The sequence below is a fragment of the Acinetobacter gerneri DSM 14967 = CIP 107464 = MTCC 9824 genome (genome assembly GCF_000368565.1).
GTDB lineage: Bacteria > Pseudomonadota > Gammaproteobacteria > Pseudomonadales > Moraxellaceae > Acinetobacter > Acinetobacter gerneri.
Window position 1 is genome coordinate 165,498 of the sequence record NZ_KB849533.1, and the last position, 115,343, is coordinate 280,840.

Genomic DNA, 115,343 nt, shown 5'->3' on the forward strand with positions numbered 1-115,343 from the left:
GTGTTTTCTTCGCAGTATCTTGACCAATCACATACTGATCTAGCGCTGCACGAATTTCATGTGGCTTTGGCAATGGACGAGAAGCCCAATCACCACTATCCACTTGTTGGCTGGTTTGAACTAAGTCTAAGCATACGTCCACACATTCGTTACAAATGTATGCGTCCTCGCCTGCAATCAGTTTTCCGACTTCAGACTGCGTTTTACCGCAAAATGAACAATGCTTTTGTCCTTGAGGATTATCGGACATCTTTACTCCAAATTTTTATATCTTACAAAAGCTTAGTCTTGTGGGCGCTTTGAAAGCACTTGGTCGACTAAACCATATTCTTTGGCTTGTTGTGCTGTCATAAAGTTATCACGATCCGTATCTTTAGCGACACGTTCATAGTCTTGACCACTATGCTCAGCCATTAAACGATTTAAACGTTCTTTGATAAATAAAATCTCACGAGCGTGGATTTCAATATCAGATGCTTGTCCACGGAATCCGCCCAAAGGTTGGTGAATCATAACACGTGCATTTTCCAAGCAGTAACGTTTACCTTTTGCACCAGCATTCAATAAAAATGCGCCCATAGATGCAGCTTGTCCCATGCAATATGTCACCACATCGGGTTTGATGAATTGCATAGTATCGTAAATTGCCATACCTGCTGTCACTGAGCCACCAGGTGAATTAATATATAAATGAATATCTTTTTCTGGATTTTCGGCTTCTAAAAACAACATTTGCGCAACGATTAAGTTGGCCATATTGTCTTCTACTTCACCTGTTAAAAAAATGACACGTTCACGTAAAAGACGTGAAAAAATATCAAAAGAACGCTCACCACGTGAAGACTGTTCTACAACAACCGGGACTAATGCGTTTTCAATAGATGGAACATACATACGTTATTTATTCCTGAATTTTTGTTACTCAGCTCATACTGACAATATGAGGGATAATGATCAAAATTGCAAAATATTCCCAATTAAATATCAAATTTTTTTTGAATAAGCATTGTGAAAATAGGACATTTACATACAAGAGATGAGGATTATTTGGATATTCTCATAAAAACCCTAAAAACATATATAAAAAAAGGCGCTTTCGCGCCTTTTTCAGTCTAAACAACTTAGCCTTGTTGACGTGCTTGTTGTTCAGCCAATAGGTCTTGGTAAGACACTTCAGTGTTTTTCACTTTAGCAGAAGCTAAGATGTGATCAACCACTTGGTCTTCTAAAACAACTGCTTCAATTTGAGCACGTTGTTGTTTGTCATTTTTGAAGTATTCGATCACTTCAGTTGGATCTTCGTAAGAAGAAGCCATATCTTCGATATAAGCATCTACACGAGCAGGATCAACTTCAAGTTTAGCATCAGCCAATACTTTGCTTACGAGTACGCCAAGTTTAACTGATTTTTCAGCTTGCTCTTTGAACAAATCATCTGGAAGCATGCTTGAATCAAATGCTTGCGCACCTTGAGCACCAAACTGTTGAGTGAACTGTTGGATCATTTGTTGACGTTGACGGTCAATTTCTTGAGCAACCATAGCAGTTGGAACTTCAACATCATTAGCAGCAACTAATGCATCAAAAGTCGCGCCTTTAACTTGGTTACGTAAACCATTTTTCACTTCACGTTCCATGTTTTTGCGAACGTCAGCTTTTAATTTGTCTACGCCATCTTCTTCAGTCAAACCAAATACTTTTAAGAATTCAGCATCGATTTCTGGAAGTTTAGATTTTTCTACAAGCTTAACAGTAATTTTGAATTGAGCTTGTTTACCAGCAAGATTTTCAGCTTGGTAATCTTCAGGGAAAGTTACATCGATAACTTTCTCTTCGCCTTTTTTCATGCCCACGATGCCATCTTCGAAGCCAGGGATCATGCGGTTAGAACCTAAAACAAGTTTAAAGTCTTCAGCAGAACCGCCTTCAAATTTTTCGCCATCAATAGAACCTTCAAAGTCGAAAGTTACTTGCATGTCTTTTTTCGCCATACCTTTGGTTTCAACCCAAGTTTGACGTTGTTTTTGCAAGTTTTCGAGCATTGTATCAACGTCTTTGTCGTTGATATCAGTTGATTTACGTTCGATTTCTAAATCGTCAAACGCTTTAACTTCAACTTCAGGATAAACTTCTACAGTTGCTTCATAAACTAAAGCATCTTCTTTGTTTTCTACTTTTTCAATGTTTGGCATACCAACAGCATTGATTTTTTCTTGTTGAATTGCTTCAAACACAGTGTCACGAATGATGTCGTTGACAACTTCTTGGTAGATACCTGCACCGTATTCGCGACGTACAACGTCTACAGGCACTTTACCTGGACGGAAGCCGTTAATCTTCGCAGTTTTAGCAGTGCGTTTGATACGAGCTTCGAACTGCTCGTTAATACGGCTCGTCGGTACAGTTACATTTAAACGACGGGCAACGCCCGAAACCGCTTCAGAAGTTACTTGCATGGCTTCCTCGATATGAATTTAGTAATAACAGTTTTTAAAAAAGTGCCACATTATATGACAACATTTCAAGATATACAAAAAACATGCTTATTTCATGCGAATTTAATCAAATTTTAGATTTTTTTGATCACAAAACAATCAAAAGCATTTCATTTTATTTTTGAATAATTTTGACTGCAAAGCAAAATGGATTACAAATCACTAAAACCATCTCCACAAATGATTCAAAATTTATTTCGTATGATTTTTAATCTATTTTATTTATATTTATTTTATATTCAATAGTTTAATTAACTTTTTAACTTGATTAAAATTTACCAAAGCGATTGTAAATCATTATACCATTGAGATTTACAATCGTTAACTAATGAAATTAGAAACAAGAATTATTATTATTCGCATACAAATTACCAGTTACTTTTTTTGAGTTTCAATATGTCTTTCATTAAAACACGTAAAAAGATTGTATCTTCAGCGATCGTATCTTCTTTATCAGTGATGGCGAGCACAGCAGCTCTTGCGGCTCAAGATGAACAAGCGACACAACTTCCTAAAATTCAAGCTGAGGCAAGTGCAGAAGAACAACAAGGTTTAAAAGTAGATCGCTCTGCAAATACTAAATTCGTTGCACCTTTACTTGATACTCCAAAATCAGTGTCTGTCATTTCTAAACAACTGATTGAAGATACCAACGTTACAACTTTAAGTGATGCACTTCGTACAGTGCCGGGGATCACTTTGGGTGCTGGTGAAGGTGGTAACCCGAACGGTGACCGTCCATTCATCCGTGGTTATAACTCTGAAAGCTCTATGTATGTAGATGGTGTACGTAACGCAACTTCACAAAACCGTGAAATGTTTGCTGTAGAACAAGTTGAAGTAACCAAAGGTTCTGCTTCAGCAATGGGCGGTGCAGGAACATCTGGCGGTAGTATCAACATGATCTCTAAAGTTGCCAAAAAAGGTGATTCTTTAGAGGGTTCTGTACAAGGCGGTACTGACCAGTACGCACGTATTACATTAGATGGCAACAAAGACTTTGGTAATGGCATCGCGGCACGTGTTGCTGTTATGGGCCATACCAATGAAAAAGCTGGTCAAGCAAATGGTGCTGAATATAACCGTTTTGGTATCGCGCCAAGTATCACATTTGGTTTAGACACCCCTACTCGTGCGACTTTAAGCTACTACTACTTAAAATCTGACGATACTCCAGATTCTGGCGTACCTTATCATTATGATACAGCTAAAAAAGCAACAGTAGGCAAACCAATAGAGGTTAAACAAGGGATCTATTACGGCTTACAAGACCGTGATTTCCAAAAACAAGAAAATCAAATCGGTACGATTAAAATCGAACATGATATTACTGATGATTTAACAATCAGCAATGTAGCTGTATATAATAAATCAAAAAATGATTACCTATGGACTCAACCAGATGACTCTAAAGGTAACGTTGTAAATGGTGAAGTGTGGCGTCGTATTAACTCACGTATTACAGATACTGATTCGTTTACAGATCAACTCTCACTTCGTGGTAAATTTAAGACAGGTACTTTAGAGCATCGCTTTAATGTCGGAGCTGAGTACAATAAGCAAGAATCAGATCGTGGTAATTATTTGACCAGCTATCCAGGCTACACAGGAACAACGACAGGTGGTTTCAATAGTGATTGTAAAATCAATGATGCATGGTGTACCTCTTTAACCAATCCGAATCCATTTGATCGATGGTTAGGTTCACGTACTGCAGATAAAGCAACTACTACAGTTGAAACTGAATCTCAATCTGTTTACCTACTTGATAATATTGAAATCAATAAGCAATGGTTAATTGACTTAGGCTTACGTTGGGATAAATTTGATACTGATTTGACTTACAATAAGGCTTCAGGTGATATCAAAGCTGGTACAAAATATAGCTCAAGCAATGATTTCTTTAACTATCAAGCAGGCGTAACTTATAAACCTGTTGAAAATGGTTCTATTTATTTAAGCTTTGCGACTTCAACAAACCCTGTTGGTGTTGATGCTGGTGATGGTTCTGAAGGTATTAGCGTTCCTGGACGTAATAACAATGACGAACAAGCTCGTGCGATGAATAACCTTAAACCTGAAGAAGTGAAAACTTATGAATTAGGTACTAAATGGGATTTATTTAACAATCGTTTAAACTTAACTGCTGCAATCTTCCGTACTGAAAAAACAAATACTCGTGCTACAGATACTGATGGTTACACTCGTAATATTGGTGAAACACGTGTTGACGGTATTGAGATCGGAGCAACAGGTAACATTACTGATAAATGGGCAGTTTCTGCAGGCTATACTTATTTAGATAGTGAAATCGTAGATGGTGGTTTCAGTAAAGATAGCAATGGAAACTATGTACCAAGCTCAACAAATGGTAATCAAGTACAAAATGTAGCTAAAAACAGCGCAACACTTTGGACAACTTATAAAGTATTACCAAAATTGACTCTTGGTGGTGGCGCAACTTATATGGACAAAGTATTTGGTGATGCTGCAAATTCCAAATGGGTTCCATCATACGTTCGTTACGATGCAATGGCTCGTTATGACGTAACTTCAGACGTTAACGTACAATTAAATGTTAACAACCTCTCTGACAAACGCTACTTCTCTAAAGCATACGCTTCACACTATGCAACAGAAGCTGAAGGCCGTAGTGCAGTATTAGCGCTTAACTTCAAATTCTAATTGATAAATCCCTATAAATTTTAAGGGTTTTAAGATAAAATAGCTCCTCTCGTGGGGCTATTTTTATTTGATTATTTATTTAATTATTTTTTTAATAAAGGTGTTTGCTGTGATCCACCATATTCCAAATGTTTTGAGTAAAGAACAAGTTCAATATTTCCGTACAGAAATGGACAAAGTTGATTGGGTAGATGGAAAAGTTTCGACAGGAAATCTTTCAGCAAATGTCAAAAACAACCAACAACTCGATGAAAATCATCCGTTGACTGAACACCTCGGCAATATCATTTTAGATGCCTTAGCCAATCATCCTTTATTTTTATCTGCGGCAATTCCGCTTGAAATCTTGCAACCTTATTTTAATCGTTATGAAAATAATGAAGCTTTTGGTTTTCATGTGGACAATTCTATTCGCAGAATCAGAGCATCAAAACAAAAAATTCGTACTGACCTCTCTTGCACCATTTTTTTAACTGAACCAGAAGAGTATGAAGGTGGTGATCTCGTTGTTGAAGATACTTATGGTTATCATGAAGTTAAACTCCCTGCGGGCGATATGATTCTATACCCTTCAACCAGTTTGCATGAAGTTACCCCTGTGACCAAAGGCTGCCGTGTTGCCTCATTTTTTTGGTTACAAAGCATGATCCGTGATGAAGCTGATCGTTATATGTTATTCAATTTGGATCAAAGCATCCAAAATCTACGTGTACAACTCGGTGATCAACATCCCGAAGTCAACAAATTGACCAGTATGTATCACAACCTCATCCGTAAATGGGCTGAAGTTTAAGACATTTATAAAGTATAAAGAGAATATCCGATGCCAAATACCTTACGCCCTGCCCTCACCGCGATTCCTGCACATTTGCAAACCTTATTGGACTACGAAAGAGAGGCAAAGGATTTTTTGCCTGAAGCCACTTGGCACTATTTGCAAGGTGGGGCGATGAGCGAGTCAAGTATTCGCAATAATTTGGCATCATTTGAAAAAATCAAACTTGTTCCTCGACTTCTAAATGACCTCACTCATGGCTCAACCAAGTGTCAGTTGCTCGGACAAAGTTTTCCTCATCCTATATTCTTGGCACCGATCGGTCATCAGCAACTTTTCCATCCTCAAGGGGAAGCAGCAACTGCCCTTGCAGCAGAAGTTTTACAAAGTAATTTAATCTTAAGCACATTTACCAATACTGATTTACATGAATTAAAACAAGAAAATCCTTTCAAATGGTTTCAACTGTATTGGCAAGGTGAACGTGAAAAATCACTTGCTTTACTTAAGCAAGCTGAAGCACATGATTATAAAGCGATTGTGATTACGGTAGATTCACCTCATAAAGGAATTCGTGATCGTGAAAATCAGCTGTTTTTTCAACTTCCTGAAGGCATGCAGCACCCACATACTCCAGCACATATCCCCTTGCCCGAGCTTAAAAATGGTGAACATCCTGTTTTTAATGGCTTGATGCGCATTGCACCGACTTGGAAAGATATCGAGTGGATCATCCAACAAACAGACCTACCTATTATTTTAAAAGGGATATTGCATCCTAAAGATGCAGAAATTGCGCTAAAAATTGGTATAAAAGGGCTGATTATTTCCAATCATGGTGGTAGAGTCTTAGATACCAGTATTGCGCCACTCGATGCTTTAAGCAACATTCGAGCAGTCGTCCCAGATGATTTCCCACTGTTACTCGATGGCGGCATCCGACGAGGTACTGATGTTTTCAAAGCGATCGCGCTTGGTGCAAATGCGGTACTTATTGGACGACCTTATATCCATGGATTGGCGGTTGCAGGCGCGCTTGGTGTGGCGCATGTGCTTCGAATTTTAAAAGAAGAATTTGAAATAACCATGGCTTTAATGGGAACAGCTACCGTAAATGAAATCAATTCAGAATATATTTTCCGTGAATAGCACTTTTAAAGGAAATTATTTTCTTTCTTTATAAAAAAACTGCAAATTTAGGGAAATATTTTCTAAAGGTTTGATTTATGATAATTCAATAGGGTTACAACCAAGAGATACAAGATAAACAAATCAAGTTATAAGTGTTGTAATCTTTCACAAATTTCAAGTCATTGTTTTACCGCCAAGCGCTTGAAATTTTAAAGGATAGACACAATCTATATCAGTAGCACGTTGCCTTTACCCAAGATTCGAGCAGCCTCTACTACGCAGGAGTTTTCACATGATGTTGGCAGATCCAAGTAAAAAATATCGTCGCATGTACCAACGTGTCGACTTACCAAATCGCGAATGGCCGAATAAAGAAATTAACAAGGCGCCTATTTGGATGAGTACCGACCTGCGTGACGGTAACCAAGCGATCTTTGAGCCAATGAACATTGAACAAAAGTTTAAAATGTTCCAAATGCTTGTGAAAATTGGTTTCAAACATATCGAAATTGGTTTCCCTTCTGCGTCACAAGTTGACTTTGATTTCACTCGTAAATTGATTGAAGAAGGTCATATTCCTGAAGACGTTTATATCGAAGTTTTGGTTCAAGCGCGTGATCATTTGATTCAACGTACCTTTGAATCTTTACAAGGTGCAAAACGTGCAATTGTGCATATTTACAATTCAAATTCTCCAACATTCCGTGAAAAAGTATTGAATGTTGATATTGCAGGCGCTAAACAACTTGCAATCAATGCTGCAACTAAAGTGAAAGAATATGCAGCAAAACAACCTGAAACCGAATTTATTTTCCAATACAGCCCAGAATGCTTCACTGCAACTGAGTTAGAAGTTGCCAAAGATGTATGTGATGCTGTCACTGAAATTTGGGAAGCTTCACCAACAAATAAAGTCATTTTAAACTTGCCTGCAACTGTGGAAGTTTCAACACCAAATGTTTATGCAGACCAAATTGAATGGATGCATAAAAACATTGCACGTCGTGATGGTGTTTTGATTTCTGTACATTGTCATAATGACCGTGGCTGTGGTATCGCAGCATCTGAGCTTGCAATCATGGCTGGTGCTGACCGTGTTGAAGGCTGTGTTTTTGGTAACGGCGAACGTACAGGTAACGTTGACGTTGCTGCGATTGCATTGAATATGTATAGCCAAGGTGTTGCACCTGAACTTGATTTTTCAAATATCAATGAAATTATCGCAACAGTTGAAGAATGTACTGGCTTACCCGTTCATCCTCGCCATCCTTATGCGGGTGACTTAGTCTTTACTGCATTCTCTGGTTCTCACCAAGATGCAATCAAAAAAGGCTTTGAGTTCCAAAAAGATCAAGAAATGTGGGATATGCCTTATTTACCAATCGATCCTAAAGATTTGGGTCGTGACTATGACGCAGTCATTCGTGTCAACAGCCAATCTGGTAAAGGCGGTATCGCATATTTATTGGAATCAAACTACAACGTGGTCTTGCCTCGTCGTTTACAAATTGAGTTTTCACAAGTCGTGCAACAAGTGGCTGATGAAGAAGGTGTAGAAGTTTCTGCTCAACAAATTTGGACTTTATTCAAAGATACTTATGTTGAAACTAAAAATGCACATTATTCAGCGAAAAACTATCGCTTGCATGATGAAAATGGCAACCAAGTCATTGAACTTGATGTAACTGTCAATGGTGAAACTCAGCACTTACGTGGTGAAGGTAACGGTCCGATTTCTGCGATTTTAGATGCGCTTCAATTGCCAATTGATGTCGTAAATTATGAAGAACGTAGTATCAGTTCTGGTGCACATGCAAAAGCCTTGGCATTGATCGAACTTCAAGTAAAAGGCACTGGTAAATCAGCATTTGGTGCTGGCGTGCATGACAACATCGTCACTTCTTCTATTGAAGCGATTATTGCCTCTACTAACCGTTTGATTGAACAAGGTGTCTTAAGCACTGATCAAGTGATTGCAGCAGCAGTTTAAACAACTCAGCTATATCGTTTTTTGATATAGCGCGGTCATTGTAAAAAACATCATGAAAGGATACCCTTGTTGGTATCCTTTTTGGTCTTTATATTTTAGTCTTTGAAATATAAAAACCTTACTCATTTCTAAAGCTAAGGCGAATTATTCCTGTGTCTTTTCCAGCTGACTCGGTGGGTTTAGTCACCCCGCAAAAATTCCAATTTGAAGCGCCATTAGAGCTTGAATGTGGTCGAGTATTGCCACGTTTTGACCTTATGGTTGAGACCTATGGAACATTAAATGCAGACAAATCCAATGCAATTTTAATTTGTCATGCACTTTCAGGACATCATCATGCAGCAGGTTATCATCATGAAGATGATAAAAAAGCAGGCTGGTGGGATGCTTGTATTGGTCCAGGCAAAGCGATAGATACTTCAAAATTCTTTGTTGTTGCGCTCAACAATATCGGTGGTTGTAGTGGTTCTACTGGCCCTACTTCACCAAATCCTGAAAATGACAATCGTCCATATGGACCTGATTTCCCGCTTGTGACGGTTCGTGACTGGGTAAAAACTCAAGCCATGCTTTCAGATCGTATGGGCATTGAGGTTTGGTATTCAGTGATCGGTGGTTCATTGGGTGGCATGCAAGCACTTCAATGGTCAGTCGATTATCCAGATCGTTTACAAAAATGTGTGATCATCGCAAGTGCACCAAAACTTTCTGCACAAAATATTGCTTTCAACGAAGTGGCACGTCAGTCCATCTTATCTGATCCTGACTTCCATCATGGTCGTTATCTGGAAAATGATAGCTATCCAAAACGTGGCTTAATTTTGGCACGTATGGTGGGTCATATTACCTATCTTTCAGAAGAAGCCATGAAACAAAAATTTGGTCGTGATTTAAAATCAGGCAAATTTATGTATGGTTTCGATGTCGAGTTTCAAGTAGAAAGCTATCTACGCTATCAAGGCGAACAATTTAGCCGAAACTTCGATGCCAATACTTATCTCATCATGACTAAGGCGTTGGATTATTTTGATCCTTCACGTGAGTATCAGCAGTCTTTGGTTAAGGCAATGTCCAATACCAAATGTCGTTTCTTGGTGGTTTCATTTACCACAGATTGGCGCTTTACCCCTGCTCGATCACAAGAAATCGTGGATGCCTTGATTAGTAATCAAAAACCAGTGAGCTATCTAGATATTGATGCAGAACAAGGACATGACTCGTTCTTGTTCCCTATTCCTTTATACGTCCAATCATTACGCGCATTTTTAGGCGGTATAGAACACCTTAAAGCGACACCTAAGGAGGCAGTGTAATGCGTATCGATCATCAACTTGCAGAAAAATGGATTAAACCGAACTCTACCGTACTTGATTTAGGCTGTGGCGATGGCGAATTGCTGGCTCATATGAGCAAAAAGCACAATATTCAGGCATATGGATTAGAAATTGATCAAGAAAAGATTGCAATTGCAGTCAGTAGAGGGTTAAATATTATTCAACAAGACTTAAATCTCGGTTTAGAGCGTTTTGCAGATCAATCTTTCGATTATGTTGTGATGGCACAAGCACTCCAAGCCGTAGATGCGCCAGACGAGTTACTTCGCGATATGGTGCGTGTGGGAAAACAGGCGATTATTACATTCCCGAACTTTGCGCATTGGAAGACCCGCTCTTTCCTTGCCTTGAAAGGGATGATGCCTGTTTCTGAAGCTTTACCGTATATGTGGTACAATACGCCGAACATCCACCTATGCACCTTCCGTGATTTTGAAGCTCTCTGTGCTGAAAATCATATAAAGATTATTAATCGACTCGCCGTTAATGGGAATCAACAAGGGAGCTTACTGAGTAAGTCTATCCCGAATTTGTTCGGTGAAGTCGCGATTTACCGAGTGAGCGCTCTATGAAAAAAACGATATTTTCGACTCTCCTTTTTGGAGCATTAAGTTTTAATGCTTATGCTGATTATATTCCTCAGCAACAACAATCAACTTCAGCTTTGGCAGCTCAATATGCAAATATGGATGTAAACAATTTGCAACGTTATGCCAAATCTGGACAAGCCGCAGCTCAATTCTATTTAGGTATGCATTATCAATATGGTAAAGGCGTAGCTAAAGATGAAAAGCAAGCTTTTACTTGGTACAAAGCGGCAGCAGATCAAGGTATTACGGCAGCACAGCTCAATGTGGGGCGTATGTATGCTGATGGTATTGGTATCTCTAAAAATGAAAATCAAGCACGCCAATATTTTGAAAAAGCAGCGAGCCACGGCGATAACCGTGCAAGTTTTAATTTAGCCATGATGGATGAGCAAAAGAAAAACTATATGGGTGCTTATCAGTGGTATGAGCTTTCATCACGTGACGGCATGTTAGACAATAAAGTCATCAATATGTCTGAAGCGAAGAAAACTGCATTGGCTGCAAACTTAACCTCAGATCAAATCCGTACTGCACGTGATCGCGCAGACAAATGGATTCAAGCGCAATAATCTTTTATTGACGCATATTAAGCACCTACGGGTGCTTTTTTTATGCATTATTCATTAGCAATACGGCAAATGTTCAAGCTTGTAAATATCATTTTTTCTATTTCGCTTTTTAACTTTAGAATCCGTTAAAATAGCTTATCTTAAAATATTCGAGTTTAGATATGTCATCTAAAGATTGGTTATCCCAAGGAACACTGGTACTTGCAAGCAACAATAAAGGTAAAATCGTAGAATTTGAAAAAATGTTCAATGATTTGAAATTACCTGTTGAAGTCATTCCACAAGGAAAACTCGATATCGAAGATGCCATCGAAGACGGTCTAAGCTTTGTTGAAAATGCCATTATCAAAGCTCGCCATGCTTCTAAAATTTCTGGAAAACCTGCGATTGCAGATGACTCAGGTATTTGTGTCCCTGTTTTAGGTGGTGCGCCTGGGATTTATTCTGCTCGTTATGCAGGTGAACATGGTAATGATGCATTAAATAACACAAAACTTTTAAGTGAACTACAACCCTACCGTAAACCAGGTCAAGCTATTGATGCAATGTTCGTTTGTGTTTTGGCATTGGTACAACATGCAGATGACCCATTACCACAAATCTTCCAAGGCATTTGGAAAGGTCAAGTTTTAGAGGCAGCACGTGGTGAAAATGGCTTTGGTTATGACCCACTGTTTTGGCTTCCTGAGCTCGGTATTTCAAGTGCAGAAATGAGTAAAGAGGAAAAAAATAAAATCAGCCATCGTGGTCAAGCAATGCAGTTATTTAAAGCAAGTTTAAGCTGATCTAAAAACGGTGGATCAATCCTAATAAATCTCCCCTAACCCCTCTTTAAAAAAGAGGGGGATTTGCTTTAATGAATTGATGTTAGGCAGTCCGAATTTAGTATTTGGTGATCATTTTGATACTTTTACCCTGTCAAAAGTATGGCAACGTGCCTACACAATTCACTTAGAATTCTAATGGAAAGCTGTGGATCAATCCTATAAATCTCCCCTAACCCCTCTTTAAAAAGAGGGGGATTTACTTTAATGAATTGATGTTAGGCCGTTCGAATTTAGTACTTGGCGATGATTTTTGATACTTTTACCCTGTCAAAAGTATGGCAATTTACCTACACTATTCACTTAGAACCCTAATGAAAAGCTGTGGCTATATAGCCCTTGTATTTATTAAAAAAAATATTATTTATCATATGTTTTATATAATTTAACTAGATCAAATGCAAGACGATGCCATAGCACACACAAATCACACAACTCACCATCGTCCCCGCAGCGATATAACGAGCCGACACACCTGTTCCATGATAATGCGTTTCTAGTGCAACAATATTTGCAGCTGGTGGTAAACAGAAGATCAGGAACATCACTCCGATATAATCTTGTATATGCGGAATCGGTAAGAAACGATAGCTAATAGCACAAATCACCGCACCACAGAGTAATTTAAGCAGTGCAACTTTAAAACCTTGCAGCAAATCTTCGATATGCACCCGTGTTTTACGTAGCCACATACCGAGTACACACATGCCTGCAAAACTCATACCCCATTTGGCACTGTTATAAATTACATCAATCAACTGATGCTGTTGTAAACTTTGCACGTTTAACAGCCTAAATAACGCTGCAATCATCAAAGCAATCACAGGTGGGGATTGGATAACTTTTTTGGCGACATCTAAAAATGATTGCGGTTCAGAGCTGACTGAAGTAACCGCCCATGTATTTCCAAAAATAGAACCACCAATATACAGCGCAATCAACGGCGCACTGACTTCTGGACCAAATAACGCCAATGCAATTGGAAATCCTAACCACACCATATTGGTATAACTAAAACACAGTGCTTGTAAGCGATCTTTGGAAATAAAATAATAAATAAAATAAATAATAATCGCGGAACTAAAGCTAAACAGCATCAAACTCATACTGCCTGCTTTGTAAAAGACCATGTTGTAAATAATCACCACTGGAATAAATACACGGGCCAACAACATCGATAACACTGAACGCAATGAAGTAGTCGTATTGAAACTTGCCAAAATCAAGCCACAAATAAAAGCAATGATTGGTAGAAGCAGAGCCACTTCATCGATCCTAAATACAAAAAATAGGGTTTATGCTAGCACGATAATTTTATGAAAGGCTTAAAACTCAAGGCAATCTTGTTTTGAATCTATTTGTTTGTCTTAAAATTGCAATATTGTCGTCACTCATTTGTCATAGAAAACTGTTGTTATAGAGCCTATTGAAAAATAGGAGTGTAGATATGGCTGGATTATCTATTTGGCATGTTGTGATTTTTGCCATCGTAGTGATTTTACTTTTTGGTACATCTAAACTAAAAAATTTAGGTAAAGATGTGGGTGGTGCGGTTAAAGATTTTAAGAAATCTATACGTGAAGAAGATGCTGAAAATGCTGCTTTGAAAGAACCTCGTACCCTCGAACATCAAAGCAATACCGACGTAAATTCAACTGTGAAAAACTAAACAAAGAGGTGAATCATGCTCGATGTTGGCTTTTCAGAACTGCTTGTCTTTGGGATTATCGCCCTACTTGTATTGGGTCCAGATAAATTACCTGAAGCTGCACGAACTGCTGCAAAATATTATGCAAAGTTTAAACGTGCCATCACAAGTGTTCAAAATGACATTGATCGTGAGCTGCGTCTTTCTGAACTTCGTGAACAAATGCAAAATGAAATGCAACGCATTTCAGATCTTGAGCAAAAAATGCAAGCTCAAATGCAAGAGTTACAACAACAAACCAAATTGGCTGCAGAACAACAACAGCAAGCAGAACCTACGGAAAATAAGACTGAATCACTGATTTATCATCATATGCAAGATAAAGTCGCCACGATTTATATCCCATCGTTTTGGGTCGAAAATATCACATGTATGACTAAAAAAGACCAGCAAGAAGAAATGCTTGAAAGTCATTTACCCAAATTGAAGGTTGCAGTATGACAACATCACTAAGCCCTCAAGTGCAAAACCCAGAGCATGAAAATGTTGATCCTCGTGATCAATTAGAGTCCATGCCGATCACCTCTCATCTGATGGTGCTGCGCAAACATTTGATGAAAATAGTCGCGATATTGATTGCATTATTTTTCTGTTTATTGCCTTTTGCCAATAAAACCTATACAGCACTTTCTGCACCTTTACGCGCACAATTACCCGCGAACTCATCCATGATTGCCACGGATGTAACCGCTACATTTATGGCGCCATTTAAGCTAAATTTCTTTATAGCTTTGATGTTGGCAATGCCCATCATCATTTATCAGCTTTGGGCTTTTGTGAAACCAGCCTTGTATGAAAAAGAGAAAAACTTAGCATTCCCATTATTATTTGGGGCAATTTCGCTATTTTATGCAGGGATTGCCTTTGCCTACTACGTCGCTCTGCCCTCTATTTTGCATTTTTTTATCAGCGTTTCACCTGATACTGTTGCGCCAATGACAGACATTAACAGCTATTTAACTTTTTGTTTAAAGCTCTTTTTAGTCTTTGGTGTGACCTTTGAAATCCCAATTGTGACCTTGTTATTGATTATTGCAGGCATTGTCACAACCCAAACTTTGGCTGAAAAAAGACGCTTTATCATCGTAGGCTGTTTCTTTATCGCCATGTTTATGACACCACCAGATGCCATTTCGATGGTGATGTTGGCAGTACCAATGTGGATGCTATTTGAACTGGGTTTGCTTTTTGGCAAATTGATTGAAAGACGTAAAAAGTCGGCTCAAGTGGCTGAGTAATCTGAGCCTGTTAATAGTTAAAATAAAAATTTCAACAAGCAAAACAAAAATATAGAAATAAATAAACCCATTTTCCAATCAGGCAAATGGGTTTATTTATTTAGTTCTAACTTAACCCGTTCTTCAATCAATTGATCTTTAAACTCGCCTTGCTGAGTCTTTTCGATCCAATAGATTTCATCGGTTGTCATCCGAATAAAGTTGGAACAACGTGTGCCATATACCGGGCTTTGAATGAACGTCGATGAAAGAAGTTGCTCAAAATCCTGATCAATCCCAGTATCGGGTAGAAGTTCTGTCAAAACCTTCCGTTCATCCTCTAAAATATCCCAAACTTCATGCGTTATATCGAGCTCTGGCGTCTCAGAGAGTTGCAGCATCGGAAGTAATTCTTGAGTAAAGCGTTTACGTAAATGTTTAGTTTTTTCCCAATCATCAGAAATCGTACCATTTGACACCACATATACGCCTTTGGCCAAAATCTGAGGTGCTTCACCGCGATTGCTCATATAAACCGCTTGGCTTTGATCGCCCATGAAAATATTGAAACCAGCATAATCACATTGATTTTGTTCTAATATTTTGGCAAATCTAATCGGTGTCAAATCCGATTCTAAAAAAGATTGAATCAAATAACCGCGGGATGTCGTATAGGTTTTTTTATCACGTGCATCTCGATGATTGGTCACAATCGCCCACCGCCCTGCAGCAGTTACGCCCATCCAAGTGCCACCCGACTGTAAATCTTTCCCTGCAATAATTGGACTATTTTCCCAATACGTTAATTGAGCACTTGGTCGATGATAAAATTCGTCACGATTTGAAATCAAACACAAAGGCAAGTCGTCTAAAACCTGCCAAGCAAATGCCACAATACACATAAGCTGATCCCTACAATTGCATATTTAACGTTATAATGTGCACAAAGAAAATCTTGAAAGCCACAGACCTAAAACTGACTTTTAGACGATCTATTTTAAAGCTAAATTTCGGAAATCTCGATAAACGAAATGCCTACATAGCTTATAACATTTTTTATATCAATCAGATAAAATCTGTTCAAAACAAATGATAAGGAAACCCAATGCTGGCCTATCCTCATATTGATCCCGTTGCGATTGCATTGGGACCACTCAAAGTCCATTGGTATGGTGTGATGTATCTTTTAGCCTTTTTATGTGCTTGGGGGCTTGCGACATATCGAGCAAAACATCGTGATGGTTGGACGTCCGAAATGGTGTCTGATCTGGTGTTCTATGGTGCACTCGGCGTCGTACTCGGCGGTCGAATCGGTTATGTTCTATTTTACGAGTTTGATAAATTTCTCGACAATCCACTTTGGTTATTCCAAGTGTGGACAGGTGGAATGAGTTTCCACGGAGGATTTATCGGTGTAATGCTTGCCATGATCTTGTGGTGCCGAAAATACAAAAAAACATGGTTTCAAACTATGGATTTTATCGCACCATGTGTTCCTACAGGATTGATGTTTGGTCGTATTGGTAACTTTATCGGTGGTGAACTGTTTGGTCGTGTTTCAAATGGTGGATACTCTTGGCTCATGGGCTTTCCAACGGCTCAAGCCGCTGACCGAGAATACTTGATTGCTCATCCAGAGCAACAAGGTCTATTACAACAAGTCGGCGAATATCTGTTATTACCACGCCACCCATCTCAGATCTATCAAGCACTTTGCGAAGGTTTATTTTTATTTATTATTTTATGGTTCTTTAGTGCTAAACCACGCCCACGCATGGCTGTATCAGCCTTGTTCTTGATTGGTTATGGCTGTGCACGATTCTTTATGGAATTTTTCCGCGAACCAGATGCAGATCAGGGCTATATTTTATTTGGTTGGATGACCAAAGGACAGATGCTTTCGTTCCCTATGATCTTGATTGGTATTTTATTGATGGCATACGCTTATCGCCGTAAAATCTATGATTGGGGTCCACAAAAGAACGCCTAAACAAATTTGTTTACTGATGTAAAAACAAGGTCTAAGGAGAGCAAAAGCTCTCCTTTTTCATGTTAAAGTGCAGATATATTTACCAGTTTTAAAAATTATGTTCGAATTTTGGTTTGATCCTAAAACAACGCGTTCACGTCGTATTTTTATTTTAATCATCACGGCGATCGTTGCTTATGCCTTGTATCGTATGAAACCGTTAAGCCCTGATGCGATCTTGATGTTTTTGGGTACTGGGGTCATTTTCTTGATTTGTCGCTACTGCAAAATCAACTTTGCTGCACATAAACCAACAGGCTTGCTGTACCGTTTATTTACATGGATTCCGATTGCCCTACTCCTAGCCCTGATCTTTATGAAGGCGCAACAAGAGCTGTTAATGCAAGGGGTACAAGGGATTTGCTTCATGGCTTTAGCCGCATTTATCCTTTCGCCAATTGCAAAACTTGGCAACAAAAACACTCAAACTGCAAAATAGTCAGCAAAACTGTTCTAGGGCGTTTAAATGCTGTGTGAGCAGCAGCTAAACGCCAAATGATCTATTTTGATTGAATCCACTGATCAACATCAGAAACTGCCTTTTGCAATTGCTTGCTGATCGTTTTATTTTGCTCAGCATTGACAAAGTTATTCGCTAGAGGCTGAGTTAAATTGCATCCGATAAACCATTGCTTATCCAAGTTTTTTACACTTGATTGATAAAATGGATTGTCAGATTTGATCTGTCTAAGCTGAATTTCCCCAAAACCTTGATCAACTTTTTTTGCATAATACGCATAATCTCTCTGCGTGGCAGGCTTCATCCCGACTCCCTCACTCACAGCTTGTGCTTTGCTCCGCATATTTTCATCTATAACTTTGCTCAAGCCATACTTTTTAGCAAAATCCTCTATATTGGTATTTGCAGGAAGTCGAACTGCCCAAAATTGACTGTAGTATGGTCGATAAATAAATGTTGCATTCACACCATAAACATTTAGCGCTTTCTTCAACTTTAAGCTTTTACTCAAAGCAGAATCCATCATAGGATCTTCTTGGTCTGTATATAGTCCTTTTTCTTCGCCAGAAGACTCCAAACTTGTTTCTAAAAATAGCTCATAAACTTGTTGTTTGGCTGGATTTTGACAACTGAGCAATGCTTGCAAACGATCTTGACTATATGCCCATGCATCGACCTGATTGAGCTGTAAGTTTTCTCGTTCAGCCAAAGCTTGGCTATATTCACGATCTTGTTGATCTTTAACTTTTTGCGGTAATTTTTCACGATCCTGCATTTCCAATTCGATTTTTTCAGTCGCACTCAAATCTTGGCGTTGATCGTATTTCGAAATACATTGAGGTTGCAGTTGCTCTTTCAGCAATAACAATTGATAAGCTGTATTTTGCGCTTGGGGATTTGGATAATGCGCATTTAGCACCGCATAATCCTCTTTCATCATTTTGGTTTTAATGTCATAGCAGGCTTTGCTATCAATCTTGATCTGTTGGGCTGACTCTTTTTGCCAAAATTTTTTCGCTTCAGCAATCAGCGGTTTCAAATCAGCGTCTACATTGTCTGCTGAGTTTGCATGAAGCAAAGGGCTAGCTAAAACAGGTATGACCCAAAGCATTTGCAGAAATTTTCTTGTTAAGCGCATCATTTTTGACTGTGTTATTTTATGAGTGTATTTTTTAGCATAAAATAGATCAAACTCAAACTACTCAACGAATTATGCTTAAATTTTGGTATTCAGAACACTGTACTCGACAAATCAAACTGCTGCTTTGTCTCATTACTTGTGCGGTGATTTATATCAGTTCGCTCACTGCCAAACTTGAGCCAGTTTTTGTTGTGATTAGTCTAGCGATAGGTTTCATTACACATTTGATTTATATCTATCAAGACAAGCTTTCTACGGACAATCCTTATAAACAAGGCATCAAAATTTTAAATTATGTTTTTCCGATTTTTGCTTTAATCAGCTTATTTTCAATCTGGAACAATGAAAATAAAGTCTATTGGGCAATACAAGCCTTTGGTTTTATGTTACTTGGCTTGTTTATCGTGTCGATTTATCAAAATAGAGCAAAGCGTTTTCAATAACGGATCAAAACGCTTTTAATAGATTAGAGTTCTTGCATAAGTCATTTTTGCTCAAATTTATACTCTAATCATTCTGCTTCAAAACGTAATAAAATTTGTAATTAAGGCAGGATGCCGTCCGTCGGACAAGGGCTACAGGGATGTATGCCCATTTGTTCGACAAATGGTTTTGCTTACTTTGTCCGAAAACAAAGTAAGAAAGATTGTCTACACAAAGTAAATTAAATGACTCACGGCAAATGTGACCGTATGATACTTTCCAACCAAATAACTGATTATTTTTTAATTTATGAAAGAGGTCTATTCAATCAATCAACATTAATCATTGATACGATAATATGAATATTTCACATTTTCGTTTTTATAAACGGCATAGCCATTTTGTTTAAAATCAGATACCCAACCAGACCCACTATAACCAGCAATGTGTCCATACACATGAGAACCAGTTCGGTCAATAATGTATATATCGCCACGTTGCGGATTGTCAAAAGCAGGGTTAATTTTCTTATAACCAAGCTTGGTCAAAGTACTGCCCCAATCGGCTGCTGCAACAGGATGGCTTTGAATTTTCGCACCTGCAGATTGCAGAGCAACACGTATACTTTTGGCGCATTTTTCCGAACTACGACGTGCAGTTACGTTGGAAAGCTTTTGTGAAAACTTAGAAATATCAAAGCGTTGTGCGCTATCTGATGTAAAATTCCGTTTAACAGCTTTATCCGTAGTTATATTGCGACCTTGCGAGCGAATAACAACATTAGTTTGCGCGGGGGCATAATAACTGCTGCTATCAACAGGTTGATCATATATCATTCAACAAACCTCAAACTCATCAAATTTGATGTCAATTTGGCCAATCAGCCGACATCATTTTTATGAAGTTTGCAAGTGTAATACTATAACATCAAGATTTCACCTTAAAAATGTAAATAAATTTGTGAATGTAAATGAGAATAATTCTAAGTGGTTAATTTTTATTATTTTCAAAGTGGAAATAATCGATCAAGTACCACATTTTTCATGACCAATGTCGAAGTCAGACGTTGCACACCCGGAATTGCGGAGAGTTTTTGGTCATACAATTTTTGAAAAGCCTCCAAATCTTGCGACACCACATATAAAAGATAATCAGGATCCCCAAATAAACGCTGTGCCTGCACCACTTCTGCAATATCCACAATGGCATCTTCAAAACCTGAAATCGTGGTTTTATTGGCTTCTTTTAAAGTCACAAAAACAATGGTTGAAAAGTTAAGCCCAATCAATGTTGGCTCTAACTCTGCACGATAACCTTTAATCACGCCACTTTCTTCTAGCGCTTTGACGCGACGATGGCAAGGCGAAACGCTTAAACCAATTTTTTCAGCCAAATCTGTTACTGAAAGTCGCCCATCATTTTGCAGTTCAGCAAGAATTTTCTTATCAATGTTATCCATTTAGAAATATTTTCCAATTGAGTTAAATTTTCAGCAAATAATTAAAAGCACTTTTCAATAATTAAAGCATATTCTTTCCTTATTGAGTCATATTTGAGTAAATCTTTCTAACTCTGACTCGATATTCATTATTTCTTTCTAAACTTTTTTGAGTCACCGCCATGGATAACATCATCGCCTTTTGGTTCGTATCAATGCTCTTTGTCATGACACCCGGTGCTGATTGGGCCTATGCTATTTCCTCAGGACTAAAAAATGCAGTCGTTTCGGCTGTTTCAGGACTGCTCTTAGGTCATATTGCGGCACTTTTGGTGGTTGCAACAGGACTTGGTGTGATCATTCATAAAAATCCCCAACTACTTCTGTTGATTTCGACGATTGGGGCGGTTTATTTGCTTTGGATCGGGATTAAAATTTTAAAAAATCCTGCCACGATCTCATCTGATCAAGAAAATGACTCATCAAATGCTCAAGACTCCTATACGCATAAAGATTGGCTGATCAAAGGACTTTGTATTAGTGGATTGAATCCAAAAGTATTTTTATTATTTTTTATGATGTTGCCACAGTTTATTTCTACCAATGCAGCCACATCAGTCAATACCCAAATTTTTACCCTTGGCACAATTCACATGATTAATTGTTCAATTATCTATTTTATTGTTGGTTTTGCTTCTAAAGCATTGCTTCAATCGCGTCCTCAAGCAGCGATGTGGGTAAGCAGAATTTCTGGTGGATTGGTGATCGCGATTTCGCTTATCTTGATTTCAGAACAACTGATGATCGTCCAAGACCAATGGATCAAAGTGATCTAATGTCCCCGTATCACCAGATACTCAAACTAAAATATAAAAATCCAAATATCTATCTGCTATTCATGACTAGATTGCAGATAGATATACGTCTAGATATTTGAAAATAAAAAAGCAGCAAAATGATCTAGGTCATTTTGCTGCTTTAAAACATCTTTTTGATTTAAGCGTTAAATCACTCTAGTGAAATCTTACGATCTATACTGAAAATGGATAAGCTATCGCTTCATGATATTGATAGCCTTCCACTTCAAAATCATCCAAAGTGACCCACGTTTCAATATCTTCTAAGGTCTTAATCTTAGGATTGATACGAAGTTTAGGTGCTGGAAATGGCTCACGTTTTAACTGTACATCACGCATCAAGGCTAATTGATCTTCATAAATATGCGCATTCACGATTTTATGATAAGCCTTTCCTGCCTTATGTCCTGTGATTTGAGCCATTAAAGCCAATAAAGTGAAGACTTGAATCTGATTGAAGTTCTGCCCCAATGGCACATCACAAGAGCGTTGAGATGAGGTCAGATAAAGCGTATCTCCAACCAAAGAAAAAGTGTGGGTATGCATACAAGGGCGTAGACAGCCCATATGAAACTCACCCGGATTATAAAAAGTCAGGATTTCACCACGGTCATCTATACCATTTCGTAAATCATCATAAATTTTACGAAGTTGGTCAAACTCTTCACCCACAGAGTTGCGCCATTGGCGACCTTGCACACCATAGACACGCCCCATATCATCTTCGCCTTTACGATATGGATTGGCTAACCATGCTGCATTTTCATTAGCATTGGCATTCCAAGTATTGCAACCAATAGCACGAAATTGAGCTGCATTATCATAACCACGTAAGTAGCCTAAAAGCTCAGCGATTGCAGCTTTCCAATAACTTTTACGCGTGGTCACTAAAGGGAATTCATTTGCTGCGACGTTATACTCTAAGTCAGCATTAATGACGGTTAAACAACGCTTTCCAGTTCGTTCATTTTCAACCCATACGCCTTCATCAACTATGCGTTGACACAAATCTAGATATTGCTTCATTCAACCACCTTAATTGTCCTAACTCAGATTAGACAGAGTCATGTCTTTGGGTACATTCACCTGATCTGATTTGAGCTAATATTGCTCATCAGCTCTCTATTTAAGTGAGTTACCCCCACCCAATGTTCGCTGATCAGTTCATGCCGTATTATAGAGTTGAAGTGCTTTGTTGCACAAATCTATTGATCGCTGCATAGATTTAAACAATTTAAATCACGTTAAATTTTTCTGAACAGCATTAACCTATAAGATACTAAAATGGTTAGAATCTGCCGACATTTCCGAACTAAATTGCCTTGCCGATAAAGTATTTTAAAATGCTCTTAAACTTTACCCACCCTACACTTTGTTATAAAAACTAAATCTATTTTTGTGCACTGATAATAATGTACCATTAGCCCTAGGCTAAAACTTGAAATTTAAACCTCATACTGCGCTCAAAGCATTCGGGGTTGAATTTCAATTTTGAGTTCCTTTCTCTATAAAGGACTCATATCCCATTTAATTTTTATCCCATTAAATAATGTAGATTGAAAAATGTCATATAAAAATCTTGAAGTCGTGCATGTTGTTGCCATGGATCAAAACAATTGTATTGGACAGGGCAATGCTTTGCCGTGGCATATTTCTGCAGACTTAAAACACTTTAAAGCAATCACCCAAGGTGGTGTCGTGGTTATGGGACGTAAAACCTTAGAATCTATGGGACGTGCCTTACCAAATCGTGTCAATTGGGTCATTACTCGTGATTCATCATGGTCATTTGATGGTGTAAAAACTGCGAACAGCATTGAAAGTGCCCTAGATCAAGCCTTAGCAGATGTTCAAAACTCAGAAAAACCAAATAGTATTTTTATCATTGGTGGCGGTGAAATTTTCAAACAAACCATAAATATTGCCGATCGCTTAGAATTGACGCATGTTGAATTGGATGTGCAAGGTGATGCGCATTATCCAGAGATTCCAAGTGAATTCAAAAAAATATCGACTGAGCAACATATTGATGACAAAAGTGGGATTGCTTTTGCATTTGTAACTTATCAAAAATAGTGGTTTATAAATATTCAAATAAACTGCCATGATATGAACAATTCATCTTCTTTTCTTGCACGATTTGGACGAGTCAGCTTTCATCTGATATTTAGCCTTTTTCTCGTCCTTTCCAGCCTTTGGTTTGTGCTCGCCATTTGGATTCAAAAACCATTCAATAGCACGTTCTCGATTATCATTATGCTGGTTTGGGCAATTTTTGCCATCGGCATTTTAGTGACTTATTTTGCAAAAAACAAAGCGCAAAGTCGTAAAATATCTCGACCAAAACTTGTCCTGATTTATGTACTTGGCTTTGCAGCGACATTACTTTGGTATTTTAATATTCCAGCAAAACAAGATCGGGATTGGAGTCCAGATGTTGCCCGTATTTTCACTTATGAAAAACACGGTGATTTGGTTACGATCAATGATATTCGTGATTTTAACTGGAAAATGGAAGATCAATATGACGTGCATTGGGACCGTCGTACGTTCAATATCCAAAACATCACGGGCGTAAGTATCATTACCTCCTACTGGATGGGACCGCAAATCGCGCATACTCTGGTGAGTTTTAGTTTTTCTGATCAAAAACCACTGGTGTTCTCTATAGAGATTCGTAAAGAGAAAAATGAAAGCTTTTCAGCAATTGGTGGATTTTTCCGTCAATTTGAGTTGAGTTTAATTGCAGCTGACGAAAAAGATATTGTCTATACACGCAGTAATGCCCGTGGTGAACAAGTTTATTTCTTCCCAGTGAAAATGGGCAAAAATGAAGCTCAAGCACTGTTTTTAGAATATCTTGATAAATCAGACCAATTACACCAGCATCCAAAATGGTATAACACCTTGAGTAGTAACTGTACCACTTTGGTTTTTGACATGGTTCAAGCGGTCGATCCACATCATTTACCGAAAGATTATCGTTTATTGGCTTCTGGATATTTACCCAATTATCTTTACGATTTAGGCGCTTTGGATCACAAATGGGATATGAAAACTTGGTATGAAAAAGCCCATATCAATCCTCGTGCACATCGTTTTGATCATTTCAAATATCAAGATAGTTTAAATTTTTCCAAAGTGATCCGTCTGGGTCTACCTGCCCCTGCACTGCCAGATGTCATTACTCAGAAATAGACAGCGCTTAAGCTAGACAGAACATAGCTTTTGCCCAATTGCTGCAAAGCATCAGCAAATTGATAAACATCAAACTATTGTTGATGGAAATATTGGGCAAAGCTAGTGATTTTCTAGACATTTTCGGTATAGTAAATAGATAAAATAACTTGAAATAGAGATGATGATGTTAAAACAACTTTTTGTTGCAGGACTGATTTCTACTGCACTTGCATTGACTGCATGTGAAACTGTACCAACGCAAATTCAGCAAGAAAAAAGCCTTGCTTTGATGCAAAATAAAATATGGATTTTGACGCATATCGGCGCTGTTGAATACAAAACCGATCCAAGTGCGCACAATGTTCCAAGTATTCAATTTGATGCTGCAACTTTACGTTTTACTGGTGCCGATGGCTGTAACCGTTTACTTGGAAGCTATACGGTTAAAGGGTATCAGTTAGATCTAGGGCAAATCGCTTCAACTAAAATGATGTGTGAAAACACGACTGAACTTGCTGAAAAATACAACCATGCTTTGTCTCAAGTTGCAGGCTATCAAAGTTATAACAGAACCCTCAAATTGCTTGATCGAAATGGCAATGTTGTACTGCGCTATGCCTTAAAGTAAGCCTAGCCCTCTATTTATAGATGCACAGCTGCTATTCATTCTGAGTTCGGTAGTGATCAAACACCGAATTCAGTTTCATTTATACATAATGAACACCCCTAAAGAAAATAAAAAAATTCCCGTGAATATTCACTTTATAAATAGTTTATGAATTGTGTAAATGAAGAATGTGACTTCTATTTGGTTTTTCAGCCCACAAAATGAGCAATCTATCACAATAATATCTATTTCATAGTCAAATCGCATACTTTTATATTAGATAATAACTTTTTTATTCAAATACTTATTACATAAATAGTATATTTAAATAAGCATATTATTGATCAAATATTATTCCACTTTCTAACAATATAAAGGAGTTTAGAGTGAACAAATTTGTCGTTGTTACACTTATGGCTTCAGCAATTTCTTTTGTAGGCTGCGCAAGCAATGAGCCTTCAACTCACTATCCTATTTCACGAGAACATGGAAGCGAACTTCTACAAAAAAGAACATGGGTGCTTACGCATCTTGGGTCTACCAGAACACAATTAAAAGCAACCGACAACAAACCTAGCCTGAGCTTTGATCAAAGTACTAATCGTTTTAGTGGTTCTGATGGCTGTAATCGCATTATGGGAACCTATAAAGCAACTGAACAAAGCTTATTATTTAGCGCAGTAGCAGGTACTCAAATGATGTGCCAAGAAAATCAGCAACTTTCAGCCAACTACAAACAAGCATTATCAAAAGTGAGTCGTTATAAAGCCTCTGGACATCACCTCACCCTGCTTGATGCTCAAGGCACAACCTTGTTACGATTTGAATCAACAGTCCAACCACGATAAAAATAAAATGTTACCAAAAGCCTGTTTTATACAGGCTTTTTTAAGGTCAGGATATTGGCATGACATCAATTAGTCACATATGTTTTTTATGATATAAAATCAAATAGATAAGGTTAAAATCTATGCAACAAGCGTTATTTGGTGGGGGCTGCTTCTGGTGTGTTGAAGCCGTATTCCTACAACTTAAGGGCGTTGAAAAAGTCGTAAGTGGGTATGCTGGCGGACGTACCAGTCATCCAAGCTATGAAGATATTTGCAATGGTGATACATTTCATGCAGAAGTCGTGCTCATTGATTTTGATGAACAACAGATCAGCTTCAAACAATTATTGGATGTATTTTTTACGACGCACGATCCAACCACACTCAACCGTCAGGGCAATGATGTTGGCACGCAATATCGTTCAGTGATTTATTATTTGGATGAATCACAAAAAACCCAAGCGGAACAATATATTGAAAATTTAAAAGCAGAAGGATTGAACATCGTAACGGAGCTCAGCGCTGCGCCAACGTTTTATCCTGCTGAAGAATATCATCAAAATTTCTTTGCCAAAAATCCAGCCCAAGGCTATTGCAACTTTGCCATCCCACCAAAACTGAGCAAACTGAGAAGCCATTTTCAGGACTTGCTCAAAGGTTAAAAAAAATCCCTCAACATTGAGGGATTTTTCTTTAGTGCATCAAGCTTAGTTGTCACTCATAAAGGCTAAGTCAGTCAACCCAGCTTCACTCGCACGTGACATGACTTGCGCAACAGTGTCATAACGTGAATCTTTATCAGCACGAAGTTGTACAGCAGGTTTTGTCGCCTTCTGCCCTTCTTCATCGAAACGTTTTTGCAGTTCAGTCAAAGTGATGATTTGATTATTCCAAGCAATTTCACCTTGCGCATTGATGCTAATCGAAATCGCTTCTGGCGGAGGTGTTACCACTTCAGCAGTCGTTTTTGGTAAGGTTAATGGTATTGATGGGTTAGCAACGGTTGCAGTCACCAAAAAGATGATCATCAATACCAACATAATATCGATTAGCGGAATGAGGTTCATCTCATTCATGCCTGAATCGTTATCTTCACCCAATTGAAAAGCCATTAAGCTTGACCTCCAGCATAACGTTGTTCAGTTGCAACATTTTCAGACTTTTTTTCAGATGAATCTTGTTGCAACATCGTATCAATCAACAAACCATGTGCTTGATCTTGAAGTTCATTTGCCAATGTACGGTTAAAACGAACACAAATGTTATAAGCAAGTACCGCAGGAATCGCAACTGCCAAACCTAAACCTGTCATGATCAACGCTTCACCGACTGGTGTCGCAACTTGAGCAAGACCTGCTTGACCGCTTTTACCTACAGCGACTAGGGCATGGAAGATCCCCCAAACTGTACCAAATAAACCAACGAATGGTGCGATAGAAGCTAAAGTACCAAGTACAGCTACACCTTTTTCAGATGAAGCTTTTTCAACATTGATTTGACGAATCAGTGCTTGTTCAGCTACGGCTTTACGTTGCTCAAAACCTAAAACAGCCATTTTGGATTTGAGTTTGTTCAATGCTTCGGTCAACTTGTTTTTTGCCACTTGTTTGAGCTGTTTAGTGCCCAACAAACGCAAAATGAAAATCGTCCAAGTCGCGATCGACATTGCCAATAGCACGAAATACAGTGTCTTACTTACTGCGTCTGCATGCTGCCAATAGACTGAAAAGTTCATTTTCGAACTCCTGATAAGATTGCCATTATTTCTTTAAATTCATTTCGTAAGGAAGTTCACCGTAAATCGCACGTCCATCTTTCGTCGGTCTAAATTTTGCACCGCGAATTGCTTTTACCGCCCGTTCATCTAAGCTTGGTATACCTGATGATTGTACGACTTTTACATCTGTGATTCTTCCATCTGCTGTTGCATTGATACGTACCACCACAACTCTCGCCTGATTACCTAGATCAGTATTGGTAAATCTAAGGAATGGTCTTTTCGCCCATTCAATATCACCCGGAGTTGCTTTACGAGGCTGATTCAGTTTCGCCTGACGATCACGCTCATCTTGTTCACGTTTCGCCTGATCTTTTGCAGCTTGTTCTCGTGCCGCCTGGTCTTTCGCAGCCTGTTCTCGCGCAGCTTTATCACGCGCATCCTGATCACGCTTGAGTTGATCTAAACGTTGCTGTTCAAGTTTTTGTTTCAACAAAGTATCATCTTGTTGAACTTGTTTTTGTTCAACTTTCTGAGTTTTTGTTGCAACAATTTTCTTCTCAACAGGCTTTGGAAGCGGTTTCGGTTTAACCGGTTTTTCAACAGGTTTTACTTTTGGTTTAACCGGTGCTGCTGGAGGTGGCGGCGGTGGTGGAACATCTTCTTTAATCTTTAAAAATTTCACTTGTACTGGTTTTTTTTCGATCTTTTGTAGCTCAGGCACACGCATATGACTCACAGCCCAGAGTACAGCACCATGACCGATTACAACCGCAACGAGAGCTGCGATGACTTTTTTCTTCATCGGATTGGGAGTTTGCATTGTTATGGAAGATTGACTCATTGAATCTAGAAGCCTGAAACTTAAAAAATCAGTGTAAATACTATACTTAAAGAATTTACAGATGACTTTTATCGATTAGTACAATTAACGTAATGCAATAATAAATGAGAAGTGTTTTCATTTGCAACAATTATTTTGGCTGTTTTAATTGTTTTTTCTTATCCAAAATAAAAAAAGAAGATGCTTTTTGCATCTTCTTTTCTCACAAATCGAGACTTTATCGACACAAAGTCGATAAAACTGTTATTGGAATACCACTGTTTTGTTACCATCAACAATAATACGATCTTCCAAGTGCCATTTCACAGCACGTGCCAACACATTACGCTCTACGTCCTGACCTAACTCACGAAGTTGGTCTACGGTAAAGTCATGGCTTACACGTTCAACATCTTGTTCAATGATCGGACCTTGATCGAGATCAGCCGTTACATAGTGTGCAGTTGCACCAATCAACTTCACACCTTTTTCATGTGCTTGTTTATATGGATTTGCACCCACGAAAGCAGGCAAGAATGAGTGATGAATATTGATAATTTTCATTTCCCATTTTGCAACAAATTCTTCATCCAAAATTTGCATATAACGTGCCAAGACTAACAAATCATTGCCTTGCATCAATTCATCAATTTCAGCATAAGCTTCACGTTTGTTTTCTTTATTGACAGGTACGACTTCAAAAGGAATACCAAAGTTTTCAACCGCTTCACGCAATGTTTCGTGATTTGAAACGACTTTGGTAATTTCACATGGCAAACCACCACGCGCATGACGCCATAAAAGTTCAAGCAAAGCATGATCGACTTTTGAAACCAAGATCCCTACTTTTTTAATATCGCTGACCAATGACATACGCCATTGCATGCCATAACGGTTGGCAACATTAGACTCAAAAGTTTGCAATAAAGTTTCACGACGATCTTGTAAATGCTCTAGTTCGAACTCAACACGCATGAAATAACGCCCGCCAGTCGCTTCTGTTGCATATTGATCAAGCGCAGTAATGTTTGCTCCTTGATGATACAAAAAGCTAGACACAGCTTGCACGATCCCTGGCTTGTCTTCACAAGTAATCAGTAAACGTGCCGTATTGGCGGTTATCATGTTCATGTTGATTTATATCACTTATAAGTTAATTTGAAAAAACAGCCGAGTATTCTAACGCCTTTTTGGGCGCATTCAAAATATCTGGCACAAATAAATTCTGCTATTTTGAAGACAAACTGGCAAATAGGTCCGAAGGTCCAAAACTTTCCAAAAGTCTTTCGTAAGTTTGGCGGCTTTCTCCACGCAGGTATGCCCCTTCCAAAAAGACCATTTGACGCAGTGCTTGCCATACCCATTTTTCTTCCAAATGATTGGAATCACTGATATGACCTGACATATATAAAAAGTTGGTCCAGTTGGTCAGCACGATCCAAAGATTGATAATCAAGGCTTCAATCTCTGAAGGTGTCATTTGCATCAGTCCTGCATCAACAAAGGCTTGATAAATTTTTTGCCCTTGCTGCATCACCTTGCCTGCAAATCTTGGATAGATCCTTCTAAAATCATCATTATTTTCAACAAGATGATAAACATCACGATGCAAGAAACGATATTCCCATAACTGACTGCTCAGGACTTGGAAATAATGAATCTTATCATTGGCATTGACTTCACGGTCATCTGGCAAAGCCAGCATATCTAAAGTTTCTTTTTGATATTGTTCCATCAATTCTTTGATGATTTCTTGTTTATTTCTAAAATGATAATACAAATTGCCAGGACTAATCCCGAGTTCTGCTGCGATATGATTAGTCGTGACTGAACGCTCTCCACGTTCGTTAAATAATTGCAGACTGCTCTGCAATATACGATCTTTCGTTTTCAAAGTTTTAGGATTTGGCATTTAAAAATCACAAATTAAGTCATACTTAAAAGCTGAGCCAGTCTACATCTCAACCAAGTTACTGTACAACATAAACCGTTTATAGAATAGCAACAAGGTTGCCGGTCACACAAAGTCACTTGACTAATTAGAGTATTTACTCTAAAAATTATATTAACTCACCCCTATAGTAAATGGTAGTTGTCATGAACAGTCAAACAAAAACAAATCCAATGACGCCTTATGCACCTGAGATTCAACATCTGCATGATCTTTTGGCTCAACAAAAATTAGCATATCAACGTTATCAAATGCCAACGGCAAAAGAACGTATTGATCGTTTAGCACGTCTAAAAAATGTTTTGGTCAAATATCAAGATCAAATTGCAGAAGCAATCAATCTAGATTATGGCAATCGTGCGATCGGTGAAACCAAAATCGGCGAATTAATGACTTGTTTTGAACAGATTAAATATTATAGCAAGCATTTGACCAACTGGATGAAACCATCTAAACGTCACATCAGCATGTTGCACCAACCTGCAAAAGGCTGGGTACAGTATCAACCTTTAGGTGTTATCGGAATCATCGCACCTTGGAACTACCCTCTACTATTATCTGTAGGTCCACTGATTTGTGCATTGGCGGCGGGTAACCATGCCATGATTAAGATTTCGAGTGCATCAAAACATTTTGGCCATGTATTAGAAGAGCTTCTTTCTGAAGCATTTCCTCAAGAATTGGTCGCTGTGGTAACAGGTGGCGGTCCTATTTCCGATACATTTAGTCATTTAGCCTTTGATAAAATTATTTTTACAGGCTCAACCAATGTCGGTAAAACCGTTATGTCCGCTGCGGCTGAAAACCTTGTTCCTGTTCTTTTAGAGTTAGGCGGGAAATCACCAGTGATCGTGCATCCATCTAGCGACATGAAAGAAGTGGCACAACGTATCGCTTTCGGTAAACTTTGGAATGCAGGTCAAACTTGTGTTGCGCCTGACTATATGTTCTTACCTAAAGGTAAAACAGCAGAATTTGCAGAAAACTTTAAAAATGTTGTTGCGAGCATGTATCCATCTTTGAAAGATAATCAGGATTACACGTCGATTATCAATGATAAACAATACAATCGCGTACAAGGTTATCTAGAAGATGCACGTAATCAAGGTGCGAAATTTATAGAAATCAATCCACAAAATGAAGAATTGAGTCTAGTCCGTAAAATTGCACCAACATTGTTGACGGGCGTAACATCAGCCATGGATATCATGAAGAATGAAATCTTTGGTCCAGTCTTACCGATCATGGAATATGATCAAATAGACGATGTTATTGAGTTTATTAATGACCGACCACGTCCACTTGCGTTATACTACTTCGACTTTGATAACGCTCGAGCACAATATGTTGCTGAGCGAACTCATTCAGGTCATTTTGGTCAAAATGCTGTTTTAACCCATGTCGCACAAGACGATCTCCCATTTGGTGGGGTTGGCGCTTCAGGTATGGGTAAATATCATGGCCCAGAAGGTTTCTTTGGTTTCTCTCATGAACGTTCAGTGATGTCTATTCCTAAGTTTTTCAGCTTGAAATTCATCTTACCGCCGTTTAATAAGCCAATTCACAAATTTATTGAGAAAACCTTTCTCCGCTAACTGATCAAGGCATGATCTATCACACAGTTTCATGCCGAGTTTTAACCGATTCCGCTTGTCTTTTAATCGGATTTTTGGTATAAAACGCCCCTTGAATGAATTCATCCGTTTATTTTTGACTGGCCATACAGATTTGCTGTTGGCTAAATCAATGGAGTTACACCATGTCTAAGGTTTGCCAAGTTACCGGCAAGCGTCCAGTCGTTGGTAACAACGTCTCACACGCCAACAACAAAACTAAGCGCCGGTTCGAGCCGAACCTGCACCACCACCGTTTCTGGTTAGAAAGCGAAAAACGTTTCGTACGTCTTCGTTTAACCACTAAAGGTATGCGTATTATCGACAAATTGGGCATTGAAAAGGTTGTTGCTGATCTTCGTGCTCAAGGTCAAAAGATCTAAGGAGTCAGTACAATGCGTGATAAGATTCGTCTAGTATCTTCAGCTGGTACAGGTTATTTCTACACTACCACTAAGAACAAACGTACTATGCCGGAAAAAATGGAAATCAAAAAATTTGATCCAAAAATCCGCCAACACGTAATTTTCAAAGAAGCTAAAATCAAATAATTTTAGTTTTTTGAAAAAAACGACTCCTTTTGGGGTCGTTTTTTTTGCTTTTTTTTTGTTCCGTTTGTTAAAATTCCTACTGTTTTAGTTGGCACTCTTTGTGCTTAACCTTTCATTCTCTTTTTAGTGTCTGTAAGTGTCTAAAATTTCTTGCAATAAATGACCCACTGCAAAAGTTGAAGTCCCATATACGATGTCGATGAAATTTGGATTCCAAATCATTTTAGAACATCGCTTTAATGGACAGGTCATGTGATTGCTGCAATATATTTTGAAACGCCTACTACATTTTGACTTAATTTAAAAATCATCCTTTAAAAGGAGTATTTAGTGCCGCATGATGTAGATTTGATTATTTTATTGGCTGCAGGATTTGGTATAGCTTTATTTTTTGGCTATATTGCGGCCCGTCTACGCCTCCCTCCGCTGATCGGATATCTTATTGCTGGCATTATTATCAGTCCCAATACCCCCGGTTTAGAAGCCGATATGGCACTCGCCAATCAATTGGCTGAGCTTGGGGTCATGTTTTTGATGTTTGGTGTGGGGATGCATTTTTCCCTCAATGATCTGCTTCAAGTTAAACGAATAGCCTTACCAGGTGCGATTTTACAAATCACCGTGGCAACTATTCTTGGCTTGAGTGTCTCCATGTTTTGGGGATGGAGTTTTGGATCATCTTTAGTTTTTGGTCTGTGTTTATCCTGTGCCAGTACTGTGGTTTTACTCAAAGCTTTGGGGGATCGAGGTTTACTCGATTCAGTCAACGGTAAAATCGCTGTAGGCTGGCTTTTGGTTGAAGACCTTGTGATGGTACTGGTTTTAGTCCTCCTGCCTGCGACTGCAGTATTGCTCGGCGGACAGCAACTTGCAGGACATGATAGTAATGAAAATATCTGGTTAACCTTGGGCTTAACACTGCTTAAAGTTGCTGGATTTATAGCCTTCATGTTGATCATCGGTAAACGATTAGTTCCAATGATCATGCAATTTGTCGCTCGTTTAGGCTCTAGAGAACTGTTTACCCTAACCGTCGTTGCTGCTGCCGTTTCGATTGCTTATGGTTCCTACGCGATTTTTGGCGTATCTATGGCACTGGGTGCATTCTTTGCGGGAATGGTGGTCAAAGAGTCTGACTTTAGTCATCGTGCTGAAGAAGAAACCTTGCCTTTGCGTGAAATATTTTCGATTTTATTTTTCGTTTCCGTCGGCATGCTGTTTGATCCACGCATCTTGATTGAGCAACCACTGCATATCTTGGCAGTGATCGCTATTATTATGATTGGTAAAACTTTAGCGGCGATGGCTCTGGTTTTATTCTTTAGATATCCGCTCAATACGGCTTTGACCGTTGGTGCAAGTTTGGCTCAGATCGGTGAATTTTCATTTATCTTGGCGACACTAGGAGTATCACTAGGCTTACTCTCATTGGAAGGGCAAAACCTGATTTTGGCTGGCGCTTTATTTTCAATAACGCTCAATTCATTTGTATTTTCAGCAATTGAACCTGTCCAAAACTGGATTCGCGAACGCTCCCATTTGGCTCGTTTGCTAGAACGTAGTGGTGACCCTCTAGCAATGCTACCAGATGAAGTCGATCAAGATTATCTACGTGATCAAGTGGTCATCGTTGGTCATGGTGAAGTTGGTCGTAGGATTACACGCACCTTAATGGCTGATGGTATCAAAGTCGTGATTGCTGAAGAAAACCGTGAAATCGTTGAAGATTTACGTGAAAAAGGCAACGCAGCCGTATCAGGACGTGCGACTGAACCAAGTGTACTCATTCAAGCACATATCCAACATGCACGTCTTTTGGTGATTTCACCGATGGATATTTTAGATATTCATAAAATCGTAGATACAGCCAAATTGCTCAATCCACAAATCCAAGTGTTGATCTGTGCGACATCTAAAGAAGAAGCTGAAATCATTCGTGAAGATGAAATTGGAGACGTTTATTATGCCAAAGAGGAAATGGCGAAAAATATGAGTAACCATATTTTAAATCAAATCCAAATTGCGCATCATCATACGCCTACGCATTAGAGTTCTTGTATAAGTCATTTCTTGCACAAATTTACACTCTAATCATTTTGCTTCAAAGCGTAATAAAATTTGCAATTTAGGCAGGATGCCGCTCGTCGAACAAGGGCTACAGGGATGTATGCCCATTTGTTCGACAAATGGTTTTGCTTACTTTGTCCGAAAACAAAGTAAGGAAGATTGTCTACGCAAAGTAAATTGAATCTTTCACGGCAAATGTGACCGCATGATACTTTTTACCCAGATACCTGATCATTTTTTTATTAATGAAAGAAACCTATTAAATCTGGTTTTAATCGTGAAACCACATTGAGTTTAACGACATAGATTTAAAAGGATGTTTTTAAGTTTCTCTTTTTAAAATGTCATTCTACTCAGCAAAAAAAAGCGCATTTGATATGCGCTTTTTTTGTGTAAATTTTTAGATCAAGAAATGATTAGCTCATCAAAGAAGGTTCTTCATCAACCACTTCAGCATTCCACTGATTCATTTGTTTTTCCAGTAAACCAAATAAAGCAGCTTGAATCATATGCTGAGCAATGGTCGCAGTTTGATCACCAAGTAAAGCTTTTACTTCATCATTAAATTGAATGGTCACTAGAGGTTGCTGTTCAGAACCTGCATTACGAAGTGCCAATTCACCACCCTCAAGTTGTACTAACTCGAGAATTGCTTCTTGATTACCAAATAATTCTTTTAACTGTTCTATAGACATATAACCCTCCGCCCATTCAAACAACAAAGAGCCAAGGCGCTTTGCATACTATGATACATATATGGATATCAGTGGATAAATTTCAAGCTTATTTGCTTAATTAAATATTAAAATTCGACCATTTCATTACGAAAGCCATCAATGAGTTGCGTTAAATCACGATGCCATTCACGTAAAATTTTAACATCAGGCAACCAAGCTTGCGGACTTTGTGTAACTTTGATAATCAAATTAGATGAAGTTTCATCTTCTGGTGTTGGTTCACTTGGCTCAGGCGCATACTGACAAGAACGGTAAGCACGCTTTAACTCTGCAATAAAACCCTCACGAGCCAATTGCTGCAATACCGAAATCTCTGGTGACACCTGCCCTTTTGCCGCCATATTTTCCTCAATAGACTTGAGAGTAGGTTGCAGATCATTTAAACGATAATAACGCACCAATTCTTGTAAAAATGCCAATACCGCACCATGCAAATGAAATACCGCAGCTTCACGATAGCCTTGAACTTGTTGCACATGCTCAGTTTGCTCTGCTTGCTGACACGAAAGTCGTGCAAAATACAGTTTTTGATTGGTACGATCAGCATGGTAGCGAGCAACACGTGACATGGAATTTTTCCCTAATATAAATTTGTTCTTTACTGTCTTAGATTAAAATTAATTGAGTTAAAGTTAAAGTGATTTCTCACATAGATCAGCATGAATATTTTATAAAAAAATGATCACAAATTTTCTATTTCGCAGATAAATGAAATACAAAATATTTCTATATAAAAATGAATGATTTAAATAGATCATTTAAGTTTAATTTAATCAAAAATTCAGTTTTCCTACATATTATTTCAGAAAATTTTTATCAAACGATCAGCGCTCTTTATGTGGCGCTGTAGCCATTATCTGATGTGAAAGTTTGCATCTTGATCAAAATAGTAATGCATATCAAGGAAATGGAGCAGCATTCAAAATGAACGATTCCCCCAAATCTCCCTCGTTATTTCGTAGTATTCTCAATGTCACCAGTGGTAATTTTTTAGAACAATACGATTTTTTCCTATTCGGTTTTTATGCCAAAGCAATCGGTGAAACCTTTTTCCATTCAGACAGCACTTATGCCGCTTTGATGAAAACGTTTCTGATCTTTGCTGTCAGCTTTTTGATGCGTCCAATCGGTGCCTTGGTTTTAGGTCCTTATGTAGACCGCATTGGGCGACGTAAAGGTCTGATGTTGACCTTGAGCATCATGGCCTTTGGTTCCCTAATTATCGCGTTTACTCCGGGCTATAACAGCATCGGGATTTTAGCGGCATTTTTGATTTTTGTTGGTCGTCTAGCACAAGGTTTCTCAGCAGGTGTAGAACTCGGTGGTGTTTCTGTTTATCTGGCAGAAATCGCAAATGAGCATAACCGTGGATTTATCACCAGTTGGCAATCTGCAAGTCAACAGGTTGCAGTCGTGTTTGCAGCAGTTTTGGGCTATATCGTCAATCAAATTTTCACAGTTGAACAAGTGGCTGATTGGGCTTGGCGTATTCCATTTTTTATCGGTTGTTTGATTATTCCATTGATTTTCTTTTTACGTAGCAATCTGCAAGAAACCCATGATTTTGCTTCACGTACCGTTAAACCAACCACCTCTCAAATTTTAAAAACGCTGTTAAGCAACTGGAAAATTGTATTGGTTGGAATGTGCATGGTCGCAACCACAACCACCATGTTCTATTTTATTACGGTTTATACACCAACTTATGGTAAAGAAGTTTTGCATTTGACGACTTCACAAAGTCTGATTGCAACGGTCATTGTGGGGATCTCTAACTTTTTATTCTTACCGATTGGCGGTCATTTTTCAGATCGTTTTGGTCGAAAACCAGTACTCTTAGCCACAACATTTTTAATGTTTGTTAGTGCTTATCCTATGCTGTATTGGCTGACTCATAACATTAGCTTAGGACATTTGCAATTGACCTTGTTGTGGTTCTCTTTGCTTTATGGTCTTTATAATGGTGCGATGATTCCTTCTCTTACCGAGATTATGCCACGTACTGTACGTACCGCAGGCTTTTCATTGGCATATAGTTTAGCGACCTCTATTTTTGGTGGTTTGACGCCAGTTGTTGCCACTTATTTGGTACAAACTTCCGGCAATAAAAGTATGCCCGCATTTTGGTTAATGACTTCAGCATTTTTAGGTTTGTGTGCAGCAATCTATGTCTTTCATATTGCTAAACACCCATCAAAACATTTTCAATTTAAGCGTGATGAAGCCTAATTAGGATCTGTTGAAATTTCAAATCTAAGAATAAAAAAACCCGATGTTTAAATCGGGTTTTTTATTTACTCATGCTGAGGCTTATTTTTCTTCCGCAGCTTTTACACGGATACCATGCCCGTGTAAACGTAAAGTATTGAGCCCTTTGATGGCTTTTACAGCTTCACGGCCATTTGGCATTTCCACAAAAGCAAAACCTTTAGATTTGCCTGTTTCAGCATCTAGAACCAAATTGCATGACGCTACTGTGCCATATTGCTTAAACAACTCAAGCAATTCTGCTTCTGGCACGGTACGTTCTAAATTACGAACTAAAATTTTCATGAATTAACCTTAATTTCAATGACACCAGATCGCTGTCAAATCTGTTTGATATTTTTGCACAGCACAGTTTAATCCAGATCTATTCCAAAATCTAAATTTATCACCTGCCTTTCGATCAAAGCACTTTTTACCGTCTGCTCACGTTGTTTGTAATGCGTCTCTGTTGTGCATAAATTACGTGTTAAATCATGCAGAAAGTAGGTCTCAATTTTACGACCTTGCTCATCGTATTGTTCTGTCGCCCATTGATGTAAATTTTGTTTGGTCAAGATCAATTCATTTTGAGCACGTGTCAAAGCAACATAAAGTACACGGCGCTCCTCCTCAACCTCATCAAAATTGCCGTGCGCACGAGCATTTGGATACTGACCCGGAGAGACGTTGGCAACATAGCAGACTTTTTGCTCTGTACCTTTTGCTGAATGAATGGTAATCAAAGTCACAACATCATCTTGTGATTGACGTTCAATTTCACTGATCGAAATCGGATCTAAAACATATTCTTCTAAAAATTCACTGAGCTGAGTATGTTTCGCTGCTAATTGCTTGACCAAATCAAAATCGCCTAAACGCTTAGACCAGTCTTTTTTGGCATAATTTTGTTCGAGCTGCTCTTTTAATGCCTCAATCCCTAGATTGACACAAGCTTCAACTTGATCTTTTAGAACCTGCATCTGTTTCATGATCAAGATACTATTGTCAGGAATTCGCCCAAAATTTTCTAATTTATTGAAAATAGGATCAGCTTCTGGCTCTTGTAAAAGTTGATGCGACAACTTGCTTGCGCCAACATCACCCACGCCATTCCATAAAGTCAAAAAGCGCATCCATGCAATATCATCCATCGGATTTGCAATCACGCGCAATAAACTGAGCAAGTCTTTCACATGCGCAGTTTCAAGCAATTTCATTCCACCGATAAAACGGTACGGCACATTGGCTTGGATAAATGCGGCTTCAATATGTCTTGCTGCAAATGCCGAACGCACCAAAACCATATGTTCATGCCATGCTGCACCATCCAGCAAATGGCGTTCTTTAATATCAATCGCGATCCATTTGGCTTCATCAAATTCATTTGGAAACACGTGCATACGTGGTTTAACGCCATCCCCACGATAGGCATCTAAACGCTTGTCATATTTGATCGGGCTTTGATCCAAAAGCCAGTTAGAAAGATCCAATATTTCTTGAGTCGAACGATAGTTTTTTTCTAGTTTAAAAATCGTGGCATCTGGCACACGTTCTTTGAAATGGTGAATATTTTCAAAATCTGCACCACGAAATCCATAAATAGACTGAGCATCATCCCCGACGCAGAACAGGTTGACATGATCTTTGAGGGGTTCAAGCAATGCCCATTGTAAAGGGTTGGTATCCTGCATTTCATCAACGAGCATGTGCTGACAAAGCCTTGAAACATAATCAACCAAGCCTTCGGACTGCGCCAAAGCAGATGCAACCACCGCCAAGATATCATCATAATCTAGAAAATGACGTTCACGTTTGCGACGTTCATACTCTTTCATGATCTCAGCAATCTGATCTTTATGCTCTAAAAATTCGGGATGTTGCTTTTCCAAAGCCAAGCTCAATTTCTGCCGTGTATTTCGTGCAAAAGAATACACATCACAAAGTTGCTGTGGTTTTGGCAAAGCGTTGGGATTCTTTTTATCATCTTTACCGCGAATCAGACGAAACAGCATCAACTGGTCATCACGATCAATAATCGAAAATTGATCCAGTCCAAATGCTTTTGGAGCACGGCGAAGTAAGTACATACAAAAAGTATGGAACGTAGATGCACGTAAACCTTTGGCTTGATCTCCTAGAGCCAACTCTACACGAGCCACAATTTCACTGGCTGAACGACGGGTAAATGTCAAAATTTGGATTTGATTTGCAGGCGTACCATTGGCAATCAAATATGCGGCACGCGCTACAATGGTTTTAGTTTTCCCACACCCTGCACCAGCAAGAATCAAACAATGCTTTGCTTCTGTTGTTGCGGCTTGTTTTTGCTGAGGATTTAACTCATCAATCAGGGTATTTAAACTCATAATCTCAAATCTACTAAAACGTAGCGCTAGTTTAGCAGACTAGGCAGGGATGATATATTTTTCCTAAAAAGGACTCGACATGATCTGACGTAGACTGGTTTTTATTTGTCAGATAATTTTAAAATCCGCGCTACATTTTCACAGCTTCTCTCTAAATTTTTTGCACCATTTTCTAAAGCTTCATCTAACGAACAAGGCTTATTCATAATGCCAAAAATTGCACTAAAACCTTCAGGGTACAACTCTTCTATGCCTTTACCGACATACCCTGCAAATGCAAAGACAGGTTTCCCAAAATGCTTGGCAACTTTTGCTACACCATAGGGGGTCTTGCCAAACTTTGTTTGAAAATCAATTCCACCCTCACCTGTAAAAACATAGTCAGCTTGAGCGACATAATCCTCTAACAGGGTTTCCTCGATCATCATATCCACACCAGAGCGCATCATAGCGCCTGTAAAGGTCATTAAACCAAAACCTAGTCCACCAGCAGCACCTGCACCTGCAACATCCTTAAAATCCAAATCAAGCTGCTTTTGGATCAAGTTAGCAAATGTCTCAAGACAATGATCAAGCTTAGACACCATCTCAGGACTTGCACCCTTTTGCGGACCAAATACAAAAGAAGCACCTTGTTCACCTGTCAAAGGATTGTTGACATCACAGGCAATGATGATTTCAGTCGACAGCAAACGTGGATCAAGTTTTGAAATATCAATTGTCTTGACCTGATCAAGCTGTCCCCCACCCGTCGCAACATTATGTCCATTTTCATCCAAAAACTGCGCACCCAAGGCCTGAGCCATACCAGCACCCGCATCATTGGTCACACTTCCGCCTATCCCAATAATGATTTTACTGACACCCTGATCCAATGCCGCTTTGATCATTTGACCTGTACCCAAAGTCGTTGTCAGCAAAGGATTTCGCTGTGAAGGCGTTATCAAATGGATACCATTGGCATTTGCCATTTCGATCACGGCAGTTTTGCCATCATCAATCAAACCCAAATAAGTCTGCACCTGTTGTTCTGGCAAAGGACCCGCAACCTCAACCATGATTTTTCGCCCATGTCTTGCAGCGGCCAATGCATCGACCGTTCCTTCACCACCATCTGCCATCGGAACATGGATAAAATTTGCATTTGGAAAAACCTTTTCCACACCTCTTTGCATCGCCAAACATGCTGTCTCAGCCGACATACTTTCCTTAAATGAATCAGGTGCAAATACAAAAGTTTTGATGGTTTGATTTGATGCAGTCATGATGTTTTCTTGTAAATCCCTTTGAAATTTAATATATCTGTTCGCAGTCAAAGTTTACACTAGCATCATTCAAAAAAATGGGATGATCAAATGCAACGCGTAAATTTAGGCAAAGCCGCACCAGAACTCTATAAGGCTGTCGCAGAACTTGATCAACTTGCGATGCAAAAAATCAAACAAGCCAAAATTGCAGATGGCTTTGCACATTTATTGAAATTACGTGCATCACAAATTAACCAATGTGCTTTTTGTATCCGCATGCATAGCCACGATGCGTTAAAAAGTGGAGAAACGATCGATCGAATTGTTTTGTTGGATGCTTGGCGTGAATGTGAATATTTTACTGAAAAAGAACAAGTTGCTTTAATTTTAGTTGAAGAAATGACGCTACTTGCAGTGCAACATTTTCCAGAACAAAGCTATCAAAAAGCACGTGAGCAATTATCTGATGAAGAAATTGCAGCGATAGAATGGATTGCGATTGTGATCAATGCTTGGAATCGGATCGCGATTGCGAGCCATTATCGAGTTGCAGCAGAACAATGAAAATGTAAGGTATAAATTAGAATGAATTTTTAAAATATATTGCTTGAAAAATTTGACGATTTATACAAATCAAATCATTTAACGATGTTGAATCTGATCAAAGCTGTCAAAAATTTAAAAACTAAAACTTATCCTAAAGACCAAAACAAAAAACCTTCTATTTAGCCGATGTATAGAAATATATCTCAGCCGAACAGAAGGTTTTTTATTATTCTTAAATTAGCATTTTAAGCTTTGAAGCCTAAGTCGATTGATTTAGACAAATGATCCAAATAACTTAATAGCTTGGTGGCACTCGTTTGATTGCAGCTGCCAAAGTCAGATAGTTGATTCCTTGAAATAGCATATCGATTGCAAGGAACATGCCCAAGACCCAAAACGGTGATGTTGGCGTGGTAATAATCAAAATCCCTGTAAGCAAGGTCAATAAGCCTGAAAATAATGTCCAGCCCCAACCCGGATATGCTTTAAGCATAAAGGCATTGATAATGCGAATCACACCACCAATAATCAAAGCAATGGCTAACAAACTTGTTAAAATAATGGCCGTTTTGATCGGTGAAGAATAAGCATAATAACCTGCAACGATATATAACACGCCAAATATAGCCCACATCCAGCGATAACCACCCTCGAATATTTTAAATGCCGCGACAATATGCAAAATGCCACCAATCATCATCAGCGCACCAAACAAATAAATCACAGTCAAGGTCGCCATACCCAAGGAGGCCATAAGCACGATGCCAAAAATAACCAATAAAGTACCTAATAAAAGATACCATTTACGGTTTTCTTGCAGTTGATGACGTACCAAATCATTTCCGACAGTAATCATGTTATATCTCTTCTTTTTTTAAAGACTATTTTCATTTTGACAAAATAGTTTGATTTGTCTGTATAAAAACTGCATCCATGACATCTTGAGCTTTTGTGGATAAGTGATCTTTTATCCACAAGGTTTTCATTTTTGATCTTTATTTAATTTTCAATAATGCTTCTGGTGTTTGATCAATAAAGTTTTGCCAAACGAAATCATAAAGCTTTTTTTGATTGGAAAATGGCACTAAAGCTTGGGCTTCAGATAATGTGCACCATTTATACTCTGTATGTTCATGATTTAAGATGACTTGCTGATCATCTGCACAAAATCCTACAAAAGCAGGAATCAACTCAATCACATTCAAGCTTGCCTCATAAAACTGTTCGAGATAATCCGCACTGTAAAGTTCTTGAACCTGAATTTCGGTTTCTTCGCAGATTTCACGAAGAATTGCTTGGCTCGCTGTTTCATTGGCTTGAATTTTTCCAGCAACATGACACCAAAAATCACCTTTGACACGCTTCATCAAAAGCATACGAAATTCGCTATTTATTTTTGAAAATAAAACGGCTGATACAACAACTGAGCGAATTGGAATCATATTTCACCTATAGAACTATTGAACATTCAAATAAAAAATGCCCACCAATGTGAGCATTTTTACAAGATTCAATTCTTAATATAATTAAGCTTCGATCCATTTACCATCTTGGTAAACCAAACTCCACTTGGTTTGCTTACCTTCTGGGGTTTCTGAACCGATATATTGAGCCTGATTTTTACGACTAAATTTAATCAATGTTGGGTTGCCATCTGGATCAGTATCAGGCGCATCAAGTAAGAACTTATATTTTGGATCTAACTGATCTGCCACTGTACGGATTTCAGCAACTTTCGGCGCACGTGTTTCACGAATTTTCGGGAATTTGCTCGCAGCCAAAAATAGACCTGCAGCACCATCACGAAGTACAAAGAAATCATCATGCTTGGTCGAACGCAAATGTTCCATTTTGATCGGATCAACACGCGGTGGTGCAGGTTGACCATTTTTCAAAACTTTGCGGGTATTGTCACAGCTTGTGCAGGCAAAATATGGACCGAAACGACCATTTTTAAGCTGCATTTCACCATCACATTTATCGCAAGGAATCGTTGGGCCATCATAACCTTTGATTTTGAACTCACCTTCTTCGAGTTCAAAGCCATTACAATCTGGGTTATTACCACAAATATGTAATTTACGACCACCATCAATAACGTAGCTGTCCATTGCCGTACCACAAATCGGGCAACGTTTTTTCGACATCAAATCAGCTGTTTCAGCACCATCATCATCTGAAAGTGCAGCCAATGATTCAACTGGTGTTAAGTTCAGTGTTCCTTTACAACGTTCTTTAGGTGGCAAGTTATAACCTGAACACCCTAAGAATACGCCCGTTGTACCTGTACGAATCTGCATAGGACGAGTACATTCTGGACAGTGTACCGCTTCTACTTCTACAGGTTGATTGCGACGCATGCCCGAGTCACCCTGAGCAGTCGTTAAACGTTTTTTGAAATCACCGTAGAATGAATCAAGCAAATCTTTCCAGTTACGCTCACCCTCTGCAACTTTATCGAGCTGACCTTCAAGATCAGCAGTAAAGTCATAATTCATCAGGTTATTGAAGCTTTCATCCAAACGATCTGTGACGATTTCACCCATCTTTTCAGCAAAAAGACGACGATTTTCAAGTTTGACATAACCACGATCTTGGATCGTCGAAATAATGGCAGCATAAGTCGAAGGACGACCAATTCCACGTTTTTCGAGTTCTTTAACCAATGACGCTTCAGTAAAACGTGCAGGTGGTTTTGTGAAATGTTGAGAAGGATCAAGTTTCTCAAGTTTTAAAATTTCACCCACTTTCACCGCAGGAAGTAACACATCATCATCAGATTTGTTTTGACCACGAACTTTGGTAAAACCATCAAATACCAAAGTACGACCTTTAGCTTTGAGTTCTACACCATTGGCATCAACCAAAATAGTTGATGACAAATATTCAGCAGCTGTCATTTGACATGCAACAAACTGACGCCAAATCAAATCATATAAGCGCTGTGCATCACGCTCTGCCCCAGCCAAGCTATCGCCTTTCAGTGCCACATTTGAAGGACGAATCGCTTCATGGGCTTCTTGGGCATTGGCTTTATTGCCATAGCGATTTGGTTTTGCAGGTAAGTATTTTGCACCAAACTCAGTTTCAATATGATTGCGCACCATATTGACCGCGTCATCACTCAAAAATGTTGAGTCAGTACGCATATAAGTAATGAAACCCGCTTCATACAAACGCTGTGCCAACATCATGGTTTTCTTTACTGAGAAACCAAGACGAGTACTGGCTGCCTGTTGCAAAGTCGAAGTGATATACGGTGCACTTGGATTGACTTTGGTCGGCTTATCTTCACGGCTAGCAACTTTATAGTCTGCTGCTTTTAAAATATCCAATAAAGCATCTGTTTGTGCTTTATTTTGCAATTTTAAAGTTTTGCCATTTTGCTTGACTGCTTCAAGACGAATATCATCTTTGGTCGCTTTGGTATCTGCGAAAACTTGCCAATACTCTTCTGGAATAAACGCACGAATTTCTCGTTCACGTTCAACTACAAGTTTTACCGCTACAGATTGCACACGCCCTGCCGATAAACCACGGGCAATTTTTTCCCAAAGCAACGGCGAAATCATAAAGCCCACAACACGGTCTAAGAAACGACGTGCTTGTTGAGCATTGACTTTATTGGTATCCAAACGAGATGGATGTTTAAATGCTTCCTGAATGGCATTTTTGGTAATTTCGTTAAAGACCACACGTTGATAGCGTGATTCGTCCCCACCGATGACTTCTTTTAAATGCCAAGCGATCGCTTCCCCTTCACGGTCCAAATCGGTTGCGAGATAGACCTCGTCAACCTGCGATGCAAGCTTTTTCAGTTCGGCAACAACATGTTCTTTGCCTGGTAAAATTTCGTATTTAGCTTTCCAATCGTGCTCAGGATCGACCCCCATACGATTGACCAAAGCATTTTGTGCTTTTTCAGCTTTCTGCTCTTCAGTCAATTTGGTACGAGTAGCTGGTTTTTTTTCAGAATTTTTAGCCGAACCACCTGTAGGCAAGTCACGCACATGACCTACCGAAGACTTCACGATATAACTTGAACCTAAATATTTATTGATGGTTTTCGCTTTTGCAGGCGACTCCACAATCACTAAGGCACGTTTATTTCCAGCCTCACTAGGTGCTGCAGTGCTTTTGGATGTGGACCGAGGAGCTTTCGCCATAATGAACCGTATTTCCTATTGTTTATGTAAATTAAATTTCAGCCAAAGAAAGTAAATATGCTTTCATATCGTCCAATTGTGTCGCTCTGAGGTCAGATTCTTCATCCCAATAGAGGCCTACACAGTTCGCCTGCATATCAATAGCATAAATCCCTTTTAATGCAATGGGAAAATCTTTAAATTTCTCGTCACCTTGAAGGAGCTGCAATTTTTGCTCTTCAACTCTGGCACGCATTAAAGGTAATCTTGCATCAGAAATCAACACGCTATAATAAGCAACCATACTGGCACGGTCAGGTGTCGCCTTTGGGACATGCGTCCAATCTGGGGCAGCGACCAATCGCGGATGTAAACCCATTTTACGGGCTTTCTCACGCATAATACCTAAAGCTTTTTCTCTAGGGCTAACGCGTAAGCCAAAAATTGATCCAAGTATAAATACCGCAATAACAACTGCAACCCAAATTCCTGCGTGTTCCATAGTTCACCTTCTGTTTATATATTAGGGTTGCATAAGCGCAATATAAAACGCAAGTTTTAAATTAATGTTGCTATTTTTAAAATGATCATCAGGACACTTTAGGCGATTAATATTTAAGCATTTTCACACATTTGTTTCTCATATACATCCATCCACTGCCCTAAATTTTGTATAGGTTGTTTTAATGTGAGTCCAAGTGCCGTGATTTGATACTCAACTTTAGGCGGGATCTCGGGATAAATTGTCTTTTGAATAAGCTGGTTTTTTTCCAAAATTTTTAATTGTTTGGACAACTCTTTTTGCGTAATAGGTGAAAGTACTTTGCCAAGCTCACTAAAGCGTACGGGTTTATTTTGTTCAATGAGATGATAAATGATAGGCAGAATCCATTTACCTGAAAAAATTCCAACAAAGCGCATCAAGGCACAATGCTCAGCATAAGACGTTTCTGACATGATTTGCTCTACATAAAATTACATTTTTAAGCGGCTTATTTCACCGCAATTCAAGCCATTTAGCTAGTGAGTATACAAATGGAAACGTCTTCTATTTATGCACATTATTTTTCATATTAATCAGCCTGTATTTTATTGAGATCAAAATGATGCGTTTATACGGCAAAAAAATACTCATTACGGGTGCTACGAGCGGCATCGGTTTTGCCAGTTTAAAACGATGTATCGAAGAAGGTGCTTTTATCATTTTCACTGCTAGAAATGCTGAAAAGGTCAATCAAACCCAACAACTTTTCCCAAAGCAATGTCTTGGTTTTGTGCATGATAGCTCTGATTTTTCCAAGCTAGAAAGCTTGGCTGATTTCTTAATACAGCATCATATCGAATTGGATGCTGTATTTTTAAATGCAGGAAATGTCCTGCATGCATCCTTCGGTCAATGGACAGAAAACATGTTCGACCAAGTATTCGACACCAATATAAAAGCTCCATTTTTACTGCTACAAATACTCAAAAATAGACTCCATCCACATTGTTCAGTGGTCTTATGCGGTTCTACAAGTATTCATATTGCACTTGAGCAAAGCAGTGTTTATGCAGCTTCTAAAATTGCATTACGCTCTCTGGTAAAAACTTTATCACGAGAATTATTAAATGAAAAAATACGCTTTAACTTACTTTCCCCCGGACCAACCGCGACTGCTGCACTCGATAAAGTAAGCACCTCAGAACAAGAGCGACAAGCCTTAAAAACTCAAATCCAAAACCTCGTTCCAATCGGCCGTCTCGCCGAAGCAACAGAAATTGCAGACGCTTTTATTTATCTTGCCTCTGATGAGTCAAGATTTGTCATCGGTACAGAGTTGTTGGTTGATGGTGGTGTTGCAAACTTATAAAAAGCTTATAATTTAATCTAAATCTTGCTTTGAACAAGTATTCAGGGCAAGATATTTATTTTTGAAATTATTATAAAAATGAACGCAAAATTTCTTGTTAAAATAAGTAATATCATTGGTTTAGTTTCTATTTTACTTTTAATTTATTGGGTTTTTACTTTTGTTTTAGTACAAGTCTTTGGATTAAAAGTTTTTCGCGAATATATCACCAATACTTTTGGTATGAGTATATTGGGTATTATCGCGCTGATGGCTGGAGCTTTGATGCTCAACATCATGTTTAATCTGACACGAATCGCTGAACGTGGTGATGAAGTTAAAGCCAATCCCAAAATTAAACGGATCATCTATACTCTGCTAGCCGTTTTCCCACTGATTGCAGTACTTTGTTTTGGTGGAGATTTTTTAACTTCACAGAAAAAACAAAATATTTTCGTGAACTCTGCTGAAAATATTATTCAAACTCAACCCAATCGTTTAACTCAATTGCTCAATTACCATTTCGATGCAAACTACATCAAACAATCTAGTGAAAATTTGCAGTTTTTAGGCGTACTGGATAAATCTTTTAATCAAGTCAAAATTATTGTTCCAGATGAAATTCAAGGTAATCCTGTTTATCTTGGATTTAGTGAAAACTATTTTATTGAATCTGAAAGCAATGAAAATGAAGTCAGACCAACAACTACTGCAACCCTTCCAGCGGCACAAGCGATAGAGACATCAGCTCAAAAAACTAAAATTTCACTTGATAAAAAACGTTATGTTGCCACTTTAAATTTAGAAGAAAAAGAATATTTAGACCAAGTCTTTAAAAAAGGTTCAAAACAGATTCGTTTTAGAGCGAAAGACGGATTTTATGAATTATATTATCCATACCATACAAAATATAAAACCATCGTTTTATATTTTAGTGATCGACAATATTATGGAAAATTAGGAAGTTAATTAAGTCAAACGTATATTCAAATAGATGCAACAAGTCGTCTTTTAATATTAGAAATATGTTGATCAAACATTTTAGCGTTGATACTACCCTAAGTAGTACGCAACGCTATTTTAGGATCTGTTGATCAATTCAGCATCATTTCATGACTATAAACCACATCATGACCATTCCAATAAATATATCCTTTTTCAATCAATTCTTTGAGTAAAAGACGGATATCTGTTTTGGGAAACATTTTCTCCAAGAGATCACGCAATTGGTAAATATCTTTCGGTTTTTCTGATTTTAAATCATTTAACTTTTGGATCACTTCCATTTGCACAGGATCAATATTTGAAAAGTTCTTATATAAATGATTTTGAATATTTTCTATCGAAGAATCAGTATCCAAATCTGCTAAAATATGTTCTGATTCTTGATGAATTTTACTCAAAATATCATCTATTTCATGGACTTTTTTCGAGGCATTTTTTGAGTTTTCAACATCGATCTCAGCCCATTCTTTCAGCACTTTTTTACGATAGGACACCTGTTCTGCTTCACGTTTTACGATCTTTAAATTGATCAACAAACCAAGCAAATGCTGAGCTTTTTCAGGAACCAGTTGTAAAATATTGGCAATAGAATTGATTAGTTTATCTACAGTACTGGGTCGCCCAGCCATCTTTGCTAAAGCGTCACAATACTTTTTCACTTGCTGTAAATAAGGCTTGGTTTTGATGGTTTGAATATCTGGAATACGCTGCTTATTTTTTGATTTTTTTACATTTTCAGTTTGAACTTGGATGAGACTCGCACTGAGCTCTGAACCGTCCAATAAATGCATCAAGACACTGATATCATCTATTGCAGAGACAACTTCAATATGCGTCCCAGGCGCAAGCAATGCCATCAATTGCCCAACCACAACTGCATATTCAAATTCTTTTTTCTTGGCACGTGGTGTATCTAAAATCACGATTTGCCCTGAACTGATCCACGCCGACAACTCAGTCAGATCCTCCAAAGCATAGTTAAACTGACCTGTTAAATTGAACAAATAAAGGCTTGAATAATGCTCAACAATATCTCGCAACATTTTTGCTGTAGGCAGATTATTTTCGAGATCAAGGAGTACCACTTTATCGTTCATACTAAACAAGAATCATTTCAATATTCGGAATAAACATTAGATAGAGAAACTCAAAAAAGGTCAATGATCTTCAAGTTTTTTTCAATAAAATAAAAGTTAATTTTACCGTTTTTTTAATTATTTTTTAGATATATAGCAACGACGATCTTCACGAGCAAATAACGATATTATCTTTTGATTTCTACTCAGTCTGCCTGCCTAGAGTCTATTTTTAGCAGCAACACTTAAACTTACGATGTCGTAAAAACCACCGTAAGCTTAAATTACTGGATCAACTTATTAAAAGATAATTATGCTGATTTAATCTCAGCAACAGCCTGATCTGCCTGACATGTAGCACCTTGCTCAGCAATCAATTCAATTCGTCCTGATTGATGTGCCAGAACCTGCACTTCCATTTTCATTGCTTCCATGATGGCAAGCACTTGTCCTTCTACGACTTGCTCACCATTTTGCACTTTCCAAGCACTGATGACGCCATTAATAGGCGCAAGTACATGCTCTGGACGCACAGTCGGCTCAGTTGTTTCGCTTGGCGTTGAACTGGTGTTCACACCTTGCGCAAACATTCCCGCAGGCAGTCCTAAACGGTGTAATTTTCCATCAATTTCAATATAACTGAGGAGCATCGGTTGCTGATGATTTGGAATACTGCGTTTAGCTGTTTTTAAGTCCTGTTTGAAATCATTTTCGATCCAACGAGTATGAACTTTAAAATCTTCAGTAAAATCAGCTTCATTTAATACTGCACGATGAAAATCTAAAACAGACGCAACACCTTCGATTTTAAATTGTTTTAAAGCACGTTTTGCACGAGCAATCGCCACTGCTCGGGTCGGTCCGGTGACGATGAGTTTCGCCATCAACGAGTCAAAATGACTCGATACTAAAGCCCCTGTTCGAACGCCTGTATCAATCCTCACGCCATTGCCTGTTGGTGCTTCAAATAAGCTGATCATCCCAAATGCTGGGATAAATCCACGACTTGGATCTTCTGCATTGATACGAAACTCCAATGCATGCCCTTCTGCTTTCGGGGTTTCTTTGATGGATAATTCATCACCTAAAGCCACTCGAATTTGTTCAACCACCAAATCAACTTTTGCTGTTTCTTCTGTTACAGGATGTTCAACCTGTAAACGAGTATTAACCTCTAAGAATGACAACTTACCATCTTGACTGAGTAGGTATTCGACTGTACCTGCACCCACATAATTTGCAGCCTGACAGATATTTTTCGCAGAACTTAAAATCTCTTGATAAATTTCATCACTGATAAATGGTGCAGGTGATTCTTCTACCAATTTTTGATTACGGCGTTGCAATGAACAATCACGTGTACCAAGCACTACGACATTGCCATGTTGATCGGCAATCACTTGTGCCTCTACATGTCGTGGTCGATCTAGATATTGCTCAACAAAGCATTCACCACGACCAAATGCAGCTTTGGCTTCTCGAACCGCAGATTCATAAAGTTCTTTCACTTCTTCGAGCTTCCAAACCACTTTTAGACCGCGTCCACCGCCACCAAATGCGGCTTTAATAGCGATCGGCAAACCATATTGCTTGGCAAAATCGAGTGCTTCTTCTGCATTGTTTAATGGATCTTTTGTACCTTGTACCAAAGGCGCACCCACCGAAGCTGCGATTTTACGGGCTTCAATTTTGTCACCCAATTTTTCGATTGCGCTCGGCGATGGACCAACCCATTTTAATCCTGCATCCAATACTGCTTGAGCAAACTCGGCACGTTCAGACAAAAAACCATAGCCTGGATGTACCATCGTAGCCTTAGATTTTTTTGCAATTTCAATGATTTTGTCGATATTGAGATAAGTATCTTGTGCGCTTGCGCCTGCTAGCCCCCAAGCCTCATCTGCCATTTCAACGTGCATGCTACTGATATCATCGTCAGCATAAATTGCGATCGAGCCTATGCCGATATCACGACAAGCATTGATAATACGCACTGCAATTTCGCCACGATTGGCAATCAGCAATTTTTCTGCCCCGTGATTTGCAGTCATTTGATTTTCTATCGTTTGGTTTTCAGTACTCATTGTCCATTCTCAATCTTTTCAAAATCTTTAATCTTGTTAAATTTGATATAACAACCCGCAGGGATCTGTGCGACCAAATCCCAATGATGTTTTGCCACAGAAGCAATCACAGGATAGCCACCAGTTAATGGGTGATCATTCATAAATAAAACAGGTTGTCCGCTTGGCGGTATTTGTAAGGCACCAATCGATGTCCCTTCACTTTCCAATTCATGTGTTATGGAGCGTGATAATGCTTGTAATCCTGACAAACGCAGACCGACACGATTACTCTCATTTGTCACTAACCATGCTTGCTCACAGAGCAAATTTAAACTTGCATCATCGAACCAATCCGTTCTTGGTCCCATTACGATATCGAGTTCAACCGTATCCCCAACGCTTGGTAAATGGGTGATCGGTGTTTCATAGATTTGAATATTGCCGAGATCAAGATCAGCTTGATAAATCACATCACCGATTTTTAAAGGTTCAGGTCCGAGTACCGCCAATGAGTCAAAAGAATAACTATTGAGCACAGCCTCAACTTGAATCCCTCCACGCACTGCGAGATATTGGCGTAGACCTTGGCTTGGGCTTTGTATGTGAAACTCGTCCCCTGTATCTAAAGCGATCGCTTGTTCATTACTAAAATCAGCCTTTTGACCATCGGCAAATTTCACGTGAATATTTCCAATCGCACCAGCCACAGCGATCACGGCTGAATCTTGCATTTTGGCTTTTAAGCCGCCATTTAAAATCTCAATCACAGCACTGTCTTTAGGATTACCCACGATACGATTGGCGCGATGCAATGCACCGAGATCCATCGCACCTGCTGTTCCTACACCGATATTGGTTTGATTAAAACGGCCTTCGTCCTGAATGGTCATTTGTAAGCTTGGTGCAGTGATTTTAAATAAGGCTTTCTTTGGCGTATTTTCAGTTGTGGAAATGTCTTTTGAAATCGCTTTGGGCACATCGATCATAACTGGATGATGTGTCACATCTTCAAAATGTACGGTCATACCCGGACGTAAAAGTGCTGGATTTTCACGTTGCAAATCCCACATTTGCTCTGAAGTTGTACCAATCAGCTGCCAACCACCGGGACTATCTTTAGGATAAATTCCAGAATATTTCCCAGCAAGTCCGAGTGAACCTGCAGGTATTTTTTTACGTGGAACTTGCAGGCGAGGAATATCGGTAAATGGATGATCAGGACTGCTCATATAGGCAAAACCGGGAGCAAAGCCAATAAATGCAACATTCCAAGTGCTTTGGCGATGTTTCAATATCAAATCTGCAACAGATAATCCCTGTAGCTCAGCAACTTGAGCCAAATCCCCGCCATCATATCGAATCGGGATAATGACTTCTTCGGCATTTTGTTCAAGCAAGGAACTGATTTCAAGCGTACTGATCTGCCTGATTAATGTTGCCATATTGGTTTCGATTTCATTAAAAAAAACCAATATCGTTTTTGCAGCAGGAATCAAATCTGAAATTCCTTGCAAAGCAACATTTTGCAGTCGGCTATAAAGCGCCAATGTTTCGTCTAAACTTGCAAGCTCAATTAAGAAACTATCTGCATTTACCGATAAAAATCGCATTTAAGCATCCTTTCTTGCATTTTATTGGGAAATTACTTGCGGAAAAATCAATTCATCCATGCTCGATCAGGGATATCTGTAATAAACATATGACCCGGTGCATGGCTAATCGCAAATGGAATTTTTGAGTTCATGACTGCCGCTTGTGGCGTCACACCACATGCCCAAAAAACTGCAATTTCGCCCTGCTCGATACGTGAAGCATCACCAAAATCAGGTTGAGCAATATCTTGAATCCCCAAATCCTGAGGATTGCCAATATGTACAGGCGCACCATGCACACTTGGCATACGTGCAGTAATTTTCACAGCTTCAGTAATTTGATGTGATGGAATCGGTCGCATAGACACCACCATATTGCCTGAAATTCGCCCTGCAGGAAGGCATTTGATGTTACTCAAATACATTGGCACGTTGGTATTGTCATGGATATGACGTACCTCAATCCCAGCTTCCTGCAATGCGGTTTCAAAGGAGAAACTACAGCCAATTAAAAACGTCACCATATCTGGATGGGCATTGTAAATCTCTGTTGCATCGTTGATTTCATCCACCATTTCGCCATCTTTCCAAACTCGATAGCGTGGGAAATCAGTTCGAATATCAGAGTCTTGTGCCAATTTTGTATTGTAAATACCTTCTTCTAATACATCTAAAACAGGACAGCTTTGCGGATTACGATGCGCATAGAGTAAGAAATCGTATGCCCATTCTTTTGGCACAGAGATCATATTGACTTGAGTCATGCCTGCCGCCATTCCTGCGGTCGGTTGATCGAAGCCTGCACGAATTTTTAAACGAGCATCAAGTGCTTCTTGTAACTGTTTTGCGTCGACTTTTATATCCTTTAGCATCCTTTTCTCCTGAATATTTTCCAGCAATTTTTATGGGCAAAATGCACGAATTTGAATGTTATTTTTGATCAATTCAGCTTTGATCTCAGCAGCCATTTCAAGTGCACCAGCAGTATCACCATGCAAGCAAATACTGTCTGCTTGAATCGGAGTAAATACGCCATCAATCGACTCAACACCACCATTTTGCAGCATTGAAACCACACGTTTTGCTACAAATTGACTGTCATGCAAGACTGCACCTTCGAGACGGCGTGATACCAAAGAACCATCGCTGTTGTAGGCACGATCAGCAAAAGCTTCAGATACAACTTTCAAGCCTGCTTGACGTGCTTGCTCAACTAGATTTGAACCTGCAAGTGCAACCAAAACCAACTTTGGGTTATACATTTGAATGGCCGCAATCACGGCTTCTGCTTGTACAGCATCATTAGCGATCGTGTTATACAGTGCGCCATGCGGTTTAACGTATTTGACTTTTGAGCCTGCAACTTTTGCCAAACCATCCAATGCCGAGATTTGGTACAGCACATCAGCAATCAACTCTTCACGTGACAAATCCATGTTACGACGACCGAAACCAACCAAATCAGGATAAGCGACATGTGCGCCAATCGTTACATCCAGTGCAACTGCTTGTTTGAGTGTTTTTAGGATGCCAAGTGGATCACCTGCATGAAATCCACAGGCAATATTGGCACTGCTCACGATCGGCAAGATCTGCGCATCATTGCCCATTTTCCATGATCCAAAGCTTTCGCCCAAGTCGCTATTTAAATCAACAAACATTGTGCTATTCCTTTAAATTAGAGCTTATTGAGATAGTTAAATACGGTTGTGAATGAAATATAACCCATCCACCAAGTCAGTATACAAGTCAAAATACCAACAACGATTAACCATTTTGGATAATTATAATTACCCATCAAGTCTTTACGACAAGCTGCTACGTACATGAAAATGGTGAGACCAATCGGAAGGACCAAACCATTAAATCCACCTACGAAAATCAATAAACCTGCTGGTGCTTTACCCCACAAAACAAATAACAACAGCGCCAACGCAATAAAACTACTGGTCGCAATATTGTTCTGTTTAGGCGTCATATTCTTTTTAAATGCTGTCATAAATGACACCGAGGTATAAGCAGCGCCAATGGTGCTACTGATCCCTGCTGCCCAAAACACCAAACCGAATAATTTAAAACCAAAAGTACCGGCTGCATATTGGAAAGCTTGAGCTGCTGGATTGGCATTGTGACTCGCCAAATCAATCGTTGCGCCGCTCACCACCACACCTAAAATCGCAAGGAACAGGATGTAGCGCATAATACCGACCACAATGATCCCTTTGGTCGCAGCTTTGGCTACTTCATCAATATGCTCTGGACCGACTGTGCCTTTATCCAATAAGCGATGCGCTCCTGCATAGCAGATATAACCACCGACTGTTCCACCCACGATTGTGGTAATCGCAGCAAAATCAATTTGATCAGGTAAAAAAGTTTGATGTACTGCAAGCCCGACAGGCGGTACAACAATCGCAGCAACAATGATAATCAAGGCAATTTTGAGCAAACCAAACAAGATCATGCTCTTGTCCATCGCAAGCGTGGCTTTTCTTGATGAGAAAATGAAAATGGCTAAGGCTCCACTTAAAACACCACCCCATTTGGTATCTAGACCAAACAAAGCATTTAAGCCTAGCGCTGCCCCTGCAATATTACCGATACTGAAAAAGAACCCACCTAAAATAACCAGAAATGCCAGTAAATAACCACTCCCCGGCAAAGCCAAATTGGCAATATCAGATGCACGTTTTTGAGTGAGGGTAACGACTCGCCAGATATTTTGCTGCACGACATAATCAATGATGATCGATAACAAAATACCAAAACCGAAAGCAGCCCCCATTTTTGCAGTGAAGGTTGCTGTTTGGGTTAAAAAACCCGGCCCCATCGCAGACGTCGCCATCAAAAAGATTGAGGCAATAATCGACCACTGACGTTCAGAAAAAAAAGACTTTTTGCTTAATGTAGAATTCATACGCCCCATATCCTTTTGAGTAAATGAGAGATTTTTAAATTAAAAAAAACTCCAATCTGCTGGCCTAAAACACAACCCTGATTTTTTATCTCAGCAGACTTTTTAAATGATAAAGGCATAAAAGACCTACTCACAATAAGACTTTATCCGCTTTAAGATAAAAACAAATTATTGTTATTTATAATATTTTTAATTTTTAGTTTTTAACTATAATGATTACTTATAGGTTTCGATAAGTTATTTTTATAAAAAATAGTGTTTATGACACAGCACAGAAACGATTTAAAACGAGCAAAAATTAGACATGAAATGCTTTTACATTTTTAATTTTTTCATTGAGCTTTTGCATTTCAAGTTGTGCAGTTTGCACTGCCAAATCAGTCAATTTTTCCTTTAATGCCGCGTTATTTCCCTGCGTATAAATTGCGGTAAAGTGAAATGATTTGAGTTGAATCGGCGTATTTAAAATTTCCAAACGACCTTCAACAATTTCTTTCAAAGCAGTCAATCGTGGCACAACTGCTATCCCCAATCCTTGTTCAGCCAAACGTAATAATGTCGCCAAAGAATAACTGGTAATCGACAAAGGCTCATCGACATTTTGTTCTTTCATTTTGGCTTTGAGGTCTTTATATGGATAGGTGATTCGTGGATAGGTCAAAATCGTATGTGACATCAGCTGCCGAAATGACATTTGCCCTATGCCACCTTTAAAAGTAGGTGCAGCCAAAAAGCTTAACTCAAAATCACATAAACTACGTTCTATACATTCAAAAGGGAGCGTTGGACCAAGCAAAAATGCCATATCCAAATCCCCCGTGCGCACGCCTTCTTGTAAATCTGGTGTCAATGCCACCACGATTTCCACCGAAACTTTGGCAAATTCACGTTGAACTTTTTCCATATATTCAACTAACCACGTGTGCACAATCGTTTCAGATACACCAAGGCGAATCGTACCCGTCAAATGCTGATTTTCAGTCAATTCAGCGACCAGATCAGTTTCCAATCGCATAAATTTTTCAGCATATTTAAATAAAGTTAAACCTTTATCGGTTACTTTGATTTGACGAGAACTTCGGTCAAAGACTTTAAAACCTAGATCATTTTCAATCGCTGTGATTTTTTGTGAAATCGCAGGTTGAGTGGTCTGTAATTTGCTGGCTGCCTTATTGAAACTACCCAAAGTCACAACCCAGTAAAAAGCTTCGAGATTTTTGAGGTTCATAGTCAAATCTAGTATTTATTTTTAATAATGTGGTGGCACATTGGTTAATGGATCAAACGGCGCGATTCCGTCAGATAAATCTGCCGATTCGATACGTGTATATAAAAGTTGCATTTTCTTATTTAAATCAGTGATTTCCTGATTTTGTTTGGCGACTTGATCATTTAATTGGTCAACTAAATCATCTAAAAATGCAATTCGCACTTGCAAATCTTCAATGAGTGCGGAAAATGACGCCTGATCATCTATAATACTTTGTTTAGTCATTTAACTCTCCTCATGTGGGATTTTAGGAAACATTATGGCCTATATTACTTTAAGGGATGTCCAACTAGCCTTTGGTGGACCAGCCCTCCTCGATGGCGCAAGCTTTAGTTTGGAGCGTGGCGAGCGAGTGTGTTTAATTGGGCGTAATGGTGAAGGTAAGTCTACTTTACTTAAACTCATTGAGGGAACTTTATTAGCCGATGCAGGTGAAGTTTCCATTCAAAATGGTTTAACTGTTTCTATGTTAGCCCAAGATGTCCCTATGGATCACGGTAAAGTGTTCGATATTGTGGCTGATGGTTCAGGTGAAGCTGCACAAGTTTTAAGAGATTATCATGAAGCAAGCGATGCTTGTGTACTCGGTGATATGCAAGCTTGTGAACGTATGGGTAACTTACAACACAAACTGGATCAACTTGACGGCTGGTCACTCGAAACCAAAGTTAATTCTATTTTAAGCAAAATGGGTCTAGATCCAAATGCTGATTTGGCTGAACTTTCAGGTGGTCGTAAACGTCGTGTATTGTTGGCACGTGCTTTACTGACTTCACCCGATGTGTTGTTACTTGACGAACCGACAAACCATTTGGACGTTGAAAGTATCGAATGGTTAGAAAAATTTTTACTCGATCAAAACAATCTAACCCTGCTCTTTATTTCCCATGACCGTGCCTTTGTCGATGGTGTTGCAACACGCATTGTCGAATTGGATCGTGGTACTTTGCGTAGTTATGAAGGTAACTATTCACGTTATTTAGAATTAAAAGCTCAACAACTTGAAGCAGAAGAAAAACAAAATGCTTTGTTTGATAAACGTCTTGCTGAAGAAGAAGCTTGGATTCGTCAAGGCATCAAAGCACGTCGTACCCGTAACGAAGGTCGTGTTCGTGCCTTGAAAGCATTGCGTGAAGAATCTAAAGCACGTCGTTTCCAACAAGGCAAAGTGAGCATGGCGACTCAAGATGCCAACCGTTCTGGTAAGTTGGTCTTTGAAATCGAACATTTGGGTGTGCAATACGATGAAAAACCACTCATCAAAGATTTCTCTGCCATCGTACTTCGTGGTGATCGTATTGGTTTAGTCGGTGACAATGGTGTCGGTAAAACGACATTGGTCAAAGCCATTTTAGGTGAAATCGAACATACTGGTGATGTAAAAACAGGTACGCAACTTGAAATCGCTTACTTTGACCAATTGCGTAATCAACTTGATTTAGAAAAATCTGTAGCAGCCAATGTCAGCGAAGGCAGTGACTTTGTCGATGTAAATGGTGGTCGTCGTCATATTTACAGCTATTTGCAAGACTTCCTCTTTGCGCCTGAACGTGCGCGTACACCAGTAAAAGCCTTGTCTGGTGGTGAACGTAACCGTGTGCTTTTAGCCAAACTCCTGCTTAAACCATCAAACCTCATCGTTATGGACGAACCGACCAACGACTTGGACATGGTGACATTAGAGCTTCTTGAAGAAATGCTTGCTGATTATAAAGGTACATTACTTCTGATCAGCCATGACCGTGCCTTTATGGACAATGTCGTAACGTCTACTTGGGTGTTTGATGGTAAAGGCAATATTGATGAATATATCGGTGGCTACAAAGACTATCTTGAGCAACGCCCTGACCAAACTGTTGTCGATCAAAAAAGCGATGTAAAAAAAGCCCTTGCAAAAGCCGAAGCTGAAGCCGCTAAAAATGCTGCGTCAGCAACTCAGCCGAAAAAGGTCAAACTCAGCTATAAAGATCAACGTGAACTTGAACAACTTCCTGCTGAAATCGAAGCATTAGAAGAAGAACAAAGTACCTTAAATGACAAATTGGCAGATGGTTCTTGGTTTGTCAGTGATGCTGATGCAGCAACTCAAGCATCACAAAGACTGGCTGAAATAGAAGAGCTTTTACTTGAAAAATTGGAACGTTGGGATGCTCTGGAAGAAATGACCAAAGCGAACTAATACTGTCTTCGCTCTCGCATTTAAACTTACTCCCCTTGTAGTCTGCTACATCGGGAGTTTTTAAATTGTAGATTTACCGTCCCTTCTATTGAGTTTTTTAAGTTTTCGCACATTTTGAGCCATTATAATCGCTCAGCTTTACTGGTCTTGGCATTATTTGCACAAAAAAGTAGCTTGAATTGGGCAATATCTTATGAATATCAAACATTTTACCAACAGCTTATATATCTTTAAGATCTTGAGCTGCGCCATTATTATCGTGATTTTGGCACTACTTTTTGACAGTAACAAAGACACCAATTTCTTTTTATGGGCTTCACTGACTGCATTTTTCACCATCCAATTTGATCTCGATAAAAAAATCAATTTCAACCAAGTCACAGGTAATTTCATTGGTTCAGTCATCGGGATTTTGATTTGGATTGCGATGGACCGAACACCTTTTATACACACTTATAACATCAATCTCGAATACTTTTTCCTGATCTTAGGTATCCTCATCACCACAAGTTTTTGTGTTTTGCTCAAAGCCACAGAATATGTCGGCATTGCACTTTCTAGCTTTTTGATCGTCACTGTTTATGATGTTGGTCACCATTCTATAGACGGGGCATTATTGAGAATTTCCTATTGTTTTATCGGCTGCTTAGTCGCTTATTTGGTGGAATATTTTTATCTTTTGGTCAGCAAAAAAATCAAGCTAAATCAGCCCTCAAAACAATGAAGAAATGATGTATTTCTTAAAATTTATTTAAAAAATTAAAGCCCTTACATAAAGCTATTTTTCACATTATCTTTGTAGCATTTGCACTGATTTTTACTACATTGTATTCATGATCTTTCCACTGATCTTTGTCAATATCTAACTATGGAATCTTCCTCCAAACGGATTCTAAATCCTAAATGTTTTAAGCTCAGTGAGAACGAATATGAAAAAATTAACTTCTGTATTAATGGCTGCTTTTACTTCAATGGCTTTGGCTGGTACAGCAATGGCAGCAACTCCAACACAACAAGTGCCTAAACCTGTAGCGGCTGCTCATCAACAACATGCGGTAGCAGCTCAAAGCAAAACACATGCGACTGAAAAACATGCAGCAAACAAAACACACCAAAAAGCAGCACATCAAGCAGCAGCACCGAAAGCCAAAGCGCATGCAACAAAAGCGACTAGCACACACAAAGCTGAAGCGAAACATGCGACCAAAGAAGCTGCTCCTAAAAAATAAGCTTGCTTAAAATCAATTGAAAACTGCTTCAATTTAGATCATTCACGTTCCACAAAGAGCATTATTTTTCACTAAAATAATGCTCTTTTATATTGGGTATGGCTCAAAAAACTGACATTTTAGAAAAATAAAAAGTTGTATGTGGGATTTTATTATTTAAATAAAAATATAAATATCAAACCATTAAATCACCACGCCTTGTATAAAAATCACACTTGGCATTTATCTTGCAAAAACTCGACAAACACAAAATTAATATAAGGAGTGTTTGCGATGCATAATTCATCAACCACAGATACCTTTGAAGACAAACCCGCTTCAGTCGCAGCAAACGAGACTTTGGAAGATTATACGCTACGTTATGCCCCGCATAGTTTTCGTCGTTGGAGTCCCAAAGTTGTCGCAATCACTGCTTTAGGTGGTATCGCCTATTTGGCCGATTTTTCTATCGGTGCAAGTATCGGCATGACCTATGGTACAACCAATGCTATTTTTTCTATTTTATTTGCAGCAATTATTATTTTTATCACAGGGGTACCGCTCGCATACTATGCTGCTCGCTATAACATCGACCTCGATTTGATCACACGAGGCGCAGGTTTTGGTTATTTTGGTTCAGTGCTGACCAGTATTATTTTTGCCAGTTTTACGTTTATTTTCTTTGCGCTTGAAGGCTCAATCATGGCGCAAGGTTTATTGCTCGGCTTGGGAATTCCACTTTGGGCAGGTTATCTGATTTCCACCATTATGGTGATTCCGCTGGTCATCTATGGCATGAAAGCCTTGAGTACCTTACAAGTTTGGACCACGCCTATTTGGCTGATTTTGATGATCGGACCAGTGGCATATTTGATTCATAAAGAACCTGATTTGGTCAGCCAATTTGCTAGTTTTACTGGAAATACAGGCTATGCGCCGATGGATATGGCTGCAATTATGCTCGGTGCGGGGATCTGCCTTTCATTGATTATGCAAATCGGTGAGCAAATCGATTATCTACGCTTTATGCCTGCAAAAACCAAAGAAAATAGCAAAGCTTGGTGGGCTGCTGTGATTTCTGCCGGTCCGGGTTGGGTGATTTTAGGGGCGATCAAACAAATTATCGGTGCATTTTTAGGCTTTTACTTACTCACAAAAATTCCGGGCGTCAATGCCACTGAACCAGTTCAACAATTCAATGCTGCATTTCATGACATGCTACCGGGTTGGCTTGCGCTCACTTTAGCAGTGATTTTGGTGGTCATTTCCCAAATTAAAATCAACGTCACCAATGCCTATTCGGGATCGCTTGCATGGACCAGTGCCTATACACGCATCAGCAAACATTATCCGGGACGAATTGTATTTGTAATCGTCAATCTGGTGATTGCCCTACTCTTGATGGAAGGCAATATGTTTGCAGTATTAGGCAAAATTTTAGGCTTCTATTCGAACTTTGCGATTGCTTGGGTTGTGGTGGTTGCAACGGATATTTCCATCAATAAATATCTATTAAAACTGTCACCTAAAGAACCTGAATATCGCCGAGACATGCTTTACAACGTCAACCCTGTCGGTATGGTGTCATTCCTTGTCGCTGCTGGACTTTCTATCGCTGCGTTCTTTGGACTTTTAGGAAGTTTCCTCGCGCCTTATTCACCATTAATCGCGTTGATTGTCGGATTCGTTTTAACACCAATCATGGGCATCCTGACCAAAGGAAAATACTATATCAAATCGGAAAATGATGGCATTAAAGAGCCACGTTACGATGCAGAAGGCACACCTGTAGCAACGGTTTATCACTGCGTTTCTTGTAATGAAAATTATGAACGCCCTGACGTTTTGTATTCTCATCAACATCAAGGAGTGATTTGTTCACTGTGTAAAACGATGGAAAAATAATGATCAATATCAATTGATTTATAAAAGTAAAACAAAGGACTTTAAAACAAGAAAATACGATAATAATTTTGGAAATAAGGAAACGACTATTACATCAAGGAAACAGTGCAAAGCTCAGCTCCCTACCAAGGAGCTGTTTTTTTGCCTATAAAAAAAAGCCATGTCTGATGAACATGGCTATAAACTGAGAAATCGTTACTACTGCAGGACGAGTCACGTTTTATTTAACGGTATTCACAATGGTCACTGTTTTCTCCTGTCTTACTGCATCAATACTTCTAAGATTTAGAAGCATCTAACGCATTTGCTACACGGTTTTAAAAAGGATTGAATAGATGTCACGGCCAGTGCGATACCTATTCAACGCTTTAACCTAAATGCGGATATGAACGTTAAAACTATTTTCTCCATACGCATTCTCACTGTGATAAATAGCTAAAATCTCTTGAAACACTGATGTATATAGAATCACTCTGGAGGAAGATTCCATAGGCTTATATTGGCAAATAACAGTGGAAAGATCATGAATACAATGTAGTAAAAAATAGTACAAATGCTATTAAAATATAGAAAAAATAATCATTATGGTAAATGTATAAGGTTTTTTAAATTTCTTTTAAGAATCAGAATTTTCAATATTGCTATAAAAAATAGCCACCCAAATAGTGGCTATTTTTTATGTTATGCAAAAACATTATGCCAATACAATCAAGGCAATCATCGCTGCCAGTCCACCGACTATTTTCTTGCCATAAGGGATATATTGAACAACAAAATGTCCAAATACCAAACCAATCACATAGATCATGGACATTGCAGCAATCATACCTGAAACCAGTGCCAATGCATGTCCTGAATGCCCGAGTTCAGCCCCATGTGCTACACCATGAAAAGTCACCAACAAAGCCGTTGCAATAGGCAAAATGATTTTCGAATTTGAAAATAGTGCAATTCCGACTACAAAAAGTGAAGTACCAATGCCATATTCTGCAAATTGTGCAGGAATCAAGTGAGATTGCCCAATGATAAAGCCAATACTGAGTGCTACGATCATGCCTAAGAGACCGAACATTTTCCAACGCTGAGCAGATGAATACAGCAACACACCCAGTGCAAATGCCATCATCATATGATCGATGCCAGTAAATGGATGCAAGAAGCCTGCCTCAAATCCAGTATGTGTTTGGTCATGACCCGGATGTGCAAATGCTAAAACTGGGATAAAAATACTTGAAGCAATCATTAATTTTTTGAGTAGAGATTTCATCATATTTTCCGTTTATGCTTTAAACAAACCTTGTTTTTCTATAAATAAAATAATTTCCGCCAAGCCATCTTCTGTTTTCATATTTGAAAAAATATAGGGCTTGTCCGCACGCATACGTTTCGCGTCCTGATCCATGACCTCCAAATTTGCACCGACCATAGGCGCTAAATCTGTTTTATTAATAATCAATAAATCTGACTTGGTAATGCCTGGACCACCTTTGCGTGGGATTTTTTCACCACCTGCCACATCAATCACATATAGCGTTAAATCTGATAGTTCAGGACTAAAAGTAGCTGCTAGGTTATCACCACCACTTTCAATAATAATTAGCTCTAAACCCTCAAACTTTTCACATAAATCTTCAATCGCTGCCAAGTTGATTGAAGCATCTTCACGGATGGCTGTATGTGGACAGCCCCCTGTTTCCACGCCAACAATACGATCAGGTGACATGGCTTCGTGACGAGTCAAAAAATTAGAATCTTCTTTGGTATAAATGTCATTGGTCACAACTGCCATATTGTATTTATCACGTAATGCACGACATAAATTTAGCGTAAGCGCAGTTTTCCCCGAACCAACAGGTCCACCAATTCCAACACGTAATGGGCTACGTTCTGACATATTTTATTCCTTATATTGAACTCTAATTCGGAGTTTTTTCAGTCAATTCACATGATATTTCTATCACTTTAAATATTGATCTATCTGCGCCAAACAACAGACCCTAACTAAGACCTAAACAATCTTGAGTATTGTGTTTCATGTTGCATGCTCAGCATGGCATATTGCGGCAAACTACTACTCAGCTGATCATCTTCAAGCAATAAAGCGCGTTCCACAGCATCAGGAATCAAGCCATGCAAATGCCACAAGATTCGTTGCCCGCTCATTTGACCAAGTGGTACGGTTTTCACTGCACTTAAAACCTGATTTTCCAAGACAGTAAAACTATATGCTGCCAATACATCTTGCACATCGAGCGCCATTCGCCCGCAGAGCTCGGCATAGACAGGAACAAATCCAAGCTGTTTTTTCACATGCACTGAAATATTCAAAACATCTTTGATCCAAGCATTGAGTGAAAATGCCAACTGTCTTGATTCGGCTAAAAGCTCTCGGCTTTCACGACTTGCACGATAAAGCTGTGCCCAATGATCAAAAACAACTTCGTCAGCATAGTTTTGCATTAGGCGTTTTAAAATCGGTAGCTCAAACCTAAGCAACAACATTTCAAGCACTTCTTCAAAATATAAAATGCTAGATTTTTCATCCTGAATCATGCCACTTTCAATCGCGCTTTCAACGCCTTGTGAGTAGCAATACGCCCCGACTGGCAAAGCCGTCGAAGATAGCGTTAAAAGCTTGAGCAAATCCACTGCCTTATGTATGGACATGATGTAAAGCCTTGATTGGGCTTAAACGATGATCATGACTATGCTGTGCATAGGCTCCACTTTCAGGTTCAAACGGGTGTTCGACTTCACAAACCTCTAGTCCTAAACCCAATACCATTTCAGCAAGCACATGATCAGGCTCAAAATACAAAGCATCCGGTGTCAGCATCAAAGGTACGTGACGATTGCCCAAGTGATAGGCAGCCTTGAGCAATTCAAATGGATTTTCAGCCCGAACTTGCATCAACTGTTCTGCTTTTGCATCCACTCTGATGATGTCTGCTTGAGCAGTCGCAATAAAAGAACCACTACGCAAAATTCCTGTGCGTGGCAAATCCACGCCAATATCCTCGCCATGATTTAAAGTGGCGCGAAAACGACTTTTTTGACGGGTATCAAAATTTAGCTCGACGATTTGAAAAGGCGTATGCTCTGACACCTGTTCTAATCGTTGGGTAAATATTTTCATGCTGTTCCTTTAGTCGCAGACAATGCATAAAGATAAGCATTTTTTATGCCAAGATGATGAAAGCGTTTGTAAGTTACAAACATTCATCCTAATCACTTAAAGCTCAGTGTCAGATGATTATTTTTGTTTTGAAAAATATATTCATGTTTTGCGATTTTAAAACTTTCAAACAATCCATTTTCATTTTTACCCGCATTCATACGTTCAATTAGGGCATTTCTTTTACTCGATTGATTATTTAGAAATAGATAGATTTTTTTAGTCATCTCAGTATCCAATAAATGCTGATTGATTCGATTTTGCAAATACACATCCAAGCGTTTTACATAATAATCAAGCACAAATTGATCTGGTGAATTTAAAATTTGTTGGAAATTTTCTAGAGTTGCAACTTCATTGCCAAAAGACATCAGCCCTGTTTCTTTTATATATTTTATTTCTAATTGGTCTGTTCGATCAAAAATATCATTTAAAAGCTTGAAATATTTTGAGTGTCCAGCTTGCATTTCTGTTGAATATTTGAAGATAAACTCACGATATAAATCATTGTATGCCATTGATGTAAAATAATAATCTGTAGGATCGAATAACATTTTTTTATTTGGCAAATATACATAAGTCTTGCAATGTTCTGCACAAGTTTTGACTTCCTGCTCTGTGTATTTCTGAGCATCCAAATATCGCTCAAAATATTGATTGGCTTGACTAAAATACTTCGGATCTAAAGTCCACATATATTGGTACAAACTGGCTTCACCAGCTGCATCTATAATAGTATTTAAAAAATAATCTTTAGAAACACCTCCAATATCTTTTTTATATTTTTCAACAAACTGAGTACCAGATATTGAAAACTCTATCGCAGCTAAGGCACATTTTTTATCGTCAATAAAATGAATAAATCCTGAACCAAATATCGAGCTAAGTTGATAAGATTTTATTTGAATCGATATTGGTTGTTTGAGCACTTCATTCAGTGTTTGAAGTGGCGGGTAATCTTCTCCTGCACAACTTTCATTGAGATTTTGACCAAGTGTATTCAGTTCAGATTGCATCATTGGCGTATTTGCATTGCAATAATGGCTCATGAAAATCATTGTTAAAGCTAGAAGATATTTTTTCATTTTTATTGCTCTAATAGATAAAAAACTCAGCATTTCCAATTTGATGATTTAAAATTGCATAGCGAAAATCACGCATTAATTCAGATGATAATTCACGCTTTTGCTCTGTAATCATTTTAAAAAGTTGTAAAAATTGCCCATGACTAAAAACCAATAAATTTTGATTTTGATATTCAGCTTTTAATCCATCTAAACATTCAATCAACGCTTCAACACGCTGATAAAATGCTGCAAATGACTCAGCCCCATCACTTGTCACCAAATCAACCTCAGCACTTTGCCAATAGGCATCAACCCACGGTTTGCGTTCTTCGAGTGTCGTGTTTTTACAACGGATATCTGATAAATACGAAAACTCTTGGATATCCAATATTTCTGCCGAAAGATGATCACGCTGCAATATCGGCTCAGCCGTCAAACGTGTCCGAATAAATGCTGAAATAAAAACCCGATCTGCTTTAGGTAAAAGTTCAGTTAATTTTTGTGCTTGTTGATGCCCTAGATCTGTAAGTGGAATACTGGCATGTGATTCGGTACGACCATTGACGTTGCCGAGGCTTTGGGCATGACGAATGAGGTAAATAGCCATATAAATTAGTTTCCGTTATTTTTAATTTTTAGATACATTTCATATTGTTTTTCATAAAAATTATAATCGTATTGTCTATAACGATAACCAATCATAAAATTTTCAATATTTACATTTTGAGTAATTATCACTATATCATTTGCATGTTCACTTAATTTTCTAAAAGATTTTGAAATTTGATAGTAAATATTATCAGAATATTTTTTATCCAAATGAGAGGCAGAAATAAAATTGAGAAATTTAGGTATAAATACATTAATCAATTCATCATCATTTAGATGAAAAATCATAGTCAGCACCGTTAATATTGAACTTTCATCTAACCGTTTCTGCTCCTTTAAATTTTGAGCTTCAATCAATTTGATCTGATTGAAAATATTAAAAAGCATTTCTCTATCTGCTAAAGATATATGTTCAACTCTTAAATTTCTTTCTACAATTTCTGAAAATGCTGTTTCATAAGCTCTCAAAATCAGAGAATAGTATAGTTTCCGCTTATCAAAAGTATAATTATCATTTTCAAGCACTATTTTTGTATAGCTTGAAGCAAAAGTAAAATCACCATTAGAATCTGTTTCAATATAATGGGATAAATAAGCATTGATTAGTGCAATATTAATATCACCCTGAATTTCATTTTTCATTACATTAAATTGTGTCTTTTCCAAATAAAAAGGTGCATATTCAATAATCATTGAACGCCATTTTGAACTACATTGCGGTATAATTTTTCCCCAAAGAAAATCTGGCGTAAATATTCCTGAAATCTCAATACTGCTAAGTGTATCTGGATTTTTCACAAACTTTTGAAGTACCAATGGGTCTATTAGCTGAAACCATTCTTTCAAATCTTTTTGTTCTTCACATTTTGCTTTTAGTATCTGAAAATCTTGCATAAAATAATTTGCATAAACATTTCGTAGTGGTAAGAAAAAAATGAAAAACATAATTATTGAAGTTAAAATTGTTTTTTGATTCATATAATTACTTCTATTTTTATTAAATAAAAAATCCCACATCATAGTAGGATTTTTATAGTAAAGAAACACTCAAAACAAAAAATATCTTTGTGCCATTGGTAAAACCTCAGCTGGCTCACATGTTAAATGCATACCATCTGCCCGAACCTCATAAGTCTCAGGATGAACCTCCATTACAGGACAATATTGATTATGTTTCATATCTTTTTTACTAATGTTTCTGGTATTTTTTACAGGAGAAATCAACTTTTTCAAATGCAATTTCTCAGCGACACCATCATCAAGTGCGACCTGAGATAAAAAGGTAATACAGGTGTTATGCACACCGCGAGCAAATGCACCAAACATCGGACGATAGTGCACAGGCTGAGGCGTAGGAATAGACGCATTGATATCGCCCATCGGAGCTGCTGCGATCATGCCACCCTTGATGATCATTGAAGGTTTTACCCCAAAAAAAGCGGGCTTCCATAGCACCAAATCAGCAAGCTTTCCTTCCTCAATTGAGCCAACTTCATGACTTAAACCATGTGTGATTGCGGGGTTAATCGTGTATTTAGCAATATAACGCTTCACACGATTATTATCGTGAAATTGATTGTCTCCTTCCAAAGGACCACGCTGGATTTTCATTTTATGGGCAGTTTGCCAAGTCCTTAAGATCACTTCACCCACACGCCCCATTGCCTGAGAGTCTGAAGACATCATGGCAATCGCCCCCAAATCCTGCAAAATATCTTCTGCTGCAATCGTTTCACGGCGAATACGACTTTCTGCAAAGGCAATATCTTCTGCAATAGCAGGATCTAAGTGGTGACAAACCATCAACATATCCAAATGTTCATCAATGGTATTAACTGTGTACGGGCGTGTCGGATTGGTCGAAGATGGCAGCACATTGGCTTGACCAATTGCTTTTAAAATATCTGGTGCATGTCCACCACCCGCACCTTCGGTATGATAAGTATGAATAGTTCGCTGTTTAAAAGCCTCTAAAGTTTCTTCTAAAAATCCACTTTCATTTAAAGTGTCAGTATGAATCGCAACCTGCACATCATATTGATCTGCAACAGTTAAACAGTTATCAATCGCTGCAGGTGTTGAGCCCCAATCTTCATGCAATTTTAGACCAACTACACCCGCTTTAATTTGCTCCACTATCGGTTCAGGCTTGCTGAGATTTCCTTTGCCAAGTAGACCGATATTCATAGGTAAATCATCAATCGCCTGCAGCATCGTAGCTATATGCCAAGGTCCCGGTGTGACAGTTGTTGCAGATGTGCCCGCTGCTGGACCTGTGCCTCCACCAATCATCGTAGTCGTACCTGACATCAATGCTGTTTCCACCTGTTGTGGACATATCCAATGTATATGTGTGTCAATGCCACCTGCTGTTAAGATCTGCCCTTCACCCGCGATCACTTCAGTTGCAGCACCCAATGGAATATCAATATCAGGTTGAATATCAGGATTGCCTGCTTTACCTATTTTCCAAATTCGACCATTTTTAAGTCCAACATCAGCCTTGATAATACCCCACCAATCGACGATAAGCGCATTGGTAATCACAGTATCCGCAACTTCATCTGCCAGTAATTGCGACTGCCCCATACCATCACGAATAACCTTTCCCCCACCAAACTTGACCTCTTCACCATAAGTTGTCAGGTCTTGTTCAACCTCGATAAAAAGCTCGGTATCGGCTAAACGCACACGATCACCGACTGTAGGACCAAACATTTCAGCATAAGCACGGCGTGACATTTTCATAGCAAGAGTCTCTATTTTTAGTGTCTTATAATCAATAAATTTTCTTCATCGGTACGAATCTCAATCCTGCACGATCCGCTACAGGTCCTGTTTGGCTAAAGCCCAAATGTTCATAAACAACTTGTGATTCGCAGTTAGAATTAACAGTGAATTCTGCAATATTTTGCTGTAAGGCTAAATTCTCAACAAAATGCCACAATTTACGCCCTACGCCTTTTCCTTGATTGCTTTTTTTGACAAAGAAATGGACTAAATGTGCAGGTAAAAGATAAGCAATCACACCAATTACAAGACCATCTTTTACTGCAACAAAATAACGTATCCCCTCTTTTTGTAAGACCTTTTTAATCGCTTCTGTTGTGAAATGACTATAACCTTCGTGGGCTATTACAAACTGATGAGTATATGGCTCTATAATCGCTGTAATATCGGATATATCTTCTAAAGTAGCCTCACGTATAAAAAAATCTTGCATCATAGTTTCCCCATAACTCGTCCAGCAAAACCATATACTTCTCTTTTACCAGCCAATGCGACCAACTCGATACTCCGACTTTGTCCGGGTTCAAAACGTATCGCAGTGCCCGCAGCGATATTTAAGCGATAACCTCTGGCTGCTTCACGATCAAATTGCAAAGCATCATTGGCTTCATAAAAATGAAAATGAGAACCCACTTGTACAGGGCGATCGCCAAGGTTTGCCACCGTTATTTTTAGCGTTTGGCGACCAACATTGAGTTCAATATCCGCATCTGGAGTAATGATTTCACCGGGAATCATGGCATTTTTCTCTAATGATTAAACAATGGGTTGATGCACCGTGACCAGTTTTGATCCATCTGGAAATGTCGCTTCAACTTGAACTTCAGCGATCATTTCAGCGATACCATCCATGACATCATCACGACTCAACAGCGTTGTGCCATAGTGCATCAACTCACTCACGGTCATGCCATCTCGTGCGCCTTCCAAAAGTGCTGCGGAAATAAAAGCTACAGCTTCAGGATAATTCAGCTTCAATCCACGCGCTTTTCGACGTTCAGCAACTAAACCTGCGGTGAAAATCAACATTTTGTCTTTTTCAGTCGGATTGAGTTCCATTTTTTGTCCTTATTTGCATCTACTTTTGTTATGCAAAAACTATGCACATTTTGCTTAAATCGACAGGAAAATGGATTTGTAATGTAAAATTTGATTTAAATAAAAGAGTGAGATTTGCTCTCACTTTCAATAAAATGTATATTCTTGAAAAAATGCCATTTATGATTTTTAAATATCCAATATTTTCATAATAAAAATTAATGACTTTAATCATAGATATTTCGATCATCTAACAGCATTTTCTATTAAATTCAAAACTATGTAGCAAAATACATAAATTATTTTGAGCCCATAATATTTAAAATATCTTGCTTCAAGTCCATGCCGTAGCTACATGCTTCATCTTCTAGACCATTTTTACAGCTTTTTTTCAGGACCTCTAAGGCTTTTTTATAGCTTCTTTCTGACTGATCAGCTTCGATAATTTGTTTGGCATACATCGTACAGCCCCATGGATCATCCCAAGCACATGATTTTTCAAATGTTCGGGTAATACATTGTTTCTGATCCAAGCTGATTTTATCTAGAAAATTCAAAGCGCCAGCAGCTCGATTGGTACATGCGGAAGGCACTCCTAACTCACAAGCTCTCTGAAATAATTGTTCAGCAGCAACATATTGCTTTGATTCTTGTACGATTTGGGCTGAAAAATAACATGCATAAGCGTGATTATCTGTGCAGCGCTGATAACAGCCCTTTGCATCTTCACTACAAATCTCAAGTGCCTCAGTATAATTTTGCTTGTCTACAAATGGTTTTTTCGGTGAAGTATCTGCTGGACATTTATCTAAGTTATTTTTAAATATAGAATTATTTGATACAGATGCAGTGATTTGAAAAATTTCCTGTTCAGTTGCGGCATAACCCATCATCGGAATCATGCTGCACAATATCCATAACTTTTTCATATTTGTCCTTTTTATCAAGATGATTTAGTTTTTAAAATTCTACAAATTCAGATTATATTCAAAAAATTCTACAATAAAAATAGCAATTTATGTCCGCCAAATCCTTGGAAATTCTTCATCTAAATCATACCAATAACGACGTAATCGTGCCCGAATTGCAGCGAATGCATCATGACATTGTCGAACATCTTGACCTAAAAAACGTGCACAAATCACATCATCCAATACAGTTAAAGTCACATTTATCTTCATCCGCATCATCAATTCACGGATCAGCTCAACATGCTCATCTAAGTATAAACTCGCTCGATATTTTTCAGGCGCAACAGCCCAAAAGCTTCCCATGACCGCCTGATGATTCATACCTAGACAAGAACTTAGCCAACGATCTCCACCTTGAAAATGCAAACGATCAGCCAGTAATAATTGATTATTTCTAAATAACTTAAAGCTATTTTGATACTGTCCATGTTGAAAAGTTTCATGTCGAGCTTGGCGTCCAAGCACCAACATATCCCATCCGATAAAACTTGAAGTTTGGCTTAAATGAATCAAAGTTTCCGAATTTGCATTTGCACCATTAAAGAGCATGCTTTCTTGGGGTAACCATTCAAAAATTGCGTGATCTTTTACATGAATATAAATGTGTTGAAAAGCCTGTTTACCGTTGCTCTTATACCATTTTCCAGCCCCAGGCGTGGTCACTACAGCATGTGCGCCATCCTCTATCTGGATTTGAAAAGTAAGATGATCTCCACCTGCGATCCCTGCGGGCGGATGAACAATAATCGCATGGCATACCCCAGTTTTTTCGGGCCATAGCATTTTTTGCACCCGAACAGGACCAAAATGTTTCCTGTGAGATAAAATGGTGCGCTTTTCATCCACCCTAAATCCAAGCTCCAATTTTGCAACCCAATACTGTGCATTTTGATCAAGTGGCGATTGAAAAGTGCTATGCATGCAAATCCATTTTAGAAATAAAAACAAACGAGCGAGAACAAAGCAAAAACTGCACCAAGACTTTACATCTTACTATTTTATAATTTATCTATCCCAAATTTTTTCTGTTGGTTTCATTAACCAAAGTGACAATTTGCGCAGTGCACGATCAAAAATAGCATGTTGCAATACAAAACAAGTCAATAAAGACAAGAGCAAACACAGCACAATATTTACAGCAATATGAAAGTGAAAATAAATATATTTTGAAAGCCCAATAACCACAAAACCATGCAATAAATACACGGGCAAGGTATTTCGTCCGAGTTGTACAAAGCGATTTTTTAATAGATGTGCGATCGCAAAAACCGCCACAATTCCAAGGCTAGACAGGATATAAATCCCCAGTCGGATCAAAGAGCCCTGCAGCCAATCAACTTTTAATTGCTGATAACTCAAACTTCCATATAACCAATATGGGCTGATATTTGTGATCACAACCACACTTAAAATCGTGACAAAAATCAGTAATGCAGTTGCTGTGGCATAGCGGAATTGTTGGATCGATTGCATGATTTTTTGACCATAGACTTGCCCCACCACAAAAAAAGGCAAGAAGGTAAAAATTCGCCCCAGTGAATAATCATAATTATTCCACGGTGAAAAACCGATCAACATAGCCAAGAATACTGCGATCAATACTGGATATTTAGTTTTGATCAAATAATGTGTCAACAATGTCCAGCAGATCATCGCAACTAAGTACCATAAAATCCAATACGGTCGTTGTAGCAATGTCCAGTTAAAATGACCTGTCCACAGCGCGTCAAATGCAGGAAAAAGAAATTGAAAAGGAATATATAAAGCGGTGAAGAAAATAATATTTTTTATATAATTTTTATCTTTAAATAACAGCCCTGAAATAAAAATAAATGCAGGCATATGCACAAAATAAATCACAGCAAGCAGTGTATGACTTTCAGGAAAGTTCCAGCCGATCATGCGCTCTAAAAAATGCCCGAATACCACCAAAAAAATCAATAAGGCTTTGCTTGTATCGAGAAAATGATTACGCATGATCAAAAATCAGTAAAAATATCATTCAATTATAGCGCTAAATCCACATTTAAAACGCTATATATCTAACGATCAAAGCCCTAATACTTGGATATCATGACTTTGCGTTTGTTCTAGTAAATGCTGATAAATCTGAAAATTTTCTTTATCAAAACACACAAAATATATTTCTTGCGTATGCGTGCTCTGTTTTAAAAAATCCCGTACCGTTTCGACCGCGATTGCAGCCGCCTGTACTTTAGGAAAACGGTAAACGCCTGTTGAGATATTGGGAAAAGCAATCGAATTGAAATGCTGTTGTTCTGCAAGTTTCAAACTATTTTGATAGGCATTTTTTAATAAATTTTCTTCATGTGCCTGACCATCTTGCCAGATCGGGCCAACGGTATGAATCACGTATTCTGCTGGAAGTTGACCTGCGGTCGTCATCACTGCTTCACCTACCGAGCAACCTCCTTGCTTGGCTCTAATTTCTTGACATTGCTCAAGTATTTCTGCTCCGCCTTTACGATGAATCGCGCCATCTACCCCGCCACCACCCAGCAAAGAGGTATTGGCCGCATTGACAATTGCATCAACTTTTTGTGTGGTGATATCGCCCTGAATTAAGTGAATCGTTTTCATTGTCATTTTCCAAAAAACTTATCGGGTTTGTTCATCTTTTATTTAGATTTTATATCATCCGAGTTTTTAACTTAAAAATCATAACGTGATACACTTTGCCTACATAACCACAAATCGTCCTTTCCAATACGGCTATGAGCAAAAAACAGCACTATATTCCCGGTCAATTTTATTGGTCTTTTCTGCTTCCCAAATTTTGGGGTGTATGGATTGCCATCGTATTTATCATGTTACTTGCGATCCTACCGTGGGCTGTGCAGCATCGTTTAGCAAGTTGGCTCGGCAATTTCGCATTTAATAAACTCAAATCCCGTCGTAAAACCACAATCCGTAATCTTGAAGTGTGTTTTCCCGAATGGACGCCTGAACAGGTGTATGACAATGCTCGCCAAGTCTTTATTGATATGATGATTGGTGTATTTGAAACGTTAAATGCATGGTATAAGCCTAAATGGTTTAAAAATCGTGTAACGATCGAAGGACTTGAACATATTACCAATGCTCAAGCTGCAGGCAAAGGCGTACTACTATTAGGTACGCATAGCACCATGCTCGATGCAGGTGGTTATATTTGCTCACAATATTTTGAGCCTGATGTGGTCTACCGTCCACAAAACAATCCACTTTTGGACATGCTCATTTATCGTTGCCGTGCGACGATTTATGCCAATCAAATCGACCATGATGATATGCGTGGTTTGATTCGCCATTTAAAAGAAGGTCATGCCATTTGGTATAGTCCTGACCAAGATTTTGGTTTAAAACAAGGGATTATGGCACCATTTTTTGGTACGCCTGCTGCAACAGTGACCGCACATCGTCGTTTATTAAAAATTTCAAAAGCAGCGGCTGTGCCTTTATATTTCTATCGTCACGGTGATATTAAAGATCCTCGCTATCATATTTTGATTGAACCCGAAGTTCTGCCTATGCCGAGTGAAGATGAACTCTCTGATGCTACTCGTGTAAATAAAATTATTGAAAATCAGCTTCGTATCGCGCCAACACAATATATGTGGTTCCATCGTCGCTTTAAAACTAGACCTGAAGGTTATGAGAAAATTTATTAATTTTCGATTGCTAAATCACCCTAAATTTTAAGGATTTTTCTCATGAAAGTTATGCAACTTCTTCCAGAACTCAATAGTGGTGGCGTAGAACGTGGTACTTTGGAAATTGCACGCGCTTTGATTGCTGACGGTCATGAGTCTATCGTGGTATCCAATGGTGGGCGCTTGGTCCCCGAGTTAGAATCGGAAGGAACAACCCATGTAAATTTGGCGATTCACAAAAAAGCGCTGTCTAGTCTTTGGCAAATTCGCCCTCTAAGAAAAGTCATCGAACACCATCAACCTGACATCGTACATGTTCGTTCACGTGTTCCTGCATGGCTCACGCATTTTGCTTTAAAAGGTATTGCGGCACATAAACGCCCGCATCTGATCAGCACCGTGCATGGTTTCTACTCAATCAATCGCTATAGTCAGATCATGACTCAGGCTGAGAAAGTCATCGCAGTTTCGGATAGTGTTGTACAATACATTATTGATAATTATAAAAATTGCCCACCAGAAGACATAGTCCGTATTTATCGAGGGATTGATCCCAAAGCATTTCCACATGGCTATCAACCACCTGCACAGTGGTTTTTAAGAACCTATGAAGAATTTCCTCAGTTAGAAAATAAATTTCTGATCTGCCTCCCCGGACGAATTACACGTCTAAAAGGTCATGAAACACTTATTGAATTGATGGAAAAATTAAGCAATAAATACCCTAATCTTCATGCTGTTGTCGTCGGCGGTGCTGATCCTAAAAAGGCAGCTTATCTCGATGAACTTGAACAAAATATTCAAAATAAAAATCTAAGAGATAAAATCACATTTACCAGTCACCGCTCAGATATCCGAGAATGGTTGGCTTTTAGTGATATCGTGCTTTCACTTTCCAATCAAGCGGAAACATTTGGACGTACTGCCCTCGAAGCACTTTCTGTAGGCACACCCGTGATCGGTTGGAAACGTGGCGGTGTCGCTGAGATTTTATCAAAGCTCTATCCACAAGGTTTAATTGATGTCGATGATAAAGTCGCTTTGTTGGCTGCTGTCGAAAAACATATCGAGCAGACTCAAACTGTCGCTCCTGTGACCACTTTTAGCTTAAAAGAAATGTGCGATCAAACTCTGGCATTATATAAACAGTTAACTCAATTCAAATAAGCTGCTGATCATCCACTGCTTGTATTGATTAATAAAATTACCCAATCTCACTCTACTTTTCTAATGATCGAGATGAAAGCAATTGTTTCATCTCGGTCTAATATAAATAAACCCATGAAAAATAAATACAATCGTATGAAATGACTAACAAATGTTCGTAAAATGCTTAGCAGTATACAAAAAAAGAATATTATACTTTTAAAATATTGTTATAAATTGATGGTTCAGTCCATTTAGATTTGATTTTTGAAGTAAGTTAAATATGCATAGCACATCACAATTCGAACCTACAACACAAGAACGCCTAGAGGCAAAATCTTTACCACATGGTTGGGTCTATCGTTTAGATGGCATATATGATGAAAAAACCGAAGTGCCCTCTTCAGCCATCATTGGTGCATGGGAGGTAGACGAAAAAGGCGAAATTATTGAAAAATTTGTTCTAAATCCACAATATATTTTTAAATCAAAATAAGAAACCAATGCATATTTCATATTGATTTGAAGCTTAATGTTTTTTAAAAACAGTCAAATTGGGTTAACATATTTTAAGTATCTACGTATAAAAGTACAAAACTTAATAAAATGGAACCCAATATGTCTAAGTTAGAAGTGAAACCAGAAAATCATAAGATTTTTATATTTAAGAAAATTTTTGAGTTTGAATCAGCAAAGCAACAAGCTGAAAAGAAAAAACTGAATGCTTTTGGCATGTTTGCAAAATTCAATCCACTAAAGCGTCCAACTGATGAAACGGTACTCTTAAAAGAACAAATCTTGCGTTATGAACCTTTTTGGTTTGTCGCAAGTAAACGTATTTTAAACTACACCTGTGCTGTCACTTATCCTATCCCTGTTCACAATCCACATGCTGTTTCACTCTCTATCAAGAATGATCCTTCCCAAAATATCTATCCTGTTGCCAGACAAAATGACAAAACCAAAGTCGACATGCCAGTGATTGAACACTGCCATCGTGTCGTCGAATTTTCAAACTATTTTGATGGTTTAAAACGTGAAGTCAAAACACAGGTTTTTACTGATTATATTAAAAAATTTGGACATAATGAGGTTGAACAAGTCGAACTTGAAAATGTGCTTCAACCCATTCTTTCAGTTGACTCATTGACGAGTATTGTGCGCTCTGAATTGCAAAATCAAGTGATTAATGCATCAAATATTGAAGAAGATTCAGAGGAGATTACTTCACTTTATTTATATTTTAGACCTGTTTATGCCTTTGAATATCATTGGTCTACAGCAGATAAAGTCGGAGTAATTGAGGTCGATGGGCTTACTGGTGAAATCATTGAAAATGGTAATTGGTTTAAAAATACCTTCGACCAAACCTTCACTCGCGACAACCTCATCGAACTCAGTGCAGAATTGGCGAGTACTGTTGTACCTGGTGCTGGAACAGTCGTTAAAATTGCCAACAAAGTGATCACACAATAATCAGGACACTCCCTCGCCTTGGCTCATGGTATCTATAAACCTGTTCACTGCTTAATACGGTTTTTTAGATGCCTTGAGTGATGAGTTGATTATTCATCACTGCATACAAAAAACTATTAAATTTCCGTCATAAATTAGGGTGTGTTGACATTTGCAGTATGGAACTTAACCTACAATGGTAACCAAATAAATATACAAGCAAGAGCGACAGCACTTTGATAATTACGCTTTAGCTTGTCATATCGAGTTGAAATTCCTCTAAATTGTTTTAACCTACAGAATGAATTCTCAACTAAGTGCCTGATTTTATAGATATGCCAATCCATATGATCATTGTTAGACTTAGTGTTTGATTTTCTAGGAATATTTGACTTAGTTTTTGTTTGCTCAATTTGAGTCCTGAAGTTGTCTGAGTCATAACCTTTATCAGCACATAATATTTCTGATTCAGTTAAATCTAATTTTGATACCAGATCAGGGGCTATCTTAATATCATGGGAAGTTCCATCTGAAATAATAAACTCAATGGGATTACCATTAGAATCAACTGCTAAATGTATTTTTGAACTATTACCACCGATACTTTTGGAAATATCTTGATTATTAATACCTGAAGAATGCTGGTGTGCCCGTACGTGGCTACCATCAATAAATATCCATTCTTTATCAGCATGTTTACTAAATAATTTAAAAATATTCATAAACTTATCATTTTTAGACCAACGATTGTATTTCTTAAAGATAGAGTTTGGCTTACCAAATTCTTGAGGTAAATCTCTCCAAGGACAACCTGTTCTGATACGAAATAGAATAGCTTCGATAAAATTTCTTAAATTTAGTTTGAGATAAATATTAAAGTGACGGAAAATAGAAAGTAACTTAGACCAGTGTTGATCATTCAGCATTGTACGAGGCATAGCGGGGGTAAAATTGGGTTTGGCGATTTAATTTTACTATCTCGCTATTTTTTTAGGCAACAAATGTCAACAGACCCTAAAAAATGATCAGGTATTTGAGTGAAAAGTATCATACGATCACTTTTGCCATGAGTAATTTAACTTACTTTGCGTAGATAATCTTTTTTACTTTGTTTTCGGACAAATGAGAAATATATTTCGCAAGAAAACCATTTATCGAACAAATGGGCATACATCCTGAGCAATTTTTAAAGCACTGCTTTAAAAAATGCGGAACGCCCTAGACCAACGGACGGCATCCTGCCTTAATTTCAAATTTTATTCCGTTTTAAAGCAAAATGCTTAGAGTATAAATTTGAGCAAAAAACAACTTATGTAAAACCTACTATCATTTTATTTTAAATATATTTTTTATAGTAGATATTGATACCCACCAGCCTAACCGTGGCATTCTATCTTGTCACAATAACGTATCAAGCACATTAAAAATCACTCAGCAATTGAGCATAATCCTCCACATAAAACTGTGCCTTTTGTTTGATTTGCTCAAGTTCATGTTGAGAATATTGATCATATACAGCCACGACATCGATACCCGCATTGACCGCCGCTTCTACCCCGATCAAAGAGTCCTCAAAGATTAAACACTCTGATCTATTCAGCTCAAAATGTTGCATCGCTTTGAGATACATTTCAGGATGAGGTTTGATATTTTCAACATCTTCACGAGTTAAGACCAACGAAAATAATTCATCAATATTCATTTTTTGGTTAATCTTCACGTTATTTTTACGATAACGATTCACGTTATTTATACTGGTGGTTGTAGTCAATGCCAAGATAAAGCCTTGCTGTTTTAACGCATATAAAAACTCAGCAACAGTAGGTTTTAGATCTATCACCTGATCTAAAAAATAATGAGATATTTCATAACGCTGCTGCTTGATCTGCTCGGGACTAAGCAACATTTCATATTTTTCTTTTAAATAAGCACAGTACTGCAAGTATGGATCAGCATAAGTTTTATAATGTTTTAGACTCTGATCACGTTCTGCTTGGATTTGAAATAAATCCACTTTTTTTGCACTCAACTGCTCGATCAGCGCAGCATCAACTTGATTCCAGACTCCAACCGAATCAATCAAGGTTCCATCTAAATCAAAACAAATTAATTTCTTTTGCTCGAACATACGAAAACCTGATGAAAGAATGAATTGCTGTATTGTATAAATTTTTTAGCTTAAACTAAACTCAAGTAGCCGAATTTTCACCAGCCATTTCAGATAGTTTTCAGGTTTTAGTACTATTCTAAAATTTAAGTGCCTATTTAATACTTGATTCTTTTGCTCAGGAAATCAAAAAAATAATCCTTTTTTTGTAAAAATATTATTTGTTACTCATTAGTTTTTCTAAAATAAATCAAAACACTCAACTTTATTTTTTGTCTATAGATTCCCCGATTTTCCTGAAATATTGAACATCTAAAAGATATATTTAAAAAACATTTTATTGAAACTTAAAGTAGCCAAACTTCACAATATAATTATTCTTAGAAAATGATTGAAAATTGCTGTTTTTTTGCACATTTTGTTGTGTTTTTACACAATCTCTCCATATTTACTTTTAGTTGAAAAGTGTTGTATCTTTTCCTTGTACCATTTATTTATTGGACAGTAATTCAATACATAAAGGGTATACAAAGGGTTAATTCGATTTTTTTGAATTATCATAAAATTTAACAACGTACCCGTAAATAATCGATTATGAAAACTTCAGTCCTTGCTCTATCAGTTTGTGCTTTAGTCTGTTCATCAAGTTTTAGTTTTGCTGCGAATCAAGATACAACGCAGTTTAATATTAAAATTACGATCAAAGAAACTTGCAATATTTCTTCGCAAGAAGCTTCTGACATTGATTTTGGAAGCATCAATCGCTCCTCTAGCGATGTATCGGCACAAGGTAATTTAAATGTGACCTGTACAAGCGGAACACCTTATAACATCGCACTGAAAAGTAATCGTGTGATGTCAAATAGTCTATCGAGTAGCTCAAGCATTCCGTATATGCTTTATCAAGATTCTGCCCAAAATGTTGTTTGGGGCACAGATTCAAGTAGCGCATATACGAATACTGGCAATGGCTCAACTCAGCAAATCGGCGTTTGGGGTAAAGTATTTAGTCAAAATACCAATGTTCCTGCAGGCAGTTATGCTGACACCGTTACAGCCGTCATTAGTTATTAATTTTATATAAAATTCATAAAAAAATTCCTGTGAATCATAAAATATTCACAGGAATTTTTATCGTACATATTATAAATTGGGTCTGTAGAATTGAACTCTACTTTAATAAGTTAAAGTCACTGTAACCGTATCAACATAATCCCCTGCTGGGAAAAAACTGCCTTGTGCAGGTACTCGACCATAAATGTTGATCTGTTGTGTTCCGCTCGTTCCTGTACCTTGTGAATAAGTAGTATTGTCCCAAGTCTGGCTTAAATCCGCTGATTTATATAATGAGTATTTAATATAATTGCCTGCATTTTTCATACGGCGACTTGTACCATCATAATTTAAACCATTATCCAATCCCACCTTCCACGAAGTATTGGTTGGACAAGACAATGAAATCGTCGTTACACCAGAAACAGCGTTGGATAAATCACTGGTTTGTCCAAAGTTTAGGTCAGGTGTCGAATATAAATTACAGCTATTTTCATAGTTTGCAGTAACCAGCAAATTATTGGTTTGACTCTTACCTGTTGCAATCACCGTTTCTTTGCTTGGATAAGCTTCTTCGCTATACGCCATGATTAGGGTCATTGGCATATTAAAACTTGTGTAATATGAAGCTTTTACATTTTGACCAGGATAAATTTTGCCATAGATCGGTACTGTATAAGTCGCATCATTTTGACCAACACCAAAAACCTTATTTTGACATACCAAACTTGAAGCATTGGCTTTGGTGTCAATACGCTGAGTCATGGCAGAATCATAATATAAATCATAGCTCAGATAAGCACTTAAATCGCCATCACCAGTATTTGAAGAAATACGGCGACGGTTACTCGCCAAAGTCGGGCTTCCTTCTGGTACAAATAGGCAAAATGTCACGCGCACAGGTTTGGACTGACCATATTGATTACATTTAACCGTAACATTGGTACTGCTTACACCACCTTTACTACTGACCGAACCGAAATTTAAGGTATCAACCGAAAGCCAGCAAGAACCTGTCGATGCTGCATGACTTTGGCTTTGAAAAATGAACATCAACGCACAACTTAGGCTGATCAAATACAGTAATTTGAGCATATATTTTTTTGAAGAATATCCCGAATCACGACTTATTTGCATATTAAATTCCCTAAATCAATATAACCAAATTGTTGACTTAAATCTGGCAAATCAATCTGACAATAATCTCCATTATGCTCTACAAAGAGATGCGAAGACTTTGGATTTTCTAGATAAATCAAACCTTCACGTGCAACAATCGTTTGTGCAGGTTGATTTTCCGCAGGACTTTGTTCTTGATTCCAAACAGCACTTCCCATGGCCAACTCCTGACCATTGAGATCATGTGCCGTAAATTGGATTGAGCGAATGCGGTATAAAGGAAATTTCACAAAAATACCGGTACCGTTATGTGGCACAGCATCTATTCGTGTTGTTTCAATTTTATAATCTACAGGCAAAGCCAATGTATCAATCGAAATATTGTTATGCTGATAAGCATTTAGATAATCTACCAATAGCAACCCATGTTTATTGGTCTTACCGATGGTTCTATTTTCAATTTGTACAGGGATGTCTGCAACACCATCCGTTGAAACCACAGCAAAAGATCCGAGTGATTGGCGCATTGCAAACAAATGATTTTGCATCATCACCAGACTTCCGCGTGTAGATGCCATACTGGTGGTATAGTCCTGACCATTCATTTTCGAGTTTTGAATACCCACATTCCACTCGCCATAATTATTTTGACGCTGCAATTGCGCCTGCATCAAATAATGATCTGAATCGGTATAGTTGGCATTTGCTAACCAGCCCCAATCAGGTTTGTCTTGCATAGCGGTACGGCGAACACTTGCAGAATACTTATTGGTATCATCATCATGCTGCGCATAAACCGTTGCATTGGTCTGACGATCTAGAGGAATATTTAAAGATAAATAGAAAGAATTATTTTTATTTTCCAGATCACGTGTCATGTTGAAATTTAAATAGCGATGCGAAGCAAATACATAAGACCAATTAAAAATCGCAAATTTATTTTTGGCTTGCTCGTATTCTTGTTCAGCATAGCTACCACCAAACTGACCATAAGGCGTATTGATACCCACAAAAGCCTGATTTAAGCGTTTGGTATAACTATAACCTTGCGAAGTTGCGATATCTGCATATTGATCAGTGGCTTGTTGATGTTTTAATGAAACATTAAAAACTTTATTACTCCATTCATAGCCTAGATTGTACTGCTGACCTGCATCATTGTTGAACTGGCTATAACTATATGAACCATTCACAATCCCTAGCGTACTCGGTAGACGTTGTACTACGCCCACGCCTGACATATATAAATCTTTGCCAAATTCAGCATGACTTTCTAAGGTTGTATCATTGCTCAAACCATAGCGATAAGAACCATTGAAAACGGGGTCATCACCATAACTAAATGATTTAATCGCATAATCAAGTTTACTGACCCCTAGATTGACATCCCAATCTGCCAATCCCTCACGTAACAATTGTGCAGAACCGAACAATGAAAAATTGACCACACGTTGTTGACCATTGAGATCAGTAATCACCAATTGTGCATTGCCCGCACCCGTAATCGAAGGTACAGATTGCACATTGAATTATCCTGGCGAAACTTGATTGGTACTTTGTTTAATACCATTAATTAACAGATCAACCGTCGATGGCAATAGCACGGAACCCTTAAAAGACTCTAAAGGTGAAGTCACTTGATAGGGTTGTAAACTATAATTTTTTGCGATTCTCAAACCTGAAATACGCGTGGAACGGCTCCAGTCTAAAGCTCTTGATTGGCTATCACCCAAAGTCAAAGTGATTGCTTTATCCTGAAAATCTTTTTGCCAATACGTATCTAAAACTTCACTTTTAAATGATTCGTCTTGATCTGTTTTAGTATAAAGATGATTGGCAGAAATACTAAAAACACTGCCTTGTGACAAACCCCAAAAACGCAGTTCATTCCAACCGCTTAAAGACCAGCTATCTTTATTTTGCTGTGCATAAAAATCATAATTGAACAACACACCCGGTTTCATTTGATCAGGATTGACCAATGCAGGTGTGATACGGTCGTAACCTACGATTTGTTCAAATGCACCGAGTAATTTTTCCGAAGCCGTCAAAGTTATCAACTGACGAGAAGCATCATATTGGGAAGCCAAACCATTAATTTTATTTAGGCTGATAAAATTGGGGTGATTTGCTTCATCTGCCAATTGCACATTTAAATGCAGCTTAGCTAAGGTTTCACGATCAACCAATAAATCATTTTCAGTTTGTAGAAAATGTCCAATCACCTCATCTGAAGATTGATTTAAAACAACATTTAAATACAAATCCTGCTCAGTTTGCGCAGTAGAAATAGAGGGATTGTCATCAGCGAAACTTTGATCTGAATAAGAATAAAACAAACCAAAACCAAGAACTTGAAGTACAGCACAACAATATGTTTTTTTCATTGGAAGGCTTATTTCATTTTCAAGATTTGAGGTTGGCCGTCCATGTTGATACGTGCTTCAAACTGTCCATTTGCAAGCATTTCTTTTAATTTTGGTATGTCAAAACTCATACTTTGATTTGCCAAAGCATAGCCGAGTAAACCTTTCACCACTGGAATTTTGTCACCATTGGGATTGATATAATTGAGTTGGCTAATACGAATATGACTATTACCGTGATTATTCACAGTTAATTGCTGATTTTGAAAGACAAATTCAACCTGACTTAAAGATGTTTGCCCATTTTTACTGGCAATATCATTTTTAGATTGAAAAAATACAGGCACCGAATATTGCAATAAAAGCTGTAAACCTGATTGATCATTATTTTTTGCACTCGGCAATTCATCAATGATCAAACGATATGTTTGCTCTTGCGTATTTGGCAGAGGTGATATTTTTATGACACGAATCAATTGCTTACCACCTGCTGGGATTTCAGTCACCATCGGGCTAGCAACAATATTTTTAGTCGGGACAAGTACATCCTTACCCTGACTCTGTGTCCATTCTTGCACACGAGTTTGCGCATGAATGGGATTATCGCTGGTATTGGTCAACCAAATTTCTTTTGCATTTTCAGTAGTTGAAAACTGCAATGAAATGGGTGCAACTTGCAAACTTGCAGCCAAAGTCGACATTGAAGAAAGCACAAATGCACTACTACATATGAAACGTACAAGACTATTCAAGATTGTGCCCTCTTCAAATCAAAACGAACTAGACAATTAAACTGGTTAAATGTCTCAGCTCATTTATAAAACTTAGTAAGTAACAGTTGCTGTTACTGTATCTAAATAGTTACCTGCTTCAACGTTATTCTCGCCAGTAAGTTTTGCATAAACAGTCAAAGCTTGAGAGTTACCAGAACCAGTATTGGCTAAAGTATTGCTTTTATCCCATGCTTGTGAATATTGAGCATCTTGGAATAAGTTATAAGCAATCGTGCTACCAGAATTTGAAGCATTACTCATTTTACCATTACCATTTAAAGCGATTTTATATGGCGTACCTAAAGTACAAGTAATATCGAGCTGACCAGTAGCAGTATTTTGTTTACCAGTAGAACGATCAATAGCATCGAAGTTCACATCTTGTGCATTGGTAAATTTACAAGATTCATTAACAGTAATCTTTACTTGAAAAGTTGTGCTGTCAGTGCCCGCTGCATTTGTGTTCAAAGCAACCAAAGAAGAACCAAGAATTAAAGAAGATACAAGAAAATTTCTCATCAGAGTAGTGCGTCCAGAATAGATGAAAGATCATACAATTTATGCTCGCATTATAGACTTAAAATTTGCTGTGTAAATATTCATTTTATATATTTTTCCCATCATTATTAGTGTAACTTTCGATTAAAATGTTACACAAATTAACATTATCTTTAAAATACCAAGCTTTTAGATGTAGATTGGCAATGTTTTTATCACAATATGAGAGCATGAAAAAAATGATTCATTTGTCTATTTTTTAGACTAAAAATTATCAATTTTTTCTAAATTTTAATATTTTAAATTTTTAGCATAAAACACTTATAAGAAAAAACGAATTTATATGTCAATTTTCCAAATAAAAACAGATAATGCTTTTAGTATAAATAAACTATGCAAGTATAAAGTGAAATAAAATTACTATAAAAACAATATCTTTTAAGGGAATTTTAACTTTTAATTTATTTTTTTTTGAAACTGCTTATAAATAAAGTTGTAAGGATCTCAGCTTATAAGCATTGTTCTTATTTTTAAATTTAATATGAAAATGAAATATTAAATTAGAGCTAAAACTCAATTTTTTCTTAATAATCGTATTTTTTATACGGATCATTTTAAAAATATAAATAACAATTAATCTCACTCTTATTTAAATTTAAATTCAAAATATTGTTTAAATGTCAATATATTTACTGGCTGAATTGTTGTGTTTTCATTTACAATATTCAATCTGAATAATGATTCATTTTTTATATGAAAAATCTATCAATATTCTGTGAAACAGTTCACCAAAATGCGCCTAAATTTAGATCAAATTTGCGTTTATTTTTCACGTTATTTATATTTTATCTCTTTTCTTTTAACGAATATTTTTTATTCTTTTTATGCTGAATTTTTAAGCCGATTTTTTCAAAAATCAGCTCCTTTATTAAACACAATCTAAATTTTGCGAGATTTTTACGATTCATGCCCGATCCAGCCCATATATTTAAAGCCAATATCGTGTCATATTTGCAACGTAGGTTTTAAAAATTAGCGATGTAGCAGATGTTCTACATATCTCATTGCAGCTGATAAGCCCTAGAAAATGCAAAACATGTGATCTTTGCAGAAATGATAAATCTAGGCTGTAGGGCTTAAAGAAGGATTAAAAAACGGCGTAAAAGCAAAGGGCGGCATGTCGATAGATCATTTTTTATCAAATATAGCGTTTTCTTAGATAATTTATGCTGGGCAGTGCAAATTCATCGCATCCATATTAAATGAATGCGCATAATAAAAAGTTATGATGAAAATAATGCACTTTTAATAAAGTGAAATTTATCCTTTCCAGATTCTAAATTTCGCCATTGCCCACAGTACATAAGGTAAAAAGATCATCAAGACGATGTTATGTATGCTTGCACCAACTCGCCAATACCCCCGCCCAAAGATATCTACACGGCTGTTAAATATCTCCAACGCCAGAGCGATTAGAAATGTAACAGTCAAAGCAATATTCGATTTGAGCTGTCTTTTGTCGATTGCAGCGATGATATAGTAGAGGATTAAGCCCAAATAAATCAACAATGCATCAGTGCTTAAGCCCGTTAAATGTTTAATACTCGTAGAAATTTCTTCAATTTTAGATACAAACATATTCACTCTTTTTTATTTTTAAATACAAATACTTAATCGACATATTTAAATTTAAGAATCTTAGACTCTTTGCATAGCAGATATGCGCAAGATTATATGTCAAAGTGATCTGAGTAAATATGCATTTTTGTTGTTATCAGGATAATTGGGCTTTTAATTGTATGGTTTAATATCTTGGATTGGCCTTTTCAGCCCCCCAATAAAAGCATAACCCGAGTTCTGCTCCCTGCAAAACTCGGGTTAATAAGGTTGTGCTTTCATCATTATTTTTTATTGTATGCTATCCATGTCTACATCATATCCATGATGGTTCTTCCAACGGCGTCGTCTTCCTTAATGGGATTAATCCTTTCCCTACTCCGTGTGCCGATGATTAAAGAGTAAGCCAACTGCGAATGTTATACTATCCGCTTGCGCCTAAATCCTTGTAAGAAATTGCTTACATGAATATTAAATATCTTTTTCAACTTTTATTTCATATCCATCTTGTGCTCTTGTGCGATTTCATCAGTCACTATTTTCTCTTCCTTTTCAGCCTTTTCGATCCCATCTTCAATTGCGTCTTTAGCTTCCTGTTCATCTGCAGCACTTTGCTCCAGCTCCTCTTGTACTTGTTCAAATACACGCCCTGTCTGCAATACGACATAAACTGGAAAATGGTCAGACCCTACAAAAGGTACTCTGTGCATTTCGACTAAAGCAAAATCTGTTGAATGAAAAATATGATCCAGTGACCAGCGTAACAAAGGATATTTCGCATGAAATGTATTGATATATTTTCGCCCAACACGAGGATCTAATAGTCCACTCACACGTTGAAATAAACGTGTTGTTCGCGACCAAGCCACATCATTTAAATCACCCAACACGATGCTACTTTCATCACGATCTTTTATATGATCCCCCACGATCAACAATTCAGCATCTCTGAGTGTGGATTCTTTCGCTTCAGTTGGACTTGGCGGTTTGGGATGTAAACAGTAAATCTTGACCTCTTGTCCTGAGCGCAAAACCACAGTGCTATGGATCGAAGGAATTTCATTACTCAAGATAAATTTAACTTCAGTTTCTTTAAGTTCTAAACGACTATATAAATGCATGCCATAAAGATTGTCCAAAGGCACTGGAACTCGATAAGGATAATCTGACTCAATCACAGAAAGTTCATTTTGCCATGTCTGATCTGTTTCAAGCGTCAATACTAAATCAGGTTTTAATGTTTGAATCTGTTCAATCAATAAATGATATTGATCATTGGGCGTCAACACATTGCTAACCAATATAGAAATCTGCTGTTCGGGATTGAGCTGTTCTGTACGAACCTGTTTAACCTGTTTTTTCCATACAAATGTATAGGGCAAGATCATTTTCAACTGATAAATCAAAGCTGCAATAAGTAGTAACAAAATGATTTGTCGTTTGAGATTCCATTCAGCCTGATAAAAAATCAATAATATGAATGCGATAATCCCCACAACAACGATTTGCAAGCGAGGGAAATCAGCACCTCGAAACCACCATTCATCACGTGGGATGAGAGACCAAAAACTAAGTAAAATCACCAATCCAGCAAGTATTTCGATCCATATCATTTAAATGCTCTCTTGTATTCTTAAATTTTTATCTATTCATAAATTTATATCAGTTTTGCATGTAACATAAACAAGATATATTGCACAATATAATTGTGTTTTGATTGTGTACGCTATTGCAGTTACACGTCCTTTTGATACACTCAAGCCCCCCTTTTATTTTTTATTAACGCACCGAGGCAAAATGACATGAAAGTAGGTCTGGTCGGTTGGCGCGGGATGGTTGGTTCCGTCCTTATGCAACGTATGGTTGAAGAGAATGATTTTGCTCATTTTGAGCCGTTCTATTTCTCTACCAGTAACGCAGGTGGTGAAGCTCCTGCTTTTGGTGGTAAAACTGCCCCAGCACTTATGGATGCGACGGACATTAACAGTCTGAAGCAAATGGATGTCATTATTACCTGTCAAGGTGGCGATTATACATCTGAAGTTTTTCCAAAACTCAAAGCTGAGGGTTGGAATGGTTACTGGATCGATGCAGCATCTACACTTCGTATGAATGATGAAGCAGTGATCGTACTTGATCCTGTAAACTTAAGCGTGATCAAAGATTCTTTGGTTAAAGGCACCAAAACTTTTGTTGGTGGTAACTGTACAGTTTCATTGATGTTGATGGGTATCGGCTCTTTATTCCAACAAAATTTGGTGGAATGGATGACTGCGATGACTTATCAAGCAGCTTCTGGTGCTGGCGCGCAAAACATGCGTGAGTTGATCTCAGGTATGGGTTATTTATATAACAATACCAAAGATTTGCTAGACGATCCAAAATCGGCAATCTTAGACATCGACAGCAAAATCGCAGACTTGCAACGTGGCGAAGGCTTCCCTTCTGCTAACTTTGGTGTGCCATTGGCGGGTTCATTGATTCCTTATATCGATAAACAGCTTGAAAATGGTCAATCTAAAGAAGAATGGAAAGGTCAAGCAGAAACCAACAAAATCTTAGGCAACTCTCAAATCGTGCCTATCGACGGTCACTGTGTACGTATTGGTGCAATGCGTTGCCATTCACAAGCGTTAACCATCAAACTTCGTAAAGATGTGCCACTTGATGAGATTGAAGATATGATTCGCCAATCAAGTCAATGGGCTAAAGTTGTTCCAAACACCAAAGAAGCGTCTGTAACGGATTTAACTCCAGTTGCGGTAACAGGTACTTTGACTGTTCCAGTAGGTCGTTTACGTAAACTCAATATGGGCAAAGAATACCTTGGTGCTTTCACTGTAGGTGACCAATTACTTTGGGGTGCCGCTGAGCCTTTACGTCGTATGCTTCGTATTTTAATTGACTATAAAAACGCTTAATTAGATTAATCCGCATTTTTTAGTTCAAGAATGAAAAGCCGATCACATTTGATCGGCTTTTTTTTTGTGAATGTCTTGTGAAATCATCACATTCTTATAACATGTAAAACATTGGGGATTTGTCATCATTTTTTGATCGTTTTTTGGATCGTAATGACTATTTATAAAATTATTAAAATTGCCATTTTATTGGGGATTTGTACGCATTCGCATGCAATTGTTTTGGAACAGACTCAGATTCAATCTGGCGCTGGCGAGCTTTTGTATGCTGAAATTCCATTTAAAAATTCAGATATGTCGAGTGCTATTCGAGTTAACCTTGCATTAGATGCAGATTTAACAGCAACAGGCTTAGCTCAGCGCATTCCTGGCAGTCTAAATTTTTATACCCGTCGAAATGCTGATGGCTCAGGTGTCATTGTGATTACTTCGACACGTCCTATTATCGATAGCGATCTCAATATTGTGATCAAAGTCGTTGAAGGTAATGCAGCGCGCATACAACAAATTAAAATGCCGATGCATAAACCACAAAATGCAACTGTTCAAACAAATAGTATGACTGAAAAGCGACTTGAACCGATTGTATTGGTCAGTGAACGAGATATTGCGCTCAATCTCGCCGAAAGTAGCAGACACAAACCAGAAACGTTGAGCCCGACCAATAAAGAAACATATAACAACTCCCCTTTGGTGATGAGCACAGGGATACCACCTGCATTGCAAAGTGTCTCCACGCAAAACTTAGTTAAAACCTTGTCTAGCAATCAAACTGCATCGAGCAGTGCAAATGCGTTCACAAGCAATAGCAATGCAATCTCAATCAACCCAACATCTCAAACAGCGCTAGCAGAACAAAACAATCCTGTCGCCCCCTTAGATTCTAAGCAAAACACACCAAAGCAATTGACCAAGTATCCGTCTACTGCTCATCCGATCGCAAAAAGTCAGCCGTCCAATCCGCAAAAGCAACATTCACAAAAGCATATCGTCAAATCCAACGAAAGCTTATGGAGTATCGCGCAAAAGATCGCTGTCAAATCCAAACGCAATGTCAGTGATGTCATGCGAGAAATCCAAAGCAATAATCAGCATGCATTTATCAATGGCAATGCCAATCGACTCAGACAAGGTGTAGCACTCAATCTTTATGCGACTCGTTCCTCACAAAAACCGACAACGAGAGCATCGACAGCTACAAGCAAAAGCCAATTTCAACAAACAGGCAATGCGACAAAATATCGCTTAGATCAAGCTGAAATGACCTTGGTCACTGATAAGCAAAACAATACACAACAGCTCAGTAGCCAAAATTCAAATCAAAATAAAGCGCCAGCTGTGAATAATAAAATCAAAAACATGCGCCTACAAACACTTAATTTACAACAATCTGTAACTCAATCTGAGCTTGCATTAAAGCAAAAAGAAGTTCGGATTAAATTGCTCAATGAAAAATTGGCACAGTTGCAACTACAGCTTTCAAAGCAAAATAAGACAGATAAAACTGTCAAAAAATCGATTTAAATGCGTATTTGAATTTTTAATGGGGAAATTTTATGTGGTATGTCATTCCATTTGCGATCTTGTTAATTATTTTATTCATTTTAAAAAAACGTGAATCGAATAAACTTAATGAAAAACCAACTCAAGCCTCCAAAAGTGCGCAAAAAATACAGGAGTCCGAGCAAGCTCCTCCCCCTTCGGAAGCAACAACAAGTACTGCAACCCCAACGCAAACCAATCAAACGGCGCTAAACAGCAATATTTTGCAAGAACTGCAACAAATCAACCCCCTTACGATTCACAATATCGAGTTATTGATCAGTGAAAAGAAATTTTCACTTGCGGAAGCACTCATCAATAAAACCCTCAAACAACACCCTGATTCTGCTGTTTTATTTCTATATCTACTTGATATTCATTTAGAACTTGAAGATCAAATGGCAATTGAGCAATTGATTAACTATCTGCAAAATGCCAATAAAAAAGACATATTAGCCCAAATCCAAGCAAAAAAAGCGGCACAACTACAGCCATCAAAAGATGAATTTCCAGAAACTCACCGTTCGGATCAAAGCCCAATCTTTGATGAGGAAATAGTACTAGCCAAACAGGCGAATGCTGATTTGACGGCGACAGGACAACCATTATTTACCTATCTTGAGTTTGAACAAAAATCAGATATTTCAATTGCAAAAACAGAAGCCCAACCCGAGCGCCAAGCTTTAGAATTTGTCATCGAAACAGTAGAGCCTGAACCAAATCAAATCAGTGAAGATAGCGCTCAATCCAGTTTCAATGAGCCAGAAAATATAGAGCTTGATGTGGCATTTTCAGATGCTGCTGCAGAGTTTGAAAATAACACTGAAATTCAGCCCATCAAATCCCCTATTGATCCGATCAGCAAAATTTACCCAGAAGCAACAACATGTGACGAAGTCGAATTGAATTTGATTCTTGCGGAACACTATATAAAACTTGGTGCATTTGATGCGGCATCACGTTTGATCTCAGAACAAGAGCAGCAATATAACGATTTACAACGTCAACAATCACAAAATTTGTTAAACAGCATGGCATCATAAAATTTTTCGTTTTAAGATAAAGCGGTCATTCCAACATGGCCGCTTTAAAACTATGACAAAGAAAATTGCATTAATTTATACAGGTGGAACCTTTGGCTGTATTGGTGAGCCATTAAGCCCGATGCCTCACGAAAGCTTTATTCCAAAGCTAAAACGTATTTTGCCAAATCAACAGCAAATTGATTGTTTCATCAGCAAAAATATTCTTGATAGCAGTGCCGCAACAGCGAAAGACTGGTTGCAACTGATTCAACAAATACAAGAGCTACAACTTGCAGGCTACGAAAATTTCGTGATTATTCATGGAACAGACACGCTAAGTTATGCAGCTGCGGTTTTGTCACGTTTTCTGCAGTCTTCATGTCGTGTGATTTTGACAGGTAGTCAGTATCCTTTGCTCAATATCGAAGGTAATGATACTCGCGAATTTACTGATGCAATCGATAATCTCAACAGCGCATTAGATCAAGTAGTTAAAGTTACAAATGGTGTTTATTTGGCATTTTATCATCAAGTTTTTCATGCCAGCACCGTTCTCAAAGTTCATACCACAGCACTTGATGCATTTCGTGGGCAAAAACACGATCATGATCTTGAACAAAATCAGCAACCTCCTCATTTCAATGAACCATTACTGATCAAAAATGAGCATTTTCAAAGAGCTGAACAGCTAAATATCTTGAACTGGATGATGCTCCCGATCAGTAAAGAAAAATTTGCTGACAATTTAAAACAGCTCCTTGTTAACCCTCCTGACTTTCTAGTGATCCAAGCATATGGCACAGGAAATCTAAATGTTGACGATGAAATCATTGAGATTTTCAAACAATTAAAACAACGGTCTTGCCAAACCATTCTAACGACGCAAGTTCCTTTAGGTGGTATGGATCAGCGTTATTCTGTTAGCCAATGGATCAAAAATGCTGAAATTTTGACAAATGATTGTGCAAGTCTTGCAGATCTTTATGCCAAAATTTTGAAAATCTATTTACAATACCCAACTTCACAACAATGGCATGATCATTGGTTTGATTCAGCTGAATAGAGGTTTGGTATGCAACGTTTTGCGGTAGGTATTGAGTTTTGTGGCATTCGTTATAGAGGTTGGCAAACTCAGCAAGCTGGCGTGAGAAGCGTTCAACAAAGTATTGAAACTGTCCTCAGCAAAATTGCAGATGAACCGATTATTTTGCATGGTGCTGGGCGAACCGATGCAGGCGTACATGCAACCAATATGGTGGCACATTTTGATACCCAAGCCATTCGCCCGATTCGTGGTTGGTTAATGGGTGCAAATAGTCAACTTCCAAAAGATATCGCGATCCAATGGATCAAGGAAATGGACTTTGATTTTCATGCACGTTTTAAAGCGCAAGCACGTCGTTATCGTTATGTGATTTACAATTCACCCAATCGCCCTGCGCTGCTCCATAAACAAGTCACGCATGCTTTTTATGATTTAGATGCAGACAAAATGATTGAAGCTGCGAAAAAGTTTGAAGGCACACATAATTTTGAAAGCTTCCGTGCAGCATCTTGCCAATCCAATCAACCTGTTCGTACTGTGTCACATTGTCGATTGATCAAACATGGGGCTTATCTGGTTCTTGATATTCAAGCGGATGGCTTCTTGCACCACATGGTGCGTAATATCGTTGGCTGCTTGCTTGAAATTGGGCAAGGCATGTATGACATAGATCATATCGATGAAATATTTGCAGCAGAAGATCGTAAAGCTGCAGGGATTACTGCTCCGCCTGATGGTTTATATTTCATACAGGCTTTTTATCCCGAACAGTTTGACCTACCTCAAGTAGCCTTAGGTCCGCATTGGCTCAATATGCCTGAGTAAGCTTTATATAAATGCTAGAGAGCTAAATAAACGAGCGTAACTATTACTATAAAGTAGATGAAGTTTTATACAAATCATTCAGATATGATTAAAAAAGCAGAATGCCATTTATTGGGCTGGGGTATAAGAATATACCCCTCAGACCAACAATGGATTTTGATACTTTTGCGCTGTCAAAAGTACGCTTACTTGGCTAGACCAAGCAAAGCTCAAATAAAAATGCGATCGATAGAAAATCATTTGATAAAAATGAAATTTTCCATCGCAATTTCATTTTTCAAACAGCGAATAACCTATCGCTGTTTACGTTTTCTATATTCAACTGGCGTCTCATTGGTCCAACGTTTAAACGCACGATAGAACGTACTCGGTTCAGAAAAACCTGTGAGGTAAACAATTCTTTCGACACTTTCATTGGTATTCGCCAATAATTTCTTAGCCAAACGACAACGATAATCCGAAAGAATTTGCTGGAAGCTTGTATTTGCCTCAGACAATTGAGTACGCAATCGACGTGGCGTAATCGCAAGCTGAGCAGCAACCGTTTCTAGCGTCGTTTCACCACTTTCTAGCGTAGAGCCAATCGCACGGCGAACTTCACCGACCAAATCATAGCGTGCTAACTCTTGAAGTTTTTCAATCGCAAGTTGTTCATGCAATTGTAAAAGCTCAGGTTCAGCTTGCCATAAAGGAAAATCTAAAATCGATTGGTCGAAATAAAGTCGCGTCTCTTTTTGCCCCAAACTGACTGGGCAACCGTAGACTCGAAAATATTCTTCTTCTTTTGCACCTTGGCTAAAGTTGAAGTCGATATACAACGGCTCAAAACGCCCTTCTGTAATAAATTTAAAGAAGCGCAAGATGCCAGAAATAGCACATTCTGAAAAATGTCGATTGACAATACTTTCTGCCCAAGGCTGTTCACCATTGGTCAGGTAGCATTGACCATCTTCAATCACTAAACGTGCATGAAAAGCATCACTAATCAAGCGTTGATATGCCAACGCTCGTTTTAATCCTTCACCAAAATTTTCACTGCTAATAAACAAGTGTTCGATCACCTGACCACGATAAAGTGGTAGATGTTCACCTAGATGCAAACCAATATCTGGGTCGCGACTTACTTCTTCTGCTGCGATCCAGAACGCATATTGAGCACTTAAAGGTGTACGCGCATTTTGTTCGACTTGATTGAGCGCGACACCTGCTTTAGTTAATATATCTTCAGTTGGCAATCCAGCACGTCGAATCGCTTGATAGCCTAATCGTAAAACAACCGAAGCATCCGTTAGCTGACCCACTTAATCACCCTTCCTTGTATGTTATTCATTTATACTTAAAAACATACAATTTAGATTACAGTCGATTGACCAAACTGACAACAGGTCTATGCAATTTTTTGTTGAATATTTTTATCTGTACTTTCGATTATTTTGAATGCATCTATGCCAACAACACCGCGCTTTGTCTTGTTTTTTTCAAAAAAATTGCCTATAATTTGCGCCTTTCCAATTTGATCATCAGGTAGGCTATGGCCAATAAAGAGGAACTTATCGAGTTCGAAGGCGTTGTCACCGAAACGCTTCCTAATACTATGTTCCGTGTACGTTTAGAAAACGGTCACGAAGTGATTGCCCACATTTCAGGTAAAATGCGTAAACACTATATCCGTATTTTAACTGGCGACAATGTTAAGGTTGAAATGACACCATACGATTTGACTAAAGGTCGTATTACATACCGTGCGCGCTAAGTTTTAGTCGAAGCAAGAAAAAGCCACATGACGTGGCTTTTTTTGTAACAAATGAATATAAATCGCTTAATTTAAAGCACTGGTTTTACAGCCAATCGTTTTACATTCACGTAAACGTTCTTGTAACCAATGATTACGATCTTGTGTTTGGCTCAGGCGGCACTGTACATCCACAGATGAACCATGACTGCACTCTGCATCTCTTTCTTTAATCCAAGCGACCTGAGAGCGTTTTAAGATATTTTTCTGGTTAGCGTTCAATTTAGTTCGTAATGTTTGATAATTTTTATTCAGCTCTGCATCTGCGCTTGCATAGACTTTATTTGTACAATAAATATCATCAAAATTATTTCTCGTACTATCGCAGTTGTCAGCAAAAGCCAGTCCAGAGAAGCCTAAACAACTTAAAACCAATAAAATTTTTTTCATGTTTTAACACCTTTTTTCAATCATGCAATATTTATGTTTGATTCTTTTATCTTTAGAAATTCTAAAAGATTATTTTTAGGATAGGCTGCTTATCAGCTTTATCACTTTGTATATATTCTATCCAAAAATAAGGATTAAAATACGAGTTTATTGTCAATAAAATTTAGTTTGGAGTTGAGAATGAAAAAGCACTTGATCATTTTAACTTTTGCGATATTGGCAACAGCCTGTCAAACTACTGATCTGCGCCCTGTCGATTTGCATGCCTATTTACTTTCTTATCTCGGCATGAGTAGCGCTGATATTCAACAAAAACTAAACTTTAAAAGTCTAGGTTATCAAAGCGCTCAAGCCATTCAACACAACAATCAGTTGATTTATACCCTATATCAGCCGATGAATATTCCAATTGCACAAAGCTCTGATCTCAACAATCCTCTCCCATCATCAGCAAACAGTTATGATCTTAATTTGAAATGTCATGTTATTTTCAATTTAGAAAATGGTATTGCTAGATCAATTTCGTATGAGGGCAAGGCTTGTTAATTGCTTATTATTTCAGGCATAAAAAAACGCAGCGAGAGCTGCGTTTTTTAACATCATGATTTTAAACTAAAGCACTAACCACCGCATCGCCCATTTCAGATGTACCAACAGCTTTCATGCCTTCTGACATGATATCAGCTGTACGTAAGCCTTGATCCAAGACATTGCCCACAGCATCTTCAATCGCTTTAGCAGCAGCTTCTTCACGGAAAGTATAACGAAGCATCATCGCCACAGATAAAATCGTTGCCAATGGATTTGCTTTGTTTTGACCTGCGATGTCAGGTGCTGAACCGTGACATGGCTCATACATACCTTTACCATTTTCATCTAATGATGCAGATGGAAGCATACCAATAGAACCAGTAAGCATTGCAGCTTCGTCAGACAAGATATCACCGAACAAGTTACCTGTTACGATCACATCAAATTGTTTCGGTGCACGAACCAATTGCATTGCAGCATTATCAACATACATGTGTGAAAGCTGAATATCTGAATACTGTTCTTCTTTGAGCGCAGTTACTGTTTGTTTCCAAAGCTCAGTCACTTCAAGTACGTTAGCTTTGTCAACTGAACACACTTTACCCCCACGAAGTCCCGCAAGTTCAAAAGCAACTTTGGCAATACGTTTGATCTCAGATTCGCTATAAACGTCAGTGTTATAACCTTGTTTTTCGCCATTTTCAAGTTCACGGATACCACGTGGTTGACCGAAATAGATACCGCCAGTCAATTCACGAACGATCAAGATATCCAAGCCTGAAACGATTTCAGGTTTTAAACTTGAAGCATCTGCAAGCTGTGGATATAAAATCGCAGGACGTAAATTTGCAAATAAATTCAATTCACTACGAATTTTAAGTAAGCCACGCTCTGGACGAATCGAGCGTTCGATCGTATCCCACTTAGGACCGCCAACAGCACCGAGTAAAATTGCATCTGCTTTTTTTGCTTGTTCAGATGTAACACTCGGGTACGGTTCGCCATGTGCATCAATCGCTGCACCACCAAGTAAACCCTGTTCCCAAGTTAAACCTAAATTGAATTTTTCATTGACACGTGTAAGGACTTTTTCAGCAGCAGCCACAATTTCAGGACCGATCCCATCACCTGCTAAAATCAAGATTTGTTTAGACATCTGTTATTCCATGTTTATAAATTCAGTTTGAAACTGAGAAAAATTAAATCTTTTGTTCAACAAACTCACTGATACCAGTCAATACATCGTAAGGACGGCAGAAACGGCGAATTGTCTTTTGCGCTTGCAATAAATCTACACATAAAGGCATTGGCGCAGAAACGCTCAGCAAACTTCCCGGTGTCGTAAAACGCTTACGGTACATTTTCAAGGTATAGTTTTGCTTGGCTTTAAAGTTGTGAATCAGATGAAAAACTTCGGCATGTTTATTTGAAATAGGATAAAAACGAACCACCAATTCTGCTTGGGTCGGTGGAACCGTCAAATACAATCCTTTATCTTTAAATGAGTTATCTACTAAATGCACATAACCTTTTTGAATCGCATCCCGATTTACACGCTGAGTCGTTGCATTGACAATTTCTTGCTTATCAAAACGCTCGAACTCACAACTTTGAGCACCTGAACAATAAATTTTGACATTATTGGCAGCAATAGGCTGTTTTTCAGCCTGTTTGATACGCATTCGATCAACTGACTGACTCGCACATCCACCTAAAAATAGACATGCGAGTGTAAGTACAACACTTTTACTGACAACTTTGGTCATTTGTTCTGCCCCAATCTTGCTCACAGATCGACAATATTTCAATTTGAATTGCGAACATGTTAGCAAGACTTCAGCTTTCACGCTATGCTTAAATATTAAACTATATTTTTCAATATATTAGTTAAATAATTCAAGCACAATTTAAACGATTAACCACGAATCTCTTGGAACACCCAAGGACGTGATTGTTGAGTCTTTTCTTCATAAGCTTTGATTGCATCAGCAGCTTGAAGTGTTAAACCGATATCATCCAAACCATTTAACAAACAGTGTTTGCGAAAGGGGTCAACTTCAAATTTGAACGCTTCACCAGATGGTGTACGTACTTCTTGAGCTTGCAAATCAATCGTTAGCTGATAGCCTTCATTTTCAGCACATTCTTTAAATAATTGATCGACTTGTTCTTCTGTCAAAATCACAGGTAACATGCCATTTTTAAAGCTATTATTAAAGAAAATATCAGCAAAACTTGGTGCAATCACCGTACGGAATCCGTATTCATCCAAAGCCCAAGGCGCATGTTCGCGGCTTGAACCACAACCAAAATTTTGACGTGCGATCAATACAGATGCACCTTTAAAACGTGGCTGATTTAAAACGAAATCAGGATTGATTGGGCGTTTTGAATTGTCTTGACCTGGATAACCTTCGTCTAAATAACGTAATTCATCAAATAAGTTGTCACCAAAACCAGTACGTTTAATTGATTTTAAAAACTGTTTTGGAATGATCAAATCTGTATCGACATTGGCACGATCTAATGGTGCAACGATACCTTGTTCAACGGTATAAGCTTTCATTTTTTGCTCCTTAGAATGTACGTACGTCAACAAAATGACCAGCGATTGCTGCTGCTGCTGCCATTGCTGGGCTAACTAAATGTGTACGACCGCCATTACCCTGACGACCTTCAAAGTTACGGTTTGAAGTCGATGCACAGTGCTCACCCGGTTGCAATTTATCAGCATTCATCGCTAAACACATTGAACAACCCGGCTCACGCCATTCAAAACCAGCTTCGATAAGGATTTTATCTAAACCTTCTTTTTCTGCTTGTGCTTTAACTAAACCAGAACCAGGGACAACCATGGCTTGTTTGATTGAACTTGCTACTTTTTTACCTTTGGCAACTTCAGCAGCAGCACGAATATCTTCAATACGAGAGTTCGTACATGACCCAATAAAGACGCGGTCCAATTGGATATCTGCCAAAGCTTGACCTGCATCCAAGCCCATATATTGATATGCACGTGTCCAGTCATTGCGTTGTACATCATCTCGTGCTTGTTCTAATGTTGGAACAGCTTGAGATACTGGAATCACCATTTCAGGTGAAGTACCCCATGAAACCTGAGGTTCAATCTCTTCGCCTTGCAACACAACAACCGTATCGAAATGCGCATCAGCATCACTATGTAAAGTATTCCAATAAGCGACTGCTGCATCCCATTGCTCACCTTTTGGCGCATAAGGGCGATTTTTAACATATTCAATCGTTTTGTCATCGACAGCAACCATACCCACACGAGCGCCGCCTTCGATTGCCATATTACATACAGTCATACGACCTTCGATCGACATATCACGGAATACTTGTCCGCCAAACTCAATCGCATGACCCGTACCACCAGCAGTACCAATTTTACCGATAATAGCCAATACCACATCTTTTGGCGTTACGCCTTGACCCAATGTTCCGTCAACACGTACCAACATATTTTTCATTTTCTTTTGAACTAAGCATTGAGTCGCCAATACATGTTCAACTTCCGATGTACCAATGCCGTGTGCCAAACAACCAAATGCACCATGTGTAGCCGTATGCGAGTCACCACAAACCACGGTCATACCCGGCAAAGTCAAACCTTGCTCAGGACCAACCACATGCGCGATCCCTTGACGGATATCATTGATTTTAAATTCAACAATATTGAACGCTTCACAGTTGTCATCCAAAGTTTGTACTTGGATACGTGAAGTTTCATCTTCAATACCAGCAATCCCTTCAGAACGCTCTTTCTTAGAAGTGGGTACATTATGGTCAGGTGTTGCAACGTTGGCACTTAAGCGCCAAGGTTTACGACCTGCAAGCTGCAAACCTTCAAAGGCTTGCGGTGAAGTCACTTCATGTAATAAATGACGATCGATATAGAGTAAACTTGAACCATCATCTCGTTGTTGTACTAAATGGTCATTCCACAATTTGTCATACAATGTTTTTGCAGATTCTGTTTTTGCTTTTTGGGTTTCGCCTGCCATGTCGATATGCTCCACTGGACTGGGTAATTCTTTCATTAAACTCGATTATAGTCGCTATTTTACATAAATCTAATTTATCATTTTTATTAATTTAAAAACTTTTTGGAATCTTTTTATTACAATTTGTATCTCACTGTTTTTTTCATGAGAGCCTATTCAGTATTGCTCAGATTCAGCCATTTTCACAGAATATTTCCAGCTTATTTACAAAAACGATTGCAATAAATATATTATTCACTTTTACATTTTAAATGATAATGATTATTATTCATTAAATCGAAAAATTGAAATGAGGCATTCAACATGGCACGTATCCAAAACTTTGTAAGCAATAATGGTCGAACTTTAAAGAAAACTTTTAGCTACTACATCATGCACATTACTGTAGCAATGGTGGTGGCTTATTTGGTCACTGGTAATTTATGGATGGCAATGACTTTAAGTTTGCTTGAGCCTACAGTGCAAGCTTTTGCTTTCTTTTTCCACGAAAAAGTATGGAATCGTAAAGAAAATAATGATGCTTTAAAAAATCAAAGCCTCGTATAAATCGCTTTAAATACTTGCCTCATTTCTCAGTAAGGCCATTCATTGGATGGCTTTGCTGACTTTAAAATAAGCAAAAATATAAGCCTCGTAACATAAAAATCAGCATATTTAATTTAATTTATTCACATTCTTTATAAAATTATTTTATAATTAGATATTTATTTCATAACCAAGTTGTACGCTTATGAATCTTGCAGCATTTGAAGCCTTTGTTAAAGTCATGGAAACTGGTTCGATTTCTATGGCAGCAGACCAACTGTTTATTACTCAACCGGCTGTCACGAAGCGTATTCATAGTCTGGAAGACTATTTTGGTGTGAAACTATTTGAATCTGCGGGACGTGGTGTTCAAGCCACACATGCTGCACATTCATTATTGCCAAAAGTTAAAAACTGGCTAAATGAATTGGGCGATATTCATCACACCCTAAGTCATGAACAAGGTCAGGTTCAAGGTAAACTGAAAATTGGTACAAGCCATCATATTGGCTTACACCATTTGCCGATTCATCTAAAAAATTATGTTCAACAATATCCGGATGTCACTTTGGATGTGCATTTTGTCGATTCAGAACAAGCGCATGAACAGGTTTTAGCAGGTGATTTGGAGTTGGCATTTTTAACTTTGCCACCTGTGGGTGATGATCGACTCGAATATATCACCATCTGGAATGATCCACTGGTTTTTGTCGTGTCACCATTTCATCCTTTGGCGCATAAGAAAAATCTTAGATTAGAAGATTTGATCGAATATCCAAGTTTATTACCAGCTGCACAGACTTATACCAGTCAAATCACGTTGGCAGAGTTTGAGAAACAAGGGCTGAAACCGAAAATCACCATGAGCAACAATCCACTTGAATCGATCCGTATGTTGGTTTCAATTGGATTGGGTTGGTCGGTACTCCCAAAAACACTACTCAATCAAGATTTGCATCAACTTGAAATCCAGACCAATATGAATCGTCATTTAGGTATGGTTTGGCATCCTGCACGTACTCAATCTAGAGCCGTTCAAGAATTGATTGAAATGATGAAGTAACTCGCCAAATATTTCCCTCTCTTAACTTTTAAGAAAGGGAAATTTAAAACTATTATTTGGATTGATTCACTGAATCTTCATGTAATGATTCATTTAATTGATCAACGACAATCGCCCACTCTCCATCAGATTTCATTTTTTCTTCTATAAATTGGCGCTGTGCATCTGTCCAATAGTTTGCATCATTGATGAAAGTATCACGATCAAGTTGGTGTGTACTGATAAATTCGGCGATTGCTTCTTCACTCGCATCCAAACCAAGCTGTTCAAATAGATGTGTCATTCTTGGGCGTGGATTGTTCATTTTGCGTCCTCTATTATGTTATTTTTCATATTTAGATTAACATAACAAATCCACTTATCTTGCAATTTAACGTTTATATTTTAAATATTTAACAATTTAAAACATGCCATAAATACCCTTAAAGTCATTTTATCCAAACTCTATCACATAAATTGCAACAGGTTGTGGTTTAGGCATCAATAAGGGAGCTACACCCATAAATAAAAGCAGTGAATAAACCAATAATACGATGATAGGTACACCCCATGTCACACCACCGTATAGTGCAAAGAATTCTGGAGAGTATCGAGGGTTGTTCATATATTTTTTAACTTTTGCTAAAGCAAAATTGCGATATAATGTATTTCCCCAAAAACCCAGTGTGACATTAAAAATTAAATTTAAGATTAAACATGCACTCATAAAATAATGTTGATTTATTCCACTGAGCAATAAAACTAAAATTAAAAAAGTGGCAATAACCAACATACAAAATGCATATAAATACATTTTCCGATATAAAAGCCAGTAAATTCCAAAAAGGAAAGCAGCCCAATTAAAACCTATTTTCGAGTTATTTTCACAATAGTGAATATACTTTTTTTCAGAACCAATGAAATTTTTAAGTAATTCATTTTGCGTTAAATCATTCATTTTTATATAGCTTTATTATCTCGACATTTATAGTTAAATATGCATGCTATAACAAATTAAATCAATTCATCACCTCATTATTACTATAGATTAAGCAAAATTATGACCGATCCAATACAACACAATCACCACGATCAGCAATCCTAATGGCGAATAAAAATCTGTTCCGCCTTGTTCTCGCAATTCTTGCTCTAGGTTATTTGGCTGAAGACTAATGATTTTTTTAATTTTCTGATCAACAAAATTTTTATATATTCCATTTCCACCCGCCCCTATACCTATTGTAATACCAATAGCAATCCCTCGATCGACAGAACTTGATGTGGGTATAAAACAATAAAGAATAAACAAAGCGAAAAAAATAAAACTATATAAATACATTTTTCGATACAGTAACCAAAATATGCCGAGAAAAAATGCAGCAACATTAAATCCATTCTTATTATTTATTTGATCAAAACGAGATTGATAATATTTTTGATATTTTTCCCCAACAAATGTTTCTCTATACGACTCTTGCATATCCTGTGATATATCAGAGTTTTCAATATTATTATCCATGACCTTCCCCCAAGGTATATAAAGTTTTAAATAATCAATATATAGTCAAGTTTTAAGTTATTCAATTTATATGGTTTTTTTGTTTTATATGACAAAAAAAAGCAGTGTATATGACACTGCTTTTAACAATAAGAAATTAAATCGACCAATCTTCTATCGGCCAATTTTTCGATAGCGCCAATGCCTCTAATCGCTCATCAGGACATACCACTACAGGATGATCGGCATATTCCAACAAGAAACGGTCATTGATCGAATCTGAATAAGCCCAAGACTCTGACACTTCACGACCATCAAGCCATTGATCTAGACGAACCAATTTACCTTTTTGGTAACACGGCAAGCCAGCAACCTTACCTGTATATTTGCCATCTTTGACTTCGGCATTGGTCGCAATAATATTTTCTATACCAAATTCACGGAAAATCGGTGCAGTGATAAAGTCAGAAGTTGCAGTAATCCCCACAATTTCATGTCCTGCATCTTTGTGTTTTTGAATCGCTTCAAAACCTTTTGGGCGCATTTTTTCGCGAATGACTTTTTTCATAAATAACTGGTGCAATTCAGTTAAATATTCATTTGAATTTTGCGTTAAAAACTCAAAGACAAATTCGTTATAAGCAATCGGATCTAACTGCCCTGCTTTGTAATCTTCATAAAATTTATCATTCATTTGGCGATGATGGACTGGATCTACCAAGCCTTCATTCACTAAAAACTCTCCCCAAGAATGGTCAGAGTCGGTATTTAATAAGGTGTGATCTAGATCAAACAGCGCCAATTTCATGAAAATACTCATTCAAACTGAAATTTAAGAAAAAATTTGTAATTCTAGCTCGGCTAGACGAGCAAAATTCGTTAAGATCATAGCAATTTTAAAACATTTTACTTTGATCTTTTCGTGTAGGGCTAAAGAGTGACTGTCCCCGAGATCAAAGTCAACGATATTGATAAATTTTTAGGTAGCCAAATGATCGATTCAGAAGGTTTCCGACCCAACGTCGGGATCATTTTGGCAAATGATAATGGACAGGTTTTATGGGCGAAGCGCATTGGTCACAATGCATGGCAATTTCCGCAAGGAGGCATTCAATACGGAGAGACTCCTGAACAGGCACTTTTTAGAGAGCTAAGAGAAGAAGTCGGCTTATTGCCAGAACATGTCCAAATTATTGCGCAAACCAAAGGTTGGCTGCGTTATCGTTTGCCACACCGGTACATCAGGTCAGATTCTGATCCGATTTGTATTGGGCAAAAACAGAAATGGTTTTTATTAAAACTGACAGCTTCAGCTCAAAATATTCAGTTGGATTTGTCCGATCCGCCAGAGTTTGATCACTGGCAATGGGTCAGTTACTGGTATCCGCTTGGGCAAGTGGTAAATTTCAAACGTGATGTTTACCGTAAAGCCATGGTCGAACTATGTATGCAATTACCACAGCAAAGTTCTGAAAATTCATCGAAAATGTAAATGATTTTTCAAAAAAAGCTGTTATAAATAAAGTGGTGCAATCTATTTTGCAATCATCTTTCGGGGCAAGTCATTTTTAATGATTTACCCACAAAAGCTAAAGCCAAATTATTTGGCTGGCTCATGTAGTTTTGGAAAATTTGATTTTTAGGGTGTTTTCTTATTTTCAATTTTCCATCGTTACATCACTCGGTTGAAAGATCAACTATAACGCTTGATTGGGAGTAGACATTTATGTCAAACATGCAACTGGACACGCTCAGACGTATTGTTCAAGAGATCAATTCGTCCGTCAGTCTGCATGATTCTTTGGAAATAATGGTCAATCAAGTTTCCGAAGCCATGAATGTCGATGTTTGTTCGATTTATTTATTGGATGAACGTAATCAGCGTTATTTGCTCATGGCGACCAAAGGCTTAAATCCTGAAGCTGTCGGCAATGTATCTTTGCAACTCGGTGAAGGCTTGGTCGGCTTAGTGGGTCAGCGTGAAGAAATTGTCAACTTGGACAATGCGCCAAAACACGAACGCTTTATTTATTTTCCAGAAACAGGTGAGGAGTTGTATAACTCATTCCTCGGTGTACCTGTGATGTACCGACGCAAAGTAATGGGCGTTTTAGTTGTTCAAAATAAAGAACCTCAAGATTTTAGTGAAGCCGCTGAATCCTTTTTAGTTACGCTCTGTGCACAACTTTCTGGCGTCATTGCTCATGCACATGCAGTCGGCAATATTGATGTATTTCGCAAACCAAGCAGTTCCCCTGCCTATAAAACCTTTCAAGGGGTATCAGGTTCAGGCGGTATAGCACTGGGTCGTGCCATTATTTTATATCCTCCTGCTGATTTGGCTGCTGTGCCTGATCGTGAAGCAGAAGACATCAGCGATGAATTAGATTTACTCGATCAAGCAGTACAATCAGTACGTAGTGAAATCGAAGCACTTGATGAAAAAATGCAAGATTCGCTCATGTCTGAAGAGCGTGCATTATTCAGCGTATTTTTACGCATGCTTGATGAAAATGCCCTACCTGCTGAGATTAAAGAACTGATTCGTGGTGGCAATTGGGCACAAGGCGCAGTAAAACGTGTGATTGATAAACATGTTGCGCTTTTTGCACAAATGGAAGATGACTATCTGCGTGAGCGTGTTTCTGACCTCAAAGATCTCGGTCGTCGCATTTTGGCTTCATTGCAAGAAAATGATAGTAGTCATCGCGAGCTAAGCAGCGAAAGTATCTTGATTGGTGATGAGATCAGTACAGCTGCTTTGGTTGAGTTACCTGTAGATAAAATTGCAGCGATTGTAACCAGTGAAGGTGCAGCCAATTCACATATGGTCATCGTGGCACGTGCGCTTGGTATTCCAACTGTGGTTGGCGTGACCGAATTACCCGTCAATACACTCGATGATGTTGAAATGATCGTTGATGCTTATCAAGGACGGGTTTTTGTCAATCCGCCTCGACGCTTACGTCAACGTTATAAAGAGATTCAAAAAGAAGAAGAACAAATCGTCAAAGATTTAAAACAGTACGAGACTAAAGACTCGATTACACCTGACGGCGTAGCAGTAAAACTTTATGTCAACACAGGTCTGATGATTGATGTGGTTCGTGGCGTACAACGTGGTGCGAAAGGTGTTGGACTGTATCGTTCGGAAATTCCGTTTATGCTGCGTGATCGCTTCCCTGGTGAAGAGGAACAACGTGCGATTTACCGTCAGCAGCTCAGCCATTTTGCCAATAAACCTGTGGTCATGCGTACCCTCGATATTGGTGCTGACAAAGATTTACCTTATTTCGAAATTGAAGAAGAAAACTCAGCACTTGGCTGGAGAGGGATTCGTTTTACCCTAGACCACCCTGAAATTTTTTCTTCCCAAATTCGTGCCATGCTCAAAGCCAGTATTGGTCTAAATAATTTACATATTTTATTGCCAATGGTGACCAGTGTCAGTGAAGTTGAAGAAGCACTGTATCTATTGGAACGTGATTGGGCTGCTGTTCAAGAAGAAGAGCAAGTCAAAATTACCAAGCCTAAAATCGGTATTATGGTTGAAGTGCCGAGCGTGCTGTTACAGATTGGCGAATTTGCCGAACTCGTTGATTTCTTCTCGGTGGGTTCTAACGATTTGATTCAATATTTGTTAGCTGTAGATCGAAATAACCCACGTGTTTCTAGCGTGTATTCACATTTTCATCCATCTGTTTTGATTGCCCTACAACGCTTAGTCAAAGAGTGCCATAAGTACGAAAAACCAATCAGTATTTGTGGGGAAATGGCAGGTGATCCACTGTCTGCAATTCTACTCATGGCAATGGGATTCAATACCCTCTCGATGAGTTCGAGTAATATTTTGCGCGTTCGTAAAGCAATTTGCCATGTGCCAATGACAGATGCACAGCAACTTTTAGAAGATGTTGTAAAAATGAATAATCCACTGATCGTAAAAAGTTGGATGGAATATTATTTTAAACATCATGGTCTTGCGGATATGGTGAAAACTTCAAGATTGGTTTCGGTTTAAGACGGATAAATCTATTTTTTTAATTATTTTGCGAAATCAAAAGCTAAACTCAGCACAATAAAAAAGAGCGATAATCGTCAGAATATCGCCCTTGTCTGTGTTTGTTATAACCACGTTTCATATTTTTCTTTCGATCAATAAAAACGTGACTTTTATTGAATTCATGCATATGTTTTGCAACCAGATTGTTGATGACCTCTTCTGGCTGTTTCTTTTGCTTCGCCATATTTCCACCTTATCACTTGATGTTTTCTGAGTTCCCACACAACTGTGCAGGAAAAATGATATTAGTCCTTTTTGCATAAATTTCAAGCAGAACTTATAAAATATTTACATTTCATATAAAAATAAAAAAACTAAATTCAGCAATCATTTAGCTCAATGATTAGACTTGATCTTTATCTAAATCTTTATCTATTTTTTATCTGAAGCTTTCCCAAATTCCCACCTGCCCTTCTTTTACTCGAGGAATATTGCCAAGCTTGATCCATGGCATATTTTCACCATGATAATCACTACCGACTGAAACTTTGAGATTAAACTGGGCGATGATCCGATCCACCATTTGACGTGTCGATAAAGGCTCGATATTTGGAGGCAACTCAACTGCATCACCACCTGCATTGGCAAATAATTCAATCATATATCGTACATTGGTTGCAGATAAACCATAACGAGTTGGATGTGCCAACACGGCGAACCCCTGACTTTCATGGATCACTTTGATGGTTTCCTCTAAACACAGACCATCAAATTTGACGTAGGCTTTTTTACCTTCTTTGATGTATTTATCAAAAGCTTGTTGTGCTCTGCTGACAATCCCCTTTTCAACCAAGGTCTTAGCGATATGAGTTCGAGTGATATGGTCTGCAATACCATCAACTTTTAGCAGTACATCCGCATAAATATCTTGACCGATCAGAGGAATCAATAAATCACAGATTTGCTTGGCACGTTCTGCCCGAATCCGTTTTTGTTCATCCAAAACCTTGAGTAAGGGCGCAGGATTTTGCATATTTAAAGCCACAATATGCACACCATAACTTTTCTTGGTCGCAGGTCTCGCCCATTGGCTAGAAATTTCTGAACCCGAAATGATGCGAATTGGTTGATTTTTTGCAAATTGTTCAGCTTTTATTAAGCCATCCATGCTATCGTGATCCGTCAAAGCAAGTGTATGAATTCCGAGCTCAAGCGCAGCACTCACAAGTTGCTCTGGCGTCAACGTACCATCAGAAATATTACTATGTGTATGTAAATCTATTCCTTGCATCTTTATACTACATCCACCTGAACAGTTTGATACTCTAACATGAAAGCATTTTTAGATTATTTACCAATAATCATATTCTTTTTAGTTTACAAGTTAATAAAGCCTGAGCAAAGTCATGCCATTTTAGAACGAATTGGGATCACAGGTGCCGAAAGTAATCAAAATATTTTAGTTGCAACATTAGCATTAATGGTTGCAACTTTTATTATTTATAGCTACTTATATATTTCACAAAAATTTAAATTAGAAAAAGCGCAGCTTTTAGTTGTGGTGAGTACCATTATTTTTGGTGGTCTAACCATTGCCTTACGCAAAGGCGAATTTATGATTTATAAGGCAATTTTCCTCAATCTTGCTTTTTCACTTGCCTTTATGATCAGCCCAATGATTGGAAAAATCAAAAAACCGTTGATCCAAAGATTATTTGATCCTGTATTTGAACTTTCTTATAAAGGATGGTTAAAACTCAACTGGGCTTGGGTAGGAATGTTCTGCTTTATGGCATTTTTGCATTTCTTTTTTGGCTTTATTTATCCCGATCCATCACCAGATCACGCTGTTTGGGTAAATTTCACTGCTTTTGGTGACATGATCGTGATGTTTTCATTTATCATTATACAGTTCATTCTTTTGCGTAAGCATTTTAAAACACCTCAAGAATGATTCACTTATTATTAAAGTTCTGAAATCAGAGACATAGCATGCCATTTTTTGTGATTAGCTGTACCGATAAAGAAGGTACTTTAGAAAAACGTTTAGCGGTTCGCCCTCGTCATATCGAGCGTTTAAATAAACTTGATGCAGAAGGTCGTGTCATTGTTGCAGGTGCAATGCCAAAAAACCCTGAAAATCCACAAGATGGTTTTTATGGCAGTACGATGATTTTGGATTTTGAAAGTCGTGAAGCTTTGGATGCTTGGTTAAAAGAAGAACCTTTTGTTCTCGAAGGCATCTATGAGCATGTGGACGTAAAACCTTTCAATAAAGCATTTCCAAAAGGATAATAGCAAGATGCGAGTTGTAGTGAAAAGCTTACTTGGCTTATCTTTAATTAGTTCAATTGCATGGGCTGAGCCTGTGCCGACAGCAAATCCACCTGCTGCGGGCACGACGACTACAACTCCAGCAGCAGCTGCACCTAAACCCAATATTCTCGCGGCAACGGCAGGCGCAAAAAATCAGGAAACTCAGGAACAAACACCTGAAGATAAAAAGCTAACTGCAGAACAAATTGCCAAACAAAAAGTCACTGAAGATGCCAAAGTACGTGCCATGGTCAAAGATCAGGCAACACGTTTGCAACAACTTGAAAAAGCGAACTTAGATGCTTTGTCGCAAAACCAAGAATTACAACTTAAAAATGACAATTTAGGCGTTCAAGTCCAAGTGCTACAAAGTGAACGTAGTGCTCAAATGTTCTTATACGGCGCTGCAACCATTGCTGTAGGTGTATTACTTGGTTTCCTAATCGCAAGTTATATCTATACCAAACGTCGTCGTCAGTGGTAAATTTGCTTCATCTGAGCATAAGGCGATTTTATTTTGACAAATACCATTAGGACAGCTGATCTCGATTGGCAATCTATTGATGGCATCGAAATACCTGTTTCAAAACAGTTTGGGGATGTTTATTTTTCTAAAGACAATGGTCTATTAGAAACACGACATGTTTTTTTAAATGGCAATGACTTGTCTACTCGTCTTGCCCATTTAAAAGATTTTGAATATTTCAGCGTTGCAGAAACAGGTTTTGGTACAGGTCTAAATATCTTGGCACTTTGGCAACTTTGGCAACAGGTTCGCCCAAACAATCACAGTCATTTACACGCCACCAGTGTTGAAAAATTTCCTCTCAATAAAAAGGATTTAATTCGGGCCTTAAATGCTTGGCCTGAACTGAAAGATCTTGCTGATCAATTGATCGAGCAATATCCCCTTCCAATCTCAGGCTGCCATCGTTTAAATTTTCCAAATGAACGCTTTTCGATTGATCTTTGGCTAGGCGATGCACACGATATATTTCCTGTCATAGAAAAAACCAAAGCCGTCGATGCATGGTTTTTAGATGGATTTGCACCTTCATGCAATCCAGATATGTGGCAAGAAAATGTCCTCAATCACATCGTACGTTTATCCGCGATCGGAACGACTTTTGCTTCGTTTAGTGTCGCTGGCGTCTTAAAACGAGGTCTAAAACAGCACGGTATCACGATTACCCGTCCCCGTGGATTTGGGCATAAACGGGAAATGCTTAAAGCGATTTGGCAATCTGCTCAGCCTACTGATTCAGTTAATCATTTGAATTGTTCTGAAAACAGTCATGAAAATAAAATCAATTTAGACAATAAGTCAGAGATTGAAAATAACAACTCAATTCACCTCAAACATGATGCTTTAACGGTTCATAGCAAACAAAAGTTTAGACAACGCAAATTTGCGATTATTGGCGCAGGAATCGCGGGTTTGACCCATGCCTATATGTTGGCATGTCGTGGACATCAAGTCATCATTTACGACAAATCAGCACCCCTAGCAGAGGGTTCTGGCAATCCTTTGGCATTACTCAATCCAAAACTTAGCCCAATTGAGCAAAGTGCTGAACATTTGATGACGATATCTTGGCCCTACGCGCTACAGTTTTATCAAAAATTTAAAGCATTTCGCCCTTTAGCGATCAATCAGATTGCATTAAAAGATCCTGAAGAAAATTTGGCAATCGCTGAACAATATCCAGAGGCGACCTTAAAAGTCATTAGTCCTGAACAATCTGAAATTAAAACTGAATTTTCAAGTTTACAACTGACGCAAGCGGGTGCGGTCTATCCTGACCGACTCAAAGATGAAATCTTGGAGCATCCGCTGATTGAGTTTAAGGTAGCTGATATTTCATCTATCCAAAAGCAATCAGATGATACGCTGAAACTGCTCAGTGACTCAGAACAAATAGATGAAGCTTATGATCATGTGATCGTTTGCGCTGCACGTCATAGCAAACAGTTTTTTCCACAATATCCTGAGTTAAAACCCGTTCGTGGTCAAGTTAGCTGGGTACGCAATCCACAGCAGCGTTTAGATCCAAAGCTTGCCTATAGTTTTGGCGGTTATTGTATGCAGTTAGATGATGAGCATTTGATCATGGGTGCTTCATTTTATCCAAACCGTGATGACCAAGAAGTGCTTGAAGAAGATCATGTGCATAACTATGAACTTATCCACAATTCATTTCCAGAATATGCACAATCTCTAAAAAATATCGCAGAATGGCAAGGTCGTGCTTCAGTCCGAGCACAAAGTCCAGATTATTTTCCTGTTTTGGGTAAACCTGATCCAAATCGTGAAGTGTATAGCTTTGCGGGTATGGGTTCTAAAGGTTTCTTATTTACACCACTTTGCACAGAAGTGTTATTGGCGCACATTTTAGGAGAGGCTTGTCCTGTCTCAAATACATTGTGGAAAAAGCTAGATATTCATCGTTTTAAAAAAGTCATGCGCGTTAGAAAACCGTATTATCAAAAACCGGCTACATAATTTTATTTTCATTTGCCATTAAAAAAGCGCCTATGCGGCGCTTTTTTCTTAAGCTTGCTCTATAGGCAAACCTGCATCACGTGCTGCACGTGTTCCACCCATTAACACGACATAGTCACGAGACTCATCTATACCGTCTAACAATTCTGCTGCACGTGGAGCTTTACTGCCACCGCCACATAAAATGTAAATTGTTTGATCCGAAGCCACTTGAGTTAAGCTATTTTGACCTAGATCATTAATCGGCTGATTTACAGCACCTTTTAAATGACCTTCAGCAAAAGCTTTTGCATCACGAACATCCCAAATAACAGCATTATCTGGGAACTCAAATGTTGTAATTTCTTGTTTACGGATCATTGCGCACTCCTTTGATGTAAACAACACTTGGCAAATGAAGAAAACATCCCTAGCATCTCAGATATTCTTTCTATTTGCAAAGGTCTTAACTATGCCTTCTTTCGATATTGTCTCAGAATTGGAAATTTTTGAAGTAAATCACGCAGTACAGAACACTCAAAAAGAGATTGCTACGCGTTTTGACTTCCGTGGACAAGATGTTTCAATTGAAATCAATGAA

Annotated in this window: 122 protein-coding genes (2 of these 122 cut by a window edge); 53 read left to right on the plus strand and 69 right to left on the minus strand. The window is 38.2% G+C overall.

The features are described 5' to 3' along the window. From clpX to tig, 3 genes are all read right to left on the minus strand, one after another. Positions 1-250 carry the beginning of an ATP-dependent Clp protease ATP-binding subunit ClpX gene (clpX, locus tag F960_RS01045; protein WP_004855034.1) on the minus strand. 1,058 nt of this gene lie to the left of the window's left edge, so the window shows 250 of its 1,308 coding nt (coding positions 1-250); its start codon is at positions 248-250; the stop codon falls past the left edge of the window. A 32-nt stretch (positions 251-282) separates the two neighbouring features. Continuing rightward, positions 283-894 carry an ATP-dependent Clp endopeptidase proteolytic subunit ClpP gene (clpP, locus tag F960_RS01050; RefSeq protein WP_004855037.1) on the minus strand — a complete coding sequence of 204 codons (612 nt, stop codon included), beginning with the start codon at positions 892-894 and terminating at the stop codon, positions 283-285. 227 nt (positions 895-1,121) lie between these two features. Next, entirely contained in the window at positions 1,122-2,456 is a 1,335-nt protein-coding gene (tig, locus tag F960_RS01055) for a trigger factor (RefSeq protein WP_004855040.1), read from the minus strand. A gap of 435 nt (positions 2,457-2,891) precedes the next feature. On the opposite strand from tig, the gene F960_RS01060 reads away from it, so the two are divergent. The 8 genes from F960_RS01060 to rdgB all read left to right on the plus strand — a co-directional run bounded on the left by F960_RS01060 (position 2,892) and on the right by rdgB (position 12,354). After that, positions 2,892-5,180, plus strand: coding sequence for a TonB-dependent receptor (locus tag F960_RS01060; RefSeq protein WP_004855046.1), 2,289 nt, complete (start codon positions 2,892-2,894; stop codon positions 5,178-5,180). Positions 5,181-5,289: 109 nt separating this feature from the next. Beyond that, on the plus strand, positions 5,290-5,973 hold the full coding sequence (locus tag F960_RS01065) for a Fe2+-dependent dioxygenase (protein WP_004855048.1): 684 nt from the start codon (positions 5,290-5,292) through the stop codon (positions 5,971-5,973). Positions 5,974-6,003: 30 nt separating this feature from the next. Beyond that, positions 6,004-7,104 carry an alpha-hydroxy acid oxidase gene (locus tag F960_RS01070; protein ID WP_004855050.1) on the plus strand — a complete coding sequence of 367 codons (1,101 nt, stop codon included), beginning with the start codon at positions 6,004-6,006 and terminating at the stop codon, positions 7,102-7,104. A gap of 274 nt (positions 7,105-7,378) precedes the next feature. Then, entirely contained in the window at positions 7,379-9,076 is a 1,698-nt protein-coding gene (gene leuA, locus F960_RS01075) for a 2-isopropylmalate synthase (protein ID WP_004855053.1), read from the plus strand. A gap of 152 nt (positions 9,077-9,228) precedes the next feature. Then, positions 9,229-10,389, plus strand: a complete 1,161-nt coding sequence (gene metX / locus F960_RS01080) for a homoserine O-succinyltransferase MetX (protein ID WP_004855055.1) — start codon at positions 9,229-9,231, stop codon at positions 10,387-10,389. After that, positions 10,389-10,982, plus strand: coding sequence for a methionine biosynthesis protein MetW (metW, locus tag F960_RS01085; RefSeq protein WP_004855059.1), 594 nt, complete (start codon positions 10,389-10,391; stop codon positions 10,980-10,982). The genes metX and metW overlap by 1 nt, the downstream gene beginning before the upstream one ends. Next, positions 10,979-11,569 carry a tetratricopeptide repeat protein gene (locus tag F960_RS01090; protein ID WP_004855062.1) on the plus strand — a complete coding sequence of 197 codons (591 nt, stop codon included), beginning with the start codon at positions 10,979-10,981 and terminating at the stop codon, positions 11,567-11,569. The genes metW and F960_RS01090 overlap by 4 nt, the downstream gene beginning before the upstream one ends. Positions 11,570-11,730: 161 nt before the next feature. Continuing rightward, positions 11,731-12,354, plus strand: coding sequence for an RdgB/HAM1 family non-canonical purine NTP pyrophosphatase (gene rdgB / locus F960_RS01095; protein WP_004855064.1), 624 nt, complete (start codon positions 11,731-11,733; stop codon positions 12,352-12,354). Positions 12,355-12,782: 428 nt separating this feature from the next. Here the strand turns inward: rdgB and F960_RS01100 are convergent, their stop codons facing one another. Then, on the minus strand, positions 12,783-13,658 hold the full coding sequence (locus F960_RS01100) for an AEC family transporter (protein WP_004855066.1): 876 nt from the start codon (positions 13,656-13,658) through the stop codon (positions 12,783-12,785). Between the two features lie 182 nt (positions 13,659-13,840). Between F960_RS01100 and F960_RS01105 the strand changes: the two genes are divergently transcribed. The 3 genes from F960_RS01105 to tatC all read left to right on the plus strand — a co-directional run bounded on the left by F960_RS01105 (position 13,841) and on the right by tatC (position 15,339). Continuing rightward, complete coding sequence (locus F960_RS01105) at positions 13,841-14,062, plus strand: Sec-independent protein translocase subunit TatA (protein ID WP_004855069.1); 222 nt, start codon at positions 13,841-13,843, stop codon at positions 14,060-14,062. A 15-nt stretch (positions 14,063-14,077) separates the two neighbouring features. Continuing rightward, on the plus strand, positions 14,078-14,542 hold the full coding sequence (gene tatB / locus F960_RS01110; protein WP_004855071.1) for a Sec-independent protein translocase protein TatB: 465 nt from the start codon (positions 14,078-14,080) through the stop codon (positions 14,540-14,542). A 71-nt stretch (positions 14,543-14,613) separates the two neighbouring features. Further along, a complete protein-coding gene (gene tatC, locus F960_RS01115) occupies positions 14,614-15,339 on the plus strand; it encodes a twin-arginine translocase subunit TatC (RefSeq protein ID WP_373429817.1) in 726 nt (241 codons plus the stop codon). A gap of 92 nt (positions 15,340-15,431) precedes the next feature. Here tatC and F960_RS01120 read toward each other — a convergent pair whose 3' ends face one another. Continuing rightward, the gene (locus F960_RS01120; RefSeq protein WP_004855079.1) at positions 15,432-16,220 is read right to left on the minus strand and encodes an NRDE family protein; all 789 of its coding nucleotides are present in this window, start codon (positions 16,218-16,220) and stop codon (positions 15,432-15,434) included. 203 nt (positions 16,221-16,423) lie between these two features. Here F960_RS01120 and lgt point away from each other — a divergent pair, with 203 nt between their 5' ends. Then, positions 16,424-17,308: a prolipoprotein diacylglyceryl transferase gene (gene lgt, locus F960_RS01125; RefSeq protein ID WP_004855085.1), complete on the plus strand. Its 885-nt coding sequence runs from the start codon at positions 16,424-16,426 to the stop codon at positions 17,306-17,308. A 97-nt stretch (positions 17,309-17,405) separates the two neighbouring features. Next, positions 17,406-17,786 (plus strand): hypothetical protein, encoded by a 381-nt coding sequence (locus F960_RS01130; RefSeq protein WP_004855091.1) that lies wholly within the window; start codon positions 17,406-17,408, stop codon positions 17,784-17,786. A gap of 61 nt (positions 17,787-17,847) precedes the next feature. On the opposite strand, the gene F960_RS01135 is transcribed toward F960_RS01130, so the two are convergent. After that, positions 17,848-18,918 (minus strand): hypothetical protein, encoded by a 1,071-nt coding sequence (locus tag F960_RS01135; RefSeq protein ID WP_020846782.1) that lies wholly within the window; start codon positions 18,916-18,918, stop codon positions 17,848-17,850. Positions 18,919-19,019: 101 nt separating this feature from the next. On the opposite strand from F960_RS01135, the gene F960_RS01140 reads away from it, so the two are divergent. After that, positions 19,020-19,391: a hypothetical protein gene (locus F960_RS01140; protein WP_004855101.1), complete on the plus strand. Its 372-nt coding sequence runs from the start codon at positions 19,020-19,022 to the stop codon at positions 19,389-19,391. Positions 19,392-19,709: 318 nt separating this feature from the next. On the opposite strand, the gene F960_RS01145 is transcribed toward F960_RS01140, so the two are convergent. Continuing rightward, complete coding sequence (locus tag F960_RS01145; RefSeq protein WP_004855102.1) at positions 19,710-20,207, minus strand: peptidoglycan amidohydrolase family protein; 498 nt, start codon at positions 20,205-20,207, stop codon at positions 19,710-19,712. Positions 20,208-20,377: 170 nt separating this feature from the next. Next, positions 20,378-20,830, minus strand: coding sequence for an Lrp/AsnC family transcriptional regulator (locus F960_RS01150; protein ID WP_004855106.1), 453 nt, complete (start codon positions 20,828-20,830; stop codon positions 20,378-20,380). A gap of 161 nt (positions 20,831-20,991) precedes the next feature. On the opposite strand from F960_RS01150, the gene F960_RS01155 reads away from it, so the two are divergent. Further along, positions 20,992-21,645 (plus strand): LysE family translocator, encoded by a 654-nt coding sequence (locus F960_RS01155; protein WP_004855109.1) that lies wholly within the window; start codon positions 20,992-20,994, stop codon positions 21,643-21,645. Positions 21,646-21,840: 195 nt separating this feature from the next. Here the strand turns inward: F960_RS01155 and F960_RS01160 are convergent, their stop codons facing one another. Beyond that, complete coding sequence (locus F960_RS01160; protein ID WP_004855112.1) at positions 21,841-22,692, minus strand: thymidylate synthase; 852 nt, start codon at positions 22,690-22,692, stop codon at positions 21,841-21,843. A 537-nt stretch (positions 22,693-23,229) separates the two neighbouring features. Here F960_RS01160 and F960_RS01165 point away from each other — a divergent pair. The 5 genes from F960_RS01165 (at position 23,230) to msrA (ending at position 26,945) form a co-directional block, all read left to right on the plus strand. Next, positions 23,230-23,742: a dihydrofolate reductase gene (locus F960_RS01165; protein ID WP_004855114.1), complete on the plus strand. Its 513-nt coding sequence runs from the start codon at positions 23,230-23,232 to the stop codon at positions 23,740-23,742. Positions 23,743-23,775: 33 nt separating this feature from the next. Continuing rightward, complete coding sequence (locus tag F960_RS01170) at positions 23,776-24,864, plus strand: Lnb N-terminal periplasmic domain-containing protein (RefSeq protein ID WP_004855118.1); 1,089 nt, start codon at positions 23,776-23,778, stop codon at positions 24,862-24,864. Between the two features lie 166 nt (positions 24,865-25,030). After that, positions 25,031-25,474, plus strand: a complete 444-nt coding sequence (locus F960_RS01175; protein WP_004855120.1) for an META domain-containing protein — start codon at positions 25,031-25,033, stop codon at positions 25,472-25,474. Between the two features lie 365 nt (positions 25,475-25,839). Continuing rightward, positions 25,840-26,301, plus strand: coding sequence for an META domain-containing protein (locus F960_RS01180; protein WP_004855123.1), 462 nt, complete (start codon positions 25,840-25,842; stop codon positions 26,299-26,301). Between the two features lie 122 nt (positions 26,302-26,423). Continuing rightward, positions 26,424-26,945, plus strand: a complete 522-nt coding sequence (msrA, locus tag F960_RS01185; RefSeq protein WP_004855125.1) for a peptide-methionine (S)-S-oxide reductase MsrA — start codon at positions 26,424-26,426, stop codon at positions 26,943-26,945. Between the two features lie 45 nt (positions 26,946-26,990). Here msrA and F960_RS01190 read toward each other — a convergent pair whose 3' ends face one another. The 5 genes from F960_RS01190 to F960_RS01210 form a co-directional block, all read right to left on the minus strand. Continuing rightward, positions 26,991-27,395 (minus strand): ExbD/TolR family protein, encoded by a 405-nt coding sequence (locus F960_RS01190; RefSeq protein ID WP_004855128.1) that lies wholly within the window; start codon positions 27,393-27,395, stop codon positions 26,991-26,993. Next, positions 27,395-28,018, minus strand: coding sequence for a MotA/TolQ/ExbB proton channel family protein (locus tag F960_RS01195; RefSeq protein WP_004855130.1), 624 nt, complete (start codon positions 28,016-28,018; stop codon positions 27,395-27,397). Before F960_RS01195 ends, F960_RS01190 begins: the two co-directional genes overlap by 1 nt. A 25-nt stretch (positions 28,019-28,043) precedes the next feature. Further along, a complete protein-coding gene (locus F960_RS01200) occupies positions 28,044-28,844 on the minus strand; it encodes an energy transducer TonB (protein ID WP_004855133.1) in 801 nt (266 codons plus the stop codon). Positions 28,845-29,087: 243 nt separating this feature from the next. Further along, positions 29,088-29,954, minus strand: a complete 867-nt coding sequence (gene purU, locus F960_RS01205; RefSeq protein WP_020846787.1) for a formyltetrahydrofolate deformylase — start codon at positions 29,952-29,954, stop codon at positions 29,088-29,090. Between the two features lie 97 nt (positions 29,955-30,051). Further along, the gene (locus tag F960_RS01210) at positions 30,052-30,735 is read right to left on the minus strand and encodes a TetR/AcrR family transcriptional regulator (protein WP_004855138.1); all 684 of its coding nucleotides are present in this window, start codon (positions 30,733-30,735) and stop codon (positions 30,052-30,054) included. Between the two features lie 185 nt (positions 30,736-30,920). Here F960_RS01210 and F960_RS01215 point away from each other — a divergent pair, with 185 nt between their 5' ends. From F960_RS01215 to F960_RS01230, 4 genes are all read left to right on the plus strand, one after another. After that, positions 30,921-32,369 (plus strand): coniferyl aldehyde dehydrogenase, encoded by a 1,449-nt coding sequence (locus tag F960_RS01215; protein WP_020846788.1) that lies wholly within the window; start codon positions 30,921-30,923, stop codon positions 32,367-32,369. A gap of 164 nt (positions 32,370-32,533) precedes the next feature. Further along, positions 32,534-32,770 carry a 50S ribosomal protein L28 gene (rpmB, locus tag F960_RS01220; RefSeq protein ID WP_000048256.1) on the plus strand — a complete coding sequence of 79 codons (237 nt, stop codon included), beginning with the start codon at positions 32,534-32,536 and terminating at the stop codon, positions 32,768-32,770. Between the two features lie 12 nt (positions 32,771-32,782). Next, positions 32,783-32,938, plus strand: coding sequence for a 50S ribosomal protein L33 (gene rpmG / locus F960_RS01225; RefSeq protein WP_001205031.1), 156 nt, complete (start codon positions 32,783-32,785; stop codon positions 32,936-32,938). Positions 32,939-33,268: 330 nt separating this feature from the next. After that, positions 33,269-34,987 (plus strand): cation:proton antiporter, encoded by a 1,719-nt coding sequence (locus tag F960_RS01230; protein WP_004855143.1) that lies wholly within the window; start codon positions 33,269-33,271, stop codon positions 34,985-34,987. A gap of 434 nt (positions 34,988-35,421) precedes the next feature. Here F960_RS01230 and F960_RS01235 read toward each other — a convergent pair whose 3' ends face one another. Both F960_RS01235 and F960_RS01240 read right to left on the minus strand, forming a co-directional pair. Beyond that, positions 35,422-35,700 (minus strand): hypothetical protein, encoded by a 279-nt coding sequence (locus F960_RS01235; protein ID WP_004855146.1) that lies wholly within the window; start codon positions 35,698-35,700, stop codon positions 35,422-35,424. 107 nt (positions 35,701-35,807) lie between these two features. After that, positions 35,808-36,311, minus strand: a complete 504-nt coding sequence (locus tag F960_RS01240) for a DUF6586 family protein (RefSeq protein ID WP_004855148.1) — start codon at positions 36,309-36,311, stop codon at positions 35,808-35,810. A gap of 355 nt (positions 36,312-36,666) precedes the next feature. On the opposite strand from F960_RS01240, the gene F960_RS01245 reads away from it, so the two are divergent. Further along, entirely contained in the window at positions 36,667-37,971 is a 1,305-nt protein-coding gene (locus tag F960_RS01245; RefSeq protein ID WP_004855151.1) for an MFS transporter, read from the plus strand. A gap of 81 nt (positions 37,972-38,052) precedes the next feature. On the opposite strand, the gene F960_RS01250 is transcribed toward F960_RS01245, so the two are convergent. The 3 genes from F960_RS01250 to F960_RS01260 form a co-directional block, all read right to left on the minus strand. Continuing rightward, positions 38,053-38,295: an RNA recognition motif domain-containing protein gene (locus F960_RS01250; protein WP_004855153.1), complete on the minus strand. Its 243-nt coding sequence runs from the start codon at positions 38,293-38,295 to the stop codon at positions 38,053-38,055. A gap of 68 nt (positions 38,296-38,363) precedes the next feature. Then, a complete protein-coding gene (locus F960_RS01255; protein WP_004855155.1) occupies positions 38,364-40,355 on the minus strand; it encodes an ATP-dependent helicase in 1,992 nt (663 codons plus the stop codon). Between the two features lie 101 nt (positions 40,356-40,456). Then, positions 40,457-41,620 carry a glycerate kinase family protein gene (locus tag F960_RS01260; RefSeq protein WP_004855157.1) on the minus strand — a complete coding sequence of 388 codons (1,164 nt, stop codon included), beginning with the start codon at positions 41,618-41,620 and terminating at the stop codon, positions 40,457-40,459. Positions 41,621-41,710: 90 nt separating this feature from the next. Here F960_RS01260 and F960_RS01265 point away from each other — a divergent pair, with 90 nt between their 5' ends. Beyond that, positions 41,711-42,166 (plus strand): carboxymuconolactone decarboxylase family protein, encoded by a 456-nt coding sequence (locus F960_RS01265; protein ID WP_004855158.1) that lies wholly within the window; start codon positions 41,711-41,713, stop codon positions 42,164-42,166. Positions 42,167-42,443: 277 nt separating this feature from the next. Here F960_RS01265 and F960_RS01270 read toward each other — a convergent pair whose 3' ends face one another. The 5 genes from F960_RS01270 to F960_RS01290 all read right to left on the minus strand — a co-directional run bounded on the left by F960_RS01270 (position 42,444) and on the right by F960_RS01290 (position 47,250). Further along, a complete protein-coding gene (locus F960_RS01270; RefSeq protein ID WP_004855160.1) occupies positions 42,444-43,004 on the minus strand; it encodes an HdeD family acid-resistance protein in 561 nt (186 codons plus the stop codon). A gap of 139 nt (positions 43,005-43,143) precedes the next feature. Further along, the gene (locus F960_RS01275) at positions 43,144-43,590 is read right to left on the minus strand and encodes an NUDIX hydrolase (protein WP_004855162.1); all 447 of its coding nucleotides are present in this window, start codon (positions 43,588-43,590) and stop codon (positions 43,144-43,146) included. Positions 43,591-43,674: 84 nt separating this feature from the next. Next, positions 43,675-46,314, minus strand: coding sequence for a type I DNA topoisomerase (gene topA, locus F960_RS01280; RefSeq protein ID WP_004855164.1), 2,640 nt, complete (start codon positions 46,312-46,314; stop codon positions 43,675-43,677). 31 nt (positions 46,315-46,345) lie between these two features. Then, a complete protein-coding gene (locus tag F960_RS01285; RefSeq protein ID WP_004855168.1) occupies positions 46,346-46,795 on the minus strand; it encodes a hypothetical protein in 450 nt (149 codons plus the stop codon). A gap of 113 nt (positions 46,796-46,908) precedes the next feature. Beyond that, a complete protein-coding gene (locus F960_RS01290; RefSeq protein WP_004855172.1) occupies positions 46,909-47,250 on the minus strand; it encodes a winged helix-turn-helix transcriptional regulator in 342 nt (113 codons plus the stop codon). Between the two features lie 146 nt (positions 47,251-47,396). Here F960_RS01290 and F960_RS01295 point away from each other — a divergent pair, with 146 nt between their 5' ends. Then, positions 47,397-48,146 (plus strand): SDR family oxidoreductase, encoded by a 750-nt coding sequence (locus F960_RS01295; RefSeq protein WP_004855174.1) that lies wholly within the window; start codon positions 47,397-47,399, stop codon positions 48,144-48,146. A gap of 78 nt (positions 48,147-48,224) precedes the next feature. Further along, positions 48,225-49,094 carry a hypothetical protein gene (locus F960_RS01300; protein WP_004855175.1) on the plus strand — a complete coding sequence of 290 codons (870 nt, stop codon included), beginning with the start codon at positions 48,225-48,227 and terminating at the stop codon, positions 49,092-49,094. A 125-nt stretch (positions 49,095-49,219) separates the two neighbouring features. On the opposite strand, the gene F960_RS01305 is transcribed toward F960_RS01300, so the two are convergent. The 8 genes from F960_RS01305 to F960_RS01340 all read right to left on the minus strand — a co-directional run bounded on the left by F960_RS01305 (position 49,220) and on the right by F960_RS01340 (position 58,276). Continuing rightward, entirely contained in the window at positions 49,220-50,227 is a 1,008-nt protein-coding gene (locus F960_RS01305; RefSeq protein ID WP_004855178.1) for a hypothetical protein, read from the minus strand. Between the two features lie 290 nt (positions 50,228-50,517). Beyond that, the gene (locus tag F960_RS01310) at positions 50,518-52,257 is read right to left on the minus strand and encodes an acetyl/propionyl/methylcrotonyl-CoA carboxylase subunit alpha (RefSeq protein WP_035373450.1); all 1,740 of its coding nucleotides are present in this window, start codon (positions 52,255-52,257) and stop codon (positions 50,518-50,520) included. Between the two features lie 29 nt (positions 52,258-52,286). Next, a complete protein-coding gene (locus F960_RS01315; protein ID WP_004855184.1) occupies positions 52,287-53,882 on the minus strand; it encodes a 5-oxoprolinase subunit B/C family protein in 1,596 nt (531 codons plus the stop codon). 47 nt (positions 53,883-53,929) lie between these two features. Continuing rightward, the gene (locus F960_RS01320; RefSeq protein ID WP_004855186.1) at positions 53,930-54,736 is read right to left on the minus strand and encodes a putative hydro-lyase; all 807 of its coding nucleotides are present in this window, start codon (positions 54,734-54,736) and stop codon (positions 53,930-53,932) included. Positions 54,737-54,766: 30 nt separating this feature from the next. Beyond that, the gene (locus F960_RS01325; RefSeq protein ID WP_004855190.1) at positions 54,767-55,525 is read right to left on the minus strand and encodes a LamB/YcsF family protein; all 759 of its coding nucleotides are present in this window, start codon (positions 55,523-55,525) and stop codon (positions 54,767-54,769) included. A 17-nt stretch (positions 55,526-55,542) separates the two neighbouring features. Beyond that, positions 55,543-56,781, minus strand: coding sequence for an NRAMP family divalent metal transporter (locus F960_RS01330; RefSeq protein WP_004855194.1), 1,239 nt, complete (start codon positions 56,779-56,781; stop codon positions 55,543-55,545). A 298-nt stretch (positions 56,782-57,079) separates the two neighbouring features. Further along, on the minus strand, positions 57,080-58,009 hold the full coding sequence (mumR, locus tag F960_RS01335) for a LysR family transcriptional regulator MumR (protein ID WP_004855198.1): 930 nt from the start codon (positions 58,007-58,009) through the stop codon (positions 57,080-57,082). A gap of 21 nt (positions 58,010-58,030) precedes the next feature. Continuing rightward, positions 58,031-58,276 carry a SlyX family protein gene (locus tag F960_RS01340; RefSeq protein WP_004855201.1) on the minus strand — a complete coding sequence of 82 codons (246 nt, stop codon included), beginning with the start codon at positions 58,274-58,276 and terminating at the stop codon, positions 58,031-58,033. A gap of 34 nt (positions 58,277-58,310) precedes the next feature. Between F960_RS01340 and abc-f the strand changes: the two genes are divergently transcribed. The 4 genes from abc-f to F960_RS01360 all read left to right on the plus strand — a co-directional run bounded on the left by abc-f (position 58,311) and on the right by F960_RS01360 (position 63,343). After that, positions 58,311-60,230, plus strand: a complete 1,920-nt coding sequence (abc-f, locus tag F960_RS01345; protein ID WP_004855202.1) for a ribosomal protection-like ABC-F family protein — start codon at positions 58,311-58,313, stop codon at positions 60,228-60,230. A gap of 193 nt (positions 60,231-60,423) precedes the next feature. Then, complete coding sequence (locus F960_RS01350) at positions 60,424-60,954, plus strand: aromatic acid exporter family protein (protein ID WP_004855205.1); 531 nt, start codon at positions 60,424-60,426, stop codon at positions 60,952-60,954. Positions 60,955-61,159: 205 nt separating this feature from the next. Next, positions 61,160-61,459, plus strand: coding sequence for a hypothetical protein (locus F960_RS01355; protein WP_004855207.1), 300 nt, complete (start codon positions 61,160-61,162; stop codon positions 61,457-61,459). A gap of 273 nt (positions 61,460-61,732) precedes the next feature. Continuing rightward, entirely contained in the window at positions 61,733-63,343 is a 1,611-nt protein-coding gene (locus F960_RS01360) for a purine-cytosine permease family protein (protein ID WP_004855210.1), read from the plus strand. Between the two features lie 694 nt (positions 63,344-64,037). On the opposite strand, the gene F960_RS01365 is transcribed toward F960_RS01360, so the two are convergent. From F960_RS01365 to F960_RS01435, 15 genes are all read right to left on the minus strand, one after another. Further along, positions 64,038-64,610: a HupE/UreJ family protein gene (locus F960_RS01365; RefSeq protein ID WP_004855214.1), complete on the minus strand. Its 573-nt coding sequence runs from the start codon at positions 64,608-64,610 to the stop codon at positions 64,038-64,040. A 12-nt stretch (positions 64,611-64,622) separates the two neighbouring features. Beyond that, positions 64,623-65,237 (minus strand): urease accessory protein UreG, encoded by a 615-nt coding sequence (gene ureG, locus F960_RS01370; protein ID WP_004855218.1) that lies wholly within the window; start codon positions 65,235-65,237, stop codon positions 64,623-64,625. A gap of 107 nt (positions 65,238-65,344) precedes the next feature. Then, positions 65,345-66,010, minus strand: coding sequence for an urease accessory protein UreF (locus F960_RS01375; protein WP_004855220.1), 666 nt, complete (start codon positions 66,008-66,010; stop codon positions 65,345-65,347). Then, entirely contained in the window at positions 65,997-66,479 is a 483-nt protein-coding gene (gene ureE / locus F960_RS01380) for an urease accessory protein UreE (RefSeq protein WP_004855224.1), read from the minus strand. Before ureE ends, F960_RS01375 begins: the two co-directional genes overlap by 14 nt. Positions 66,480-66,571: 92 nt before the next feature. After that, positions 66,572-67,567, minus strand: coding sequence for a hypothetical protein (locus F960_RS01385; protein ID WP_020846792.1), 996 nt, complete (start codon positions 67,565-67,567; stop codon positions 66,572-66,574). A 46-nt stretch (positions 67,568-67,613) separates the two neighbouring features. Then, entirely contained in the window at positions 67,614-68,192 is a 579-nt protein-coding gene (locus tag F960_RS01390; protein ID WP_004855233.1) for a histidine phosphatase family protein, read from the minus strand. Between the two features lie 5 nt (positions 68,193-68,197). Next, positions 68,198-69,172: a hypothetical protein gene (locus F960_RS01395; protein ID WP_020846793.1), complete on the minus strand. Its 975-nt coding sequence runs from the start codon at positions 69,170-69,172 to the stop codon at positions 68,198-68,200. A gap of 69 nt (positions 69,173-69,241) precedes the next feature. After that, on the minus strand, positions 69,242-70,942 hold the full coding sequence (ureC, locus tag F960_RS01400) for an urease subunit alpha (protein ID WP_004855239.1): 1,701 nt from the start codon (positions 70,940-70,942) through the stop codon (positions 69,242-69,244). A gap of 31 nt (positions 70,943-70,973) precedes the next feature. Next, a complete protein-coding gene (locus tag F960_RS01405) occupies positions 70,974-71,420 on the minus strand; it encodes a GNAT family N-acetyltransferase (protein ID WP_035373422.1) in 447 nt (148 codons plus the stop codon). Next, complete coding sequence (locus F960_RS01410) at positions 71,417-71,722, minus strand: urease subunit beta (protein ID WP_004855243.1); 306 nt, start codon at positions 71,720-71,722, stop codon at positions 71,417-71,419. Before F960_RS01410 ends, F960_RS01405 begins: the two co-directional genes overlap by 4 nt. Before the next feature lie 18 nt (positions 71,723-71,740). Then, a complete protein-coding gene (gene ureA, locus F960_RS01415; RefSeq protein ID WP_004855246.1) occupies positions 71,741-72,043 on the minus strand; it encodes an urease subunit gamma in 303 nt (100 codons plus the stop codon). Positions 72,044-72,321: 278 nt separating this feature from the next. Continuing rightward, positions 72,322-72,951, minus strand: coding sequence for an SEL1-like repeat protein (locus F960_RS21405; RefSeq protein ID WP_004855249.1), 630 nt, complete (start codon positions 72,949-72,951; stop codon positions 72,322-72,324). Between the two features lie 87 nt (positions 72,952-73,038). Then, positions 73,039-73,914 (minus strand): urease accessory protein UreD, encoded by an 876-nt coding sequence (locus tag F960_RS01425; RefSeq protein ID WP_004855252.1) that lies wholly within the window; start codon positions 73,912-73,914, stop codon positions 73,039-73,041. 84 nt (positions 73,915-73,998) lie between these two features. After that, entirely contained in the window at positions 73,999-74,970 is a 972-nt protein-coding gene (locus F960_RS01430; protein ID WP_004855255.1) for an acyltransferase family protein, read from the minus strand. A gap of 72 nt (positions 74,971-75,042) precedes the next feature. Beyond that, positions 75,043-75,594 (minus strand): O-acetyl-ADP-ribose deacetylase, encoded by a 552-nt coding sequence (locus F960_RS01435; RefSeq protein WP_004855257.1) that lies wholly within the window; start codon positions 75,592-75,594, stop codon positions 75,043-75,045. A 134-nt stretch (positions 75,595-75,728) separates the two neighbouring features. Here F960_RS01435 and F960_RS01440 point away from each other — a divergent pair, with 134 nt between their 5' ends. The 4 genes from F960_RS01440 (at position 75,729) to F960_RS01455 (ending at position 79,268) form a co-directional block, all read left to right on the plus strand. Next, on the plus strand, positions 75,729-76,664 hold the full coding sequence (locus F960_RS01440; protein WP_004855260.1) for an LpxL/LpxP family acyltransferase: 936 nt from the start codon (positions 75,729-75,731) through the stop codon (positions 76,662-76,664). Between the two features lie 42 nt (positions 76,665-76,706). Beyond that, entirely contained in the window at positions 76,707-77,813 is a 1,107-nt protein-coding gene (locus F960_RS01445) for a glycosyltransferase family 4 protein (RefSeq protein ID WP_004855264.1), read from the plus strand. Between the two features lie 262 nt (positions 77,814-78,075). Continuing rightward, positions 78,076-78,288 carry a hypothetical protein gene (locus F960_RS01450; RefSeq protein WP_004855266.1) on the plus strand — a complete coding sequence of 71 codons (213 nt, stop codon included), beginning with the start codon at positions 78,076-78,078 and terminating at the stop codon, positions 78,286-78,288. Between the two features lie 122 nt (positions 78,289-78,410). Then, positions 78,411-79,268, plus strand: a complete 858-nt coding sequence (locus F960_RS01455; RefSeq protein ID WP_004855269.1) for a hypothetical protein — start codon at positions 78,411-78,413, stop codon at positions 79,266-79,268. Between the two features lie 170 nt (positions 79,269-79,438). Here F960_RS01455 and F960_RS01460 read toward each other — a convergent pair whose 3' ends face one another. Further along, a complete protein-coding gene (locus F960_RS01460) occupies positions 79,439-80,185 on the minus strand; it encodes an IS5 family transposase (protein ID WP_004855273.1) in 747 nt (248 codons plus the stop codon). A gap of 482 nt (positions 80,186-80,667) precedes the next feature. Further along, entirely contained in the window at positions 80,668-81,375 is a 708-nt protein-coding gene (locus tag F960_RS01465) for an HAD family hydrolase (protein ID WP_004855275.1), read from the minus strand. 573 nt (positions 81,376-81,948) lie between these two features. On the opposite strand from F960_RS01465, the gene F960_RS01470 reads away from it, so the two are divergent. Continuing rightward, positions 81,949-82,428 carry a Csu type fimbrial protein gene (locus tag F960_RS01470; protein ID WP_004855279.1) on the plus strand — a complete coding sequence of 160 codons (480 nt, stop codon included), beginning with the start codon at positions 81,949-81,951 and terminating at the stop codon, positions 82,426-82,428. A 102-nt stretch (positions 82,429-82,530) separates the two neighbouring features. Here F960_RS01470 and F960_RS23190 read toward each other — a convergent pair whose 3' ends face one another. From F960_RS23190 to F960_RS01500, 7 genes are all read right to left on the minus strand, one after another. Then, positions 82,531-83,544: a Csu type fimbrial protein gene (locus F960_RS23190; protein WP_004855281.1), complete on the minus strand. Its 1,014-nt coding sequence runs from the start codon at positions 83,542-83,544 to the stop codon at positions 82,531-82,533. After that, positions 83,535-85,049, minus strand: a complete 1,515-nt coding sequence (locus F960_RS21410) for a fimbria/pilus outer membrane usher protein (protein WP_004855284.1) — start codon at positions 85,047-85,049, stop codon at positions 83,535-83,537. Before F960_RS21410 ends, F960_RS23190 begins: the two co-directional genes overlap by 10 nt. A gap of 6 nt (positions 85,050-85,055) precedes the next feature. Next, a complete protein-coding gene (locus F960_RS21415) occupies positions 85,056-85,913 on the minus strand; it encodes a fimbria/pilus outer membrane usher protein (protein WP_004855286.1) in 858 nt (285 codons plus the stop codon). Positions 85,914-85,921: 8 nt separating this feature from the next. Then, positions 85,922-86,644, minus strand: a complete 723-nt coding sequence (locus tag F960_RS01485) for a fimbrial biogenesis chaperone (RefSeq protein WP_004855290.1) — start codon at positions 86,642-86,644, stop codon at positions 85,922-85,924. Between the two features lie 72 nt (positions 86,645-86,716). Then, positions 86,717-87,184, minus strand: coding sequence for a Csu type fimbrial protein (locus tag F960_RS01490; protein ID WP_004855295.1), 468 nt, complete (start codon positions 87,182-87,184; stop codon positions 86,717-86,719). 1,299 nt (positions 87,185-88,483) lie between these two features. Then, a complete protein-coding gene (locus F960_RS01495; RefSeq protein ID WP_004855303.1) occupies positions 88,484-88,801 on the minus strand; it encodes a hypothetical protein in 318 nt (105 codons plus the stop codon). A gap of 470 nt (positions 88,802-89,271) precedes the next feature. Beyond that, positions 89,272-90,393 carry an endonuclease/exonuclease/phosphatase family protein gene (locus tag F960_RS01500; RefSeq protein ID WP_004855309.1) on the minus strand — a complete coding sequence of 374 codons (1,122 nt, stop codon included), beginning with the start codon at positions 90,391-90,393 and terminating at the stop codon, positions 89,272-89,274. A gap of 189 nt (positions 90,394-90,582) precedes the next feature. Here F960_RS01500 and asd point away from each other — a divergent pair, with 189 nt between their 5' ends. The 5 genes from asd to truA all read left to right on the plus strand — a co-directional run bounded on the left by asd (position 90,583) and on the right by truA (position 96,138). Then, positions 90,583-91,701: an aspartate-semialdehyde dehydrogenase gene (gene asd / locus F960_RS01505; protein ID WP_004855310.1), complete on the plus strand. Its 1,119-nt coding sequence runs from the start codon at positions 90,583-90,585 to the stop codon at positions 91,699-91,701. Between the two features lie 153 nt (positions 91,702-91,854). Further along, entirely contained in the window at positions 91,855-93,225 is a 1,371-nt protein-coding gene (locus F960_RS01510; RefSeq protein WP_004855314.1) for a type IV pilus assembly protein FimV, read from the plus strand. A gap of 32 nt (positions 93,226-93,257) precedes the next feature. Next, positions 93,258-94,286, plus strand: a complete 1,029-nt coding sequence (gene fimV / locus F960_RS01515; RefSeq protein ID WP_004855317.1) for a T4P machinery localization factor FimV — start codon at positions 93,258-93,260, stop codon at positions 94,284-94,286. A 52-nt stretch (positions 94,287-94,338) separates the two neighbouring features. Next, positions 94,339-95,331, plus strand: a complete 993-nt coding sequence (locus F960_RS01520) for an asparaginase domain-containing protein (protein ID WP_004855322.1) — start codon at positions 94,339-94,341, stop codon at positions 95,329-95,331. Between the two features lie 9 nt (positions 95,332-95,340). Beyond that, a complete protein-coding gene (gene truA, locus F960_RS01525) occupies positions 95,341-96,138 on the plus strand; it encodes a tRNA pseudouridine(38-40) synthase TruA (RefSeq protein ID WP_004855323.1) in 798 nt (265 codons plus the stop codon). Between the two features lie 293 nt (positions 96,139-96,431). Here truA and F960_RS01530 read toward each other — a convergent pair whose 3' ends face one another. Further along, positions 96,432-97,439, minus strand: coding sequence for an AraC family transcriptional regulator (locus tag F960_RS01530; RefSeq protein WP_004855326.1), 1,008 nt, complete (start codon positions 97,437-97,439; stop codon positions 96,432-96,434). A 230-nt stretch (positions 97,440-97,669) separates the two neighbouring features. Between F960_RS01530 and infA the strand changes: the two genes are divergently transcribed. Next, entirely contained in the window at positions 97,670-97,891 is a 222-nt protein-coding gene (infA, locus tag F960_RS01535; protein ID WP_004718087.1) for a translation initiation factor IF-1, read from the plus strand. Positions 97,892-97,957: 66 nt separating this feature from the next. Here the strand turns inward: infA and F960_RS01540 are convergent, their stop codons facing one another. Then, positions 97,958-98,320 (minus strand): lysozyme inhibitor LprI family protein, encoded by a 363-nt coding sequence (locus F960_RS01540; RefSeq protein WP_004855327.1) that lies wholly within the window; start codon positions 98,318-98,320, stop codon positions 97,958-97,960. Positions 98,321-98,500: 180 nt separating this feature from the next. On the opposite strand from F960_RS01540, the gene F960_RS01545 reads away from it, so the two are divergent. Further along, complete coding sequence (locus tag F960_RS01545) at positions 98,501-98,866, plus strand: hypothetical protein (RefSeq protein WP_004855332.1); 366 nt, start codon at positions 98,501-98,503, stop codon at positions 98,864-98,866. Between the two features lie 61 nt (positions 98,867-98,927). Here F960_RS01545 and leuB read toward each other — a convergent pair whose 3' ends face one another. The 4 genes from leuB to leuC all read right to left on the minus strand — a co-directional run bounded on the left by leuB (position 98,928) and on the right by leuC (position 102,876). Beyond that, a complete protein-coding gene (gene leuB / locus F960_RS01550) occupies positions 98,928-100,007 on the minus strand; it encodes a 3-isopropylmalate dehydrogenase (protein WP_004855334.1) in 1,080 nt (359 codons plus the stop codon). A gap of 43 nt (positions 100,008-100,050) precedes the next feature. Continuing rightward, positions 100,051-100,617 carry a hypothetical protein gene (locus F960_RS01555; RefSeq protein ID WP_020847051.1) on the minus strand — a complete coding sequence of 189 codons (567 nt, stop codon included), beginning with the start codon at positions 100,615-100,617 and terminating at the stop codon, positions 100,051-100,053. A 149-nt stretch (positions 100,618-100,766) separates the two neighbouring features. Continuing rightward, positions 100,767-101,417 carry a 3-isopropylmalate dehydratase small subunit gene (gene leuD / locus F960_RS01560; RefSeq protein WP_004855340.1) on the minus strand — a complete coding sequence of 217 codons (651 nt, stop codon included), beginning with the start codon at positions 101,415-101,417 and terminating at the stop codon, positions 100,767-100,769. A gap of 10 nt (positions 101,418-101,427) precedes the next feature. Continuing rightward, positions 101,428-102,876, minus strand: coding sequence for a 3-isopropylmalate dehydratase large subunit (leuC, locus tag F960_RS01565; protein WP_004855345.1), 1,449 nt, complete (start codon positions 102,874-102,876; stop codon positions 101,428-101,430). A gap of 303 nt (positions 102,877-103,179) precedes the next feature. Here leuC and F960_RS01570 point away from each other — a divergent pair, with 303 nt between their 5' ends. Both F960_RS01570 and F960_RS01575 read left to right on the plus strand, forming a co-directional pair. Next, entirely contained in the window at positions 103,180-103,422 is a 243-nt protein-coding gene (locus F960_RS01570; RefSeq protein WP_004855348.1) for a DUF2061 domain-containing protein, read from the plus strand. A 184-nt stretch (positions 103,423-103,606) separates the two neighbouring features. Next, a complete protein-coding gene (locus F960_RS01575; RefSeq protein ID WP_004855351.1) occupies positions 103,607-104,464 on the plus strand; it encodes a LysR family transcriptional regulator in 858 nt (285 codons plus the stop codon). A 52-nt stretch (positions 104,465-104,516) separates the two neighbouring features. Here the strand turns inward: F960_RS01575 and F960_RS01580 are convergent, their stop codons facing one another. From F960_RS01580 to F960_RS01595, 4 genes are all read right to left on the minus strand, one after another. After that, on the minus strand, positions 104,517-104,768 hold the full coding sequence (locus tag F960_RS01580) for a DUF2789 family protein (RefSeq protein WP_004855354.1): 252 nt from the start codon (positions 104,766-104,768) through the stop codon (positions 104,517-104,519). Between the two features lie 129 nt (positions 104,769-104,897). Beyond that, positions 104,898-105,401: a DUF2628 domain-containing protein gene (locus tag F960_RS21420; protein WP_004855356.1), complete on the minus strand. Its 504-nt coding sequence runs from the start codon at positions 105,399-105,401 to the stop codon at positions 104,898-104,900. Positions 105,402-105,491: 90 nt separating this feature from the next. After that, positions 105,492-105,962 (minus strand): DUF2628 domain-containing protein, encoded by a 471-nt coding sequence (locus tag F960_RS01590; RefSeq protein WP_004855359.1) that lies wholly within the window; start codon positions 105,960-105,962, stop codon positions 105,492-105,494. A 136-nt stretch (positions 105,963-106,098) separates the two neighbouring features. Continuing rightward, positions 106,099-106,749 (minus strand): HAD family hydrolase, encoded by a 651-nt coding sequence (locus F960_RS01595; RefSeq protein WP_004855362.1) that lies wholly within the window; start codon positions 106,747-106,749, stop codon positions 106,099-106,101. Positions 106,750-106,932: 183 nt separating this feature from the next. On the opposite strand from F960_RS01595, the gene F960_RS01600 reads away from it, so the two are divergent. Both F960_RS01600 and ptsP read left to right on the plus strand, forming a co-directional pair. After that, the gene (locus F960_RS01600) at positions 106,933-107,433 is read left to right on the plus strand and encodes an RNA pyrophosphohydrolase (protein WP_035374175.1); all 501 of its coding nucleotides are present in this window, start codon (positions 106,933-106,935) and stop codon (positions 107,431-107,433) included. Positions 107,434-107,667: 234 nt separating this feature from the next. Further along, on the plus strand, positions 107,668-109,962 hold the full coding sequence (gene ptsP / locus F960_RS01605) for a phosphoenolpyruvate--protein phosphotransferase (RefSeq protein ID WP_004855366.1): 2,295 nt from the start codon (positions 107,668-107,670) through the stop codon (positions 109,960-109,962). Between the two features lie 49 nt (positions 109,963-110,011). Here the strand turns inward: ptsP and F960_RS22560 are convergent, their stop codons facing one another. Together F960_RS22560 and F960_RS01610 are read right to left on the minus strand one after the other, a co-directional pair. Continuing rightward, positions 110,012-110,188 carry a DUF7230 family protein gene (locus F960_RS22560; RefSeq protein ID WP_004855369.1) on the minus strand — a complete coding sequence of 59 codons (177 nt, stop codon included), beginning with the start codon at positions 110,186-110,188 and terminating at the stop codon, positions 110,012-110,014. A gap of 195 nt (positions 110,189-110,383) precedes the next feature. Next, on the minus strand, positions 110,384-111,235 hold the full coding sequence (locus F960_RS01610; protein ID WP_004855372.1) for a PHP domain-containing protein: 852 nt from the start codon (positions 111,233-111,235) through the stop codon (positions 110,384-110,386). Positions 111,236-111,274: 39 nt separating this feature from the next. On the opposite strand from F960_RS01610, the gene F960_RS01615 reads away from it, so the two are divergent. Genes F960_RS01615 through mnmC1 form a run of 4 tightly spaced genes read left to right on the plus strand, consistent with a single transcriptional unit; the run spans position 111,275 to position 114,763 of the window. Next, on the plus strand, positions 111,275-111,898 hold the full coding sequence (locus F960_RS01615; protein WP_004855374.1) for a septation protein IspZ: 624 nt from the start codon (positions 111,275-111,277) through the stop codon (positions 111,896-111,898). 38 nt (positions 111,899-111,936) lie between these two features. Further along, the gene (locus F960_RS01620) at positions 111,937-112,239 is read left to right on the plus strand and encodes a YciI family protein (protein ID WP_004855378.1); all 303 of its coding nucleotides are present in this window, start codon (positions 111,937-111,939) and stop codon (positions 112,237-112,239) included. Positions 112,240-112,246: 7 nt separating this feature from the next. Next, a complete protein-coding gene (locus tag F960_RS01625) occupies positions 112,247-112,744 on the plus strand; it encodes an SH3 domain-containing protein (RefSeq protein ID WP_004855380.1) in 498 nt (165 codons plus the stop codon). A 33-nt stretch (positions 112,745-112,777) separates the two neighbouring features. Next, positions 112,778-114,763: an FAD-dependent 5-carboxymethylaminomethyl-2-thiouridine(34) oxidoreductase MnmC1 gene (gene mnmC1 / locus F960_RS01630; protein WP_004855384.1), complete on the plus strand. Its 1,986-nt coding sequence runs from the start codon at positions 112,778-112,780 to the stop codon at positions 114,761-114,763. A gap of 48 nt (positions 114,764-114,811) precedes the next feature. On the opposite strand, the gene F960_RS01635 is transcribed toward mnmC1, so the two are convergent. Then, positions 114,812-115,123, minus strand: coding sequence for a rhodanese-like domain-containing protein (locus tag F960_RS01635; RefSeq protein ID WP_004855387.1), 312 nt, complete (start codon positions 115,121-115,123; stop codon positions 114,812-114,814). A 91-nt stretch (positions 115,124-115,214) separates the two neighbouring features. Here F960_RS01635 and F960_RS01640 point away from each other — a divergent pair, with 91 nt between their 5' ends. Next, positions 115,215-115,343, plus strand: the beginning of a protein-coding gene (locus tag F960_RS01640) for a YajQ family cyclic di-GMP-binding protein (RefSeq protein WP_004855389.1). 360 nt of this gene lie beyond the right edge of the window; 129 of the gene's 489 nt are visible here — the first part of the coding sequence; the start codon lies at positions 115,215-115,217; the stop codon falls past the right edge of the window.

Coding starts and splice junctions, on each gene's coding strand:
- clpP (WP_004855037.1), bottom strand. CDS start 894: ATGTATGTTCCATCTATTGAAAACGCATTAGTCCCGGTTGTTGTAGAA.
- tig (WP_004855040.1), bottom strand. CDS start 2,456: ATGCAAGTAACTTCTGAAGCGGTTTCGGGCGTTGCCCGTCGTTTAAAT.
- F960_RS01060 (WP_004855046.1), top strand. CDS start 2,892: ATGTCTTTCATTAAAACACGTAAAAAGATTGTATCTTCAGCGATCGTA.
- F960_RS01070 (WP_004855050.1), top strand. CDS start 6,004: ATGCCAAATACCTTACGCCCTGCCCTCACCGCGATTCCTGCACATTTG.
- leuA (WP_004855053.1), top strand. CDS start 7,379: ATGATGTTGGCAGATCCAAGTAAAAAATATCGTCGCATGTACCAACGT.
- metW (WP_004855059.1), top strand. CDS start 10,389: ATGCGTATCGATCATCAACTTGCAGAAAAATGGATTAAACCGAACTCT.
- F960_RS01090 (WP_004855062.1), top strand. CDS start 10,979: ATGAAAAAAACGATATTTTCGACTCTCCTTTTTGGAGCATTAAGTTTT.
- rdgB (WP_004855064.1), top strand. CDS start 11,731: ATGTCATCTAAAGATTGGTTATCCCAAGGAACACTGGTACTTGCAAGC.
- F960_RS01105 (WP_004855069.1), top strand. CDS start 13,841: ATGGCTGGATTATCTATTTGGCATGTTGTGATTTTTGCCATCGTAGTG.
- tatB (WP_004855071.1), top strand. CDS start 14,078: ATGCTCGATGTTGGCTTTTCAGAACTGCTTGTCTTTGGGATTATCGCC.
- tatC (WP_373429817.1), top strand. CDS start 14,614: ATGCCGATCACCTCTCATCTGATGGTGCTGCGCAAACATTTGATGAAA.
- F960_RS01120 (WP_004855079.1), bottom strand. CDS start 16,220: ATGTGTATTGTGGCATTTGCTTGGCAGGTTTTAGACGACTTGCCTTTG.
- lgt (WP_004855085.1), top strand. CDS start 16,424: ATGCTGGCCTATCCTCATATTGATCCCGTTGCGATTGCATTGGGACCA.
- F960_RS01130 (WP_004855091.1), top strand. CDS start 17,406: ATGTTCGAATTTTGGTTTGATCCTAAAACAACGCGTTCACGTCGTATT.
- F960_RS01135 (WP_020846782.1), bottom strand. CDS start 18,918: ATGCTTTGGGTCATACCTGTTTTAGCTAGCCCTTTGCTTCATGCAAAC.
- F960_RS01140 (WP_004855101.1), top strand. CDS start 19,020: ATGCTTAAATTTTGGTATTCAGAACACTGTACTCGACAAATCAAACTG.
- F960_RS01145 (WP_004855102.1), bottom strand. CDS start 20,207: ATGATATATGATCAACCTGTTGATAGCAGCAGTTATTATGCCCCCGCG.
- F960_RS01150 (WP_004855106.1), bottom strand. CDS start 20,830: ATGGATAACATTGATAAGAAAATTCTTGCTGAACTGCAAAATGATGGG.
- F960_RS01155 (WP_004855109.1), top strand. CDS start 20,992: ATGGATAACATCATCGCCTTTTGGTTCGTATCAATGCTCTTTGTCATG.
- F960_RS01160 (WP_004855112.1), bottom strand. CDS start 22,692: ATGAAGCAATATCTAGATTTGTGTCAACGCATAGTTGATGAAGGCGTA.
- F960_RS01165 (WP_004855114.1), top strand. CDS start 23,230: ATGTCATATAAAAATCTTGAAGTCGTGCATGTTGTTGCCATGGATCAA.
- F960_RS01170 (WP_004855118.1), top strand. CDS start 23,776: ATGAACAATTCATCTTCTTTTCTTGCACGATTTGGACGAGTCAGCTTT.
- F960_RS01175 (WP_004855120.1), top strand. CDS start 25,031: ATGTTAAAACAACTTTTTGTTGCAGGACTGATTTCTACTGCACTTGCA.
- msrA (WP_004855125.1), top strand. CDS start 26,424: ATGCAACAAGCGTTATTTGGTGGGGGCTGCTTCTGGTGTGTTGAAGCC.
- F960_RS01190 (WP_004855128.1), bottom strand. CDS start 27,395: ATGGCTTTTCAATTGGGTGAAGATAACGATTCAGGCATGAATGAGATG.
- F960_RS01195 (WP_004855130.1), bottom strand. CDS start 28,018: ATGAACTTTTCAGTCTATTGGCAGCATGCAGACGCAGTAAGTAAGACA.
- F960_RS01200 (WP_004855133.1), bottom strand. CDS start 28,844: ATGAGTCAATCTTCCATAACAATGCAAACTCCCAATCCGATGAAGAAA.
- purU (WP_020846787.1), bottom strand. CDS start 29,954: ATGAACATGATAACCGCCAATACGGCACGTTTACTGATTACTTGTGAA.
- F960_RS01210 (WP_004855138.1), bottom strand. CDS start 30,735: ATGCCAAATCCTAAAACTTTGAAAACGAAAGATCGTATATTGCAGAGC.
- F960_RS01215 (WP_020846788.1), top strand. CDS start 30,921: ATGAACAGTCAAACAAAAACAAATCCAATGACGCCTTATGCACCTGAG.
- rpmB (WP_000048256.1), top strand. CDS start 32,534: ATGTCTAAGGTTTGCCAAGTTACCGGCAAGCGTCCAGTCGTTGGTAAC.
- rpmG (WP_001205031.1), top strand. CDS start 32,783: ATGCGTGATAAGATTCGTCTAGTATCTTCAGCTGGTACAGGTTATTTC.
- F960_RS01235 (WP_004855146.1), bottom strand. CDS start 35,700: ATGTCTATAGAACAGTTAAAAGAATTATTTGGTAATCAAGAAGCAATT.
- F960_RS01240 (WP_004855148.1), bottom strand. CDS start 36,311: ATGTCACGTGTTGCTCGCTACCATGCTGATCGTACCAATCAAAAACTG.
- F960_RS01245 (WP_004855151.1), top strand. CDS start 36,667: ATGAACGATTCCCCCAAATCTCCCTCGTTATTTCGTAGTATTCTCAAT.
- F960_RS01250 (WP_004855153.1), bottom strand. CDS start 38,295: ATGAAAATTTTAGTTCGTAATTTAGAACGTACCGTGCCAGAAGCAGAA.
- F960_RS01255 (WP_004855155.1), bottom strand. CDS start 40,355: ATGAGTTTAAATACCCTGATTGATGAGTTAAATCCTCAGCAAAAACAA.
- F960_RS01260 (WP_004855157.1), bottom strand. CDS start 41,620: ATGACTGCATCAAATCAAACCATCAAAACTTTTGTATTTGCACCTGAT.
- F960_RS01265 (WP_004855158.1), top strand. CDS start 41,711: ATGCAACGCGTAAATTTAGGCAAAGCCGCACCAGAACTCTATAAGGCT.
- F960_RS01270 (WP_004855160.1), bottom strand. CDS start 43,004: ATGATTACTGTCGGAAATGATTTGGTACGTCATCAACTGCAAGAAAAC.
- F960_RS01275 (WP_004855162.1), bottom strand. CDS start 43,590: ATGATTCCAATTCGCTCAGTTGTTGTATCAGCCGTTTTATTTTCAAAA.
- topA (WP_004855164.1), bottom strand. CDS start 46,314: ATGGCGAAAGCTCCTCGGTCCACATCCAAAAGCACTGCAGCACCTAGT.
- F960_RS01285 (WP_004855168.1), bottom strand. CDS start 46,795: ATGGAACACGCAGGAATTTGGGTTGCAGTTGTTATTGCGGTATTTATA.
- F960_RS01290 (WP_004855172.1), bottom strand. CDS start 47,250: ATGTCAGAAACGTCTTATGCTGAGCATTGTGCCTTGATGCGCTTTGTT.
- F960_RS01295 (WP_004855174.1), top strand. CDS start 47,397: ATGATGCGTTTATACGGCAAAAAAATACTCATTACGGGTGCTACGAGC.
- F960_RS01300 (WP_004855175.1), top strand. CDS start 48,225: ATGAACGCAAAATTTCTTGTTAAAATAAGTAATATCATTGGTTTAGTT.
- F960_RS01305 (WP_004855178.1), bottom strand. CDS start 50,227: ATGAACGATAAAGTGGTACTCCTTGATCTCGAAAATAATCTGCCTACA.
- F960_RS01310 (WP_035373450.1), bottom strand. CDS start 52,257: ATGACTGCAAATCACGGGGCAGAAAAATTGCTGATTGCCAATCGTGGC.
- F960_RS01315 (WP_004855184.1), bottom strand. CDS start 53,882: ATGCGATTTTTATCGGTAAATGCAGATAGTTTCTTAATTGAGCTTGCA.
- F960_RS01320 (WP_004855186.1), bottom strand. CDS start 54,736: ATGCTAAAGGATATAAAAGTCGACGCAAAACAGTTACAAGAAGCACTT.
- F960_RS01325 (WP_004855190.1), bottom strand. CDS start 55,525: ATGTTTGTTGATTTAAATAGCGACTTGGGCGAAAGCTTTGGATCATGG.
- F960_RS01330 (WP_004855194.1), bottom strand. CDS start 56,781: ATGAATTCTACATTAAGCAAAAAGTCTTTTTTTTCTGAACGTCAGTGG.
- mumR (WP_004855198.1), bottom strand. CDS start 58,009: ATGAACCTCAAAAATCTCGAAGCTTTTTACTGGGTTGTGACTTTGGGT.
- F960_RS01340 (WP_004855201.1), bottom strand. CDS start 58,276: ATGACTAAACAAAGTATTATAGATGATCAGGCGTCATTTTCCGCACTC.
- abc-f (WP_004855202.1), top strand. CDS start 58,311: ATGGCCTATATTACTTTAAGGGATGTCCAACTAGCCTTTGGTGGACCA.
- F960_RS01350 (WP_004855205.1), top strand. CDS start 60,424: ATGAATATCAAACATTTTACCAACAGCTTATATATCTTTAAGATCTTG.
- F960_RS01355 (WP_004855207.1), top strand. CDS start 61,160: ATGAAAAAATTAACTTCTGTATTAATGGCTGCTTTTACTTCAATGGCT.
- F960_RS01360 (WP_004855210.1), top strand. CDS start 61,733: ATGCATAATTCATCAACCACAGATACCTTTGAAGACAAACCCGCTTCA.
- F960_RS01365 (WP_004855214.1), bottom strand. CDS start 64,610: ATGAAATCTCTACTCAAAAAATTAATGATTGCTTCAAGTATTTTTATC.
- ureG (WP_004855218.1), bottom strand. CDS start 65,237: ATGTCAGAACGTAGCCCATTACGTGTTGGAATTGGTGGACCTGTTGGT.
- F960_RS01375 (WP_004855220.1), bottom strand. CDS start 66,010: ATGTCCATACATAAGGCAGTGGATTTGCTCAAGCTTTTAACGCTATCT.
- ureE (WP_004855224.1), bottom strand. CDS start 66,479: ATGAAAATATTTACCCAACGATTAGAACAGGTGTCAGAGCATACGCCT.
- F960_RS01385 (WP_020846792.1), bottom strand. CDS start 67,567: ATGAGCCATTATTGCAATGCAAATACGCCAATGATGCAATCTGAACTG.
- F960_RS01390 (WP_004855233.1), bottom strand. CDS start 68,192: ATGGCTATTTACCTCATTCGTCATGCCCAAAGCCTCGGCAACGTCAAT.
- F960_RS01395 (WP_020846793.1), bottom strand. CDS start 69,172: ATGAATCAAAAAACAATTTTAACTTCAATAATTATGTTTTTCATTTTT.
- ureC (WP_004855239.1), bottom strand. CDS start 70,942: ATGAAAATGTCACGCCGTGCTTATGCTGAAATGTTTGGTCCTACAGTC.
- F960_RS01405 (WP_035373422.1), bottom strand. CDS start 71,420: ATGATGCAAGATTTTTTTATACGTGAGGCTACTTTAGAAGATATATCC.
- F960_RS01410 (WP_004855243.1), bottom strand. CDS start 71,722: ATGATTCCCGGTGAAATCATTACTCCAGATGCGGATATTGAACTCAAT.
- ureA (WP_004855246.1), bottom strand. CDS start 72,043: ATGGAACTCAATCCGACTGAAAAAGACAAAATGTTGATTTTCACCGCA.
- F960_RS21405 (WP_004855249.1), bottom strand. CDS start 72,951: ATGAAAAAGTTATGGATATTGTGCAGCATGATTCCGATGATGGGTTAT.
- F960_RS01425 (WP_004855252.1), bottom strand. CDS start 73,914: ATGCATAGCACTTTTCAATCGCCACTTGATCAAAATGCACAGTATTGG.
- F960_RS01430 (WP_004855255.1), bottom strand. CDS start 74,970: ATGCGTAATCATTTTCTCGATACAAGCAAAGCCTTATTGATTTTTTTG.
- F960_RS01435 (WP_004855257.1), bottom strand. CDS start 75,594: ATGAAAACGATTCACTTAATTCAGGGCGATATCACCACACAAAAAGTT.
- F960_RS01440 (WP_004855260.1), top strand. CDS start 75,729: ATGAGCAAAAAACAGCACTATATTCCCGGTCAATTTTATTGGTCTTTT.
- F960_RS01445 (WP_004855264.1), top strand. CDS start 76,707: ATGAAAGTTATGCAACTTCTTCCAGAACTCAATAGTGGTGGCGTAGAA.
- F960_RS01450 (WP_004855266.1), top strand. CDS start 78,076: ATGCATAGCACATCACAATTCGAACCTACAACACAAGAACGCCTAGAG.
- F960_RS01455 (WP_004855269.1), top strand. CDS start 78,411: ATGTCTAAGTTAGAAGTGAAACCAGAAAATCATAAGATTTTTATATTT.
- F960_RS01460 (WP_004855273.1), bottom strand. CDS start 80,185: ATGCCTCGTACAATGCTGAATGATCAACACTGGTCTAAGTTACTTTCT.
- F960_RS01465 (WP_004855275.1), bottom strand. CDS start 81,375: ATGTTCGAGCAAAAGAAATTAATTTGTTTTGATTTAGATGGAACCTTG.
- F960_RS01470 (WP_004855279.1), top strand. CDS start 81,949: ATGAAAACTTCAGTCCTTGCTCTATCAGTTTGTGCTTTAGTCTGTTCA.
- F960_RS23190 (WP_004855281.1), bottom strand. CDS start 83,544: ATGCAAATAAGTCGTGATTCGGGATATTCTTCAAAAAAATATATGCTC.
- F960_RS21415 (WP_004855286.1), bottom strand. CDS start 85,913: ATGAAAAAAACATATTGTTGTGCTGTACTTCAAGTTCTTGGTTTTGGT.
- F960_RS01490 (WP_004855295.1), bottom strand. CDS start 87,184: ATGAGAAATTTTCTTGTATCTTCTTTAATTCTTGGTTCTTCTTTGGTT.
- F960_RS01495 (WP_004855303.1), bottom strand. CDS start 88,801: ATGTTTGTATCTAAAATTGAAGAAATTTCTACGAGTATTAAACATTTA.
- F960_RS01500 (WP_004855309.1), bottom strand. CDS start 90,393: ATGATATGGATCGAAATACTTGCTGGATTGGTGATTTTACTTAGTTTT.
- asd (WP_004855310.1), top strand. CDS start 90,583: ATGAAAGTAGGTCTGGTCGGTTGGCGCGGGATGGTTGGTTCCGTCCTT.
- F960_RS01510 (WP_004855314.1), top strand. CDS start 91,855: ATGACTATTTATAAAATTATTAAAATTGCCATTTTATTGGGGATTTGT.
- fimV (WP_004855317.1), top strand. CDS start 93,258: ATGTGGTATGTCATTCCATTTGCGATCTTGTTAATTATTTTATTCATT.
- F960_RS01520 (WP_004855322.1), top strand. CDS start 94,339: ATGACAAAGAAAATTGCATTAATTTATACAGGTGGAACCTTTGGCTGT.
- truA (WP_004855323.1), top strand. CDS start 95,341: ATGCAACGTTTTGCGGTAGGTATTGAGTTTTGTGGCATTCGTTATAGA.
- infA (WP_004718087.1), top strand. CDS start 97,670: ATGGCCAATAAAGAGGAACTTATCGAGTTCGAAGGCGTTGTCACCGAA.
- F960_RS01540 (WP_004855327.1), bottom strand. CDS start 98,320: ATGAAAAAAATTTTATTGGTTTTAAGTTGTTTAGGCTTCTCTGGACTG.
- F960_RS01545 (WP_004855332.1), top strand. CDS start 98,501: ATGAAAAAGCACTTGATCATTTTAACTTTTGCGATATTGGCAACAGCC.
- leuB (WP_004855334.1), bottom strand. CDS start 100,007: ATGTCTAAACAAATCTTGATTTTAGCAGGTGATGGGATCGGTCCTGAA.
- F960_RS01555 (WP_020847051.1), bottom strand. CDS start 100,617: ATGACCAAAGTTGTCAGTAAAAGTGTTGTACTTACACTCGCATGTCTA.
- leuD (WP_004855340.1), bottom strand. CDS start 101,417: ATGAAAGCTTATACCGTTGAACAAGGTATCGTTGCACCATTAGATCGT.
- leuC (WP_004855345.1), bottom strand. CDS start 102,876: ATGGCAGGCGAAACCCAAAAAGCAAAAACAGAATCTGCAAAAACATTG.
- F960_RS01570 (WP_004855348.1), top strand. CDS start 103,180: ATGGCACGTATCCAAAACTTTGTAAGCAATAATGGTCGAACTTTAAAG.
- F960_RS01575 (WP_004855351.1), top strand. CDS start 103,607: ATGAATCTTGCAGCATTTGAAGCCTTTGTTAAAGTCATGGAAACTGGT.
- F960_RS01580 (WP_004855354.1), bottom strand. CDS start 104,768: ATGAACAATCCACGCCCAAGAATGACACATCTATTTGAACAGCTTGGT.
- F960_RS21420 (WP_004855356.1), bottom strand. CDS start 105,401: ATGAATGATTTAACGCAAAATGAATTACTTAAAAATTTCATTGGTTCT.
- F960_RS01590 (WP_004855359.1), bottom strand. CDS start 105,962: ATGGATAATAATATTGAAAACTCTGATATATCACAGGATATGCAAGAG.
- F960_RS01595 (WP_004855362.1), bottom strand. CDS start 106,749: ATGAAATTGGCGCTGTTTGATCTAGATCACACCTTATTAAATACCGAC.
- F960_RS01600 (WP_035374175.1), top strand. CDS start 106,933: ATGATCGATTCAGAAGGTTTCCGACCCAACGTCGGGATCATTTTGGCA.
- ptsP (WP_004855366.1), top strand. CDS start 107,668: ATGTCAAACATGCAACTGGACACGCTCAGACGTATTGTTCAAGAGATC.
- F960_RS22560 (WP_004855369.1), bottom strand. CDS start 110,188: ATGGCGAAGCAAAAGAAACAGCCAGAAGAGGTCATCAACAATCTGGTT.
- F960_RS01610 (WP_004855372.1), bottom strand. CDS start 111,235: ATGCAAGGAATAGATTTACATACACATAGTAATATTTCTGATGGTACG.
- F960_RS01615 (WP_004855374.1), top strand. CDS start 111,275: ATGAAAGCATTTTTAGATTATTTACCAATAATCATATTCTTTTTAGTT.
- F960_RS01620 (WP_004855378.1), top strand. CDS start 111,937: ATGCCATTTTTTGTGATTAGCTGTACCGATAAAGAAGGTACTTTAGAA.
- F960_RS01625 (WP_004855380.1), top strand. CDS start 112,247: ATGCGAGTTGTAGTGAAAAGCTTACTTGGCTTATCTTTAATTAGTTCA.
- F960_RS01635 (WP_004855387.1), bottom strand. CDS start 115,123: ATGATCCGTAAACAAGAAATTACAACATTTGAGTTCCCAGATAATGCT.